The following is a 115,343-nucleotide window of genomic DNA, read 5'->3' as shown; positions in this document are numbered from 1 at the left end:
GGCGTGTAGTGATGCCCATACATTTTCTCAATCAAGTCTGCGATTTCCGACATGGTAATACCTTTTCGGAAGAGGTGAATGACGGTCTCCTCTAACGTGTCATTCGTCCGTCTATAAGCAGGAACAGTCTGTTGCTTGAACTCGCCGTTGCGGTCGCGCGGAATCTGGAGATGAAGTTCCCCGTACTCGGTCTTGACCGTACGGTCATAGGAGCCGTTACGAGAATTACCCGTGTTAAAACCAATGCGATCGTACTTTTCGTAATCGAGGAAAGCCGTTAACTCCGTTTTGAGAAGCGTATTGACAGCTTTTTCCAAATGGACACGGAATAATTCATTCAAATCGCCTTTTTACTGATAAAACGATAAAATGATAGTGGTTCGTTTGTTGCATACTCATTTAATAGATGTTGAATTAAAATATAGTTCTTCGAATAATTACTTTTTGATTTAACATCTGCTTCACCACTTACTAGAATACTAGCAAATTCTTCATTCCCCTCGTCCCACATTACTCGAGACATAATCAGAATTTTATCTGGTTTAACCTCACCTGTTAAGTCATCTTGTTCCCATAACGCAGGTTCAATTTGGCTTTTCAAGAATAAAGCTTCCTTTTCACAACTATTTTCTAATTTAGCATAGATAGCTCTCAAAAATAAAAATAGCGTAGTTATCCTTTGCTGTCCATCAATGATTTCTTGCTCGTTATGATCATTTTCATAAGCCACAATGCTTCCCAAAAAGTAAGTACTCTCGTTATTGTTTGCTGTGTACTCCGCTAAATCATCAAACAGTACTTGGATTTGCTCGTCAGTCCAAGCATAGGGACGTTGATATTCTGGAATAACAAATTTTTTGATCTTCCTAGTTTCAAGAAACTGCTTCACGCTTTGTTTGTTCACTTCAATTGTGGTTGACATATTTTAAACTTCCGAGACAACACTGTTTATAAAAATAAATCTATTTCCTTTATTCTAACATAGCTGATATGACAGAGTTCAGACAATTTAGTATGTAACAAATTTTTCAGTGCTTTCTTAAAAGCAAACAATACAACTTCTCCTTTATTTTTGAGAGAAATTGTATTGCCTAATCCTTATTTATAAATTTTATTTCGTCCGTAATAACTTGTATAAATCTCTAGCAACTAATGTATATACTAGATCAAAGTACTTATCATCATACCCAAACATTTTCTCAAAAGCTGCATTGTTCTTCTCGTACTGCTCCATCACCTTATCTTTAAATACATCAGGGAACAGCGATTTTTCAAACATCTGAGCATCGTTATTCTTAGCCATACTGACAACCTTCAAATCTGGGTTATCGGCAAATGACCGATACAAAATCTCTACTAACACCCGGTCTCCTTCGTCAAAATCATTTGGAAATCGTTCATTGATTTTATGAATGATTTCTTCTAGTGAATCTCGTTCATCTGGCGGTTTGATTCCTGCATCAATTGACTTTGGATTTACTAGCTCGCCTTCTTTATTCACTAGATGGATTTCACCGGAAAAGTCCTGACGTAACTTATAATATTCCAACTTTACTTTGTCAGAAATATCAATATTCTCTCGTGTTTCTTTAGGTAGAAACTTCAGCAAGTATCCAGTAAAAATTCGCTCCTCCAATAATTCCATATCGAATAACCGATCAAGTTGTGAAATATAATCATACCACTTACCAAAGTTACGTAGAGTCACCCGAAACTGGTACTGATTATCCTTATTCATTTCCTCATAGCGATCCATAATCGACTTAAACATGCTAGAAATTCGTCCAAGCAAGCGCTCATTCTGTTGCTTTTGGGCTTGTTTCACAAATTTCATGACACGTTCAATGTCACCTTGATTGTAAACATTAAATTTTCGTAGCTTGCTTTGAGTATCATAAATCAAGTTAACATTGATTTCTTCTCTCAAATTTGTTTGTTCATAAAAGGGTTGGAAAGCAGCTTCAATATCTTCAACATCATTTACAAAATCAAGAATAAAAGTATCCTTCTTCCCAGGCATTGTTCGATTGAGTCGTGATAAAGTCTGAACAGCTTTAACACCCTTTAACTTCTTATCGACAAACATGGTATGCAGCAATGGTTCATCAAAACCCGTTTGATATTTTTCAGCAACAATCAAGATATTAAAATTATCTGTATGGAAAGCTTCCTTTAATTGATTCTCCCGAACATTCTCACCAGATTTTGTGACATTCATCTTCGTTTCTGTATATTCAGTCTCTCCATCTACTACCGAACCAGAAAAAGCAACCAACACATCCAAGTCATTATAACCTTTGTTCGCTATATATTTTTTAAATTCTTTCATATAGCGAACAGCGTGTAAGCGTGATGCGGTAACGACCATTGCTTTTGCCTGCCCACCAATAGCTGTACGAGTAACCGCTCGGAATTGCTCAACCATCACAGCCGTCTTTTGAGCAACTGCCCAAGGATGCAATGATTGGAAACGAACAATCGCTCGGGTTGCTTCACTCTTTGGTAATTCTGGGTTATCTTCAATTTCACGGGCAATTTTGTAGGAAGTACTATAGGTCATATAGTTCTTCAGCACATCTAAGATAAAGCCTTCCTCAATCGCCTGGCGCATCGAGTAAACATGAAAGGGTTCGAAATGCCCATCTGGTTGTTTCGTACCAAACATTTCCAATGTCTTTTCTTTCGGTGTAGCGGTAAAAGCAAAGAAACTTAAATTTTGATGTTTACCTTGTGCTGCCAATTGTTGAACTAGTTCATCTTCAGCATCTGGTAATTCATCGTCAACTTCGCCTTCCAGTTCATAATACTCTTCCAAGGATTTAGATTTGTCCGAAAGAGCGGCTTTTAGCTTCTGGGCACTGTTCCCAGTTTGTGAAGAATGTGCCTCATCCACAATCACAGCAAAATTACGCCCTTCGACATGATCTACTTCCTGATAGATCACTGGGAACTTTTGCAAAGTGGTAATAATGATCTTACGCCCATCATTAATGGCTTCTTTTAAATCTTGAGAGGATTTACGATCGTCAATCGTTTCTACCAAACCTGTCTGATGATCAAAGTTCATGATAGTATTTTGCAACTGGCGATCCAACACTGTTCGATCAGTCACAATAATAATTGATGAAAAAATTGGGTAGTTCAGTTGATCATGAATAGAGGATAAATGGTATGCCAGCCATGCAATACTATTAGATTTTCCAGAACCAGCACTATGCTGGATCAAATAATTTTCTCCACTACCATGGCTTTTTACATCTGCAACCAATTTTCGAACCACATCTAACTGATGATAACGAGGAAAAATCAACGTTTTCTTTGTGACTTCTCTGTCGCCTTGCTTTTCTTTTTTAATCTCTAGATTCATAAAACGTTGGATAATATCCATCAAATTGTCTCTAGTAAGCACCTTTTCCCACAAGTAGGCAGTTGGGTAGCCATCTTTATTGGACGGATTGCCTGCTCCACCAACTCTTCCCGGCCCATTGGAACCTTGATTGAATGGCAAGAAGTACGTTTTTTTACCGTCCAACTTTGTCGTCATATAAACATCTGTATGGTCCACCGCAAAATAGACTAAGAAGCGGCGATTAAAACGAAATACCAATTCTTTGGGATCACGATCTTTTTGAAACTGGAGTTTGGCATTTTCTACTGTTTGACCAGTGTACTGATTTTTCAATTCTAAAGCGACGAGCGGAATACCATTTAACGACAAAACCATATCAATGGTTTTATGGTTATTAGGACTGTAAGCAAACTGGCGAGTACAGGTAAAACTATTTGCTTCATACTTTTCCATCGTTTCATCATTAAGCTCTGAAGCGGGTTTGAAGTAAGCTACTTTGAAGCGCACACCGCGGTCTTTGATCCCATTGCGCAATACATGTAACATGCCGTGGGTTTCTACCTCTTGATTAAAGCGTTGAAGGAACTTAACTTCTCCATCATTGTTATAGTTGCGTTGGTGACGTGCCCACTGTTTTGGTTGGGTTTTCTGAATAAAATGCAGTAATTTTTGAGTATCCAAACCAATCGTAGGATCAAAGTTTGATTCGCTGAATGTTTCCTTCTGCCATTTGCCATACGTAGTGAGTGAAGTCTCAATATCCTGCTCAAAACGAATTTCTTTGTTCTCTACCAAATGAATCACCTCCTAGGCTTCTTTTTTACCGGTTACGTATTCGTAGATTAGTGATTGCTTTAGTTGTTCAAATTGAATTAATAGTTGTTCTTTCTCTATGACAATATTATCAATCCATTTTATTTTTTCTTCAAGAAAGTCTACAATTTGTCTTTGTTCATCCATCGTAGATGGAAAAGCAATTTTTACATTTTTAAACAAATCTTTGTTAAGATCCCATTGACCAATTCTTAATCCAGCAGATATCCTTCTGTATTCATCTAAGTAAGCATTATTACGCAATGCATAATGAAGAAATTTAGTATATATCTGCTTGTCCAATACTTCATAAACGTAGTATGCAGGTGAGATGATTCCTCTTATTTCTGAAATTGCCATTGAGCCTTGCCAAGCCTTCATCTTGTTAATAACCAATTGATTATGATTCACGAGCTTATAACCAGAAGTATCTAGTGATGTAACATTATGATTATCATCTCTACTATTCTTTGGAATTACACCATAATCCCTATAAAGCGATAATATTTCTTCATTGGGGTAGTTTTTTTCTGAGACCTCTTTCAGGAAAAATCTCGTTTTCTTAATTTCCCATGATTTTGGAACTTTTTTTATCCATTCAATCCCACTATCCTTCATTTCAACGTTCTTATCCAATCCTTTGGTCACTGTCTCAGTAATCAAGGCTTGTTTGTATTTTTTTAACTCATCGATGGATTGCTGGGTTTCGGAAATGATGGTATCAATAATTTTGACTTTATCCCGAATTACATTAGCAATTTTTTTCTGTTCAGCTAGTTCAGGTAATGGAATTGGGATTCTTTTCATACTATCCCATTTTGTCGACCATAAATCTGCAACTATTCCGTTACCCCATCGATAGAATTCTTCAGCAAAACCAGCATTTTTAAGTAAGTAATTTGTAAAGTTAGTATCCACCGTTCTAGATTTTATTACCAAATTTATTAGCGAAACGGAACCGTCCTCATATGCAATTCCGGAAGATTGTTTCCTATCAGATCTTGAATTTATCACAAAATCTCCTTTTTTAACGAGTTTGCGGTCATTATGGTTTGAAGATTTAGCAGCATTATCAAGTTGTGGAACGATGCCGTTTTTAGTTACAGATAAAGGTTTAAAATCCAAATCAGAAACTTTTTCATTCCGTTGCTTGAAATGTTGCCCAATCTTAACCAACTCCCAACTTTCCGGAATTCCCCCAATCCATTCCACTCCAGAGTCTTTCATTTTCCTAGTCAACGTTGCTCACATCCTTTCCAGAGAGTGCTTTAAAGTTAGCTACGATTGATTCTTCTAGTTGTTTGATGCGCTCCGCAATAACCTCTGAGGGCTCTGGTGCAGTGTATTTGTAAAACAGACGAGTAAATGGGATTTCAAAACCTACTTTATCCTTCTTGCGATCCATCCAAGCATCTGGATTAAATGGCAGTACTTCTCGTTCAAAATATTCTTGAATATTTTCTTTCAAAGGAATATCTTCTGTATCTCGTAGGCTAGCATCCGGTGTTGGTTTGCCTTTTTTCAGAATAATTTCGCCGTTTTCATCACGCAAAGGTCTCTCTACAGTCACTTTGGTAAAACCAAAATCTGCATTATCAAAGATTTTCGATTCAACTATTTTATCAACTAACTTATATTCACGGCTTTGGAACTCACCATAGGCTTTGACGATCATCTCACGACATTCTTCAGTAATATCCACTCGTTTATTCCCAATATTTTTGCGACGTTTTTCAAACATTTTCGAAGCATCGATCAGTTGAATTTTTCCTTGACGTTCAGCCGACTTGTTTTTCGTCAAAATCCAGATATAGGTAGAAATTCCCGTATTGTAAAACAAATCTGTCGGTAACTGAACGATTGCTTCTACCCAGTCATTTTCGATGACATATTGTCGAATCGCACTCTCCCCGCCACCAGCATTTCCTGAAAATAGTGCGGAACCATTATGGATGATCGCCATCCGCCCGGTTTCTTTCAGTTTAGCTACACCATTTAATTGAAACAGCAACTGGCCATCACTAATTTTAGGCAGACCAGGTCCAAAGCGCCCTGCTTCGCCTAGTTTATGTTCTGCTTCTACTGCTGCTTTTGCACTTTTCCAGTCAATACCAAAAGGCGGATTAGAAATACAATAATCGAAGGTATAATCAGTAAATTGATCATTGGATAACGTATTTCCTTTTGTCATATTTTCTGGATCGCCGCCACGAATCATCGTATCAGCTTTCGCAATGGCAAAGGTTTCCGGATTTAATTCCTGACCAAATGTCCGAACTTCAACACTTTCATTAAAATCATGAATCCGTTCGATCATCGCAGATAGCATTTGTGAAGTTCCCATGGTTTGGTCATAAACCGTTTTGACAACATTCTCCCCGACAAGTGTCTCACTATCTTCAGCAAGCAGTAAGTCTGTCATTAAATAAATGATATCTCGACTGGTAAAGTGAGCTCCTGCCTCTTCATTGTAACTTTCAGAAAATTTCCGTACTAGCTCTTCAAAAATATACCCCATATCTGTGCTAGTAACCATATCTGGTCCAAGATAAGAAGATGCCTTATTAAATTCAGTGATCACAGCGAAAAGCATGTTATTCTCTGCCATATTCGTAATTTCTTGCTCAAACTTGAAATTTGATAAGATATCCTGCATATTGTCGGAAAAACCGTTTAAATAAGCACGGAAATTTTCCTCGATATTGTTCGCATCTGCAATCAAGGTATCAAAGGTGAACATACTCGTATTATAGAAAGCAAAGCCTGATGCTTTTTCCAAAAAACGACTTCGCATCGTGTCGTTCATCTCTTTGTATTTTTCAGCAGCTTCTAAAACAGCATGACGGGTTGGTAATAAGGTATCGTGAAGACGTTTGATGACTGTCATAGGTAAGATGACTTTCCCATACTCATGGGGTTTGTATAATCCTCTTAATATATCCGCCACATTCCATATCATATTGGCTTTCTTTTGGATAAACTGGGTTGTTTGTTCATTGCGTTTTGTTTCGTTCACTAAAATTCATCCTCAATTCGTTTGTATAGTTTAAAGATAGCTCTTTATTCGTATAAATCTTTTTTAAGATAGTAGTACTCCTTCATAGAATAATTTCATTATTTAATTTTTTATTACGAGATGGCAAATTAAATTTACCGTCCATTAGGGTAATTATCGATAGTATAATAGTATTGTGCTTGTTTAAAATATACAAGTCAACTTCCTGTTTCAAGCTTGCTGAGTAGCCTTTTACTATCTTATTATTAAGATTTATTCTATCAACATCAATCATTTTAGAAAAGTCCTCTATTTCTAGATGGTTTTCATATGCTAAAATGTCCTTTTCAATTATATCATTCATATTTTAAACTTTTTAGCGAATGATAATTATATTTTTCAATCCCTAGACAACATGAAAAATAATCTAATTACCCGATAGTGAATGCTAGGGCCATTAGTAATTCATGAACCGATCTTTTACTTCAACGACATTTATATATAAGTAGCAGCTGATTTAAAAACACCCTCACTTATGATACGGACCTCCCTAACGACTCCTCTAACGATTTCAAATCGCTAGAGAAGCGTTAGCGCCCCTCTCACATTGCTTGATATAACCTAGACTAGATCGTTAACTTAAAAGGTGTCTTTAACACAAAAATAGCCGTATCCTTTGTTTTGGATACGGCTATTTGATATTGCTCATTCAATTGTTGTACCACGGCAGGCGTGAATTTCATCGTAATTTCCAATATCTCCTTATGGTTAGGATCAAAGGTTATTTTCTCAATAAAGGTACGATACAAGGCTTTGATTTGCTTCTTCTCACTCTGGGCAAGAAAACGATCCAAACTAGTCAATATCCGTTGGACATCTTTGACTTGAATCGGCTCTCCTTGTTGTTGAAAGATCCCTAAGATTTCATTTTCTCGAATGTGCAACTGTCGTCGTTTTTCAGTCAATTCGTCTAAGCGGTCTTTTAACATCGGAAACAATTCAGGACTATCTTCCAAAGCAACTTCCCATTTTTCAATTTTAGTCTTCAATTCTTCCTTTCGTTCCAGTAACACCACGAGTTCTTGTTCCAATGGTTGGCTTTGTCGCGCTATTTCTTCATTTAACGCTGCCACCAATCGGGGAAGAACTTCTGGTAGCTGAATAATTTCCTTTAACCGGTCGGCGACAAATGTTTCCGCTTGTTCGGCACGAATCGAATTGGCATGACACACACTTGCTCCCTTATTTCGAAAAACTGAACAAGAATAATATCGAATCCGTTTCTTTGTGCCATCCTTTAGGGTATTTGTGACATTACTCGCTGCCATCGGTGCCCCACATTCTGGACAACGTAACAACCCCGTCAATACATTTTCACCTGTATGGTTCCATTTGGGTTGTTTTCCTTCTAAAGCAAGGCGTTCTTGTACTTTTTGATAATCTTCTTCCGAAATAATCGGCTCATGGGTTCCTTTCACTAAAATCGGTTTCGGATTTTTTCCTTTCCGTCGTTTGGTTTCCCAATTGATATAGCGTGCATATTCTAAATATCCTGCATAAATTTTATTGCGTAAGATATCTTTGACTGCCGTGGTAGAAAAAGCATTCTTTTTGACTGTTTGATATCCTTGACGATTCAAAAAATTGGCAATCGCTCGATACCCTGCTCCACCTAAATATTTTGCATAGATCAGACGAACAATTTTCGCCTCTTCTGGTTCAATGACCAATTGTTTTTGACCATTCGTGTCAATACCACTGACATAGCCTAAACGTCGTCCACCTGCATAACGCTTTTTATCTTTCACTAAGCTTTGCATTGACATCTGAACATTCTCCGCAATTTGGTTGCGTTCAAATTCACCGAAACTCCCAAGGAGTTGTAACATTAGTTTTCCTGTCGAAGTAGTCACGTCAAATTGTTCCGAGATCGAATGTAACCCCACATCATATCGCAACAGTTCCTCGACGGTTTGTAAGACATCTAACATATTGCGTCCGAGACGGGTCAATTTCCAAATCACTAGTAGATCAAAACGATGGTTCCGAGCATCGTTCATCATTCGTTGATAGGCGAACCGATTTTTTGTGGATTTCCCACTAATCCCTTCATCGGCATAAACTTCTACCACTTCATAGCCCATCCGTTCGGCAAACTGTCGTCCATTTTGTTCTTGTGCTTGAATACTATGTCCTTCTAAAGCTTGTTCTTGTGTACTCACTCGAATATATAATGCGACTCGTTTGGTTGGTATCGTTTCCATAGATCATTCGTTCCCTTCTAAAATATTTTGTGTCAGTTGTCGAAAGTAAATCCCACAGACTGTTTTTTCCTTTGTTACCTCGATCCGACAAACATGGTCACATAACAATTGTCGACTAGAGAGGTCTTTTAGGTGAAGCCATTCTTTCACTTTTGCTTCACACTGTTGGAGTGAAAGAAACGAAGAAGTAGACCTCGGCTTTTGAAGAGCTTGCAGCTGTTGCTTGAGTTCTTCCAGTGAACAATTGCCCTCTTCAAATGCCTTGAGCCATTGTGCTTCTTGTTTCTTTTGTTGGATTACTTTGTGTTTTTCATCTTTTCGCTTTTCGGCTAATTGTTGCGTCAATTGGGCAATCAAGGCTTGATAGACGCCTTCGTATTGAAAAAAAGCCTGTATCTTTTCCAATACTTCTGACTCAACCCTTTCTGCCCGAAGAAAGATTCCTTGGCAGCTTCGGTCGGTACAATGATAATAATGAAGCGTCTTCGTCTTCTTTGTATTCCATTGATACTTCGAACTCAGATGACGACCACAGAAGGGACACTTAATTTTTTGACGTAATAAGTACGGATACGTATCTTTTTTAGCTGTACGTCTGGATTGTCGAATCTCTTGAGCTTGTAAAAAAGTTGTTTTTGAGAGAATCGGTTCAAAGGTTCCTAGATACTTCCCCAAAGAGCCTCCTTTGATTTCGCCATAGTACAATGGATTTTTTAGGATACTATAAATGTGATAGGGCTGAAAAGGACGTTCGCGCAAGAAGAGCTTTTGTTGCGTCAATCGTTGACAAAGCTTTTTGTAGCCATATTTTTTAGTCAAATAAAGTTGAAAGATATGGCGGACAACTTTTGCTTCGTGTGCTTCTTGTTGGATTTTCCCATTCACTAAACGATACCCATATGGAACCGCAGAAGATAGATATTGCCGTTGTTGCTTTTTGTAGGCAAGTCCGGCACGAACATTTTCAATAATGACGTTTCGTTGTTGTTCTGCAAAAGTGAACAATAATTGCACAAATAGTTTATTCGTTGAAGTGTGCGAGAAAGAAGCAGGAAGAGGTTCAGAAATCGAACAAACTTGAACTTGATGTTGTTGGCACAACTCAATAAATTCTAAGGCTATTTTGGCTTGACGTGCCAATCGATCATAACGCCAGACATAGATCACCCCCTCTTCTTCTGACGCACAAACCCAAGCTCTAAGCTGTCGAAAAGCTGGACGATCCGCTTTTTCCCCTGATTCTCCTTTGTCTGAAAATCGTTGAGGAATTTGTTCATATTTCTCTAAAACGTACTCTTTCACTGCATCATATTGGGCGTCATTACTGATTTTCGCTTCTTCATAAACAGACGTTCGATCATAACAAGCCACACGCATGCTTGATTCCCCTCTCTATGAATGAACTAAATACCATTCTTTCACATCTCTTCCATTGAACGAACGTTGCACAAAGCGATTTTCTAAATATCCTTCGTTCTTCAACGCTTGAAGAGTACCTCCAATAGATCCAGCAGATACCCCTCTTATTTCGAAAGCCAAGTAAATTGGTTGTGTAAAAAAGGCTTGATTTGAAAAATGTTCTTGAATATACAGAAGAACCTCTGCTTTTAGTGTCATTTTATTTTTAGTCATTAGAATTCCCCTTTCTTAAATGTTTGATTGAATGAAGTAAATGAAGCATAGATCAAGCTTCATTTACTTCCGTTTGGGTTTGCTCGTCATCATACAGATAAGTAATCAGTTGTTTTGCTAAATCAATAAGAAATATTTCCATAACATGGTGCCTCACTTTCATACTTTGGTTTATTCTAAATTACAATCGAAAATACGATTTGAGTGAAGAAGGTAATAGAATCTCGTATGTTGGAAGAACTTGACGATTCATGTGAATACGTTTCGTTCTTCTCCCTTTTTCTGCACACATATTACCCGAATCAAGCAATTGTCTAAAAAGATAGGTTAGATCCTTTACTTGAAATTCTCGCCTTAACAAGTCCTCAAACGGGATAGGAAAAATATTTACCTTAATATCCCCATTTTTTTGAATTGATACTTTTCCCCAAATCGTACTGGGCGTATGTTTGTTGTCACTGTTTGTTAAAAATTTATGGCTATTCATCACCAACAATGTTTTCACTCGGTCAAATACCGTTTGCTCACTTCCTAAACTAGTATCTACAATTAACTGTTCGTACGAATTAATAAGCACCGTCTGTATATGCTCTAATCGTAAAGGATAGCCCAGTATATCTTGAATTAGGAGAGCTCCACTATAAATCAAAGCTAGATTATTACCAATGCGTTGCTTCAAAGAATGTTCAGGTAAAACAGCCCATATTTTTTTTTGAGCTTCGACAAAAGTTGCTTCAATTTTTGCAATCCCTTGTTCAAAGAGTTTCAAAAGAAATAACTTTATACCCCAACCAAAAGTATTAGAAGAAAGACTTTTAACTTTCTCTGCGTGATTCGCATCCTTTGTAAACTTGATATCAGAAAACTCGATATATCGAACTTTCAAACCAGTTAATTTCTCATTGAAATAATTTTCCAAACGCTCTTCAGAAGAGGTAAGGGTCAAAACAGAAAAAGTCTCTTGTGGCATAAGCTGACAATTAGAATCTAATCTTAGCCTTTCTTCTCCTGAAGCTAATTGATAGATCAACGAGCTAAAGTTATTTTGAGTTGCTGCTCCTAACTCATCTAGTATTAGTGGAACACCTCCCTGATTGTTTGATGCTAGCTTTATAATGGCTTTATTGGTAGCATTCATATTTCTAAGAACCGTAGTTGGATTTCCAAATAAAGAGGCAATAAAGTGTAACGTAGTGGTTTTACCCGTTGTGCTCTTGCCCTGTAGGTTAATTAGTAAACTCAAAAAAGTATTAGCCTTCGTAACGTTTAAATAGCCTAACACAATAGAAGCAATACCAATCGACCAAGCAAGTTCTAAGTTCGTTCCTAAAACATACTTATGAACCAATGCGTCAAATTCCGCTTCTGTACCATTAGTTGTTAATTGGTAGCATGAGTTTTTAGTTAATACAGAAGGAATTTCACGTCCAAAAGAATCTTGTAACTGAAAAATCATTGCTTCATTTTCTTTTTTCCAGCCAAGAGATTCATGTTCAAAAAAGATTGGAGCATTCTCCCGTTGAATCTGTAAAAAGTCAACGACTTCAGCTTCTCTTCTAGCTTTAATGATTAAGCCATGTTTTGCTAATTGTTTAAAATTATTAGTTTGTAAACATCCACCTTCTATTTCTATTTCATCCCAACAATGATCGACATAATAGGCAAGAACAAGTGTAATGACTTTTTGTTCGATATTTTTGCGTATTTGCTTAATAAACATCGGACAAGCAACTTTTTCTTCTTGACCTTCTTTCACCAAAAATACTCCTTCTTGATTCAGTTTAAACTGGTCAAAATAATATTCTTGATTGGATTCTAATGATTCTACAGAAGGATTTACAGGTTTTGGCAACGGATATTTTTTTACAAAGTCTTGAATATCTTTATTTTTATCCGAAGCATGCAGACAATGAAATCGAATCTTATTATCAGCCGTAACAGACAAACAAGAACCATTAGAATTATTCGTGTGTTTTCTTAATGGACATTCGTCAAATATAAGTAAGGTAACTCCTTTATGATCGCCCTCTTTTATGGTATAAGTTAATTCAGGATAGTGAGCTAACCATTGTTTATAGTCTGCTTGAATAAAAGGTAACACTTCTCTAAAAGATGGATGGCTTTTTACTCTAGAGGTTGACATCATGGAATTTTCTTCAACTATCTGTTCAAGAATTTTAAAACAATTACTTCTATCTATGTTATCGGGAATAGAAAGGAAACTAGATAAACGATGCGGACGCTCTTTTGTGGACTTTCCTTTGACCGCTGGTGTACCAACTAATTTGCATAATCTTGAAGGATTATAAACAGAAGTATCAATATCAACTTCATCTTCTACTCCAAATCTTCGGTGAAGTAATTGAAGAAAATTCTGAATAGTAAGAATCGTCTCGTGATTATTTGGTTGTTCATTTATGGGAAGAAAAATATGGTAGCCATTCCCACTATCAACTTTTACAAATGATTCTATTCCCTGTTCTTTCAAATAACGTTCTACTTGTTCCATAACATTTTCTGCCTTTTTCTTTTCGCTATCTGTTGCACTTCCCTCTTTCCTTTTAGGGTCAATATCAATAAATACAAACCGAATTTTTTCAATATCATTGTCTCTCACAGAATGCTTTTTTTGTGTAATCACCTCTTGTTTAATAGGATTATAAGTTATGTTTACTGTACCTTCAGACAATTTCTGTTTTTCTAAATAGTTAATAATTGCTTGAGAATCTGCAGTAGAAAAAATATGAGAAACGGTTCTCTTGTTTAATGTAGAAAAAGTTCTCAAATTAACATAAGAAATCCCCAGTGTATTTAACAGTTGTAAATGCTTCTGAATTGAAGTGTGATTCATTTTCATTAATTACCACTCACTTTCTAAAAAATTTTTATTTGTATGACTACATTACCTCCAACCTCTCATAATTTCATGATCTTCAGTTCTACAAAAATATATCCCACTCAAAATATTGACAAAAGAAAAAAGTTGTGATTTCCAAAATCACAACTTTTTTTCTTTTACGATAAATCAATCCTTATTAAATTATTTAGGAAAATATTGTTCAATTATTTCTTTATATATTTTCTCATAGTATGTTTCTGTCCATCCTAATGTTCCTATAAAATCAAGTCCTCTACGTTTTAAAGGTTCACTTAAACTATTAATATAGTTAATAATGTTGTCTATCCTTTTCTCTTTATCTTCGCCTTCAATCTGGGGAGCATATAGTCCAATTTCCTCCCAATAATATGAATCTCTTTCAATTCCCATGATGGTAGCTTTGGCTAATTTCAAATCAAATAACGATTTTAGAATTCTTAGTGTCTTAATAAAGTCTTCTCTCTTCAACTCTTTAATCCATTGTGAATTTTCTGGATTATCTAAAATTTCAAGTTCATCTTCATTATAAGTATATTTCAAATTTGACTTGCTTAACTCATAGATAAATGAAGTTTCTTGACTCATAATTCTTTTAAGTACTTGACTATAAGTTTCGTTTGACTTTGCCCATTTCGCTAATTCTACCACTGTATTCACTAATAAATCGAAATAATGATGTTCTCGTTCAATAGTCTCAGCATTTTGAAAATGAAAATCACCTTTATAAACTCCATTCTTTTCCACTGTTTTATTAATATTTTCTTAATTGTCAAATTAAGTTAGACAAATCATCAATACTTACGTAACTCAAAAATACTTCCAAAGGTGTTCGATAATTCAGTGATTTTCTAGGAATATTATTTCGTTTCGATGCGACAGATTGAATAAAAGATTCATCTACTGAATTGAAATCCATAGATTTCAATAAACCATCTCTACGTAACAATCCGTTAGAATTCTCGTTTAGGCCTCTTTGAGACGGCGTTCCTGGATCAGCGAAATAAATGGCAATATCATTGGCATTACTGATCTGTTTCCAATTTGAAAATTCCTTTCCACAATCAAAAGTGATGGATTTGAATAGATTTTTCGGTACAGATTCAAACCAATGATTTAATTTGTTTTCAATATCAATCGCTTGTCTACCACACGGTTTCAATGTGATGATAACTTTTGATAATCGCTCAACTAAGGTAATTACAGCACTTTTATGTTTCAAACCTACGATAGTGTCACCTTCAAGGTGACCAAACTCATTTGAGAATTGGCTATAATCTTTTTCACGTTCATGAATAGAGCGACGGAAAGCTTGTTTTCCACGTCTTTCTTGATGTCCATTTGGTTTACGCTTGCCTTTCATCGGTAAGTCAGAAGGATTAAATAGCCCCTTTTTGAACATACGATAAATGGTACGAGCAGAACAACGAATAGGAAACGCTGCACGACCAACAATCACATCGGGTGTCCATCCTTGAACAACCTTTCTTTGAATATATTCTGATTGTTCCTCAGGTAAAACAAGCGGGCGTCTACCACAGTTTGATTTGTTTTTCTTATACTGTTGATAGTACTCTAAGGCTGATTTTCCTTGCTTGAAGAACAGGTATACTTTATGGATCGTTTGTCTTGAACGATTCAAGCAATGCGCAGTTTTCGCAACAGATTGATTTATTTTGAAATAAGACTCTATCATTACAAGTTCATCCGTTGTAAGATGGGTATAGGTCATTTGTACTCACTCCTTATAATTCTTTGGACGGAACTATTTTGAGTGTAGCACAAATGACTTTTTTAGTTGTCTAGCTTAATTTTACAATCGGCGTTTTTTAAAAACCAGAATGAGTTTGCAAATTTAGTCGTACTTTTTCGATTAACTAAGTTAATAACTCTTCCATGTAATAATAAGACAAAAATACATAAATTTTTAGCTTCCTTATTATTAGATACTAATTGATCAATCATAGGGAGCCATTTTTTGATTTTCACTAATTGATCGCTCATAAATCTTTCACTGGACTTTTGTTCAATCTTAAATTGCAAAACTTCTAACTCATAATTCCCATCTTCTGATTTATTTTTGGGAACAACTATCAAACTTTTATAAAGTTTATCCACATCAAAATTTATCTTTTTTGCATAATTTGTATCCATTAATACATCTCCTTATTCATAATAAATTTCATATGACGCTCCTCTCAAAATTTACCGGTAGACTAGAAAAAAGAATAAAAGATACGTCAATTCACACTTTATTCTTAAAAAAAAACTGGTCTCTCTACCGGTAATATCGATTGAGTCCGCCTTTATCGACTTTATCCTTTTTTTATATTAAATGTTTTCACCGGTAGACAGGGAGAGAAAGAATAAACTAAAAGCCCTTAATTCTTAATGTTCTCACCTCCTTACCGTTCCTACCGCTAAAATTTAATATAACTAAATTCTATAACATTAGAAGAAATTTTAAATACCTTTGATAAAAAATATTGATGTTTTTTCTCTCATTGTTTACAAACTAGATAGCTTATGTATTCTTATTAAAAATAATAGATATTTCGAACATCATCACTCTCATCTACTTAATTTCGCATTTTTACTTTATAAAAAAACTGATTCTAAGAAAATTAAATAATTTTTCTCAAAATCAGTTTTTCTTTGATAAATAATATTTTCAATTATTTAATCATTTGAAAATTGTTAGTCATTCCAATACGTTGAGAAATTCTTCCATCTGTATAAACACGGAATTGTTTTCCTCCATTCATTACCGTATTTCCAATATCATCAGTAGAAATATCAACTGGATAAAATTCTCCATTTTCATCTTGCATTAAATCTTTTCTATATTGGGTGGATTCAATAATATTAGTATTTGCTTCATTTTTATCTGGAGACTCATAAATCCATAACGCTTTATTATTTAGTACAGTTTCTTTAGCAGCTTCCCAACTTGAAATTGCTGAGCTACTTGTAGATTGCGTCGTTGTAGTTGTTGCTTGTTGAGTAGCTTCTTCTACTACTGGAGTTTGAGGAGTTTGTCCATTCACAATATCAATGAAACCTTGTTTTAGCTGTTGATTTTGAGTTTCGTTAAAGTACATATAATTATTTTCATTACCCTGATTTTGTTGCGTTAAATAAACTTTAGGTTGTCCATTTTGAAAACCAAAGAAATATACATGCTGCCCTAAATATTCCCCAGTTTCTACATCAGAATAAACCGCTACTAAATTGAAATCTGCATGACCAGTTCCATCTTCTGACCATTGTACGGTAACTGGTGCTTCATTGATTGCCATTTTCCAATTGCCATTAATCACGGCTTGTGGTAAAGGAGTGCCATACAGACTTACATTATTCTGAGGATTGTAGCTTTTATATTCTTGCCCTAATGTCTTTCCCCATTGTGTGACAAAAGTTGCTAGTTGGGTAAATTTATTTGTATCCCATAATTCTTGTTTTATTTGAGAATCACTCGTATCTGAACTCGTTGCCTTACTAGACTCTGTTGTGTTAGTTTCTAGAGTAGTTGTTTCTATTTCTTTTGTAGAAGATTCCTTTCTTGTTGTTTCAGTTTCATGAGTTGTTGAATCCACTTGTTTCTTTTGTTCATTTTGAGAGACAGTAGAACATCCTCCAAGTAAAAGAATCATGCCTAATAGGAATAATCGTTTTGCTTTCATCCTGTTTCTTCTCCTAATAATAAATTTGAATTCATTCAAGAAAAAGAACCACCCGTATAAGTGGTTGCTTTTTCTAAATAATTATTTCTTTAACAGCTCTTGCTTCAATTGTTGAAACTCTTCTTCTGTAATCATATTCGTTTCCAACAAATGAGAAAGTCTTTCTAATTGAGAAAGAACTGTATCAGAAGACACGATATCAGAAGATACTTCTTCAAATTCACCTTCTAAAATATCTAAATCTTGTTGGAGACTTTCTTCTGTATACGCTACATTTTTCCCTAACTCTGTTTGAAGCTTTGTTGCCATTGGTTTCATAGACAAGTAATTGATGCCTCCTGAAACAATGCCTCCCACAACTGGTACTGCTTTAGAAATACCTTTCGCAAAGGTATTTTTAGTTAACTTTGTACCAAAAATACCTAGTACTCGTTTGATTACTGGATAATACAACGTTTGTGTCAATGCTTTTTGAGGAATCTTTTTCAATGCTTGTGTAGATAACTTTCCAGACATCGCTCGTACAGCAGAACCTGCAGAAGTTACTCCAAGCATAATTCCCAAATACAATATCAACGTATTCTTTGCTTCTTCACTGAGCTCTCCATTCTCTCCCATTAAATCCTTAAATCCATAAATGTACGAAATTTCCTGTGCTAATCGTAATGAATAACCAAAGAACTGAAGGAGATCCGCTGGAATAGTTGCTGCCATAGCGATACCTCCTGGCAGTCCAGTTGCTAACGATACCGCACTTGATTTCAAGGTAATCGATTGAATACATTTTTGTGCTTCACGATCTAGCATTTCTTTGGATAAAAATGCTTGTGGACCCTTTTCTATGAGTCCTTCAATATCAGAAACTTTTCCTTGAAATGTTTGAATCAAAAATGCTCGACGATCAACTTTGACCATTGGTAATTTGAATGCTTCTTCTATGATTCTCAAACCTACTGTTTCTTCATTAGCCATGTACATGTTGCTCCTTTTGTTGTTGTCTGATAATACTTTGAATCCATCTCGTTGAAAAACCATACCTATCCGTTAATTTCCTAGAATCAATGGAATGGTTTTCTTGTACCATTGTTTCAATTTTTTGAGCGACTAATTCTCGGTCATACATTTTCATTGGAAACGATAACTGTTGCCCACGAAAAGCAATATAAAACTGATAAAGTAAATCCGTGTCTAGTCCTTTTTCCTCAAAAAATTCATAGATACTTTTATACGAACTCGTCAAACATTCCCCATCTACTTTCACTTGCTCACCTCCATTTCCTCTGACATTTTAAAAATATCATATTGATTCCTTCATTGATAATGCATATAACATGTATCATCACATGTATTTTTAAAGTCAAAAAGCATGTAAAACTACTTATAAGTAACATGAGAAAATAAAACGTTATTTTTCTTGAAATAATAATTGACTATCTGCCAATTGCCATTCATTACGAACATGAATACTTAGTGGGTGGGATAACTTGCCTTCTGCATTTATCAATACTTTGGTCATCTTCTTTTGTTTCGCACTCAATTGATCGTAAATAGTCTTTGCCTGTTCATAAGCCACTTGACTCGTCGCTGTAATCGAACCACAAGCAAAAATAATGGTATTGATTTTCTTTTCTGTAAAAACAGTCGTTAATATTTCCAAAGATTGTTCATCATTTCCTCGAGGAAATACCCGAGGACTTTTCGCTTTTGTATACGAAAAAAGATTCACGGCAATAAAACCAGTAAATCCCAATTGTCGGATATTCTTTTCGATGAGCAACATACTCAAATCATTCGTAAATGGTTCTGTATCTGTTGGACGAATGGTAATGACTACCGCTAATTTTTCTTCCGCTTCTTTTCCTTTGATCGCCCATTGTCGTTTGAAAACATAGCGATGGGTATGATGAGGGTCTCGCCAAACCTCTGTTTGTGTGGTCACTAATTCTTTTTCAATCATCTCTTTTTCTCCTATGCTAATTTTTGTTCAAGCAATTCAATCACCATTGCCGCTATAAGTGTCAATACTAGTTGAAAATATTTCATATTCTTTCTCCTTTTTTCTTCAGAATTTGATGAATCGCTGTAAGGATATCTTCTAAACATTTCGCAATCATTCTCAAATAATCGATCTTATTCATTGGTTCCTCCAATCTGACTCCAAACCAAACGTCCTTCTACCAGTAACCCGCGAACAAATTCTCGCTGGCTGGTAATATCTGTAATGAAATAAACCACGTAGTCTTTCCCATCTTCTGGTGCGCAATAAATATAAAGATGTGTCATTACTAAACGTGGTAGAGTAACATCTTTAGGAAGCATACCCATTTCAATTTCCTCTTTTTCCATCGTAACGGATTCATAGCCCCACTCTTCAGAAGTAGTGACTAGCTGTGCACACTTTTCCAGTACTTCGATAGCCGTTTCTAACAAGTCATTTCGCTCCTTTCTTTTAGATACTAGTATTCTTCTGGTAATAACATCGTTTGATACTCACCCGAATCAATGACCCATATTTTTTGAGACACTGATTTCAAACAAAGCTTAGGTGAAATCAGATACTCTTTTCTTTCTTCCGGTTCTTCTTGACGATGAACCAACTTTTGATTTCCTTTTTCCGTAGAAAATTCAAAAATTTGAAGATAGTCTAAAGGAAGTTGCTTTTGAACGTTTTGATCGATTAGATTCCAACATAAAGCTTGTAATTCCACCGGCAAACTGTCCATTACTCCCTTTGTGACATAACGTTGTCCTTTATTTTGAAACATTTCTTTTTCCTCCTTTGCCATAAAAAATAGCCCAATCTTTTTTATAGAAGATTGGGCTTCATGGATATAATATATATTTGATATTCAATTTGATTCATTTTATACTATTAAAAACAGACAGTACTAAAAATAGTGAGAGTGTAAAATATTTTGTGTAAATAGAAAAAAGGAAGTCCCTTCTGTAGAATAGAGTTACCACAACACATTCACAGAAAAGAGGACTTCCATATGAACGATTTTACTACAGAAATTCTAAAGACTCTAGCGAACAAAGGCGATTTGAATGAATTATTCCGTGTCCATTTGGAAAAAGCTGTCAATACGCTTCTCAAAACGGAGTTAACGGCTTTCCTCGATTACGAAAAGTACGATCGTATTGGTTTTAACACGGGTAATTCTCGTAACGGCTCCTATGACCGTACGGTCAAGACCGAGTACGGGGAACTTCATCTCCAGATTCCGCGCGACCGCAACGGCGAGTTCAAGCAACAGACTGTTCCTGCTTATAGACGGACGAATGATACCTTAGAGGAGACCGTCATTCACCTCTTCCGAAAAGGTATTACCATGTCGGAAATCGCAGACTTGATTGAGAAAATGTATGGGCATCACTACACGCTCCAAACCATGTCCAATATAACTAAAGTGCTGACTGAAGAAGTAAATGCATTTAAAGTTAGAACTCTAAATGATAAGTATGTCGCTATTTTCATGGATGCTACTTATATTCCTTTAAAACGGCAAACCGTCTCCAAAGAAGCAATCTATATTGCCATTGGTATACGAGAAGACGGCACTAAAGAAGTACTAAGTTATGCGATTGCTCCGACTGAATCGACCTACGTTTGGAATGAGTTGTTACAGGACATTTACTCCAGAGGGGTTCATGATGTCTTACTGTTTATTACCGATGGCTTAAAAGGCATGAAAGATACGATTCACCAGATTTATCCTAAAGCTAAATACCAACATTGCTGTGTTCACGTTTCCCGTAATATTGCTCATAAAGTACGTGTCAAAGACCGAAAAGAAATCTGTGATGATTTTAAGGCTGTTTATCAAGCTAGCTCAAAGGAAGAGGCAAATACCTTTTTAGGGAGTATGATTGAGAAGTGGCAGAAAACTTATCCTAAAGTGACGCAGTCACTGATAAAAAATCAAGATTTATTGACTTTTTATGAGTTTCCGCCTGGTATCCGCCGAAGCATTTACTCAACTAATTTAATCGAATCTTTCAATAAACAAATCAAGAAATACAGCCGCAGAAAAGATCAGTTTCAAAATGAAGAATCACTAGAGCGTTTCCTAGTATCCATCTTTGATACATACAATCAAAAATTCTTAAATAGAAGCCATAAAGGCTTCCAACAAGTGACGGATACATTAGCTTCAATGTTTACTGAGTAACCCATTATTTTGCAGAAGGACGAGTTATTTACACAAAATTATTGACGCTCCCAAAATAGTTTATTGGAGGAATTCTTATATGTCTTGGATTAATGATATTTTTTCCATAAAAGCTATAAAAGATATTAACTATAGAAAAAAGCAAGATAAACAACGTGCTACAAATGATTTACAACTAACAATGTTAAGAAACAATATTGAAAGACATGAACTTGAAATAGATGAATATAGAAAAAAACAATTAGAACACGAAATAACTTATCGTTCTAAGGAATGGACTTTTCAAGATTATAATAATTTTTCTAGTTCTTATTTAAATGAAGCAAGAAGACTACTTGAAGATGGCGAAATAAGAAAACTAATACTTTTGATAAATGAATTATTTACTAGAAAAAGCATAATAAATGGCACTTGGTATGCAGCAACAGCTATTACTGGTAACCAGAGTTATCTACACCCTGATATATTTAATATAAAAAAAGTATGCTATCATCTCCCCATCTTTCCCAATGAATTTTCACACAGTTTATCTAATGAAACTAGACCTGAATAATTCATAGATTAAAAATGCACTCTAAAAATTAGCGGGAGATCTTATCGCATGAAGGACTACTTGCTTGATAAAGATGTCCTTCAGACACCTATAGATGAGAAAAGCAAGAAAATCGGTAAAAACTAGCATATTTTCACCGGCAAAAAATTACATTTGAAAATCGGGATTGACAACTTATCAGAAAAAAAAAAAAGAAATCACCGATAGTTTTTCAAAAAAGTTATTGTTTTCTCAATTTATTCCTGAACGCGTCAAATATGAAGTAAAAAAATACGAAGCTTACTATTCTTCTTATCTTGTCTTCGGGGAGAGCGGCACTGCAAAAAAAAAATATCGCTTACCAAATTTATCTAAATCAGACTAAGAATACCAACTACCTGATCTCGATCAATTGCAAACTCATTACAGACAAACTATGGAAATTTTTGATCAATGCCACGAATGGTCCCTTCATGGATGTTCACAATACGATTTTCTTTGAAAACGTGGAACAATTAAATACAACGGCAATCGAACGCCTCGTCACGTTGATCAAAACCACCAATGTACTCAATCACAAGCAACTGATTTTTACCTATGACAGCAATAAAGCAACAGACCAGACGATTTTTAATCGACTAGTAAGCCAATTAAACTGTGCGAAGATCTACGCACCTGCCATTCGAGAACGCAGAAATGAATTAAGCATCATCACGACACTACTTTTGAATAAAATGAATATCGAATGCACGAAAGAAATCATGGACTTTGAACCAAATGCCCTCGAATTATTGCTAGCTTTTGACTGGCCAGGAAACTTCGATCAGTTGCAATACTGTATCAAAGAACTTGTCGTCAATGCAAGCACCCATTATATTTCTGAACATCAAGTCACAGAATTGCTGAACAAAGAACATTTGATCCAAAATTTCACTCATCTCAAGGATCATTTTACTGTCAAAAATCCCTTACATCACCCCACGTTGTTCGACTACACCAAAGAAATCATTTTAAGCGTATTAGAACAAAATGAAGGGAACCAAACAAAGACAGCCAATCAACTTGGAATCAGTCGAACAACATTGTGGCGCTATTTAAAAGAAGAAAGTTAAAAAAATCTGAGCGTGGGACAAAAGGCCCCCCTTTTGTTCCACGCTCCTACCAAAGCTTGTATATTACTGAGTGGTCATTTAGTTTGTGAAGATTTAACAAGAAAATGCTTTTCACTATATTTCAAATAAAAGAAGTAAATGATATCGATAGTCAACAACTGTAATAATAATGAATGGGTAGCCCCACTTCCATAATGGCCATTATCAATGTTATCAGTTCTAGAAGTTTGTACCACATATGTCACAGCTTTTTCTAGATTTGATTTGCCAATTTGAGTCATTCCGATCGTTACCATTTGATTATTGTTAGCTTCTTTTACTAAAGCTAATACCTCTTTATTTTTCCCTGAATGTGAGATTCCCCAAAAAACATTTTTTTCGCCACCTTCTCTACTTAGCTGTTGCCAAACCAAAGATTTATCTTTTTCAAATAAAACTGTCTTCCCTAATTTGAGCCACTTTTGCCTTATATCTTCTGCAGCTATCCCAGAAGTTCCTACGCCAAAGACATAGATTTTATCGGCACTATACAATTTTTCAACGATTTCAGAAATCGTTGTTTCGTCAAGCAATTCATCCATTGAATCAATGATTAATTTATCATTCATTATTAATTTCTTCTTGGTCACTTCAAACGATTCATTAAAAGACATACTACTATATTCATTTCTAACTTGTTTTTCAATCGATCTTGAAATGGCTAATTTAAAATCAGAATATTTTTTGTAACCTATTTTTTTGGAAAAACGAGTAACTGTTGCAGCACTAGTAGCAGATAGGTCAGCCAATTTTTGAACAGTCATCTGAGGGATATCGGTAAAATTAGCTAAGATATATTTTGCTAGTTTCTTTTCAGTGATTGATAATTCACCTTGAACATTCTCAATATTTTTTATAACGCTCATTTTTTTCTCCTTTATTTTTTCCTATAATAATAATAATACACCGCCTTTGTGTTAAAATCTTGGACGATCGGTAAAATTTTACTATTTTTTATTTCTAATTTTTTTAGCAACATTTTTCTGATTGTTTGATTTTTTTCTAAAACCGAACCAGCAAAAGCAAGTTCCATTTGCTGCACGTGCATTTTATTAAGTAGCCGTTCAAACAAACAGGTCAATGAATCCACCGTCGCCGTTAAAATTTTAGCCTTTTCTTTACTTTCTTTCGTATAATACTCCATAAATAAAGCCGCTTGAGCTACCTCTTTTTTATTTTTTTCATAGAAATTGCTAATTGCTTTTAATGGATCATTCTCACCAATAAATGCTAAAAACGCTTGAGAAAACTCCGTTAGTGATTGCCCTTCATCCAAATCATTTACTAATTGTTTGTAACAAGCTAAACCGAGAGAATAAGCGCTGCCTTCATCCCCCAAAAGGTGTCCCCAACCGCCTACTCTATAGAAAACTGAATTTTTCAACCCATAGCCAACAGAACCTGTTCCGGAAATCAGTAAAGCCCCATCTCGTCCCTGCAATTTATTTATTAACGCTAATTTTGCATCACTAATCACAACCACAGGGCAAGAACATAATGCTTTCAGGCTCTTTTCGATGGTTTCTTGTGCGCCACTGGTTTCTATTCCTGCAATTCCTATAAGAATCATTTTGACATTTTCTTGGTATTCACTCAATAAATGTAGTAATCCTTTTTTTAAAGTGTGCACCGCTTGTTCTTTTTGTACCATTATATTTGCTGCATCCAAATCAAAATCCTTCATCAAACTTCCGTCTACACGATACAAGCTAAATTTAGTTTTTGTGCCACCTGCATCAACCCCAATTAAATACTCCATAAAAATGCCTCCTACAAAAAGAGGACTCAGATGGAAAGTCCTCTTTTATCGTTTATTTTTAATTATTTTTCGTTTAATTGCTTTTGCATTTTTATCAACCGCTCAATCAGTGCTTGTTCACTCATGGCCGTCATCAATTGATCTTGTGCATGGATCAATAATAAACTGATTGCCCCTTTACCAGCTAAGTTGTCTTGTATCAGTTGTGTTTGAATGTTGTGTGCTGTATTCATCTCTGCTTTTGCTTCCACTAATAAGTCATCAATCTGTTGATACTCCTCATTTTCTGCACAATCCAAAGCTTCATACAACAGTCCACGTGCATTGCCACTATGAACAATTAATTCAAAAATTGTTGCTTCTAATTCTTCCATTTTTTTCACATCCATTATAAGCTATTTTTTATTAATAGAGACGATAAATAAATAAGTGACAAATCACAAACATCGCTAAGAATGTCAGAAAAGTAAAATAAATATACCGTTTACAATTGAATTTTTCCTTTTTATCCAAATATAAAACAATACTTGGAAATAATAAGCTGATTGTTAAAAGATTGCCCCAAAAAATTATTTTTTCAGAATGATATTTTGTACTGAAGTAAATAAAAATAACGTTTACAATCAGTAAAAGTAAAACATAGACGACCGCGTTTAGATACCGCGCATTGTTTCTCATGCTTCTTCCAACTCAAGTTCTAATTGCTTTTTATCATAAATTTTAAAGAAAGGATAATAAACAAAGGTAGCAATTAAACTATTGATAATAACAAGCACGATGGCATGCCAATCACCGCCAGTTGCTAAAAATGCGCCAATTGGAGCAGGTAAAGTCCAAGGTGGTTGCACGTACATCAAATGAACAAATTCCAATTTAAAAGCAAACCAAGTAACGATCGTCATAATAACTGGGGCTAAAATAAATGGAATAAAAAATAACGGATTAAGCATAATTGGGAAGCCAAATATAATCGGTTCATTAATATTGAAAATACTTGGAATTAAACATGCGCGACTGATTGATTTCGTATATTTTGCTCGACCAAAAATAATGGCACAAATAATTAAACCTAAAGTAGCACCCGAACCGCCAATCCATACGAACCATTGGAAAAAAGTTTCTGGCGCAATATGAGTTGGTGTTTGATGATTGGCCACCTTTTCTGCATTTTCCGTAAAATATTGAAGCCAGATGGGACGTGCGACAGATCCCACAATTGAATCACCATGAATCCCAAATAACCATAAGAATGTGACTAATAAGACTGGAACTAACACGCCTAAGAAAGTATCGCCGGCTTTCACTAAAGGAGAGAACAAGACTTGAATCACTTGCTCTAAGTTAATTTTGAAAACTACATTAATTGTCCCAATCACCGCAATAACAATCGCTGCGGGAACAACTGCTTCAAAAGAATGCGCGACGGAACTGGGAACTTGTTCTGGCATTTTAAACATTACATTTTTTGTTTTACAAAAACGTAAAACTTCTACTGCAAAAATAGCTAAAATCATACACGGAAAAATACCTACAGACCCTAGAGACTCCATCGGTAACATTAAACCTTGATCAAATTGAATAGGCATGATGCTCAATAAAAAAGCAGCGACGGATAACTGGCCACCTGTCAATGGATCTAAATCATAACTTTTCGCTAAATTATAGCCAATGCCAAAACAAATATAAAGCGACATAATCCAAAAAGTCATTCGATAGGGAATTAAAATCTCATTGATATGAGCTGTTGCCCATTGGTGAATCCCCCAAGTCTCTGGCACCGGCGGAAATGCAATAATTAAAAAGAAACTACCGACAATAATAAATGGAATGGCTGACACTACCCCGTCACGTAATGCTCTTAAATGGCGTTGCTCTGAAATTTTTGACATCGGCAATGCTACTTTTTCCTCTAAGATTTCAAAAAAATGGTTCATAATTCGCTTACAACCCTTCTTTTAATTAGTTTGTTGAATTAACTCTAATAAATGTTTCCCACCTAATGGACTATAATCTCTAGGTGGAATCAATTCGATTGGTATCTTCATTTCATCAGCCATTTCTTTAAATAATTTAAATCGATGTTTCACCTGTGGTGCAACTAAAATCATATCCCAGTGACTGGATTTCATTGCATGCTCTGCTTCACCACTACCAACTGCTGAACTTTCTAATTCGACATTATTTTTTTTTGCTTCCTTTTCTAAAGCTTTTTCGACAATCGCACTTGACATTCCACCAGAACAAATAAATAAAATATTTTTCATCGATGATCCCTCCAAATCAAATTCGTTTACGTTCATTTTGCTTTTTTATAAACTCTTGATACCAATAGAAACTGTCCTTCTTATACCGATGATAAGTACCATTTCCTTCATTATCCCCATCAACATAGATAACACCATACCGCTTGTCCATTTCACAACTACCCGCAGAAACAATATCGATGATGCCCCATGCAATATATGCGCGTACATCCACTCCATCTTCTTTTTTTGCCTTAATTATTTCTTTAAAATGAGAATCAAAGTAATCAATTCGATAAGAATCATGAACTTGCTTATTGACTAACACATCTTTCGCTCCAAACCCATTTTCAGAGATAATGACAGGACAATTGTAGCGATCATAAACTTTGTTCAAGGTCGTTCGCAAGCCAACTGCATCAATCTGCCATCCCCATTCACTCGCTTTAAGGTAAGGATTTTTAGTGGTCACCACCAAATTACCTGCCGTTTTTTCCGCCTCTTCTGTCGTGACAACACTTGAAGAATAATATGAAAAAGAAATGAAATCACAAGGAAACTCACGTAAGATTTGTTTATCGTTTTCTGTTATTTTTAAGTCAACATTATTTTTTTCAAAAAATGACTCCATATAGTACGGATACTGCCCTTTCATTAATACATCACTACAAAACCATTGATTTATTTGTTCCTCTTTGACTAATTTGAAATTGTCTTCCGGTTTTGAAGTCAATGGATAATAACAAAAGCATGAAATCATTGCACCAAATTGACCTCGAACCTTTAATTTCTTCGCTAATTGGATCGTTTTTGCATTCGCAATAAACTGATGATGTAACGACTCAAACACTTTTTGGTTACTGTATGCACGATCCTCAGGTTTAACTAAACCGGTTCCATTATAAGGACTAAAATAACCTGCATTGATCTCATTAAAAGGTAACCAATAATCAACGTACTCTCCCCAATGCTTAAAGACAAACTCAGCCAAATTTAAATAATACTGAATCATCAATCGATTGGTCCAACCACCATATTGCTCCACTAAATATAACGGTACTGCATAATGGTTCATGGTCAAAAAGATCTTGATCTTATTTTTTTTACAAAACTCAAAAATTTGATCGTAATATCGCACCCCATCTTTATCTGGTTCTTCTTCAATCCCCTTTGGAAATAAGCGTGTCCAGCTTAATGAAAAACGATAAATTTGAATGCCTAACTCTTTCAATAAATTTAAATCTTCTTCGAGATGTTCATACCCTTTTGCACCTACTCTAAAGGGGTAATAGATCTGATCATTATTTTTTTTTGCCTCGTCGATTGTTTGCTGAGACAGTAACCTTGTTTGTACAGTTGCATTATTACTTCTTGGTAGATATGGTCGACAATCTTGCGTATCCATGCCTTTTTTTTCAGCAAAACCTCCTTCATATTGACTAGCCGCAGTAGCCCCTCCCCAAAAAATCATTTTCGCAACCCCTTTCTTAAAAGATAAATTTATTATATATCACCAGAAAATGAATTTCAACAAAAACATGTTTTTCGTGAAAAAATAATTCACACAGACTGACATAGCCTTTCGTATCCCTTTTTTATTAACCTCTATATGATCAACCAATAGAAAAGCTTACATCATAAAAAAGAGGCTAAGTCAAAAGTATGAAACGCCAAAAAAGAAAAAGGCATACACGAAAATGTTTTTTCAAATGGTTATGTCTATCGACTGATTTTCTTGAACGGGTTGTCTTTCTCGTTTTTAATTGATTTTATCTAAGCTGTTAACGAAAAGAATTTTTAACAAAAATCACTATGCCCAAGATAGTCATGGATTCATGATACTGTTCAATTTTTTAGAGTACGATAAACATGAACTATCAAACACATATATTTATATTTCTTCACAACTAAAGCCTTAAAGATGGAGTTTAACGTCTTCTTTAATCCTATAGACTCTTTTTTTGCTCATCTCCATCCTTAAAAAATAACTTGGCATATACCATTCTTTCAAAATAAAAAGAGACTGGGACAACACGTGCTCCAGTCTCTTCTCGTCTCTCTAAAAACGGATAAACGGTGAGATAAACGTAGCATCTTCAGAAAATAATCCGAAATTTACCAAAAAGTTGAGAAGCAATTTTCGAAAAATCCCTTCTTATTTCTTGATAGGAAACACTTTTGTCTTAACCTCTTTTTGTTTTCGGTCGATCATCGCTCAAAAAAAAAAATCCGAGAAAAGCGATCATCCACTTGCAATCAGTTTGATTTTCTTAAGGAATCTTTTAAGGAGATTGCTTCCCCATTGCGTTTCCGTGCGCTTAATTCCCCAATTGCTATGAATAACAGATCACTAGATGAATTTAAAGCTGTTTCTGCCGAATCTTGGATCACACCGATAATAAATTCGATACCTACGACTTGCATCGCAATCTCATTTGAAATACCAAACAAGCTGCAATAGCTGACATCATCACCCAACCTGAAATACCGAAAGTATATAAAAAGACTGGGATAAAAACAGATAAGACAAAACCTGGATAAGATTGCACGATTTTCGCCAATGGACTAAATGCCCAAACAACCACTTCAAAGAAATCAACATTTAATTGTACTGTAATAAACCAGCCAACGATTAAGATAAATGTAATTGGCAATAAGCTATTAAACCAACCCACCACGAAATCAGGGATCGGTGTGTCTCATCGAAAAACGATCTTTTAGCCGCAAAATTCATCACACAGGCAACAAAAAGACCGGAAATAATCGCAAGAAACATGCCTGTAGCTCCAAACCGAGAGAGGATAAACGTTGCATTTCCTTCAGCAGATATTGTTGGAAATAGTAACATCATGAATAACACTAAGCCGGTAGCACCTGAAATCAGTTTTTGTCCACTGTTTCCTTTTTTTTCCATTAGATAATAAGGAATCAAAAAAGAAACGATCAAACCAAACATCCCAAAAGAAAAATTACTAATCATTGAAAAATCAGGTAAACCTGCAAAAAGATTTTTTAACAGAGAAACCACTGTGACTAATGAACCAACAAAAACTAACGGCAAAGCTGCCATGATTGAATCTTGGATTGCTGATATCCAAGGATTCATGACAATTTTATTTACTTTTGGCGCAAATTTATTTGTCATGAAGTCCATAATTTTGTTCATCATTCGTTAGCCCTCCATACTTAATATCAGATCTAGTGCCTTATCTCCATTCAAAGTGCCATAGGTTGCTTGTGGAATGACTGCTACTTTCACGTTCTTTCCTTCAATTTGTGCTTTGAGATCTGCTAACATATAAGATAAATGCGGACCAATCAATAGATAATTAATCTCATTGATCCGTTCATCCAATTGAGATTCACTAGCCGCTTTCACGGTCACTTCTTCTCCTCTTCTTTTCGCTGCTTTTCGAATAGCAGCCGCCATAAATCCACTAGAAGCCCCTGAACCACAAATCAATAAAATATTTTTTTTCCATCTTTTCCATCTCCCCTTTTTTCTTACATGTTTAGTTTAGCTATTATAGGTTACACCCCTCCCTCTTCCGTTGCTCCATAAGTCCTGCTGAAAATGAACCATAATAGTTGGATTCATACTATCTGTTGATTAAGATCAGTCCTATAAATATCAGCATATTTCGCCTGAAACACCGTTCTAATTATTGATATCTGAAATTGCACTCCCAGTACCAATTGCCCCGTTACCTAGCGTACGAGATTTTATATTATCATCACGAAATTTGTCAGCGATCGGATATTCTTGCGATTCATCCTTACAAAGGTTAGACATCTCTCTTTTCCCCCTAAAATCAACTCATCTGTCGCTATTTCATTTATAGGCAACTCTTGGAATCCATATTGTTCTTCTATCTCTTCAACTAACATTACCTTAGAACCATGTCCTTTGACTAAATTTGTCAATGAAAGTCCTTGAACCAGCGGAGCATGATTGATCAAGACATTCTCAAGGACATAAGCCTCCCTCTCAATTAGCCCCTCTTTTTGCGTATGTAGCTTAACATTCATAGATCCATTCTGTTTATTTCTCGGATGGTTTTTATTTTCAATGTTCTAGCTGTTTCATTTTCTTCAAGTAAATCGTATTTCCTCAGCATATCCAGTACCGCTTGACGATGGTCAAAAACACGATTTTTTCCCTTCTCAATATAAAAAGCCTGGTTGTGTTTAAGTTCAACCAGACAATAGATATAGTAAAGATGTTTTTCATTTTTTTGCAACTCAGCTAGAGTAGATGTATAAAAAATTGTTCAAGTTCACTCATTTGTTACTCCTCTGTTTTACTATTTTTTCCCTGTCTCTAAAAAATATCATTATTTGTGGTATGGAGCCCCCGCATTGATCCGGAAGGCACGGTAGATTTGCTCGACAAGGATCAGACGCATCAATTGATGTGGATACGTCATTTTTCCAAAAGAGATCTGAGCATTGCTTCTTTTCATGACGGCTTCGCTGAGTCCTAAAGAGCCGCCGATAACAAAAACAAGGTGGCTTTTTCCTTGGATACCTAATTGGTCGATTTGTTTAGCAAAAGATTCACTTGTAGGATTTTTCCCTTCAATTGCTAAGGCATAGACGTATTCTTGTTCTTTGATTTTCGCTAAGATCCGTTCCCCTTCTTTTTCTTTTACTTGTCTCATTTGCGCTTCGCTTAAATTCTCCGGGGCTTTTTCGTCAGGAACTTCGATCAATTCGATTTTTGCATAGGCATTCAGCCGTTTGACATACTCATTGATACCTTGGATCAGGTATTTTTCTTTTAATTTTCCTACTGAGATAATTTTGATATTCATGTTTTCTCTCCTTTGGTCTTCACGCTCACTTTGTTTATTATAATCAATTTTTTCGTCTATATGTTTATTTTGGCTATTTTTGTTAAAAAGATTTCCCCAACAGTTATGCACAACATCCACAGGTTTATCCACAGAAAACAGTGTTATTTTACCTTATTTCATCACATTAATTAGGCAAACATACGGTTTATAAGAATTTATCCACTTTATACACAGGCTGTGGATATGTTTTATCCCTTATTTTTCCAATCCTATCCGCGTAGTTTTACACAGTATCTGTGGAAAAAGAAAATCAAATATTTTCATCTGAAAACAATGATTTTTTCTAAAGTTTTTCATAAAAAGTTCACAGTCTCAAAGTAGACTAAAGTCAACAAATAAGACTATACTAACAGTAGATAAATAAATGTAATTGGAGGAAGAACACATGGATAGAAAAAATGTGACACCAAAGATGAAAAAAAGTAAAAATAATAGCCTCTGGCGTAAGTTAGGTCTGGGGCTTGTTGGAGGGATCGTTGGAGGACTACTGACAGCTGGCATTTTTTATGCAGCGATGGGCACTGGCAACAATAGTTCTACTGCTACAAGCGGCAATCAGAATTCTGCCGGTGAAACAGTTGTGGAAAACGTCAAAGTCAATGTAGATTCTGATATCACCAAAGCAGTAGATAAAGTCCAAGATGCTGTTGTTTCTGTTATCAACTTGCAAAGTCAAAACCAATCAAGCGGTTTTGGCGGACTATTCGGGCAGCAGGAAGAAAGTAGCAGCTCAGATGATAGTAATTTGGAAGCTTATAGTGAAGGAAGCGGCGTGATCTACAAAAAAGACGGGAATACTGCTTATGTAGTCACAAACAACCACGTAGTAGATGGCCAGCAAGGTCTTGAAGTCTTGATGAAAGACGGTACGAAGGTAAAAGCTGAATTAGTTGGAACAGATGCTTATTCAGATTTAGCGGTGTTGAAGATCAATTCAGACAAAGTCGAAACAGTTGCCTCTTTTGGTGACTCAAGTGCTCTGAAGGTTGGTGAGCCTGCGATTGCGATTGGTTCCCCACTAGGATCTGAATATGCGAATTCTGTCACTTCAGGAATCATTTCTTCCTTGAACCGACAAGTAACAAGTACAAATGAATCGAACGAAACAGTCAATATCAATGCGATCCAAACAGATGCAGCAATCAACCCCGGAAATTCTGGTGGTCCTTTAGTGAATATCGAAGGACAAGTTATCGGTATCAACTCAAGTAAGATCGCAAGTACTTCTGAATCTACTTCTAACGTAAATGTAGAAGGAATGGGATTTGCTATTCCAAGTAACGATGTAGTGAATATCATCAATCAACTGGAAAAAGACGGAAAAGTGACACGTCCAGCTCTAGGTATCACAATGGTCGACTTATCTGCTGTTTCTAATGAGCAACAAGAACAAATCTTGAAGATTCCTTCATCTGTAACTAACGGTGTCATCGTGACAAATGTCCAAACAGCTACACCGGCTGAAAAAGCTGGATTGAAACAATACGACGTCATTACTAAGATCGATGACAAAGAAGTTTCTTCTGGTGTAGAACTTCAATCTGCTTTGTATAAGAAAAAGGTGGGAGAATCTGTCAAAATCACTTACTATGAAGGCTCGAAAGAAAAAACAACTACTGTTGAATTGACGATCGATCAATCGGCATTAAAACAAAATCAAAATAGTGAAAATTAATAAAAAAAGAGGTTGTGACAAAGACTTGTCACAACCTCTTTTTATAAACTATATTTTTCTTGCCAACTCCTCAGCTACTCATAAATCATGAGAAGCTATTTTTGTTTGGCTGTTCTTATGACTTGATGCAGAACAGCTTTTTCACAATCTCTTTATTTTGGAAATGCTTCTCCGACTACGGCATCCTCAGGCAATACTAAGATTCCTTTTTTCTCTGGAGCATTTGGCAAATGCAATTCACGAGCAGAGCAGATCATTCCATAGCTATCTACCCCTCGCAAAGTTCCTGGCCAGATCATCATTCCATCTGGCATCATAGCTCCTGGTTTTGCAACGACAACTTTTTGTCCAGCTTCGATATTGGGTGCACCGCAAACGATTTGCAATACTGTACCATTGTCTACTTCTGTCTCAGTAATCGATAAATGGTCAGAGTCAGGATGCGGAACGTATGTTTTTACGTACCCGACAACGATCTTCGGTTCATGATCAGCTTCAAGCTGTTCTTCGAATCCTGCTTCTTTGATCAATCGATTCAATTTCGCTAATTCCTCATCTGTTAAGCTTACTTGGCCGTTCCCTTCGATTGTTAGATGATCGGAGATATGAAAAAAGTTCCAAGCAACAACTTGACCTTGTTCATCTTTGATCCGAGCAACATTCCATTTGCGTTCAACGGTGTTTTCTGTTCCTTTATCGTCGGCTATAATAACCATCAAGGTGTCTCCGACGTGTACTTTGTTATAAGCAAAAATCATGTTCTTTCCTCCATTATCCTTTGCTGAGATTTATCTTATATGATTTGTCAAATTAAGCTAGAATAAAATGCTTCTTGTACATAGCTCAAAAATATTTCGATTGGTGTTCTGTAATTCAATGATTTTCTTGGAATATGATTACGTTGATTGCTGACACTGGAAATAAATGTCTGATTCACTTCTCTAAAATCCATTGATTTCGGCAGTCCATTACGACGCAGAATCCCGTTAGAATTCTCGTTTAATGGGCGTTGAGAAGGTGTTCCAGGGTCCGCAAAATATATATCAATATCATGTTGGTTACTAATGGCTTTCCAGTTAGAAAATTCTTTTCCACAGTCAAACGTAATAGATTTAAAGAAGTTTTTAGGGAAGCGAGAAAACCATTGATTAAGGGCAGTTTCAATATCTAATGCCTTACGGCCGTTGGGTTTAATCGTGATAATGACTTTAGATAATCTTTCAACTAAAGTAATGACGGCACTTTTATGATGAATGCCAACGATCGTATCACCTTCAAGGTGACCAAACTCAGAATTGAAATCAGGATAATTATCAGGTCGATCATGGATTGAGCGCTGATACTGTTGTTTTCCCCGTTTTTCCTGATGGCCATTGGGTTTTCTTTTACCTTTCATCGGTAGTGTGTCAATATCAAATATTCCTTTAGAAAATAAACGATAAAGTGTTCTCATACCGCATGAAACAGGTCTTTCTTTTCGCCCGATAATGACGTCAGGCGTCCAACCAAGAGTGACTTTCTCTTTAATGTAATCTACTTCATGAGCAGGTAATTGAATGACTTTTCTACCACATTTTTTCTTATTTTCTTTATACTGGTGCCAATAATCAAGAGCAGTCTTACCTTGCTTGAACTTATTGACTACATTATAAATAGTTTGTATAGCACGTCCCATTCGGTTAGCGATTTCAACCGGCTTATTATGTTGAAGATAATATGATTCTATCATTGTCAGTTCGTCTATGGTAAGATGTTTGTAGGTCATTTATGGTTACACTCCTTTGTTTTCTTTCGTCGGAAATACAATTTGAGTGTACCATAAATGCCTTTTTATTTTTCTAACTTAATTTTACAATTCGCGTTAACAAAAAATTGCATTCACTGCATGAGATTTTTTTCATGCTTTATTTCCGAAGAAGCCTCTTCTGGAACACCATTTATTCGTAACAAGGGACTGTGACAAGACTTTTGTCACAGTCCCTTTACTGTTTTAGTTAATTGATTAAAAAGGTCGTACAAGTTCCACTTGCTTAATTACTTGGCTGTTCTTCTTCGTCAGAAACGATCAAGACATCACAAGGTGAATGACGTATCACGTAGCTGGCTACACTTCCTGTCATAAAGCGTTCGACTGCATTTAGACCTGACTGCCCAACCATGATTAGATCGATCTCATATTTTTTTGGCAATTTGACTGCCATGGATTCACGAACAGAACCATATGCAATAATTCCTTCTATATTTGTGTAATCAACAGATTTCCCATATTCTTTACATTCTTCGATCATTTCCTTGGCTGTTTCAGTTTGCTGATCGACTAGATTTTGATCAATAGGTGCATAGCCCATAAAGTTATAAAATTGCTGATCGATTACGTTTGCTACATATACTTTCCCATTATTACGGCGAGCCACTTCTACTGCTTTTTTGAAAGCAGCAAGGGCTTGTTCACTACCGTCGATACCTACTAAAATATTCTTATATTCTTGATTCATCTTGACCCCTCCTAACAGATGTCAGCCTTTCGTTACACTTTCTAGGAACGATTCGATTTCCTGTTTTGTTTTACGATCTTTATTCACTAGACGACCTAATTCTTTTCCGTCTTGGATCACGACAAAACTTGGGATACCAAAAATGTTCCATTCAGCGGCTACATCTATGTACTTGTCACGATCTACTTCAATAAATTGCCAATCAGAAAAGTCATTTTCAATTTCAGGCATTTGCGGTTTGATAAAACGGCAGTCTCCGCACCAGCCGGCAGTAAAGAAAAATACACTCTTTCCAGTTTCTACGTAGCCTGCTAATTCTTCTAAACTATTTGGGATAATCATTCTTTGTCCTCTACTTTCTGTTTATGTATTTTTCAATTAAATTATACACCTTTCTTTCGAACTAACAAACATTGATCCTCTTTTTATAAAAAAATCTGGCAAAAGCAATCTTTTGCCAGATTTTATAGTTTCACTATCGCGTTATTTTCCGTATACGATCGTATTCACTGTTGATTTATCCAAACCTTTCAGTGTTTGAATCAGCATTTCTCGTGCAGCTTCAAAATCGCGAATACTGAACATCGTTTGATGCGTATGGATATAACGTCCCACTACGCCAATCACTGTACTTGGGATTCCTTCGTTTTGTGTATGAGCAGCACCTGCATCTGTACCGCCTTTTGAAACAAAGTATTGATAAGGGATATTGTTTGTTTCAGCGATATCCAGCAAGTACTCGCGCAAACGAGGAAGCATGATCAAACCTGGATCTTGGATACGCATCAATGTACCTTCTCCTAAATGTCCGAATGTGCCATTTTTCGTCACTGTATCATCTGCTGCAGAGCAGTCTACTGCAAAGAACAGATCTGGCTTGAATTTATTGACAGAAGCTTTAGAACCACGCAAACCTACTTCTTCCTGGACATTCGCGCCTGCAATCAATGTATGACCTAATGTTTCATTTTGCAACGCTTCTAAAGCTTCTAATACCATTGTACAGCCATAGCGGTTGTCCCATGATTTGCTGATGATATTCTTTCCGTTGGCTGTTTTGATCGTTTCAGCGTAAGAAACGATTGTGTCACCTGGAAGGACACCGTAACTCATTGCCTCTTCTCTTGATTCAAACCCAGCATCGAACAAAATATCGGTTACTTCTACTGATTTTTGTCCGCTTGTTCCTCGCAATAAATGTGGGGGAACGGAAGAAGAAATACATGGATAATTCTTACCAGTAGAGGTTTTAAGTGTAAAACGCTGAGCAGAAGCAACGTAAGGATTCCAGCCGCCTAGAGGTACGACTTTAAAAAGCCCGTTTTCTTGGATTTGTGTCAGCATGAATCCGACTTCATCCATATGTGCTGCGACCATTACACGGGGTGCATCCGCTTCTTCATGATGGCGCAGACCAAAAATGCCACCCAAACCATCTAACTGTAACTCATCTACCAGCGGTTCCATATGACTTTCCATATAAGCGCGAACATCTTGTTCAAAACCGCTTGTTCCTTGTAATTCTGTTAACTCTTTGATTCGTTGAAATGTTTTTTCTTCCATATGCTATTCGTCTAAATTTCAGACTAAACTCCTCTCAGACTTATATTGATCTGCGGATAAAATATGATTTTTTCTGCAGACCGATCGTATTTATTATAGCTTATTTTTTCTGGTAGCGGTTATTTATTTCAAAGAAAATATGAAAGTGTGGTAAAATAAGCACAAGGAGTAACAAGTGAGAAGAAGGAGGTATGTCCACATGTATGAAGAAAGCGAACTAAGCTATTTTAAAGGCGGGTTAGCAGTTGGAATCGGTCTAGGATTATTGAGCGGGGTAGCTTCAACGATTTGGTATCATCGCAAAAAAGTATTGTCAGCAGACCAAGTACTTGAAAATATCAAGTCATCTTTTCTAAAAGAAGGTGCAATCGAAGGTTCTTGGATCTCTTTTGAAAAGGAACCTATTAGGAAATTCGCCGTTCGGTCGAGTGCTTATCGGGGAGGTCTTTCTCGGATAGAAGATGGCGAAACTGTTTATTATGAATTTTTAGCAGATGCTCATACAGGAACCGTATTAGAAATTTCAAGAAAAAAAGGTGCAACAGATTAATACGTCAAAAAAGTGAGAGAACGAATACGCACCCACTATTCAAAAGAGAGGTATCATGTCCTTCTTTTGTAGTGGGTGGTTTTTTAGATAGAGCTTTCCAAACATATATACCAGTATTTTCTTTTTAAATAAATGATATTTAGCGGGAAAAACTAGCATTTCCTTTGATTATGAGGTATTTTTAATTTAGCTTTTGTTTTCTATAGTTAAGGAGAGTGAAAAATGGGACAACAAGAAAAAATTGCTGTTCTGATTCCTTGTTACAATGAGGAAGCAACAATTTCAACAGTCATTGCAGACTTTAAACGAGAATTACCAGAAGCAGATATTTATGTCTATGATAATAATTCGACCGATCGAACATACGAATTGGCCGTTCAAGGTGGAGCAATCGTAAAAAAAGAACCTCGTCAAGGAAAAGGAAATGTGATCCGCCAAATGTTCTTTGATATCGATGCCGACTATTATTTAATGGTAGATGGCGATGATACTTATCCTGCAGAAGCTGTACATGGTTTGCTCGAGAAATTACGTTCTGGTGAAGCAGATATGGTCATTGGTGATCGCCTATCAAATGGAACCTACTTTGATGAGAATAAGAGACCTTTCCACGATTTTGGAAATAACCTTGTTAGAAATACAATTACTAGAATGTATAAAACAAAAATTCTTGATGTCATGACCGGCTATCGAGGATTCAATCGTATCTTTGTCAAAAGTTTTCCTATTATGAGTTCTGGTTTTCAAATCGAAACGGAATTGACGATCCATGCTTTAGATAAAAAATTCAAGTTCGTTGAGATCCCAATCGATTATCGTGATCGTCCTGAAGGCAGCGAATCAAAATTGAATACATTCTCTGACGGATTCAAAGTGATCATGATGATTATTAAAATGTTTAAAGATTATAAGCCTTTGCTTTTCTTTGGGATTTGGACCATCTTCTTTTTTTTATTTGGATTGGTCACGGGGATTCCTGTGATTCGCGAATATATGCTGACAAGCTTTATTACACGCATCCCTTCTGCGATTTTAAGTACTGGATTGATGACTTTAGCACTTCTTTCATTAGTAACAGGGTTGATTTTGGATACAGTCGTCACGAACGCTAAGAAAGAATATGAATTGAATCTATATCATGTTTATCATGAATACCACAGTAGAAAGTAAAAAAAGGATCAAGACTGCAAAAATAATTTGCAATTCTTGATCCTCTTTTTAATTAATTATTTCGCCAAACGATAGATGGCATCTGCATAGATTGCTGTTGCTCTGAACAAGTCATCAAGACTCATAAATTCGTTTGCTTGGTGCATTGTATCAGTATATCCTGGGAACATCGCTCCATAAGCAACGCCACGTTTCAACAAACGTCCATAAGTTCCGCCACCGATGATTTGTTCGTAGCCTTTTTCTCCAGTGTGGTCTTCATAGACTTGCAATAATGTAGCCACCAATGGATCATCCATTGGTACGTAATGTGGTTCCATTACGCGAGCACCTCGAGTAACTGTTGCGCCTTCTTGCCCCACTGTTTGTTCGATGTCACCTTGCAATCCGTCTACTGTTACACCTTTTGGAAAACGGAAATTCATATTGATGAAGTTCGCTTCCTCTGTACCATTTTCTTCAAAAGCAAATAGTCCAGCATTCATTGTCAATTTACCCATTTTTTCATCTTCATAAGCGACTCCTAGTTTTTCTCCATAAAAATCTTCATGGACATAAGCAGCTGCTACATGGATAAATTGTTTAGCAGATCCTAGGAATTCATAGTTATCTAAGAACAATGCCAAGAAAGAACCTGCATTGATACCAGATTGTGGGCTTGCACCATGTGCGCCTTTACCAATTAATTCGATTTTTACATACGTATTGTCTGCTTCAATCGTTCCGCTTACTGGATTTGCTTCGATGAATTGGTAAAATGCTTCTTCCATCGCGATAGCTGCATCTACACTTGGTACTTGAAGTGCTGCAGTTGCTGTTCCTGGCACCATATTTTCGCGAAGTCCGGAAACAAAAGATTTCAAGACATAATCTCCTGCATTGTCGCCTTTGAATCGTAAAGCTAAAGAAACATTTCCTTTTTCACCATTGATGATCGGGAATTCAGCATCTGGTGAGAAACCAAAATCTGGTTCTTCTTCATGTTCGAAATAATAAGCCATATCGCCCCAGCCGCTTTCTTCATCGCTGCCGACTACGAAGCGAACTTTTTTCGATAGTTTCAAGTCAAGTTCTTTAATGATCTTCATCGCATAGTAAGCTGCCATACTTGGACCTTTGTCATCGCTTGATCCGCGTGCAAAGATCTTTCCATCCTTGATCACTGGTTCATAAGGATCTGTGTCCCAGCCATCTCCTGCAGGAACGACATCCATGTGTCCAAATATCCCTAGTGTTTCGTCTCCTTCACCAAGATCAATATGCCCTGCATAGTTATCGACATTTTTTACTTTAAAGCCATCACGTTCGCCATAAGCTAACATATGTTTCAATGCGTCGCGAGGTCCAGGTCCAAATGGTGCATCTGGTGTTACTTTTGAGTCATCGCGCTCGCTGTTGACACGTAAAAGATTTTTCAAGTCTTCAAGCAAGTCTTCTTTACGTGCTTCTACTTCTTTTTGCCAATCAATTGTCATAAAGTTAATCCTCCACTTATTTAAGTCTTCGTGTTCATGATACCACAAATTACAGAAAAAAATAGTTCAAAAAATCTGACAATTCCTTTTCTTATCTGTTTTTCTCTAAAAAAAAATATACGCTATAATGAGTAAAAGGAGGTTTTTCGATGCTGATAAACGAACAACTAGTGAAAAGAGTCATCACACCTCGTCCAAAAATTTCACATAAAGGAACATTTGGACGTATCGTTTTGATTGGCGGCAATGAACAATATGGCGGAGCAATCATTATGAGTGCTTTAGCTGCCGTACACACTGGAGCGGGTCTCACGACTGTAGTAACTGATGAAAAAAATCGGAGTGCTCTTCACAGTCATCTGCCAGAAGCAATGATTGTAGATTGGACGGATACTGAGCAGTTTCTTTCCGTAATAAAGCAAGCAGATGTACTCTTGATTGGTCCCGGATTGGGTACTTCTTCTAAGAGTTTGGAACGTTTCAAACAAGTACTAGAAAACCAATCAAAAGAACAATGGCTGGTGATTGATGGCTCTGCTTTAAGTTTACTTGCTGCTAATCATCTTTTGCTATCCTATCCCGAACAAACTGTACTTACACCTCATCAAATGGAGTGGCAACGGTTGAGTTCTCTACCGATACAAGAACAACGGGATAAAGAAAACAAAAAGAAGCAACAGGAAATCGGTGCTGTGCTCGTTTTGAAAAGTCATGAGACAAAAATTTATGGTCACCAGCACTTCTACACCAATCCTTTAGGTTCTGCTGCTATGGCAACAGGCGGCATGGGTGACACTTTAGCTGGGATGATCACAGGATTTTTAGCCCAGTTTCCTCAAAATGACCAAACGATTGCAGCAGCTGTTTATCTTCATAGTTTCATTGGAGACCAGCTGGCAAAAGAACAATATATTGTTTTGCCGACACAAATCAGCGAAGCACTTCCGAAGTGGATGAATTATTTTTGTAAAAAATCAATGGAAAACGAGGCATGAGTCATGGAGAAATTTACAGGTTATGTGCGAGAACCTTTTTATTATGAAACAGATCAAATGGGGATTATTCATCACAGCAATTATATCCGCTGGTTTGAAGAGGCTCGGGTAGCCTTATTGGTACATCTAGGGTTTCCCTATAAAAAAATCGAAGAATCTGGGATCATCATCCCCGTTCTGGAAGTAAATTGCAGCTATAAAGAAATGATCCATTACGGAGAAAAAGTGAGCATCCATCCAACTATCCAAAAGTATACGGGAACACGGTTGGATTTTAGCTACGAAATTGTGGGAACTGAAGACAAAAAATTAAAAACTACTGGCAGTAGTAAACACTGTTTTTTACTTTCTGATTCGCAGCGATTAGTGAAGCTGAGCAAAGTCAATCCGGAGTTAGATCAGTTATTCCAAGCGTACGCTTCTTTGGATGATGTAAATTCTTAATAAAGACCGTCTAAGCATTTTTCTTGTATTGTGTCGAGTAGTTCGTATAATGAAAAGAAAAAAGCAGGTGATCCCCATGTATGTCGTTAAAGTAATGCACGGTTACATCGATAAAACTGGCTGTCGCACTCGGGAAAAAAACTTAGACAATCTGCTCATTTTCAAAGACAAAAAAGAATCCGAAGCTTTTGCTAAAAGAATCGGCGGTCGTGTCAAATCGATTCAAGAGGTACGACCAGATTGATTCAATATTTTTCTTTTCGAGGCTCTAATAGGCATGCCTATCAGGGCTTTTTTTGCAGACTGTGTTTTTATGCCCACACGATTTGTAAGCGATTTATGTTATAATAGATTATATCTGCATAGAAAGGAAGGTTAAATGGTTATCAATAATTTGCAACAGCAAGCTTATGAATCTATACGTAAACAAATCATTTATTCCGAGTTAGCACCTGGAAGTAAAATCTCCGATAAAGTGTTAGAAGAACAACTAGCTATCGGGCGTACACCGATTCGAGAAGCACTGATCCAACTGCGCAATCAAGAGCTTGTAAAAACCATTCCACAGTCCGGCACTTATGTTTCAAAAATCGATATCCGATCTGCTTCATTAGCCCATTATACGCGGGAAAAGTTGGAAAAACCGATCCTGCAAGAATGCAGTGCGAAAATGACCAAGCAAGATCAAGCTAAACTAGAAAAAATACTAGAACAAACCGATCAGGCAGTAATCGCTCAAAATAAAAAAGCTTTTTTTGATTTGGATACTGATTTTCACCGAACTTGTTATGAAATTGCTGGAAAACGAGAAATTTGGGATTGGCTAGAAAGTTATAGTACGCACTTGAACCGTTTCAGATGGTTACGTTTGACGATTTCAGAATTAGACTGGGGTCGAGTATTAGATGAACATCAGACAATGCTTCAATCAATGATTGATCATAACTTTGATGAAGTCGGATTTCTTTGCACGATGCATTTACATATGATTATCGAGGAGCAAGAATACGTGATTCATAATTACCCCGATTATTTTGAAGATATTCAGGACAGACCCATCAAATAAGAGGTTTTGGAATCAGCGTTTTGACCTGAGCATTAGAGAAAGAAACGGCAAAATAGTTCCTCATATTTTGCCGTTTCTTTTGAGCTAATACCGAAGGTCAGCTGATTGCACACCGTTTATTGAGAGGTTGTGAAAAAGCTGCCCTGCATCAAGTAATAAGAACAGCCAAGTAAAAATAGCTTCTTATGTTTTTAACTTGGCTGGACTTATTACCGCAGATGCAAGCTTTTGAACACCGTTTTCCAAGAGGTCGTGAGCCTGCCGTTCATCTCCGAGTCACAAGGAACAATTTCAAAAAACAGCTTCTCATGTTTGTTGAATATTTTGACTTGTGACCGAGGAGTTGACAGGAGAACACCGTTTATTCGGAAAAAAAGGACTGTGACACGACTTTTGTGTACCGACCCCCAAAAGTTAGACCAAAAAATCTAACTTTTGGAGGTCGGTATTTTTTATGGCTAAGTATACTTTTGAACTTAAATTAAAGATCGTTCATGATTATTTGGATGGCAAAGGCGGAAGTGATTATCTGGCAAAGAAGTATTCCATTAAGGCTCCATCACAAGTGAAGCGCTGGATCAATGCCTATCAAGAATTTGGTGAAGAGGGTCTAGTAAGAAAGCGACAAAAGAAAAAATATTCTGTTCAATTTAAGCTGGATGCGATAGAGTTATATCTAACAAGTGAGCTGTCCTATCGTGAAGTTGCCAACACACTTAACATGAACAACCCTAATTTGATCGCTAGTTGGATGCATCAATTCCGTGAGGGTGGGATCGATGGACTCTCAAAAACGAAAGGATGTCCACCTATCTTGTCTAAGAAAAATGAACCCAAAAATAAGAAAAAATCTACAACTAAAGCAACGTCTGAAGAACGTGAACGCATCGAGGAGTTGGAGAAACGAGTCCGTTCCCTTCAAATTGAAAATGCCTTTTTAAAAGAATTGAGGAAGCTGCGAAAACAGGAAGCCCAACAACGACGAATGAAGCAATCGCACGAATCATCGCAAGCCTCCGAGGACCGTTTAAATTAGTTGAGCTTCTAGAAACTTTAAAGTTCCCTAAGGCAACCTTTATGTACTGGCAAAAACGATTGGACCGTAAAAATCCAGATCAAGAGATTGAAGCGGAAATGCTTAAAATTCGGGAGAAGCACAAGGATTATGGCTGTTTACGGATGACCAATGAACTAAGAAACCGCGGTTTCTCTATCAATAAAAAGAAAGTTCAGCGCCTGATCAAGAAGCTAGGAATAAAAGTAACGGCATACACACGTAAATCACGGCGCTACAATTCTTATCGAGGACAAGTCGGAGCAGTAGCCAAAAATCGGATCCATCGTCGTTTCTACACCAGTATCTGCCATCAGAAAATCACGACGGATACAACTGAATTTAAATACCATGAAGTGGATGCCAAAGGCATTATCCGTCAAAAGAAATTGTATCTAGATCCTTTTATGGATATGTTCAATAGTGAGATTTTATCCTATCGTATCTCTGAAAAGCCCAATGCATTAGCGGTAATGGAAGGTTTGGAGGAAGCTATCCAGACCACTAACGATTGTCCCTATCGTCGTACGTTTCACTCAGATCAAGGTTGGGCGTATCAAATGAAAGCTTATAGAAACAAATTGAAGGAGTACAAAATCTTTCAAAGCATGTCTCGGAAAGGGAACTGCTTAGATAATTCACTTATGGAGAATTTTTTTGGCTTATTAAAACAAGAGATTTTTCACGGGAAAGTTTATAACTGTTTCGAGGAATTAAAATCAGCCATCGATAGCTATATCTATTACTACAATAATGAACGGATAAAACAGAAATTAAACTGGCAAAGTCCCGTCCAATTTCGTAAAACAACCGTAACGGTTGTGTAAAAATATCATTTTAGAGCATGAAAAAAGGAGTGGATTTCTCCACTCCAAAAAAGTCTAACTTTTGGGGGTCACTACATTGTCACAGTCTCTTTATTTGTAATCTAAATCATACTCCGTACATCTTTTTTCTATTTCTTTTATTTCTTCTAAGATCCCTTGGCTACGAATTTCATTATATGGCCAAAGTAAGACTGCCTCTAATACATAAGGCGAAAAATCGCTTTGATTCATCTCTTTTGAAAAACTCATCGCTGCTATCTCGCTCAATGCACGAATGTTTGATTGATGTGTATAAAAAGGCAACCGGCACAGCACAATTTTTTCGTTTTGCGTATAAATTCCCTTAACAGAAGCTTCGATGTGGTGAGATAGTTCATGTCCAATAATCAAAGCTTGCGCTGTTTCTTTAGAGATCGAAGCTAGTCCTGAACATTTTAATTTTTCTAACGGCTCCGTCATCAATCGGATCCCTTCATCTTCTGCATAAGTTGCAAAAGTGATTCGTTCGTTTATTTGCTCTGATTCACAGGAAACGATTGGAACAGCCATTTGTTCACAGATTTCTCCTACATCGGCAAAAGGGTACTTTTTTTTGATGCTACATGCCGTTTCGATACCACAATCGATTGATTGTTGTATAAGAATTTTCTGCTTGGACAAAGGAATATTTTTCCAAAATAAATCTCGCCGAAATTGGTAGAATCCCCAAATTTCTTTGGGGATCTGTTGTAATTCGTTTAGTAACTCTTCTAACTTATGTTTGTTTGATATTTCCGGCAACGACGATCACTTCTTCCTCCGGTTCCATAGTAGATACTTCCAGATCCATCAAAAGCTGTAGTTGTTCCAGATCCGTCGCTGTAAAATCAGAGACTCTTGCTCCTAAGCAGAGATAAAATTCTGGTCGGGCAATCAATTCAGTTTGATAAACTGCCATATCTTCCCAAAGTTGTTCGACAGCTGTCATATAATTGGCTGCAGTTGTTTTCATACATGAAGCATGTCCACGTTGGACCTTGATAAATCCTTTTTGATCGATGATCCGAAGACTTCCAGCATTTTTTGAACGATTCTGTTCGCCGCATACATAAAAGAAAGGTGTATTTTCCAATAAGCAAACTTCATTTTTATTTAATCGCATATCCTCTGTAGCAAGCTCTAGTGCTTCTTCTGTTGTGATCTCCTTGGTTAGATCGGTTGCTTTCACTTCCGTAGAACCAGTAGCGATAGCCGTTACTTTTGAAGTCTGTGGATCGATTTCTACGTGGACTTCGATCGATTCTGGTGTAGCGCCTGATTCAATCGCTTTATTCATAGCTTCATTTTTCAACGATCGTATATCTTCTTTACTTGGCGAAGGGATGATACGTTCTACAACATCTCGGACCATTGCAAGTGCTACACAAATAGAAGAAATCACTTCGGCGTTTTCAGGAATCGAATATTTCACACCCATTTTATTACTAAAGTAAGTAATCAATGAGGCAGCGCCGCCCCCTACACCTACAAGAGAAATCTGATCTTTCTCCAAGTGATACTTGTCTGCCAATTCTAAAATCACCGGTTCAATCTTAGCATAGGATTTTTCCATGATCTGCTCTGCGATGTCATCAACCGTCGTATGACAATAGTCTGCTAATGCCTGTATGGCTTTTCGTGCAGATGGGACATTTCCATAAGAAAAATGTTCTTCTTGCACTAATCCAAGGACATTGGCTGCACATGTATTTGTAATAGTCACTTCTTCTCCGTCTTCCATCACTACCTTGACGTAATCAGCAGGGTCTCCTTCTTTAGGAGAGAAAAATTCAACCTTAGGACCTTTGATTTTTTCTGTCTCCGTAAATACTGCATAATCTAGACCGGCAATATGTGCAGAACGTGAACCGACATCGATGATTCCTGACTGATTAGCCCGTACCATCGAACCGCCTGCCACACCTAGAACCCGAACATCTAATGAAGAGATATATGTTGGGTGGCCACCTACAATTGAATAATCGATTGCTGGACGTCCATTTTTAATGACCCCGATATTGGTTGTTGTTCCGCCTACTTCAAAATAAACACCATTAGACGCTCTCAAGTACATCAAAGAACCCATGACTGATGCAGCAGGACCGGAAAGCATGGTTAAAACAGGTCGTTTTTTCATTTCATTGATTTCCATTACTCCGCCGTCTCCGCGCATAATCATCAAAGAAACATTGACCCCTGCTTCTCGTACGGAGTCTTCTGTCGAGGTTGCCGTATCTAGCATTTTTGGTAAAATAGATGCGTTGATTGCTGCTGTCCGAGTTCTTCTTGTCAATCCATATAATTTTGTGATGTCAGAAGCCATCGTTGTAGGGATCGCTTTCACAGATGCTGCTTCATAAACAACTCGTTCTGGTTCCCCATTATCTACTCCAAATGCCATAGAAGAAACCAAGACCTCCGCTCTTTCTCTTTCTAAAGAAGAAATCGTTTCTGAAACACGATCTACATTTAAGTGTTTGACAGGTAAGAATGCATTGACAATCTCTATTTTTTTCTTATTCCCTAAATCGATATCGTTCAATCTAGTTTGTCGTTTTGCTAAAAAACCTTCTAATCCACCTTTTGCCATCCCGATTACGCCGACTTTTGCTACGTCTCCTTCAATCAGTGCATTAGTCGCTTGTGTGGTAGAATGTGCAACAAACACAACATCTTCTGGACTGATATTATTTTCCCGCAAACAATTTTGAAAAGACTGAACGACACCTGCGGCTACTCCACGGACATCATCGTGGGTTGTTTTCACTGAAGATTTTCCGATGATTTCGTGCGTCGCATTATCGATTGCGACTGCTTTCGTATGTGTACCGCCAACATCAATTCCCATTCGCACAAAACGTTTCATTTTCTTTTCCTCCATTCATCTAATCGTTTTTATCGACGTTTTGTTTACTAGGCGTTCCCGTACAATAAGAACGTGATCAGGCATAAGATCGCACCGATGATCCAACCAGTTGGGATGGATTTCTTCATATATTCTCGAGAAGTTACTTTTGTATAACCTAATCCCCAAGCAACCCAAGATTGTGTAATATCTAAATGCTGAGGAGCAATCGTTGTGATTGCAAATAACGGGAACAAAAAGGCTGGCGACATCGTTGGATTAACAGCTAACACGACAGCTAAAATAGCTGAGCCTGAACCGACTAGATTCATTGGACCGCGGAAAAATCCTAGTGGTGTCAATATAGCAAATACGATTGCCAAGACTAATGGTGATTGCGGTATCCAATCTCCAAAAATAGCTGAAAAATAAGGAGAAGCATACGCAGCTGAATTATTGAACATCGCTAAGGTCATCAAGAAACCAACCATTGGTACAACATCTACTGCGCCATCTGTAAATAATTTCGCAAACTGACGACAGATTTCTTTATAACCTCCGCGCAATTTTCCAGTAAACAGCAATGCCCAGATACCTGCTAGAATAAAACCTAAGATGATTGGAAGATCTAAAAGAACGACCCCTAAAACTGGTAATAATACGGCTAACCATGAGATCATTGGTGCGTCGCCACCTTCAGCTGGTACGTTTGCTGCCATTGCATAGCGTTTCTTTTTGTTCATTGATATATTAGCGACCGTTAGTACCACAACTAAGCTTACAATCATCCCAATCATACCAATTTGGAAATAGTCATTATAAGTATAGCTTTCAGCCGCTGGATTGAAACCAGCATAAATCGTTTGATATTGTTTAAAATTGACGATATTAGCAAAGATTCCAGCCATAATCGAGCCCATAAATGAGAACAGTGCAACCGGTACTGAAATACCTAATGACATCAAGATCGGCAACACAATAACTGCAATAGAAATCACTGGTCCGATTCCTGTCATCGACATGAATATAACAGCGGTTACAATACATAGTAAGCTCATCGTGATTCTTGGCTTGTCCCCTCCAAGTTCAACTACCTTTCGAATCAGGGTAGCTGCGATTCCGTTATCTACTAGAACACGCCCGAAAAAGGCACCAAAGAAGACATTTACCAAGATCGATTTGGCGTACTCAGCTGGCCCCGTCGTATAGATATGCGTCAATACATCAATTACTCCTTGCCCTTCCATCGCCGGGTTTGGTGAAAACGTGTTTCCGACTAGCGCTAATCCCATCCATACAGTAGCCATGATGGCAAAGCCGACCATCAAGTTGTAGCCTTTTACACAGTATCAGATCATGAAAGAGAATGAGATAACTAACAAAATACCAATAATAATATCACTCATGTTATTCCTCCGTCCATTTTGTTTTTCTGATAAGCAAACTAATATATCAGTCAAACTCATTCTAACTTATGTAGTTAGCGCTTTCATTAAAGGATGACCATAAATGTTCAGTTTTCAATTAAAAAACCTTAATTATGCTATTTTAGACTTATACGTTATTGTCCTGTTTCATTTGATGGAGGATTGTAAACAAAAAAGAGGAAACAAAGAGCATACTTATGTGTATTGAGGGTTGCTCTTTTTCTTTATGAGTTAAAACCATAGCGATGTACTGCTCACCGCATTTCTGTGGACAGCGCATTTTTGCCCTCAGCTACATTCTAATACCGGCAAGCGCTACTTTAGGACTAACCATTTTGGGCGTTTCCTAAATTCAAGCAGATTCTGTAACCAACATTCAACCGCAAACTGCAGCTCTGTTGCTTCGTTCATGAAACTTTCTTCGATACACGATACACAACCTTCATCAAGAGAATACGAACAACCTGTAAGACGCGTACTAAGCGCCTATAGTTCATCAATCCATTTTTAGTCTCTCGAGTAATTTGGGACATTAAGTAATCACTCCTTCTGTAAATTATAAGTGTGAACGTTTTTTCTCTCTGTTTTACCATGACCATTTACACCTTAAATACCGAAACGGTAAATTTTATAACTAATTCGTTTCAACTTGAAGTTTTTAAGTAAAGAAATCCCGAAAATTATCTTTTAGATTTATTTGTGGAGTGTATTTTTCCATGTGATTAGTGATATAATTAATTTATGTACATATATTTCTAATATAGGAAGGATGTTTTTCTTGGAGGAAGTTATTGAGCCCTTAGCAAGTCACAAGCTGACTTATGTTGAATCATATATATCACTTATCAATGAATCTGAATTGTATAAAGAGATAGTTAATAATTTAGGAGAAGATGCCAATAAGGAAGAGTTCAATAACTTATCTACACCCTCTCTGAAATTTAATTATGTATTAAGTAACCGTCACATGTCGCTAAATTCTTTAAATAGCTTAATATTATATGATTTGTCAAATTAAGCTAGAATAAAATGCTTCTTGTACATAGCTCAAAAATATTTCGATTGGTGTTCTGTAATTCAATGATTTTCTTGGAATATGATTACGTTGATTGCTGACACTGGAAATAAATGTCTGATTCACTTCTCTAAAATCCATTGATTTCGGCAGTCCATTACGACGCAGAATCCCGTTAGAATTCTCGTTTAATGGGCGTTGAGAAGGTGTTCCAGGGTCCGCAAAATATATATCAATATCATGTTGGTTACTAATGGCTTTCCAGTTAGAAAATTCTTTTCCACAGTCAAACGTAATAGATTTAAAGAAGTTTTTAGGGAAGCGAGAAAACCATTGATTAAGGGCAGTTTCAATATCTAATGCCTTACGGCCGTTGGGTTTAATCGTGATAATGACTTTAGATAATCTTTCAACTAAAGTAATGACGGCACTTTTATGATGAATGCCAACGATCGTATCACCTTCAAGGTGACCAAACTCAGAATTGAAATCAGGATAATTATCAGGTCGATCATGGATTGAGCGCTGATACTGTTGTTTTCCCCGTTTTTCCTGATGGCCATTGGGTTTTCTTTTACCTTTCATCGGTAGTGTGTCAATATCAAATATTCCTTTAGAAAATAAACGATAAAGTGTTCTCATACCGCATGAAACAGGTCTTTCTTTTCGCCCGATAATGACGTCAGGCGTCCAACCAAGAGTGACTTTCTCTTTAATGTAATCTACTTCATGAGCAGGTAATTGAATGACTTTTCTACCACATTTTTTCTTATTTTCTTTATACTGGTGCCAATAATCAAGAGCAGTCTTACCTTGCTTGAACTTATTGACTACATTATAAATAGTTTGTATAGCACGTCCCATTCGGTTAGCGATTTCAACCGGCTTATTATGTTGAAGATAATATGATTCTATCATTGTCAGTTCGTCTATGGTAAGATGTTTGTAGGTCATTTATGGTTACACTCCTTTGTTTTCTTTCGTCGGAAATACAATTTGAGTGTACCATAAATGCCTTTTTATTTTTCTAACTTAATTTTACAATTCGCGATTTATTAAATATCGAATTTTAGTACTAGATATCATATAATGGTACTAACTTTATCCTATGCCATAAAAGGAGAGTCTTTATGGCACAAATTAAACAATACAAAAAGCAAGACGGCACAATCAATTACATGTTTGATTTTTATGTAGGTATTAATCATAAAACTGGTAAAAAGCAGAAAACAACAAGAAGGGGGTTTGAAACAAAAGAGGAAGCTAGTTTAGCATTAGCAGAACTGAGTCTACTAGTTGCAACCGAACAATATTTACCTAGAAAATACAAAACATTTAATGATGTTTATACACTATGGCTAAAGAAATATAGAGGGATTGTTAAAGAAAGCACGTATGCAGGAACACTTAGTATCTTTAAAAATAATATTTTACCGTATTTTCAAGAAATAGAAGTGCAAAATATTACAACAGTTTATTGTCAGGAAATAGTTAATAAGTGGTATAAAATCCACCCTAAAAGATTCAAACGTTATATCTATTATTTCAACGCTGTTATGAATCATGCCAATTATTTAGAATTAATTTTCTTAATTGTCAAATTAAGTTAGACAAATCATCAATACTTACGTAACTCAAAAATACTTCCAAAGGTGTTCGATAATTCAGTGATTTTCTAGGAATATTATTTCGTTTCGATGCGACAGATTGAATAAAAGATTCATCTACTGAATTGAAATCCATAGATTTCAATAAACCATCTCTACGTAACAATCCGTTAGAATTCTCGTTTAGGCCTCTTTGAGACGGCGTTCCTGGATCAGCGAAATAAATGGCAATATCATTGGCATTACTGATCTGTTTCCAATTTGAAAATTCCTTTCCACAATCAAAAGTGATGGATTTGAATAGATTTTTCGGTACAGATTCAAACCAATGATTTAATTTGTTTTCAATATCAATCGCTTGTCTACCACACGGTTTCAATGTGATGATAACTTTTGATAATCGCTCAACTAAGGTAATTACAGCACTTTTATGTTTCAAACCTACGATAGTGTCACCTTCAAGGTGACCAAACTCATTTGAGAATTGGCTATAATCTTTTTCACGTTCATGAATAGAGCGACGGAAAGCTTGTTTTCCACGTCTTTCTTGATGTCCATTTGGTTTACGCTTGCCTTTCATCGGTAAGTCAGAAGGATTAAATAGCCCCTTTTTGAACATACGATAAATGGTACGAGCAGAACAACGAATAGGAAACGCTGCACGACCAACAATCACATCGGGTGTCCATCCTTGAACAACCTTTCTTTGAATATATTCTGATTGTTCCTCAGGTAAAACAAGCGGGCGTCTACCACAGTTTGATTTGTTTTTCTTATACTGTTGATAGTACTCTAAGGCTGATTTTCCTTGCTTGAAGAACAGGTATACTTTATGGATCGTTTGTCTTGAACGATTCAAGCAATGCGCAGTTTTCGCAACAGATTGATTTATTTTGAAATAAGACTCTATCATTACAAGTTCATCCGTTGTAAGATGGGTATAGGTCATTTGTACTCACTCCTTATAATTCTTTGGACGGAACTATTTTGAGTGTAGCACAAATGACTTTTTTAGTTGTCTAGCTTAATTTTACAATCGGCGTTTTTAAAAATCCAATGGAATTTGTTCAATTACCCCATAATAATATTGACTTGAATCAATATAAAGAGTTTGACAATTTTTACTCAAAAGATGAGCTATTAGAATTCCTAAACTTTACCAAGAATAATTTTGAACATCAAAGGTTCATATTTTTTCATCTGTTAGCTTTTACAGGCATTAGACGTGGGGAAGCTTTATCACTAACTTGGAATGATATTAATTTTGAAGAAAAATACTTGCTTGTATCAAAAACATTAACAAAGGGTGAAAATGGCAGGTTCCTAATTCATCCACCGAAAACTAAAGCAAGTTTCAGGAAAATATTTCTGGATAATCAAACATTGAATTATTTACAGACATGGAAAGAATTACAAAAAGAAAAACTAAACTTAACTTTCGATAACCCCAAACAATTACTATTTCCTAACCATAAAAATAGTTTTTTAGAACCAAATATACCAAAAGAATGGCTACAAACTATTGCCAGACATTATAAAAAGAAGACTGGAAAAGACCTGAAAATTATTACGATTCATGGTTTTAGACATACCCACGCAAGTTTACTATATTTATCAGGAATAAATCTAAAGGAAGCACAAGAACGTTTAGGTCATTCTAATGTTAAAACTACACTGAACGTATATACACATTTAAGTGATAAACAAAGAGAACAAACAGTTGATAAGCTAACAGAGTTTATGAACCTAGATTAATTTTAAAAATAACAAAAAAACCCACTGGTTAGAGTGGGTTCACGGGTATTGAATACCCCTTTATTTGTTGTTTTCTAGGGCTTGGCGACTTTGGTCAGCTAATGCAGTAAATGCTGTTGCATCGTTTACAGCCAAGTCAGCTAACATTTTGCGGTTGATGTCGATTTCAGCTAATTTCAAGCCGTGCATCAATTTTGAGTAGCTTAAGCCATTCATACGAGCCGCTGCGTTGATACGAGCAATCCACAATTTACGGAAGTCGCGTTTCTTTTGACGACGATCGCGATATGCGTAGTTGTATGAATTCATTACTTGTTCTTTTGCTGTTTTAAATAAAGTGTGTTTTGAACCGTAGTAACCTTTTGCTAATTTTAGCACTCTTTTACGACGTTTACGAGTTACTGTTCCACCTTTAACACGTGCCATGTATAATTCCTCCTAATAAAAAAAATCTTCAGATTCTGTTATTTGTACTTCTTATTTCATTTTTGCTAGTTGTTGGCGAATACGTTTGAAGTCGCCACTAGAAACCATGCTTGCTTTACGCAATTGACGGCGTTGTTTTTTTGTTTTGCCGTGGAAACGGTGACTTGTAAACGCGCGGAAGCGTTTCAATCCGCCTTTACCAGTACGTTTGAAACGTTTTGCTGATCCGCGGTGTGTTTTTTGTTTTGGCATGACTATATTTCCTCCTCAAAATCTTTCGTTATCCGACTATCGGCTGTCCAACAGCCAGTTAGTCATTCAAATTACTTACTGTCGTTTTTCGGTGCCAGCGTCAAGAACATGCTGCGTCCGTCCATTTTCGCTTTTTGTTCCACTGTTGCAATATCCGCAGTTTCTTCAGCTAAGCGATTCAAGACTTTTTGACCAATTTCTTTATGGGTAATGGCACGGCCTTTGAAACGGATAGAAGCTTTCACTTTATCGCCCTTTTCCAAGAACTTACGTGCATTACGAAGTTTTGTATTGAAGTCATTCAAGTCGATCGTAGGACTTAAGCGAACTTCTTTTACATTGATCACTTTTTGTTTTTTACGCGCTTCGCGGTCTTTCTTTTGTTGTTCGAAACGGTATTTACCGTAGTCCATGATTCGCGCAACTGGTGGTTTCGCACCAGGGGCAACTAACACAAGATCCAAGTTTGCTTGTTCTGCAATATTCAATGCTTCTGCTTTTGTCTTAACTCCTAATTGCTCACCATCTGAACCGATCAATCGTAACTCTCGTGCACGAATGCCGTCGTTAACCATCATATCCTTTGCTATGGTCATTCACCTCCAAATATTATGAGAGAAAGAAAAGCTTACCGAATAAACGGCAATAAAAAAACGAGTTCTCTTACAGAACCCGCGCGTACTTCACCTAATAGAACCAGTGAAAACTATCTAGCCCAGCGACATTATCAACTAAGGCGAGAAGCGGGTGCTTCTGCTTTTATTTCTCAACCATTATAGTATAGCAAAAACCAATCCTTCTGTCAATGTTTTTCATACAGTTTTTCTTCCTTTTCTGAAAATGATTGGTCTAGCAGACTTTCTAGCAGTGATTCCCGCTTCTTTGCTATACTAAAGAAAAACGAGGTGAACCCACATGAAAAAAATCGAACCTATTCCACCTTCTCTTCCTCCTCTGGCAAAAGGAGATTTTTATTTAGAAGATGAAGAAATCCTCTCTGGTCTTCTTCTGATCAATGGAGGTGATCAAAGCTATCTTGATGCCAAAAATATGGTATTAAGAGAGAGTCATGTCCAAAAACTGACCATGCAAAAAACAGTTTTACGTCATTTTGAATGTAGTAATGTCATTTTTGAAAAGTGTGATTTTTCCAATCTGGAGTGGATTGGTGGCAGTTTCCACCAAGTCGTGTTTCATCAATGTAAATTAACAGGTACGAATTTTGCCGAAAGTTATCTTAGAGACTGCACTTTCACTGACTGCATTGCTTCGATGGCTTCCTTTAGCAGCACAAACTTGAAAGCCGTATCCTTCGATCATTGCCAGTTAGAAGACAGCGAATTTTATAAGGTCACTTGGAAAAATCTTTTTTTGTCTGATAATCAGTTAACTGGTTCGAATTGGTTCCGAACTTCTCTGAAGGGATTAGACTTTACGACTAATTTCTTCACTGCCATTGCTTTATCTCAAGATTATTTGGCAGGAATGATCGTCAATCAGGAGCAAGCACTTGTGATTGCTCAAGCCCTTGGTTTGCAGATCAAAGACTAGATCAACGAATCCGCCACCATAGTGCAATGAGCATCAAAACAGATAAAACCAGACTGATGATCAAGGCGATTCCCCATCCGAAAACGGAATGGGTAAATGGTAGCTTAAGATTCATCCCAAAAAATCCTGTCACAATAGTCGGTACAGTCAAGATCAGCGACCAGACAGTCAAAAACTTCATCGTGTCATTTAAATTGTTATTCAGTAAATTATTATAAGTGCCAGAAAGCTGATCTAAAATCTGCGAAGCTAAGTTCGTCATTTCAACTGCTTGTCGTGCTTCGATCAGTGCATCGTCCAACTCTTCCTTTTCCTTTTCTGACAACTTGCGATAAATGGCCAATGCCTTGATTTGTTCCAAAAGTACTACATTTTGTTTTGTTCCTATAACTAAGTAAACCAAACCGATCTCTAAATCTGAAAGTTGCAGTAGATTCTTGTTTGTTGTTTTTTCCCTTAACTTTAGGTTGAGCCGTTGACGTTCGCTATTTACTTCCTCGATTAAAGGAAAAAAGGAATCAGAAATTAAAAATAATGTATGGAACAATAAACTGTATACACTCATGTCTGGCATTCGCTCCAAAAGTGATCGAATCAGTCGAATCACATACTCGGTATTCGGCGTGGTAAATGTAAACAAACCATCTTCTTTTAAAATAAAAGCGATAGGACTAGTTTCGTAATGGTTATCGACTTTTTGTTGGTGTGGGACATTTGATACAAGTAGTAACACTTCATCAAAAGAGTTATACTCTACGCGTGCCCGCTCATTTTTATCTAGAGAATAAGTCAGCATCTCATCGCTGATGCCATATTCTTCTTTTAAATTTTTAACAGCTAGCACATCATCTTGCTGTATATTGATCCAAAAATTACGTTTTTGATTAAAATAGTATTTTTCCCGCATACTCCATCCTCCTGATATTTGTTTCTAGTATAAAGAAAAAAGCTACTCAAATAAAGGAGCATCCTTTTTTGAGTAGCTTTAAATCAAATGGCTAATTCAGTTTGGCGGATTTCTGCCAATTTTTCTTCGATCATTTTCAAGACTTCTTCTTTTGCTTGAGGATCTTCCACAAAATTGTAGCGATCTCCATCGATTTGGATTTTTGGACTTTCTTTGTATTCTTCATACCATTGATCATACCGTCTGTTCAATTCTTTGTAATAATCGTACAGACTTGGGTCAAAGGACAATTGTTCATAGGAACGACCACGTTTCTCGATCCGTTCTAGCATCGTATCAAAAGATACACGAATATGAACTAATAAATCCGGGTGTTTTTTATGGGCAGCATAGGGCAGTTCTTCCATCATGTTTTCCAGCAGTTCATCATACACACGAACTTCCGTTTCCGTCGCTCTTCCTAGATCTGCATTTAGATGGAAAAGCAGCGAATCCTCATAAATCGAACGGTCCAATACATTATTGTCATCTTTCATTGCTTGTTTGATGCTTGCAAAACGTTTATTCAAAAAATAAATTTGCAGCAAAAAAGCATACTGTTCAGGGTTTGCATAAAATAAGGGCAAGACTTCATTATCATCAATTGATTCATAAAATGCCTGACTACCAAAGTGTTCAGCCATCATTTCTGTCAAACTTGATTTTCCGGCACCAATTGTACCTGCTAAAACGATCACGCTCATTTACCTCCAGCTCACTTCATCACTAAATATTGTGTTTAACACCAACCTTTTTAAATATACCCCCAATATCTAGTAGTGTCAATTGTATTTTTTTCTAGTCAAAAAAGAAAAAAGGTCAAAAAATTCTTAAGAAAAAAGGGTTTTTCCTTTAGAAAACGTATTCTTAGTTTTACTTCTGGGATGATTTTAGTAAAATAAAGAAGAAATGTTTTTTTGAGACCCTTAGCGGACAAAAAATTTCGTGAAGCAGCGCAACTCGTTTTGGGCGCTTTATTTTTTGCTTAAAAATCACTTTTACGTGAGAAGGAGTTAGATTATGGCAAACTATGGCCAAGGAGAATCAAGCGGAAAGATTATCTTGATGGGCGAGCACGCGGTTGTTTATGGAGAACCGGCGATTGCCTTTCCTTTTTATGCAACAAAAGTCACCGCATTCCTTGAAGAGCTGGATGCAATGGACGATCAATTGGTTTCTTCCTACTATTCAGGAAATTTAGCCGAAGCTCCTCATACATTAAAAAATATCAAAAAATTATTCATCCATTTAAAAAAAGAGCATGATATCCATAAAAACTTGCAACTAACCATCGAAAGCACGATTCCTGCTGAACGTGGAATGGGATCAAGTGCTGCGGTCGCCACAGCAGTTACTCGTGCTTTTTATGATTACTTAGCACTCCCTTTGTCTCGTGAAATACTATTAGAGAAAGTACAACTTTCGGAAAAAATCGCACATGGCAATCCTAGTGGGATCGATGCAGCCGCTACTAGCAGCTTGCAGCCAATTTATTTTACAAAAGGACATCCTTTTGATTATTTTTCTTTGAATATCGATGCTTTTTTGATTGTCGCTGATACAGGAATCAAAGGACAAACAAGAGAAGCCGTCAAAGATGTCGCTCACCTGTTTGAAAGACAACCACATGAAACTGGACAAATGATCCAAAAATTAGGATACTTGACAAAGCAAGCGAAGCAAGCAATCATTGAAAATTCACCAGAAATGTTAGCTCAAACAATGGATGAATCACAATCACTTCTGGAAAAACTGACGATCAGCAACGATTTCCTTGATTTACTGATCCAAACAGCTAAAGATACCGGTGCATTAGGTGCTAAATTAACTGGCGGCGGACGCGGTGGCTGCATGATTGCATTAGCACAAACAAAAACAAAAGCCCAAGAAATCAGTCAAGCACTTGAAGATGCGGGTGCGGCTGAAACTTGGATACAAGGATTAGGAGTACATACCTATGTTTAAAGGCAAAGCACGCGCATATACCAACATTGCCCTAATCAAATATTGGGGTAAGAAAAATGAAGCACTCATCCTTCCGATGAACAACAGTCTTTCGTTGACATTGGATGCATTTTATACCGAAACAGAAGTCATCTTTTCTGATAGCTATATAGCAGATGAATTTTATCTAGATGACACCTTGCAAGACGAAAAAGCAACAAAAAAAGTTAGTCAGTTTCTTGACCTTTTTCGTAAAGAAGCCGGCATCTCACTAAAAGCTTCAGTAATCAGTCAGAATTTCGTTCCTACCGCAGCCGGATTAGCATCCTCTGCTAGCGGGCTAGCTGCTTTAGCAGGCGCTTGTAATACTGCCCTTAAGCTTGGATTAGACGATCTTTCTCTTTCAAGATTTGCTCGACGCGGGTCTGGTTCAGCTTGCCGAAGTATTTTTGGTGGTTTCGTCGAATGGGAAAAAGGTCATGATGACTTAAGCTCTTATGCCAAGCCAGTCCCTTCTGATTCTTTCGAAGACGATCTAGCAATGGTTTTCATTTTGATCAACGACCAGAAAAAAGAAGTGTCTAGCAGAAATGGGATGCGGCGGACAGTCGAAACATCCAGTTTTTATCAAGGCTGGTTAGATTCCGTTGAAGGGGATCTATATCAATTGAAACAAGCAATCAAAACAAAAGATTTCCAACTTCTCGGAGAAACGATAGAAAGAAACGGACTAAAAATGCACGGAACGACTTTAGCTGCCCAACCACCTTTCACTTACTGGTCTCCTGACAGCTTAAAAGCGATGGATGCGGTGCGGCAATTGAGAAAGCAAGACATTCCATGCTACTTTACGATGGATGCTGGCCCTAATGTCAAAGTTTTAGTGGAAAACAGCCATTTATCTGAGGTACAAGAAACATTTACCAAATTATTTAGCAAAGAACAAGTAATTACTGCCCATGCTGGTCCAGGAATTGCGATTATTGAATAAAGGGAGATTTTTATGATTGAAGTATCTGCACCAGGCAAACTCTATATTGCCGGAGAATATGCAGTTGTTGAAACAGGCCATCCAGCAGTTATCGCTGCAGTCGATCAATTCGTGACAGTCACTGTAGAATCCGCACGAAAAGTCGGAAGTATCCAATCTGCACAATATAGTGGGATGCCTGTACGTTGGACAAGACGCAACGGAGAATTAGTTTTAGATATTCGGGAAAATCCTTTTCATTATATCCTTGCTGCTATTCGCTTGACTGAAAAGTATGCACAAGAAAAAAACATTCTTTTATCCTTTTATGATCTGAAAGTAACAAGTGAGTTAGACAGTTCAAATGGCCGGAAATATGGATTGGGTTCTAGCGGTGCCGTGACCGTTGCAACGGTCAAATCCTTGAATGTTTTTTACGCGTTAAATTTATCTCAGTTGGAGATTTTCAAGATTGCAGCACTAGCCAATTTAGCAGTTCAAGATAATGGTTCCTGCGGCGACATCGCTGCTAGCTGTTATGGTGGCTGGATTGCTTTCTCAACCTTCGACCATCCTTGGCTCCAAGAACAAGAAACTCAGCATTCTATCAGTGAGTTACTTGCCCTGGATTGGCCAGGTCTATCCATTGAGCCATTGATTGCTCCTGAAGATTTACGTTTATTGATTGGTTGGACGGGTAGCCCTGCCTCTACTTCTGATTTGGTCGATCAAGTTCACCGTTCGAGAGAAGACAAAATGGTGGCTTATCAGCTTTTCTTAAAAAACAGTACAGAATGTGTCAACGAAATGATCAAAGGGTTTAAAGAAAATAATGTAACGTTGATCCAACAGATGATTCGAAAAAACCGACAATTACTGCATGATTTATCTGCAATCACTGGGGTCGTCATCGAAACGCCTGCTTTGAACAAATTGTGTAATTTAGCTGAACAGTATGAAGGAGCCGCAAAATCTTCTGGTGCAGGTGGTGGCGATTGCGGAATCGTAATTGTTGACCAGAAATCTGGCATTCTTCCTTTAATGAGTGCATGGGAAAAAGCAGAAATCACTCCACTGCCGTTACATGTCTATAGCGATCAAAGAAAGGAAAACCGATGAATCGAAAAGACGAACATGTTTCACTAGCTAAAGCCTTTCATGATAAACAAAAAAACGAATTTGACTTCGTACGGATCATCCATAACCCTTTGCCGCAAATAGCAGTTTCTGATGTCGATCTAAGCACACAGGCAGCTGGTTTTACACTAAGTAGCCCGTTTTATATCAATGCGATGACTGGCGGAAGCGAAAAAACAAAAAAAATCAACCAAGATCTTGCAATCGTCGCAAGAGAAGCAGATTTGATGATTGCCACTGGTTCAGTCAGCGCTGCCTTGAAAGACCCTTCTTTAGCCGATACTTATACGATTATGCGACAAGAATATTCTCACGGGAAAATCATTGCCAACATCGGTGCAGGGACTTCTGTCGAAAGAGTCCAAGAAGCTATCCGATTGTTTCACGCAGATGCCTTACAGATTCATTTGAATGCACCTCAAGAGTTGGTTATGCCTGAGGGAGACCGTGATTTTACCAATTGGAAAGTACTTATTCAAGAGACTCAAACAGCCATTGACGTCCCCCTCATCGTAAAAGAAGTCGGTTTTGGCATGACAAGAGAAACGCTCAATGATCTAGCTTCTTTAGGAGTTCATACAGTTGATATCAGCGGTCGAAGCGGAACAAGCTTCACCCAGATCGAAAACGCCCGTCGCTCCAAGCGGGAACTGAGTTATTTAGCTGACTGGGGGCAATCGACAGTCTCTTCATTGCTTGAAGCAAATGAAGCAGACACTTCTATGGAAATCCTAGCCTCCGGAGGTATCCGCAATGCCTATGACATATTTAAAGCCCTTTGTCTCGGCGCAAATGCAGTGGGTACTTCAGGAACCGTACTGACGCATCTGATGAATCATGGCGTAGAAGAAACTATTATACTGATGAAGCAATGGCAAGAAGAGCTTCGTCTGCTTTATACTATGGTCGGCGCAACGAATACCGCGGCCCTACACCAACAATCTCTGATCTTTTCCGGACCAGTGAAGGATTGGTGCGAAGCAAGAGGGATCGACTTAGTGAAGTATGGAAGACGCACAGAAAAGAGCGTGGGAAAAAAGTAAAGAACACTTTTGTCTCACGCTCTAAACACGTACAAACGGCGGAAGTAAAAGCAACTCCTTCGGAAATAAGCTGAAATTCACAAAAATTTGAAAAGCAATTTTCGTGAATTCCTTCTTATTTCTTGGAGTTAAACGCTTCTGTCCCAGCCTCTTTTTTCGAATAAATGATGTTTAATCAGCTGTCCTTCGGTATTCGTTCAATCCGCTGATTTCACAACCTCTCCACTAAACAGTGTACTAAAGCTCTTTTAAGGTTGTTTTCCGATATAGGCAAGTATGCCTCCGTCCACATACAAGACATGGCCGTTAACGAAATCAGATGCGCTAGAAGCCAAGAAGACAGATGGTCCAGCCAAATCGATTGGCTCGCCCCAGCGTGCTGCTGGCGTACGTCCAACGATAAATTGATCGAATGGATGACGTTCACCGTTTTCTTGTGTTTCGCGTAATGGAGCAGTTTGCGGTGTAGCAATATAACCTGGTCCAATTCCATAACATTGGATATTGTATTGACCGTATTCAGAAGCGATGTTTTTCGTCAGCATTTTTAATCCGCCTTTTGCCGCAGCATAAGCACTGACCGTTTCGCGTCCTAATTCACTCATCATGGAGCAGATATTGATGATTTTACCGCCGCCTTTTTCGATCATATCCGGAATAACTGCTTTTGAAACGATGAATGGGGCATTTAAATCCACGTCGATTGCTTGGCGGAAGTCTGCCGCATCCATTTCGATCATCGGTGTCCGTTTGATGATCCCTGCATTGTTGACTAGAATATCAACTGAACCTACATCTTCTTTGATCTGTTGAACCATCGCTTGAACCGCTTCTTCATCGGTCACATCGCAGACATAACCTTTTGCATCGATGCCTGCTTTTTTATAATGCGCTATACCTTCATCAACTGATTCTTGATTCAAGTTATTAAATACGATTTTTGCTCCTGCTGTAGCTAAAGAGCGTGCAATCTCAAATCCAATACCATAGACAGCACCGGTGACTAATGCTACTTTTCCATCTAAACGAAACATATCCATACTAAATTCCATCATTTTCTCTCCCTTATGCTTATTTTAATTGATCCATTTGCACCATATCCATGTCTGTATAGGTGATATTGGTGATATTTTCTCCGCACATTGCCCAGATGAATGAGTAATTGCTTGTACCTACACCTGAATGGATCGACCAGCTTGGCGAAATAATGGCTTGTTCATTGTCTACAGCTAAATGTTTTGTTTCATCTGGTTTGCCCATCATGTGGAACACACGTGTATCTTCATTGGCATAATCAAAGTAGACATAAGCTTCCATACGACGTTCATGTGTATGACAAGGCATCGTATTCCAAGCACTTCCTGGTTCTAAAATCGTATAACCCATTTGTAATTGACAGCTTTCGCATACATTTGGATGGATGTATTGATAGATTTTACGTTCATTCAGTGTCAGGCCTTCACCAGTTTCCATTGGTTTTACTTGGTCGATACTGATTTTTACATTTGGATATTTATGATGAGCTGGAACAGAACTAATATAGAATTTAGCTGGGTTTTCAGCATCTTGAGAAGAAAATACAACATGTCGTGTTTCTTTTCCGATATAGTATCCGTCTTGTTTTTTCATTTCTTCTTTTTGCCCATCGATCTCGATGAATCCTGGTCCACCGATATTGATCACACCTAGTTCACGACGCTCTAAGAAGTAATCAACACCTAGTTCTTTGTCTAATGTGATTTCTAATTCTTTTTCAGTAGGTGTCACTCCACCAAAGATCATTCGATCGTTGTGCGTATAAGTCAAACTGATTTTCCCTGGTTCAAATACCTTTTCTACTAAAAATTCTTTTCTCAATTGTTCCGTTGAATAATGACGGATATCTTCTGGACTGTGTGTATAACGTGTTTCCATTTCTTGCATTTTCTTCTACTCCTTCTATCGAATGATTTTTCCAGAGCCGCATGCTAAAAATTGTGCGACTTCTTCTTGACTAAATTGGTTGCAGTCCCCATGGATCGTATGCTTCAAGGCAGAAGCTGCCGTAGCAAAATCAATGATTTCTTGCGGAGACATATTGGATAAAATCCCATGGAGTACGCCACCTGCAAAAGCATCTCCGCCACCTACTCGATCCACGATTGGGGTGATTCTATGGACTTGGGATTCCACATATTCATGGTTCATCCACAATGTCCCCTTCAATTCATTTTCACTTGCTGAATGAACGGTACGCTTGGTCGAATAAAACACCTGAATATTCGGGAACTTTTCCTGCATTTTTTGATAATAATAAATTAGAGGTTGTTCTTCTGCTTCTGGCGCTTTCTCGATACCTAACAAATAAAGAGCATCCATTTTTCCAGCTGAGCAGATATCTACTAAAGGTAAAAGCTGATGGATTACTTCGCTGGCTTCTTGCTGTGTCCATAATTTTCCACGATAGTTGATATCGAAGCTGATCAGGCAGCCAGCTTTTTTTGCAGCTTCTATCACCTGTTTCGTCATTTTTTGCCATTTTTTAGACAAAGCTGGGGTGATTCCTGAAACATGAAATATATCTATTCCTTGGAATAACTCCTCTAGCGACCATTCCAAATGATCCATTTCAGCAAAACTTGATCCGGCACGATCATAGATCACTGAGGCGGCGCGTTCGCCACTACCAGTTTCCATATAATAAGTACCTAGTCTTGATCCACCAGATAATACCTGTTTCGTATCTACTCCATAACATTGCAAGTGCTTTTTGACTGCTTTTCCCAATGCGTTATCAGGTACTTTTGTAGCAAAAATCGCTTCATGTCCGTAATTAGCTAAAGAAATTGCTACGTTTGCTTCCCCTCCGCCATAATGGGCAGCGAATCGTTCACTTGAATCGATACGGGTTCCCTGCTCTGTGGACAATCGCAACATGATTTCTCCGAGTGTCACTACTTTTCCCATAAGCAGCTACCTCTTGATTTCTTTCATTTTTGCTGCATACTGTTGCGCGACTTCCGTTACTTTGTCGAAATCTCCTGTAGCTGCGGGTGCTAAAAGGTTCCCACCTACTCCGACTGTTACGACACCAGCATCGAACCACTCTTTCATATTGTCCAGACTCACACCGCCAGTTGGCATGATATTGACTTGAGGCATCGGCGCCTTGAAGGCAGAAATGATACTTGGTCCATAAGCGCTTCCAGGAAATAGTTTGACGATATCTACCCCGCTTTTCAGCGCTGTTTTGATCTCGGTAATAGTCATACATCCTGGTAAGTAAGGAATTTGATACAGATTGCACATCTCTGCCGTTTCTTGATCAAAGGAAGGGCTAACAATATACTCTGCGCCAGCTAAGATAGCCAAGCGAGCTGTGACAGCGTCTAATACTGTGCCTGCGCCAATCACTATTTCTGGTTGGTCTTTGTAGAATGACAAAAGTTCTTTGATTACTTGATCTGCTTGAGGGACTGTAAAAGTCAACTCAATACCAGTTAGACCACCTTTGATGATTGCGTGGCAAGCATTCAAAGCTTCTTCTTTGCTTTTTCCGCGTACCACCGCAATCACTCCGGCGTTTTTCAATCGAGATAAAATATCAATTTTTTTCATCTTCTCCATCTATTTCCTATTTAGAAATTTTATTTTATAACTTGGAAATCTATACCCATATTATACGGCAGAAAAGAAAAATTGCAAACGCTTTTTTCATTATTTTTGAATTCTTTGCTCGATTTCGCTTTTTGTTTGCTTGAGGGCACTGATTATTTGTTCTTTTGTCTCATCTGTTAAACGATATTTCGGCATACTTACACTAAATGCACCAATGATTTGTTCGTTTTTCACGATTGAGGCTCCTATACAAAAAATATCACGTTCGATTTCTTCATCGTCAAATGCGATGTGGGTTTCTTTTACCGTTTGGATTTCCTTTTTCAACCGTAATGCATTGGTGATCGTATATTCTGTGTAAGGGATCAACGGATGCTTTTCAAGATAATCAGTGTACTGCTCTTCACTGAATTCTGCTAATACGGCTTTGCCCATCGCAGAATTGTATAATGGTCGGGTGATTCCGATTTTTGAAGACATGCGGATCGTTTGATGTTTTGGATCTAGTTTGTTCACGTACAAGATCTCATTGTTGTCCAATACTCCTAAGTGGATAGTCTCATCGATCTTTTGCTGCAGCTGTTCTAAAAACGGTAAAGTCAACTCTACCAAATCGATTTGTTCAATGTTTTTATTCGCGTAGCGAATAAGCTTTGCACCTAAACGATAGTTTTTCTCTGAATTTTTATTTACGTAGCCGATCATCAGCAAAGTATCTAGTATTTTCAAGACTGTAGAAGAGGTCATTCCCACACCCTTTGCGATCGTCTGCAAAGAGACATCTTGGTTTTCCGCTAAATAGTCTAGTATTCTAGAGGCTTTGATCAATACAGTTCCATAAGGCTTTTTATTTTCCATATAATATTCTCCTATTTCTTTATAAGAAAAATTATAGCGGAAATACCATCAATTTAAAAGAGATATCCAGATATAAACTACCATTTCTCTTTACAGGCAATTTAATGTTGAAGATCCGCTTCGTTTTTACATCAAACTTTGATATAAAGCAAACCCGTGGTGCTAGTTAATTTTTTCCTAGAGGAAAATGTCTAAACATGTTGGTAAATCAACAAAAAAACGCATATAGTAGTCTCAAAACTCCCAAGAAATGAGGACTACATATGCGTTCATCAAAATATACTGAACATTATACAGATACTTTTATAACATTCAAGGAAATTATGAGAACTGTTTCTAACATATACCACAATTGTGTACCAGATAAGATTAAAAACCGAAGAAATACTGATCAACTGAAGCAACGCGATACAGTGATTATTGCTTGTGTTATATGGGGCATAATTAATGGCTATACTAGCCAAAGAGCCACGTATAGAGCGGTTTGTTCCGTCTTATTTCCTAATGGTGACTTTCCTAGTAGGAGTCGATTCACTCGCTTAAGTTCAAACTTAGCTTACACTATCAAGATTATTCGATACTTTTTCATCAAGAAGCTCACCAAAGGTGAACTAGTCGGAATTATAGATAGTTTTCCTAGTCCATTATGTAAACCAGTTAGAAATAGACAAGCAAAACTATTGAATCAAATAGCCAAAGTTGGCTATAACTCAACAAAAAAATCTTATTTTTATGGTCTTAAAATTCATATGATCGTTACTAAGACTGGCTTTCCGATTACTTACTCAATCACGAATCCAGGTGTCCATGACGTGAAAGTGTTAGAGACTTTATCGGAAGAAGCGAATCTTCCCAATATCCTAGGGGACAAAGGATATATTAGCCATAAAATCCATGAAAAGCTTGCCCTTAAGGGCATTACTATATCCGTTCCGCCACGTAAAAACATGGATAAATCAGAAAAACTAGACCACAGCTTACTTGGAAAACAAAGAAAAACAGTTGAGACTGTTTGTTCTTCCTTAGAAAAATTAGGTTGTCAAAATTTCAACTCACGTTCTGTTAAAGGGCTAGAGAGTAGATTTGAAAGCATATTACTGGCTTACAGTGTTCTATTAAGTCGAGCACAACGACGTTTTGAAGGAACTTTGAGATATTCTTTAGGATATTAAAATTAACTAGCACCACGGGTAAAGCAATGATTTCTTCTACTGTCGTTTCTCTTGGATTTCCTGGTGTGCATACATCTCGCAAAGCATCTTCTGCAATTGCTGGGATATCTGCTTCTTTTACACCTAATTCAGAAATGGTTTCTGGGATTCCAACCGCTTTGCTCAACCGATCGATCTCACCACAAGCCGCTTCTCTTACATCTTCTAAAGACATTTCAGCTGCTCCTTTAATCCCTAGAACAAGAGCGATCTCACGGTACTTTTCTCCAGTATATTCTTTGTTATATTTCATGACAGTTGGCAAAAGTGCTGCACACGCTACGCCATGAGGAATGTTGTACCATGCACTTAACGGGTGAGCCATCCCGTGTACCAGTCCTAAACCGACATTTGAGAAGCCCATTCCCGCAATATACTGTCCTAATGCCATTTTTTCTCGCCCATTTTGATCGCCATCTACAGAAGCTTCCAAAGAATGACCGATGATTTCGATTGCTTTTAAATGCAGCATATCAGTCATTTCCCAAGTGCCTTTTGTGATAAACCCTTCAATAGCATGCGTCATAGCATCCATACCTGTTGATGCAGCCAATTTTTTCGACATTCCCATCACCATATCGCTGTCGATGAACGCGACGATTGGGATATCATGAGGATCAACACAAACAAATTTTCGGTGATTTACTTCATCTGTGATGACGTAGTTGATCGTTACTTCTGCTGCTGTTCCAGAAGTCGTTGGTATAGCTAATATAGGTAAACATGGATTTTTCGTATCAGCAACACCTTTTAAACTAATGACGTCTGAAAACTCTGGATTCGGCAAAATAATCCCAATGGCTTTTGCCGTATCGATTGGCGAACCTCCACCGATTGCGATCAAACAGTCTGCCTCTGCCTCTTTAACAAAAGCCACTCCATCTTTTACATTTTGGATCGTTGGATTAGGTACGATCCCGTCGTATAAAGCATAATCGATTGCTGCTTTATCTAGAAGTTCTGTTACTTTTGTTGCTATACCGTGCTCGATCAATCCTTTGTCAGTAATGACAGCTGCTTTGCTGAATCCTCGCTGCTGAAATTCAGGGACGATCGACTCAATCGCTCCTTTTCCAAAATACGATGTTTCATTTAAAATCATTCGATTACTCATTTTTTATTCCTCCTAATTTGTATTATTTTTCACAATAAAAAACGAAAGAACCCCAAGCAACCGGTTGCCCAGTTGCTTGTTACTACAGTTCAAAGACTGGCATCAATTCCCAACTGACTGGAGAGGCATCTGGATTTGTCTCCATGATATCTTCCATGTACTTCCACCATTTTTGATTGATAGATGTATTTGCCATTTTTTCCCATAACTTTTCATCTTCGATCACTAAGTAACCAAATAACAAACTTATACTCGGATCAAGATAGATCGAATAGTCGATGACCCCGTGTTCACGAAGTGCTGTACGCATTTCTGGCCAAAGTTCATCATGTCTTTTTTTGTATTCTTCTTGTTTTTCTGGGTAAACTTTCATGCAAAAAGCTTTTTTCACCATGTCAGACACCTGCTTTCGTATGAACTTCCTCCAAATAACCTGCTTTCGGAGTAACACCAAACGCATCTGCTAAGCGCCACAGATTCTCGTCTGTGATTGTTTGCAAGATTGGTCCTTGCGCTTTGACGTACGTATAGACTGCTGCTGCTTTTTCTGCTGTCTCGATCAAACCAAAGACTTCATCCATGTCTTTTCCTGACCCGTAGATTCCATGTTGTGGCCATAAAACCAATCGAGTTTCTTTCATTTTTTCAGCTGTTGCTTCCCCAATCTCATTTGTTCCCGGAACCATCCACGGAATGATGGAAATTCCTTCTGGAAAAACAACTAAGCATTCCGTACACATTTGCCATAGCGTACGACTAAAGGAACGTTCGTCTAATTCATGCGTAAAACTCATCGCTAATAGATGACTAGCATGGCAATGCATAACGATCCGATTATCTGGGTCTACTTCTAAACGGGCGATATGACTCATGAAATGACTTGGCAACTCGCTTGTAGGAAGGCATTCGTTTTCCAGCCCCCACAAAAGTTCCAGTGTTTTGCCATCTTCAGCAACTCGAACGATTCCAAGATTATCGGCAGGTTCGCTCGCTACATTTTTAAAATATCTTCCTGAACCAGTTACAATAAAATAGCATCCTGCCAAACGGCTGGCATCAAAAATCATCGAGATGCGGCGGATCACTTTTTCAGGATCCAAGAACGGTGTGATCTCTTCTTCTTTTAGTAAATAAGAAATATTCCCGCCATTTCTTTCATCCCATCCCAAGCGATAAAGATTCGACGTCGTTTCGATCATTTCTTTCACATAAGGCGCTTGTAAAATATCTATTTTTTTCAATATAGCCACACTCCTATTTTCTTAATTCCAACACGTCTTTTTGATATTCCTGGACTTCTTCCAGCCAATCCAAACCAACTGGAACTTGATTTTTGTAACAGAAATAATTCCATACATCGGCATAGGGGAAATCTTTCAATTCTTCCGTATAAGCCATTCTTGAAGTAAAGTCAAAAGCCAGCTCCATTTCTTTCAATCGCTCAACTGGTTCCAGCATAGCTTTCAGCAGTGCTTTTTGTGTATTTCTCGTACCGATGACCCAAGCAGCGATACGGTTGATCGTTGCGTCAAAGAAATCCAGACCGATATTTGTTTTTTCCAACAATTCGTTACGGACTAATTCTTTAGCGATTTCCTGCAATTCATCATCCATCAAAACCACATGGTCTGAATCCCAGCGCACTGGACGGGAAACATGCAACATGATTCCTTTGCTGAATAAAGCTAATGAAGATAATTTATTGGAAATCACTTCTGTTGGATGAAAATGTCCAGCATCTAGACAAACAAGTTTGTCACGAGTCAACCCGTAACCCATATAAAATTCATGGGAGCCGACTGTATAAGCTTCAGCGCCTAAACCAAATAGTTTGCTTTCTACTGCATCTTGTACATACCGTTCATCTAACTCTTCTGTAAAAATTTCATCGAGTGATTCCATTAAACGTTCCCGTGGGGTAAAACGATCAATCGGATTATCTTTCATCCCATCAGGTACCCAAAAGTTATTGATACTTGTTTGCCCAGTTTCTTTCCCAAAGTACTCCGCGATTTTGCGGCTTCTTTTCCCGTGTTCGATCCAGTATTCACGAACTTCTTTATCTGGATGAGCCAATGTAAAGCCGTCTTTCATCATTGGATGCGAAAAGAAAGTCGGATTGAGGTCAAGACCGATTTCTTCTTTTTTTGCCCACTCTACCCATTTTTCAAAATGTTTCGGCTCAATTTCATTTAGATCGACAGATTCTTCTGTATCCAAATAGATAGCATGAAGATTCAATTTGTGTTTGCCCGGTATCAACGAATAAGCCTTTTCCAGATCTTGTCTAAGCTCTTCAGGTGTTCGTGCGGCTCCTGGAAAATTCCCTGTCGCCATGATTCCACCGGTCAATTCGCCATCCGGTGTCAAGAAACCTTTGACATCGTCTCCTTGCCAGCAATGCATAGAAATTTTGATGTCCTGTATCTTTTCTAGTACAGCATCTGTATCTACACCGATAGTTGCATATTTTTCTTTTGCTTGTTCGTAATTTTTTTCAATCGTGTTCATACGATTACTCCTTTGATTTTATTCACGTACCATTCCATCGTGTTTTGCTTATTTTCATCTGGGTAAAAAGTTTCACATGGAAACGACTGTTTGATTACATTTCTTGCTTGTTCTATATTCGAAAACTGACCTGTACTGAGCATTTGCATGGCAACATTCCCGATTGCTGTGGCTTCACTAGGACCTGCTTCTACAATGATTCCGGCATAATCTGCTGTCAATTGATTCAGTAGACGATTATTCGATCCGCCCCCTACGATGTGCAGCTTTTCCAATTTCGTTCCAGTTAAGTGTTCTACTTTGATCAGCTCTTGTGCGTAACAAAGAGCAAGATTATCATACACACAACGAACGATAGCTCCCGGCGAGACAGGGACTGGCTGCTCTGTTTCAAAACAGTATTGCTGAATCTCTTCTATCATATTTTGGGGATTCAAAAATCGAGGGTCATTGATTTCCATCACTTGCTGCAGCGGTTTTTCTTTTGCAGCAAGCTCTGCCAATTCCGCATAACTGTACTCGTACTCTTGCATTCGGGCAACTTCCTGGATCAACCACATCCCCATGATGTTTTTCAAAAAACGCACCGTGTTATGGGCACCCCATTCATTCGTATAATTTTCAGAAAAAGCATTGCGAGAAACATTGGCGATCTTTGTTTCAATCCCTAAAAGCGACCATGTCCCACTGCTGATATAACCCCAACGTTCTCCTTGACCTGGCGTTCCTAATACAGCTGACGCCGTATCATGACTTGCTACTGTGATAAAGGTCACATCTGGCAAATCATATTTTGAAAATTGTTCTTTTTGCAGATCTCCTAGTATCGTTCCCGGCTCTGTCAATGGTGGAAATAATTCCTTCGAGACACCGATTTTTTCAAGAAGTTCTATTTCCCATTCTTTTGTCCCTGCATTCAGCAGCTGCATAGTAGATGCATTAGTTTTCTCCGTCACCATGTTACCAGTAAAGACATACCCTAAATAATCAGGTATCAGTAACAATTTATGTGCTTTTGCCAAATTTTCTTTTTCTTCAGCAAACAATTGGAACAAGGTATTGAAAGGCTGGATCTGAATCCCTGTCTGCTCATACAACTTATCTAGAGAATAGATTTCAGAAAACTGTTCTACTGCTCCATTGGTACGCTTGTCCCGATAAGCAATCGGATCGTTTATCCGATCCCCTTGTTCATCAATCAGACAGTAATCGACTGCCCATGTATCGATCCCCGCAAAAAGACGATCAATCCCTGTCTGCTTTAATTTTTCAAATCCAATCAAAATCTCTTTGATAAGATAATCGATCTTCCAGCGATCGTGACCGTCTTTGTTCCGAAAGCCGTTTTTGAACCGGTGTACTTCTTCCAAGATCAAAGCACCTTTTGCATCCCTCGTACTTTTCATTAGTCGTCCGCTTGATGCACCGATATCGATGGCAACAAATGTTGGATTCATTTCTCCACCTCTTTTACTTTATTGTTGATTAGCACTTTATTAATAAAGCGTTATCATTTATTAACAATGCTATCATAATACAGAATCTTATATTTTGCTTCACACTATTTTGGTATATAATTGCATTATCTTGACAAGTTGGGAGTGTTTATATGGATTACTGGGAAAAAGCCAACCACTCATGGTCTGAAGACTCAAAAAGAGTGATCTTGACGCCTACACAAAGAAGCAGGAATTTATTTTTTATATCCAAGAAATCGGTTACTTCAAAGCACCAATCCCTTACTATACTGAACGAGCACATTTACCTTCTTACTTGATAAAGTTTACTTTGTCTGGCGAAGGTTCGCTTACATATAATGATAATCAGCAACAGCTAAAAGCTGGAGACTTATTTTTTATTGACTGCCAAGAATATCAGCGTTATCAAACGATCAGCGAAGAACCATGGGAAATGGATTGGATCCATTTGAATGGTCAGAACGTCCAATCATTTTATCAGGAGTTCACAAAAGACGGCCATAACACCTTCCATTCAACAGGGGATCCATCAGAAAACAAGATCCACCATTTGATCACAGAATTGATCCACATGCAACAAGGTACGAATGCCCGTACCGATTTCCAGTCCTCTGTAGCTATCCACGAGTTGCTGAATGAACTGATTTTGCAAAAGTATCAGCTAGATTTCGAAGAAGAGGATATTCCCGCCTACGTTTACAAACTGAAGCAATACTTAGACGAACATTTCAAAGAAACGATTACACTTGATCAATTAGAACAACAATTCTTATTGAATAAATATCAGCTGAGCAAAGATTTTTCCAAATTTATCGGTTCTCCACCAATCGATTATTTGATCAGCAAAAAACTCTCTTACGCTAAAGACCTTCTTCGGTATACAGAATTTACGGTTCGAATGATTTCCGAAGAAATAGGGATTGAGAATTTTGCTTACTTTAGCCGCCTGTTCAAAGCAAAAACAGGACTATCGCCGAGAGACTTTCGTAAATTCAGCTGATTCATATAATATGTACGTCATTTTTTCAAAATATTTTGAAATATATAGATAAAAATAAAATAACCGCAGTTTCTGCTTCTATATAAACAACAGCAGCTACTGCGGTTATTTTTTAGTGATCATTCTCATTGTTCATCTTCAAAATGTTCATAATGAACCAACTGTTTCTGTGTATCACGTTTCAAAAATTCTTTAGGCGTTATGCCGAACTCTCTCTTGAATGCTTTCAGAAAATGCGGATAAGACGAAAAACCACTTTTACTATATACAGCACTAGAGCTGCGGTACTCTCGCAATAAGTGCTTGGCATAGATCAGCTTTTTCTTCATTACATACTGATGAAACGTAAATCCAGTGTACTTTTTGAATTCTCGTGTGATATGGTATTTGCTGACAAAAAATTGCTTTTCCATTTCCTCTAAAGAAAGCGGATGAGATAAATTTTTTGAGATATATTGTAACATGTGTTCCACACGCTCATTAGGAACTACAGCATTCTGTTCTTGCGCACTCTCTTCTTTTTGTACAACTTGATTGAGAAAAATCAAGTATTCTACCAGAGCTTGTTCATATTTTATGTCTTCACCGTAAATTTTTTTATCAGGAGGATGGTCGATAAATGATAATTTTTGCTTCAATACTTCCTGTTCTATTTGCAATACACGACTCCTCTTCTCTCCTATTGGTTGAAAACAAGCCGATAGATTAGACCATGGCGTGGAACGACTTTCTAGAAAAGAAGGGGTGACAAAGATATAGACACGCTCGAATACATCTGAAGATTGGCGGACGATACAATGCAAATCATTGGAATGGATGAGCAGCACACTTCCTGCTTTGATCGTAAATTGTCGTCCGTTCAAATAAAAAGTCGCTTCTCCCTTTAATGTAGCATGGATCTCATAGAAATCATGATGATGATAGATCGTTTTATTTTGGCTGACGACATCTTTGACATGATAGATTTCATACTGATCAGAAACCATCGTATTGACTTGTTCACCGCTGATTTTCTTTTGGAGCATGTGCCGCACCTCCTTTTGTTCACTTATGCACAATTTTATTATACCACGTTTTTTGTAATCAAAAAGAGCTGCTTTTATATACTCTTATAAAAAAGAAGAGACGTGGCATCTTCTAGCCCCGCCCCCTCCATTCTAAATATTAGTTAACCAACGTCTTCTTTACATTATTCAAGAAGACTTCTTCCATAACGGATCCCATCATCTTTTGTTTCTTCAAGAACCACATACAGGTACGGACGATTCTTCATGATGATTTCTTTGATTTTTGTGTACTCGATCACACCGTCTCCCAAATTTACCGGCACGATTTTTTCCTGTTCGACACGAAAATCTTTCAAATGAACCGCACATATCTTTTCACCAAAACGTTCAAAAGCTTCTTCTACCAATTGGACTTGTTCTTGATAATCACTACTTGTGATCAAATTGGTCGGATCTAAAATGATTCCTAGATAGTCCGAATCTACTGCTTGGATCAGCTGCTCTACCCTTGCTAAAGAATACACCGGATGATTCAAACCTGGTTGTATCCCCACCATCATTTGGTATTTTTCTCCAGCTTTTACCAAGCGACGGATAACGGACACTGCTTCAGCAAATGCTTCATCTGTGAAATTTTCTTCTGTATATTGGATTTCCGGCAAAACACATCCAGTTTCCGAAGCAACCATCGACGCACCAAAGGAAGAAGCATAGCGAAGATACTGCTCGAACTTTGTCAGCAACTCTTCTCGTATCGTTAAATCTGGATGAATCATATTGATATAGCAACTTAAAATTCCTACGGTCACTTCTTGCTTTTCTAAAACTCGTTTGACATAATTTCCCATCCCAGAATTGATCTCATTTGCGCCAGAAGGTATTTCAGGAAACGAAAGACCTAAGGCGAGCTGCAGTGTATGAATCCCTTGTTCTTTTGTTTTTTCTGCAAGATCTTCTATCGTTTGGACTTCGGAAAGATCATGTCCTCTAATTGTAATGTTCAACATAACTATTCTCCTAACTCAGCATATTGGGTAGCCACATGACGATTTGCGGGAAGTAAGTAATCAAAAACAAGACGACTAAGATAACCCCATAAAAAGGAAGAAGCGGTTTCAGCATTGCCTCTGCTTTTACGCCTCCTACACTTGCACCGACATATAGTCCTGTACCTACTGGCGGCGTGATGGAGCCTACACACAGATTCATGATTGAAAACAACCCGTAATGTACAGGATCAACCCCTACACTTGTGACGATTGGTAAAAATATTGGTGTAAAAATCAAGATAGCAGGCGCCACATCCATAAACATACCCACCAGTAATAACACAAGATTGACTAATAACAGAATAATAAATTTATTATCCGTTACGCCCATAATCAACGAACTAATTGCCTGAGGAATACCGGTAAACGCCATGGCGAAAGACATCATGGAAGAAGTAACCAATAAGAACATGATCGTCCTTGACATTGCTACTGATTGAAACAACATATTAGGTATATCTTTTAGTTTTACCGTTTTATAGTAAAACATAGCAATCAACAGGGAGTAAATGACAGCTATCGCTGAAGCTTCTACTGCTGTAAATATCCCCGTCAAGATACCACCGATAATGATGACAATCAATAGAAGGCTAGGAATCGCCTCTTTTATTATTTTTCCAGCATGAGCCATCTGTCCTTTTTCGACAACAGGGTATTTATTCTTTTTAGCAACGATGAATGCTACTAGCATGATTCCTAGCGCCCACAAAGCGCCTTAAACAAAGCAGAGATCGAAGCACCACCAGCAACAAGTGAATACATGATAAAAGCAGTACTTGGAGGAATGACCATACCTGTCGGAGCTGACGCGATATTGACCGCTGTCGCAAACTTCCGGTCATATCCTTCTTCCACTTGCTGAGGGATCAACACTCCACCAATCGCGGTAGAAGCGGCAATGGCCGAGCTAGAGATGGAACCAAATAAAGCATTCCCTAACACATTCGTATGAGCCAAAGCCCCCGGCACGCGCCCGACGAACAACATCGCAAAATCCACTAGTTTCTTAGCTATCCCTCCATTATTCATGATAATGCCCGAGAGAACGAAAAACGGAATAGCGATCAGCGAAAAACTATTGATACTTCCCACCATTTTTTGAGCTGAACTAAAAGCAGAAACATCAAACGGTATAACTAACAATAAAGTCATCATCGATGAGAATGCAATACTTATAGCAATCGGCATCCCTAATACAAGCAACACAGCAAATACAAAAAATAACACTAATCCGGCTTCTATTGCCATTTTATTCCTCCATTTTTATATTTTTTCTTGAATTGCTGGCTTGTTGCTTAATGTATCGATTAGATTAATCAGGCTATAGATAATGATGAGTACCCCCGATACAGGTACTGACAGATAAACATATCCCATAGGAATACTTAAAGAAGGCGAGATCTGCCCCATTGTCAATGTGACAGCATTCCATCCGCCATACACCATGATCATCGCAGCAAATACCAGAAATAAACTTTGAACAACAACTTCTAAAATTTTACTTTTTTTGCCAGTTAATTTTTCACTTAAAACCGTTACGGCTAAATGTGCTTTTTGTCCCACAACATACGCGGAAGACAACATGGCAAACCAGACAAGACCGAATCGAACAAGCTCTTCCGTGACCGTATTTGGATTTCCTAAAACCGTTCTGGAAAATACTTGCCATAAAACAACAGCGACCATCCCAACAAGCAAAACAGCTCCCAGGATCTCTAATACCTTGTTTAAAATCATTTTCATCACAGCTACGCTCCTTGCTCTTGGATCTTTTGATAAAGGTCTTTGTAGGTAGGATCGTTTTTGAATATATCATGAAGTGGGGCAACTGCCTCTCGAAACGGTGTATTATCTACATCATTGAATTGGACTCCATGTTCTTCTTGTGCTAAAGCTTTTTCTTCTTCAATTGCTTTTGCAAAAGCTTCAATTTCAAAAACCGTTGATTCTTTCGCTGCTTCTTCAATGGCTTTTTCCTGCTCATCAGTTAGCTGTTCTTTGATGGCATCATTCATGATGATGATATCTGGCACACGTGTATGCTCATCATAGGAATAGTATTTAGCCACACCACCATGTCCAGCTGTATACAAGACAAATTCATTGTTTTCTGATCCGTTGATCAAATTGGATTGAAGAGACGTGTACACTTCATCACTTCCCATAGGTACGAGCGAACCGCCTAAAAGCTCTACCCTTTTGATAGCGGTTTCGCTTTGCATCACACGGATCTTCTTTCCCTTCAAATCTTCCGGCGTATGGATCGGACCGTCTACCATATAAAAGCTGCGCTGACCAGAATCATAATAGGTCAATCTGGTAAATCCTAAATTTTTGGTCGATTGGTAGATTGGCTCCATTATTTCTTCATTATCCATCACCTTAAAGAAATGTTCTTCATCATTGAATAGATAAGGAACTGAAAAAATCGAATAATCTTTAGAGAAACTTTCCAACGCTGAGGCACTTACTTTTGTGAAATCTACTGCTCCTGACTGTGTCAATTCGATCAGTTCACGTTCTCCACCCAGTTGTCCATCTGGGAGATACTGGATCTGTACGGAACCATCTGTTTTTTCTTTTACTAAACGCCCAAATTCATTCATTGCATCAATTACTGGCTGGCTGTTGCTTGCATAAGCAAAGCGCAAGGTAACTATCTCATTTACGTCTGCATCTGCGACAGTTGCCACACTAGAATTATTTCCGCAGCCGCTTAGACCTAGCAGACCTAGGCTAAGCGAACTTGCTGCAAACAGCAGTGATGTTTTTTTCATATGGGTTTCCTTTCTTTTAACAATAAGAGACGAGCAATTCTGTCAAACAAAGCACCGTTAACGACTGTCCATAAGGCATTGCTGTGATTCCGATATTCCGATAAAAATCTAAACTGTCCCCCATTCCTGTCCCGATTGAAACGTTTTGAACTTCTCCTTTTTCATCGATTTGTTCAAGCAATCCTTGGATAGTTGGATAGCACGATAAGCGACTTCTTTATATTCTTGTGGTAAATAACGTTTATGGACCGCTTTCAAAATACCGTAAGCAAATCCTGCAGTTACAGAAGATTCTACGTAAGAAGAAGGATCATCCAACAACGTATGCCATAAACCGCTTTCAGACTGATAAGTTTTTAATGCACGCACTTGTGCTTCAAGTGTTTCGATCAATAATTTGCGCAATGCATCTTCTTTCGATAATTCTAAGATTTCAATGATCTCTGGAATAGCAATCGTCAACCAGCAGTTTCCACGAGTCCAAAATGCTTCGGCATAGTTATGATTTCCTTCAAACGTCCAGCCGTGATACCACAATCCTGATCGTTTATCCATCAAGTATTTGATATGGATCATAAACTGGTAACGAGCTTCTTCTAAATATTCTGGGCGATTCAACAGTTTCCCGATTTTTGCCAAAGGAAGCACTGTCATCATCAATGTATCGTCCCACAACTGATTCTTATTTTCCGGTCCATATGTGGCATGCTGTAACCCGTCTTCATTTGTCCGAGGCATGTCATTCATGACCCATTCTGCCCATTGTTCTAAATAAGGCAAATAGCGTGAATCTTTCGTGTCTTCATACAAGTAAGCCATAGTCAATAGCGGTGCCATTGTATTGACGTTTTTGGGCGGAGCGCCTTCTTCCATACGATCCTCAAACCATTCATTGACCACTTGATAAGCGCGAGGATTTTTTGTCATCTGGTAATTTTTATAAATACCATATAGACCGACACCTTGTGGCCAATTCCACACTGTCCAGCTCTTGTCATCTACTTTCAGTCCTTCAAAGTCCAACAAAAATTCACCATTATCGTCTTTGATCGTTGTCAGGTTTTCAACGAGCAGGTCAATTTTTTCTTTCACTAATTCTTTAGGTACAAAAATCTCTTCTTTAATAATCATCTTTACGCCACCTTTTTAAACGCTTTCATTTTATATCCTTAATATAGCAGTAATACCGTCCACTATAAATATCGCTTTTTGAACAAAAACTGTCTAAAATTGACCTAAATGTTAAATAACAAAAGTAACTTTCAGTTACTTGGAAATTAAAAAAAGAACTTGGAGAAACAACGTTTTCCAAGTTCTTTTTCATCTATTTTCTTATCTTTTTTCTACGCTTTCTTTTGCTTATCCGTTGTAAGCATCAATGATGATCTGTTTCAATTCAGAGATCAATGGTTCTTTCGGATTAGCTGTCGTACATTGGTCTTCGTAAGCTAATTCAGCCATACGGTCTACGGTTGTATCTAGTGTTTCTTGTGTGACTCCTTGAGCTTTTAGACTCATGTTGATGCCGACAGATTTTCCTAATTCATAAACAGCCGTTGCTAAAGCTTCGACTAATTCCTCTGTTGTTTCGCCTTTCAGACCTAAGAATTTTGCAATATCTGCGTAATCTGTATCTGCACGGAAATAGTCATATTTAGGGAACATCGCATGTTTTTGTGGATCTTTTGCATTATAGCGGATAATATGCGGTAAAAGAATCGCATTTGTCCGTCCATGAGGGATCCCGTATTCCCCGCCGATTTTATGTGCGACTGAGTGACAAATACCTAGGAATGCGTTAGCAAACGCCATACCAGCCATTGTAGAAGCGTTGTGCATTTTTTCACGTGATTCCATATCAGGTGTTTTTACTGATTTTTCTAAATAGTCAAAGACTAACTTGATTGCTTGTAGGCTCAATCCACGTGTATAATCTGAAGCCATGACTGAAACATAGGATTCGATTGCATGTGTTAACACATCCATCCCGGTATCTGCTGTGACAGATGCTGGAACTGACATGACGAATTGAGGATCGACGATTGCGACATCTGGCGTCAATGCATAATCTGCTAACGGATATTTCACATGTGTTTCACTGTCAGTGATGACCGCAAATGGCGTTACTTCAGAACCAGTTCCTGATGTTGTCGGGATACATACGAATTGTGTTTTTTCTGGTTTGTCGATCTTATATGTCCGTTTACGGATATCCAAGAATTTTTGTTTTGCACCAAAGAAAGATGTGTCTGGGTGTTCATAGAACATCCACATTCCCTTAGCTGCGTCCATTGCAGAACCGCCTCCAAGAGCGATTACTGTATCTGGCTTGAAGTCTGCCATCAGTTTCGTTCCTGCGTATACGGTATTTGTCGATGGGTTCGGTTCAACATCTGAGAAGACTTCGATCTTCACATCATTTTTACGTCGTGCCAATACTTCACGAACTGTATCGCAGTAACCGAATTGGACCATACCAGGGTCACAAATGATCATGACACGTTCAACGTTTTCCATTTTCTCTAAGTACAATAGAGAGTTCTTTTCAAAGAAGATTTTTGGCGGTAATTTGAACCATTGCATGTTATTTCTCCGTTTCGCTACAGTTTTGACATTGATTAAGTTTACAGCAGAGACGTTACGAGAAACAGAGTTCTTACCATAAGAACCGCATCCTAAAGTCAATGACGGAATCATTTCGTTATAGATATCACCGATGCCGCCTTCTGCAGATGGTGTATTCACTAAAATACGACAAGCTTTCATTCGAAGACCGAATTTGACATGCAACTCTTCGTTTTCTGAATGGATAACTGCTGTATGTCCTAATCCTCCAAGATTCAACATACCTTCACACAAATCAAACGCATGGTCCGTGTTGTTAGCTTTGATCATGGCAAGAACTGGAGAAAGTTTTTCTCTTGATAGCGGATAACCTGGGCCTACGCCTTCCAATTCAACAATCAGCATTTTCGTTCCTTTTGGTACACTGATTCCTGCCAATTTTGCGATTTCCATCGCAGAATGTCCAACGATTGATGGATTGACCGCATATTTTCCTTCGTTCATCACTGCATCTTCTAATTTTTGCAATTCATCTGGTTTTACGATATAAACTTGGTGTGCTTGGAATTCTGCTTTTACTGCTGCATAGATTTCTTTATCCACGATCACAGCTTGTTCAGAAGCACAAATCATTCCATTATCAAATGTTTTCGAAACGATCAAATCGTTCACTGCACGTTTAATTTTTGCTGTTTTTTCAATATAAGCTGGTACGTTACCTGGACCTACACCTAAAGCTGGTTTTCCTGTAGAGTAAGCAGACTTGACCATTCCAGATCCACCTGTCGCTAAGACGATCGCGATACCTGGATGGTTCATTAGCATAGAAGTCGCTTCGATCGAAGGATGTTCGATCCATTGGATACAATTTTCAGGAGCTCCGGCAGCGATAGCAGCATCACGTACTACTCGTGCTGCTTCTGCAGAAGATTTTTGGGCACTTGGATGGAAAGCAAAAACGATTGGATTTCTTGTTTTCAACGCGATCATTGATTTGAAAATCGTTGTGGAAGTCGGATTCGTTGTTGGAGTTACTCCGCAAACCACACCGACTGGTTCAGCAATTTCAATCAACCCTTTTTGGACATCTTCATTGATCACACCAACTGTTTTATCATGTTTGATATTATGCCAAATATATTCGGACGCATACATATTTTTGATTGCTTTATCTTCGTAAACACCGCGGCCTGTTTCCTCTACAGCCATCTTTGCTAATGGCATATGTTGATCCAAAGCTGCCATTGCCATTTCATGCACGATATGGTCTACTTTTTCTTGATCAAAGCTTTCCATTTCTTTCAATGCTGCATTTGCTTTTTCTGCCAAATCATCAATCATTGCTTGTACGTCAATTGTCTTCGTTTTTTCTTTTTCCATTACTTTAGCCATCATTATCCTCCTAATGGGTCATGGTTATTTGTTAAATCATTCACATGTATATCATACAATATTTGTTTTTCTATGTAAACACTTTTTTGTGATTTTTTTCACAGTTATTTTTAAATATAAAATTGCTTTATTTACAGGTGTTTGTATAGAAAAATATATAAAGTTATTTATTATTATTTATATTACACACCCGATTATTCAATATTGAGCAATATATCCTATACTCTTATCTCTTTCTTTTTTGAATAAAAAATGAGGTAGGACATCTTTCTGCCCTACCTCGTCTTTAAATAAGCTTTGATACTTATTTTTCTTTCTTCTCTTCTGTCTCTTCCAGCGTTTCTGTTGTTTCAGTTTTTACTTCAACTGTCTCAGCTGGTTCTTCTGTTGTTTCAACAGTAGTCGTTGCATCATTTGTTACGACAGTCCCTGGTTTGACCGTTTTGATTGCTGCACGATCGTACTCAAGGAAGATCCCTTCGCAGTCTAAAACAACTGTCCGTTTGTCATTGTCGATTTCTGAAACAACTCCATGTAATCCGCCGATCGTTACGACTGAATCACCTGGTTTCATGCTATCTAACAAGTTTTGACGTTCTTGCTGTTGTTTCTTTTGCGAACGTGACATAAAAAACCACATTGCTAATAGCGCGATAAACATCACAAGCATTGGTAATGTTCCCATTTTTTTCACCTCACTAATTCTGTATCTACAAAAAACACTTTAGCAGAAAAATGCTGCTAACACTAGTTTTTTACTTAATTTTTAAAAGATTTTCCTTTAGAAGCTTTTTGCGTTTTCTTTATTGAACCCGTATTCTTCAAAAAAGGCTTCTCTAAATTCAAGCAAATTATCATCCATGATTGCTTGACGTACTTGTTTCATTAGATTCAACAAGAAGTATAAATTGTGGTAAGAAGTCAAACGAATCCCAAATGTTTCATCACATTTGATCAAATGGCGGATATAGGCACGTGTATAGTTTTTACATGTATAACAATCACATTTCTCATCAATTGGACGGAAATCATGAGCATACTTCGCATTTTTCACTACTAGACGACCTTGAGAAGTCATACATGTGCCATTTCGAGCGATTCGAGTAGGCAAGACACAGTCAAACATGTCTACTCCACGGATAACACCATCGATCAATGAATCAGCAGCACCGACACCCATCAAGTAACGTGGTTTGTTTTCGGGGATCAACGGTGTAGTGAATTCTAATACACGATTCATTTCTGATTTAGGTTCCCCGACAGATAACCCGCCGATTGAGTAACCAGGGAAATCCATCCCGACTAGATCTTTCGCGCTTTGACGACGAAGATCTTCAAATCCTGCTCCTTGGATGATTCCAAATAATCCTTGACGGTCTGGGTTAGCATGAGCTTTCAATCCTCGTTCTGCCCATCGAGACGTACGTTCTACTGATTTTTTCACGTAGTCGTAACTTTCATCGAATGGTGGACATTCGTCAAAACTCATCATGATATCAGAGCCCAATTTATTTTGGATGTTGATTGCTTTTTCTGGTGATAAAAACATACGTGAACCGTTCAAGTGATTTTTGAAATGCACGCCTTCTTCTTCGATATTCCGCATATCACTTAATGAAAAAACTTGAAAGCCGCCTGAATCTGTTAAAATCGGTTGATCCCAGTTCATAAATTTATGCAGTCCGCCAGCTTCTTCTACTAAGTCTTCACCAGGGCGTAGCCATAAATGATATGTATTACTTAAAATAACGCCAGCACCCATTTCTTTCAACTCTTCTGGGGACATTGTTTTTACTGTAGCTAATGTTCCTACTGGCATGAACATTGGTGTGGGGAAAGTTCCGTGTGGCGTGATCAATTCCCCTAAACGCGCGCCAGTATGTTTTTCTTTCTTGATTAAACGATAGCGAATGGCAGGTTGCGTCATTCATTTCCCTACTTTCTATATAAAATATCTTGACAACTCCCACCATCATAATCGTTTCAAGTGCTTTTTGCAAGTTCCCTCGGCTTCCTTCTATTTTATTTAATATTCTTTTTTTTATCCTTTTTTTATGAATAACAAAAAAAAAAGAAAAACATTATGACAGAAATATTTTTTTATACATGGTATATTGGTGTTATTAAAGAAAAGGAGGGAAAAATCATGCAATCTTCTGCAGAACTAAAACGCCAAGCAAAAGAGAGTTTAAAAGGACGTTGGGGGCAAGCTGTTTTACTAAATCTAATCCCTACATTGATTGGTATTGCTGCTATTCTTCTTATTATGATTCCTATTATCTTATTTGCCACCACCATATATGATGGATCAGCGAGCGTCTCAGATGCGACAACTTCAGGAGGCGGTAGTTCAGGAGGCGGTGGCGGAATTATTTCCAGCATCATTAGCGCTTTGTTCATGAGCGGTATTTCTTGGACTTATCTTGATATTTTACGTGGACAAAAAGATCAGATCGAACCATTCAAAGATGCATTTCGTGGATTCAAAGGTTTGTTTATCGGCGGAGTGATCGGCTTAGCTGTACTGATTTCAATCTTTACAACATTATGGGGTTTGCTATTAGTTATTCCTGGAATCATTAAAAGCTATTCTTATTCTCAAAGCTATTTTATCTACTACGATATCGTCCAAGAAACAGGACAAACACCTAAAGTACTGGATACGATCACTGCAAGTCGAAAATTGATGGATGGTTACAAAGGACAACTTTTCTGGTTAGATCTTTCATTTATCGGCTGGCATATCTTAGCATTAGCAACTGCTGGTATTGGTTATCTATGGCTCAGCCCATACATTTCCGCAACAAAAGCAGCATTTTATGAACAATTGCCAAAAGATATTTAAAAGAGAGTGTGACTTGTGACCGAGGGGGTGGCAGGAGAACACCGTTTATCGAGAGGCAGTAAAAGAAACATTCAGCCCATTAGCAAAAAGGAGGTGTGACAACATTCATGTCACACCTCCTTTTTGTATAGTTCCAGTAAAAAGAAAATCAACTTAGAAACAGTTAATCATTCCTCTTCTTCTGCTTCCGGTAATCGATGGAACTTGATCAGTTCATTGACCGCGATTGGTACGATAGACAAAATCCCTACCAAGAACCAGTGATTCAAACTGATGTGTACTAGGCCGAATAGTTCTTGCGTAAACGGCAGCAAAGCAACAGCCGTTGTAATAGCTAATGCCAGTAACGCCATTTCTACCAAAGCTTTATTGGTTGCTAAATTGACTTTGAAGATCGATTGGCTGCTGCGTACATTGAACACATGCAAAATCGATGAATAAGCTAAGATCAAGAATGCAACAGTTTGACCGACATGCTGACTTGCATCTACCCATGGGCTAATAGTATCGACATAACTACCTAAATAGTAACCAAACAGCGTTACGATGGTGAAGACTCCTGCGTTTATGGCGATTTTTTGCAACAAGCCTCGAGCAAAGATCCCTTCGTTTTTCGGAATAGGAGGCTGATCCATGATGCCGTGTTCTGCTGGTTCTCTTCCCAAAGCAAATCCTGGAAGACCATCGGCAACTACATTGACAAACAGTAGTTGCACAGCTGTGAATGGCGCTCCCCAGCCTAACAGCATCGCAATCAAAACAATAAAGATCTCCGAAATATTACAGCTTAGCAAAAAGTTGATAGCTTTACGAATATTCTGATAAACCGAACGTCCTTGACTGACAGCGTCTACGATCGTCGCAAAGTTGTCATCCGTCAAAATCATATCTGCGGCACTTTGCGCCACATCTGTCCCTGTGATCCCCATGGCACACCCAACGTTACTTGCTTTCAACGCTGGTGCATCATTCACACCATCCCCAGTCATCGCTACGACTGCACCCGTACGTTGCCAAGATTTGACGATCCGGATCTTGTCTTCTGGCGTTACCCGAGCATAGACAGAGAGAGCTTTGACACGCGCATCTAATTCTTCGTCTGATAATTGATGCAGTTCTGATCCTGAGAGTGCTTCTGACGGATCATTCAAGATACCTAATTCTTTCGCTATGGCACTGGCAGTTACCACATGATCTCCAGTAATCATGACTGTTTTGATGCCAGCCTTTTTCGCTCGCTTGATTGCTCCTTTACTTTCTGGACGTGGTGGATCGATCATTCCGATCAGACCAATCAAACGTAAGTCTTTTTCCAGTGCTTCAGAAGAAATATCTTGCGGTTCTTCGTCATAAGTAGCATAACCAACAGCAATCACTCTCAGTGCCCGTTTACCAAAGCGATCATTGACGATAGCTGCTTGTTCTACATCGCCTGAACTAAAGCGCGGAGCCAGAACATCGAATGCTCCTTTGGTGATTGAGATGTATTTTTCGCCCATTTGGTGAACTGTTGTCATCATTTTTCGTTCAGAATCAAAAGGAAGCTCGTTTACTCGTGGATATTTTTCTTCTAATTCTGCTTTTGTATGATAATTCTCTTCAACAGCCCTAACGATGGCTACTTCTGTTGGATTACCTTTGATAACAAGGTCGTCATCTTCTTGCTCGACCGTCACATCTGTACATAGTGCAGCCATTTTCAATATTTCCATCGCGCTGTTCGTCATTGAGTCTTCGATATTCGTTACTTCATCTTCTTTGCTCCATACCCGGCGGACGCGCATTTCATTTTGTGTCAGCGTTCCTGTTTTGTCTGAGCAGATAACATTAGCGGTTCCTAGCGTTTCAACTGCTGGCAACTGTCGGATGATCGCATGTTTCCTCGCCATCTTCTGCACACCGTATGCAAGTGTCAACGTAACAATAACAGTCAAGGTTTCCGGTACAGCTGCAACAGCTAAGGAAATCGAAGTCATGAACATCTCAAGGAGTGGTTCTCCTTGCAGTTCACCAATCACAAATACTAAAGCCGCAGCCGCTAAAGCGATCATACTGATTCGTTTGCCTAGCTGATTCAATCGGACCTGTAAAGGTGTTTTTTGCATAGTATTTTCGTTCAAAAGATCCGCAATCTTACCCATTTCTGTTGCCATACCAATGGCTGTGACGATAGCTTTCCCACGACCTGCAGCAACCGTACATCCTTTAAATACCATATTAAATTGGTCACCTAATGGCTCATCTTCTTCAGCAATAAATGCTGCATCTTTTTCAACTGCTTCACTTTCTCCAGTCAACGCCGATTCTTCTACACGTAATTGTGATGCTTCGATCAAACGGGCATCGGCAGAAATAGCATCACCGGACTCTAAAACAAGAATATCACCCACTACCAGTTGCTCTGACTCAACAGTGGTCACTTTGCCGTCTCGTATGACAGTTGCCGTTTGTTTATTCATATCTTGCAAGGATTCCAGTGCTTTTTCTGCGTTTCCTTCTTGGACAATCGCCAATACAGAGTTGATCACAACGATAGCGATGATCAGCAGTCCTTCAAATAAATCCCCATGTTCTGTAGCAAATGCGGTATAAAAGGAAATCACCGCTGCTACAAGAAGGATGATCGTTGTAAAATCCGACAAGCTTCGAAAGAATTTTTTGATCATCGATTCTTTCGGCGCCTCATCGAATTTATTCAATCCCTGCTTTTTTCGCCGTTCATCCACTTCTTGTGAAGACAACCCAGTATCTGGATCTGCTTCTGTTACCTTCTTTACTTCTTCTATTGTCTGCTTGTATTCTTCCATCCTATTCCTCCTTTAAAATCTTCGTACAAAAAAAGGTACTTATTTTACTATAACATCCTTTTTTTATTTACTTCAAATAAAGGGCTTATCGATTATTTGTTAAGAAAGCGTAAAATTTAAAGTGCTTATATTTGCAAACGCTACCAAAGGATGCTATTATATAGATGTAAGGAAGGAGGATACCATCAAATAGACAGAAGAATTTCTCGATAGAACAGTGTAAGCAAACAAAGTTGTTAGAAGTACAGGTTTCACCCAGACATGCGTGTAGAGTACAAACCTATAAATAGTGAATGCGTATGGATGTTTGGATCACGAAGTATCCGAAACAAGAAGTAATGCGATACGTAACAATTGAATAACGTAAACGTCTGAAAATTGAATAGGAACAAGAGATGTTTCAAATGTTGAAGATGTAACGAAAACAAAATTTTTGTTTAACATGAAGAAATTCAACACCGTGCTTTGCATGTATGATGGAAAGTTACAATTATTTCTGTTTATTTGAATCCTTCCGAGGTACAAGAAAGCCGAGCTTATCGAGAGCTCGGCTTTTTCTTTGTCATAAAATCTTTGTAAAGCTTTTTTGTTATTCAAAACTAGCGGCTTTTCATAACCTTATTTCACGAACATCGCATCTCCAAAACTAAAGAAACGATAGCGCTCTTCAATCGCATGCTGGTAAGCAGATAAAGTCAATTCTCTTCCTGCAAAGGCACTAACTAACATGACTAAAGTCGATTTTGGCAAATGGAAATTAGTTGAGAAAGCTTCTACCACTTTGAATTCATAGCCAGGCGTAATGAAAATATCAGTCCATCCGCTGTCTGCTTTGATTTCTCCATTAAATTTCGTTCCAATCGTTTCTAATGTTCGAATTGAAGTTGTTCCGACAGCCACGATTTTCCCGCCATTTTTACGTACTTGGTTCAATCGCTCAGCCGCTTCTTCCGTCAAACGGTAGAATTCACTATGCATATGGTGTTCTTCGATCTTATCTACGCTAACAGGACGGAATGTACCTAACCCTACGTGTAGTGTCAGATAGACTAATTCAACACCCTTTGCTTCGATCTCATCAAGCAGTTCTTTCGTAAAATGCAATCCCGCTGTTGGCGCTGCAGCAGAACCATTTTCTTTCGCATAGACAGTTTGATAGCGATCTGGGTCTTCCAGACGTTCTTTGATATATGGAGGCAATGGCATTTCTCCCAATGATTCAAGTATCTCTAGAAAAATCCCTTCATACTCAAAGTCAATGATCCGTCCGCCGTGTTCCAATTCTTCTTTCACTACTGCTTGCAATCTGCCATCACCAAAAGAGATTCTTGTCCCAACTTTGGCACGTTTCGCAGGTTTGATCAATGTCTCCCACGTATCTCCTTCTGTATTCGTTAGAAGAAGGACTTCTAAATGAGCACCAGTATCTGGCTTTTCTCCATATAAACGAGCGGGCAGAACTCGTGTATTATTCATGACTAGCGCATCACCAGGGTGTAATTCTTCAATGATTTCATGGAAATGCTTGTCTTTCATTTCTCCAGTTTTCCGATCCAAAACAAGTAAACGAGAATGATCGCGGTCTTTTAATGGTGTTTGTGCGATCAACTCTTCCGGCAAGTCAAAATCAAAATCTTCTGTTGTTAACATATCGTCACTCACTTTCTATCATGTGCTTCATCATTCTATCATGTTTTTCATTCTGTTGGCAAAAAACGAAATCTTACAAGTATATTGTGTACTAACTAAAAACGGATAGAGGCGATTGCTTCTATCCGTTAATTCCATTCTATATATTTATTATTTCATTAGCCTGACTCTTCTTAAAATATTCCGACCAATACTCCAATTGTTGTAATACCCGTTAAAATAAGAATCACTTTTACGGCACTCAAATGTTTTTGAGAAATAAGATACCAAGCTAGTAAAACCATGATCAAAGGTAAAATTTTTGGAAAAACATCATCTAAAACAGATTGAAGCTTGACGCTTTCATCGCCACTCATGTATTTTATTTTCGTTGTTAAAGCTACATAATTAGCAGATAGGCCTCCTACAACCATGATTCCCAAAATATTAAATTCATTTGTGATGTGTCTTGAATTTTCTCCAACAATCACATCAATTGCATCTACTCCAAGTTTATAGCCTTTCATAAAGCAAAAATAGCTAATAAATAATCCAATCATGAAATAAGCTATCATATAAAAAATCGGCCCCATGGGACTTCCATCTTTAGCCATTCCCATAGCAATCGACAATAAAATCGGAATGACAATACCTTGAATAATCGAATCACCAATCCCAGCAATCGGGCCCATCAAAGTAGCCTTGATGGCAGTCGGCATTTCCTCATCAACACCACTCTTATTAGCGATAGATTCTTCTAGTGAAGTCACAATCCCATTAATCAACTGTCCAGTTTGCGGTTCAGTATTATAGAACATAGAGTGACGGACCAAAAGTCTCTTTTGTGCCTCCAGATCATCTGAATAATACCGCTTGGCAAATGGCAAAAATGAATAAGCTTCCGCATGTGCTTGTAATTTTTCGTAAGACGAGGAGGATAAGGATGTCATAGCAAATCTTATCCATATTTGACGTAATTCTTTTTTGCTTAACTTTATTTTCTCAGTCATCATTTCTTCCTCCTAGAACATATCTTCATCTTCATAAGCTGCGTCATCTTTAGATGTATCGATTTCAGCCCCTAGATTTGTAGCTGCCAGTGGTTGTTTTTGTTGGTTACTTGTTGCGATGTAAACCAAATAGGCAATCAGAGCGGCGATAAAAACTAATGCGAGTGTGCTGAGATTCGCAAATGCAATCAACACAAAACCGGCAAAGAAGAAAATAAGCTGTATTTTTTGTTTGATTACGATACTCATCAACATAGCAACACCAAGCGCTGGCAATACACCGCCTAAGACAGCGATGATATCTGTGATTTGATGAGGAACACTATTCAATAACCAATTGACCATCCCTTTACCGAAATAAATAGCCAGAGTTACAGGAAGAAATCGAATGATGAAAATAACTAATTGCGGATAGATAACGTGATTATAAACAATTCCTTTACCGTCTGCATTTTCTGCTGCTTTCTGTGCACGATTATTGAAGAAAGAGAAAAACGCCTGTTTTGAGTTGTGGAAAATCAATCCGAATGTTTGCCCTATAAGAATAGCTAAAGTGACTGCTACTGCTGGATCCTTTGTAGTTGCCAAAGCGAGTCCCAGTCCACCATATGATGCATAAGTAATCTCACTATTTGTCGCACCGCCAGTAGATAAGTTCGCTATAAAAACTGCCTGTACGGCTAGTCCACATAACACACCTGCTTTCACATCTCCAAAGGCTATCCCTGTCAAAAAACCTGCAACTAATGGCCGGCCCAACAACGTAAAAACCACCTGTCACACCAAGCAGGGGTGCAGAATCAACTGCTCCTAAATAACAAAATATACCAGTTAAAGCAGCGGAAAGTAGTAAATTAATATCCATTTTTATCCCCCATTTAAAAAATATAATCCTTCGCCTACATCAAAATTATTCTAACTGTATTTTTTCTTGACAACTTCCCATGATTTTTTTTCATCATCTGGCAACAATTGGAAAGTTACCCGATACCCACTAGTTTCTAATTTTTCAAATGCATCATATTCGTTTTGAGTTAATGCAACATTACGCGCCACATTGATAGCACCTGTGCCGCCAGAAATAGGTCCTACATTTACTACTTTTCCAAAATCGATCCCTGCTTCTGCTAGTTGCGCAAAATAAGCTGGAGAATCAGTGATAAGAAAGAAATTTTTATTTGATTTTACTGCTTTTGGGATACTTTCCTTTGCTTGTTCAACTGTATAAATACCTAGCTTTAATTCTGCTGCTGCTTTTAAAACCTTTTTTCTTAACTCATCCTTGGCCACTTCGTCACTCACTACAAGTATTCCTTGAACAGCGGATTGCTTCGTCCAACGTGTCATTGTTTGCCCGTGTATAACACGGTCATCTATTCTTGCTAATGTGATTGTCATTTTATTTCCCTCCGTTATTAAAAAAAGTCATCCAAATCATTATTTTCTACTTCCGAATCAAGCAGACGTTCGATTGAACTTTGTGCTGTTTCAACAGCCTTTCGAGCGTACAAAGTGAATGTTTCCTTGTCTACGTTTTTCTCAAACGAAAGCATCGTACCTATATCTAAAAGCATGGGAAGATTTACTCCAGAAATCACTTCAATATTCTCTGGATATTTCAATTTCAAACGATAACTCTCGTTATATGGTGTTCCCCCTTTGATGTCTATGAATAAAAACAGATAATTGTTTTTGATTTTTCCCTCGACTAAAGAATGGAATTGCTTAGAGAAAGTTTCGATTCCTTCTTCTGTCAGAGGTAATGCAAAAATATGCTCCGCCTTACCAGCAATCATTTGATAGGCATTTTTTAATTCGATGCTGAGTTGTCCATGGGAAACTAATAGAATGACTGCATTCATAAACAATCCCTCCTTGTCAAATTTTTACAAACGCTTGTATCACTGCGAATTTGCCTTTTTCTTTTGCCTTTAGCGTGTATTCCTTCACACTTTCTGGCACAATAAATGTTTCGCCATAATGGACTTCCATCGGTTGGAAAGTGTTATCAGTCGAGCAAACAAGAATTTCGCTTCCTTCAACTAGACATAACATATTGACGCTTTCATTTGTTTGTAGCTGAACCTCATCTGTGAACCAATGCCGGATACTATCTATAAATTCAATCTCTGCTAGACCTGTACGCTCACTCGCTACTCCTCTTTGTTGATTTTCAAGCTTTTCACAATTTTCAAGTCTAGTAAAAAGGTGTTCATTAATGTATTCTTCATTTCGATCCATTTGTATATTTTCAATCCCATGTTCTAGATGAATCGGACGAGGCAGTCCATTTAGTCCCACACGCCCCCAGTCTCAAACCTTAAAGGTAAAGATATACGGTGTGGCACTGATTTCAAGTACAACTGTATTTTTCCCTGAACAGTGTATGGTACCTGCTGGGATCGAAAAATGATCGTGCTTTTTAACAGTGATTTCATTGACATATTTTTCAGCTTCGAAATTTTCTCCAGTTTGTTTGGCTTTTTTCAAGTCATTAAACAGGGTGTCTTTGGTTATTCCTGTTTTTGTCCCTAAATAGACCTTTGCTCCTTCTTTACAATCCAAAATGTAATAGGATTCATCTTGTGTAAAAGGGATCCCAAATTTATCAAAAGCGTATTCCGTTAAAGGATGGACTTGCAAACTCAAATTTCCTCCGTCCATCGTGTCCAAATAATCAAAACGGATCGGGAACTTTCTTCCAAATCTTGCTCGCACTTTCTCTCCCAGCAAATTAGTTGTCTCTTCCTCCACCACAACTTGTGAAGGGATTTCAACGATGTCATTCTCGAATTGTAAAAGCAATGAGTTTTCTTCGGGAACACCGTCAAAAGCCCAACCATAATTTTCCTTGTCTTCTGGTAAATGAAAATTCTTTTTCATCCATTGACCGCCCCAAACACTTTCATCAAAATACGGTACTGTACGAAAGGGCTGTTTCGCTATTTGAGCAGTTGCCTGACGGTATTGACTGCCAGTGATTATTTTGGGCTGATTAGTTTTGACCGTATCGATATAGTAATCGATTATTGGATATATACCATGCTGTAAACGATCTGCCATTGGCCATTCAAAAAAGAATCCTCTTTTAAATTTACCGATTCCTTCTTCATCAGGATTATTGGTTTTCCAATTGGTCATTTGTTCATTTCGGTAACGTAGTTGTATCTCCCAACGTGATACCCCTATAGAAATAAGAACATCTGCTTTTGTAAGAAGACTTGCACCAAATCCATAGATGACTTTTAATCCTTTACCTGCTAATCGTTCTCGTGCTGCTTCCAATTGTTCAGATGGATAAAAATCTTGGATATTATAATGAGAATAGACACCAAATACTCGATCTTCTGTGATATGATCTCGAATTTTTTTCTGAACTTCCTCTACTGTCAATCCGTATTCGTCTATAAAGATTTTTTCTTTGATTTCTGGAAACTCACCAAGGAAATCGTTTTCAATTTCTTCTTTTCTTACTCCAGGATAGCATTCCAAAACGATGACTGCGTCTTCTCTATTACCTAGATAGCTTTTTATTTCTTCAATAATTGCTCTGTACCCTACAATCGCTTTTCCTTTATTTCTGACGTCTACAGTTGGCTTCAAATTATATTTCATCTCTAACAACCTTTCTATTGTCATTACATTATGATTATATAGCTAAGATACCATGATAACAATGGGTATTGATATATGAAATTTCATTACAATAGCGTTAAATCAAGTATATATTCTCATTATTTCTTAGTTTGTTATAATTATAAAAATAACCAAACTATGTTATAACAATAGTATGATGATTTATTTTAGGAGGGTAAAAATGAAAAAAACAGCAAATAATATTCCTTTATATGCACAAATTGCTGATGAACTGCGAACAAAAATTTTTATGGAAGAATGGATAACAGGTATGAAAATACCTACAGAAGAAAATCTTTGTGAATCCTACCATGTAAGCCGCATTACCGTACGAACTGCTATCGACAGTTTAGTAAATGAAGGGCTAGTAGAAAGAAAAAGAGCAAAAGGAACGTTTGTGACGGATTGGAAAACAGAAAAAGATGAACATTTTACGCTTGTACGCTCTTTTACAGATGAAATGAGAGAATTAGGTAAAGAAATAAAAACGATTCATGCAAGTATTTCAATTGAGAAAGCCAATCGAAAAATAGCAAAACTCCTTAACGTGAGTCCTGACGAAAAAGTAATGGTCATGAGACGTACTCGTGCAACTACAGCTGACGAAAAGCCATTCGTTTATTTCATTACCTACTTTAAATATCGAGCAGATTTTCCTACAGAGGATTCGGCTTATTATGACTCCTTTTACGAACTATTGAACCGATATCATATTCAAGTAAACCAATCGAAAGAATATATTGAAGCCATATTACCAGACAAAGAAATACAGGAAGTATTGAATATTACAGAACATGAACCGATTTTAAAAAGAGTACGAATCACTAAACAACTCGAAACAGATTTCAGAGAATATAGCGAATGCTATTACATTGGAAACAAATATCGCTATTATATTGATTTTTCTTAAAAAGAAACGATCATGTCTCTAATTAAAATAAAAAAACTACCCTATTTGTATTTTTTCATTGTTTTAGGCATACTAGTAATAGATAGTTCTTCATTGAAAATAGAAAAAGAGGTGGCACCATGATTGAATTTCAAAATGTGTCAAAAATTTATAAAGGTGGAAAAGTCGCTGTAGAGGACGTCAATCTTTCATTTGAAAAGGGTGAGTTCATTTGTTTTATCGGTACGAGCGGAAGCGGAAAAACGACGACGATGCGGATGATCAACCGAATGACTGATCCAACACAAGGGAAAATTTTGATTGATGGAAAATCCATCCAAGAAATTGATCCAGTGGAATTGCGACGTCAGATCGGCTATGTTATCCAAAGTATTGGATTGATGCCTCACATGACGATCCGTGAAAATATGACTCTTGTCCAAAAATTGTTGAAAGTCAGTCAAGAAGAACGGAATAAAACAGCTGAAAAAATGATTGATCTTGTGGAATTGCCCCGTGAGATGTTAGATCGCTACCCACATGAATTATCTGGTGGGCAGCAGCAGCGTATTGGAGTCGTTCGTGCCCTTGCAGCGAATCAAGATATCATCTTGATGGACGAGCCATTCGGTGCGCTTGATCCCATCACTCGTGATTCTTTGCAAGACCTTGTCAAAGATTTACAAGAGCGCTTGGGAAAAACGATCGTATTTGTAACCCATGACATGGATGAAGCGATTAAGCTAGCAAGCCGTATCGCCATCATGAGTGAAGGCCGTGTGATCCAATTTGATACACCAGAAAATATTTTACGTCATCCTGCAAACGATTTCGTAGAAGAGTTGATTGGAGAAGATCGCCTACTACAAGCCAAGCCAAATGCGACAAGAGTCGGAGAAGTTATGCTAAATACAGCAATCACGATTACACCGGAAAAATCATTACAAGAAGCAATCAAACTGATGAGGGAAAAACGTGTAGATACGTTGTTAGTTACCGATAATTCGAATGTATTAAAAGGATTTATCGATGTAGAAACGTTGAATAAAAAGCGAGGAAAAGTATCCAGTGTCGGCGACATTTTGAATAAACATGTTTTTTACGTAAAAGAATCCGCCTATCTTCGTGATACCTTGCAACGCATTTTAAAACGCGGACTGAAATACGTGCCGGTCGTTGATGAACAGAACAAAGTCGTAGGTATCCTGACTCGTGCATCATTAGTGGATATCGTCTACGATGTGATTTGGGGAGAAGATCCCGCAACTACTGATGTTGCAGAGTCAGCTACTCCTGAAGAATCTAAGGAGGTCTGACCTATGCAGCAGTTTTTTCATCAGCACGGTTCAGAAATTCTCTCAAAAGGTTTTGAACATCTTTATATTTCGGGACTTGCTTTGATCATTGGTATCATCATTGCTGTACCGCTTGGTGTCTTACTGACACGTTTTCCAAAAGCTGCCACGATTGTGATTGGCTTAACCAGTGCCTTGCAGACAATCCCTTCTCTTGCTTTATTGGCATTGATGATCCCGCTATTTGGCGTAGGTAAATTACCTGCGATTATCGCACTCTTTATTTATTCATTATTGCCGATTTTACGTAATACGTACATTGGGATGAAAAATATCGATTGGAATTATCGGGATGTGGCAAAAGGCATGGGGATGACTGAGTTCCAATCCATTTTTTCCGTTGAATTGCCCATTGCTATGCCAACGATCATGGCTGGTATTCGTTTAGCTGCCGTTTACGTGATTGCATGGGCTACACTTGCCTCTTATATCGGCGCTGGTGGTTTAGGCGATTTGATTTTTAGTGGACTGAATAATTACCAACCAGATCTCATTTTGGCAGGTACGATCCCTGTAACAATTTTAGCACTATTGGCTGATTGGCTTCTAGGTCTCTTGGAACATCGGCTGACACCGATCGCACTTAGAGAGGAGAATGAAGAATGAAACGTATACTAAAAATGACCATGGTTCTTTTCTCTCTTCTTATACTTGCGAGTTGTTCCTTCCCTGGTCTTGCCAGCAATACAGATGAAGACACCATTTCGATCACAGGTGGAATCACTTCAGAAGCACAGATCTTAGCAAGCCTAGTTGCCGGAATGGTTGAACATTATACAGATAAAAATACCGCAATCATCAACAATCTGGCTACCACAACTATCAACCATCAAGCGATGATGAACGGAGATGCTTCAATTTCAGCGGCTCGCTACACAGGAACAGATTTAACGACTACATTGAACCTTCCTCCTGAAAAAGATCCGAAAAAAGCGTTTGCTACCGTGAAAGATGAATTTGAGAAAAGATACGATCAAACGTGGTTCCCGTCCTATGGTTTTGAAAATACGTATGTCTTTCTTGTTCGAAAAGACACCGCACAAAAATACCATCTATCTAAAGTCAGCGATCTGAAAAATGTAGCGGATGAATTAGTAGCTGGTGTAGATACTTCTTGGATCAATCGTAAAGGAGACGGTTATGACGGCTTCCAAGAAACTTATGGCTTCTCTTTTAATTCGATATTACCTATGCAGATTGGACTTGTTTATGACGCAGTCGAAGCAGGAAAAATGGATATTGTTCTTGGCTACTCTACGGATGGACGGATCGCCAGTTATGATCTAGTCATGTTGGAAGATGATCGTCAATTCTTCCCACCATATGATGCTGCTCCAGTTGTAGACAACAAGATATTAGCTGATACGCCTCATTTAAAAGAAGCCTTAAATAAGTTAGGTCATACCATCAGTACGGAAAAAATGCAGGAATTGAACTACGAAGCAGATAATAATCTAGTGGAACCATCAGTAGTAGCACAACGTTTCTTACAAGAAAACCACTATTTTGAAGGGAAGTGAAGCAATTGGATAAAATGAATGTCTTTCAACAATTTTTCTATTATTTCCAGGAAAATGGCTCCTATATCTTTGCACAATTTATCCGTCACCTCCTGATTTCTATCTATGGTGTCCTCTTTGCAGCAGTTGTCGGGATTCCGGTTGGGATCATGATTTCTAGGAGACGTAAATTAGCAAACTGGGTGATTCGTTTGGCGAATATCATCCAGACGATCCCTTCTCTAGCCATGATCTCCATTTTAATCATTGGATTAGGCCTGGGAGTCAATGTCGTGATTGTTACTGTATTTTTGTATTCCCTCTTACCGATCATCAAGAATACGTATACCGGGATGATCCAAGTAGACAAAAACATCCTTGATGTCGGCAAAGGCATGGGGATGACTGCTAGACAACGACTATTCATGGTAGAGTTACCACTCTCTGTTTCTGTTATCATGGCAGGCATAAGAAACGCGTTAGTTGTTGCCATCGGGATAACCGCGATCGGTGCATTCGTCGGTGCTGGTGGTCTTGGAGATATCATTATCCGAGGAACCAATGCAACAGATGGCACATCGATTATTTTAGCAGGTGCATTGCCAACTGCATTAATGGCGATTATCACGGACTGGCTTTTAGGTATTTTGGAAAGACGGCTAGATCCTGCTTCAAAAAAATCGCAGACAGAATGAATCAAGGCAAAAAAATCGCAGACAGAATGAATCAAGGCAAAAAAATCGCAGACAGAATGAATCAAGGCAAAAAAAGGTCGTGGCGCTTGAGCGCTACGACCTTTTTTATTTAAATGATATTCAATAAACTACTTTGTGTCCCAGATTCTTGATGGACTTATTTCTTCAAATGGTAGCTATAGGTGCTGACAACGATATTTTCACGCCAAGACAATCGCAATCTTAACCGCAAACTTGTTTGGTTATGGAGAATATTCTGCCAGCGTCTGTTTGGTACAAATTGAGGAATCAACACAGTAGTTGTATAGTTTTGTTTCGCTGCATTTTTACTTACGATATCTACATAACGGATAATTGGATTTTCAATCGAGCGATAAGAAGAGTGGACGATTGAAAAACGGACATCTGGGAAATGCTTTTTAAATTCTGCTTCGATTTCTTTTTCTTTTTCGACATCTTCGTCTAGCGAAACATGCATCGCAACGACATAATCACCGATCGAACGTGCGTAATTCAACGCACCGATATTTACCCGTGTCACATTTCCGACTAATACAAGAACGGTATTCCCGTCATAATCATGTAGTTTTGCATCATTTTCTAAACGAAGCTGTTCTGCTACTTTTTTATAATGATCATGGATCTTATAAAAAATGAACATAACGATTGGCATAATGATGAAGAAAGGCCAAATGTCCCCTAACCGATAGACAAACAAAATCGCAATGATTGCATATGAGATGAACGCACCTGTAATATTGGCAATCGACTTGCTTAACCATCTTTTTCCTTCTTTTTTCCATTTGACGACCATCCCTGTTTGAGATAAAGCAAATGGAATGAACACGCCGATAGAGTATAACGGAATCAAGCGTTCTGTTGAGCCATGGAAAATAAACAGCAATACGATCGAACCTAGCGCTAGTGTGATAATCCCATTGGAATAGCCTAGTCGATCCCCACGATCTTGATACATGTGAGGCATGAATTTATCTTTTGCCAGATTGTATGCAAGAACTGGAAAAGCAGAAAAACCGGTGTTAGCAGCAACTGCTAAAATCAGCGCTGTAGCAAATTGAAGGACGTAATACAAAATACCATGTCCAAAGACAGCTTTACCAATTTGAGACAAAACAGTGACTTCTTTTTCAGGAACGATCCCATACCAATAGTTGATAAATGTGATCCCCACGAAGAAGAAACCTAAGATCAATGCCATCATCGTCAATGTAGCAGCGGCATTTTTTGCTCTTGGCTTCTTAAAGAATGGTACAGCATTACTAATCGCCTCCACCCCAGTTAAAGAGGAAGAACCAGAAGAAAATGCTCGTAAAATCAAAGCGATAGAAACACCCGGCACAGCCGCTCCTGGAAGTGCAGTAGCTTGCAATGGCACAGCACCTGTCACGATATTATATAAACCAACAACGATCAGTAACGAGATCACAAGGATAAATGTGTACACCGGAAATAACAGGAACGATGCAGATTCCCTCAGACCACGAAGATTCAGCATCATCAGTAGCAAAACGATTGTCACAGAAATAGCGACTTGATGACCGTAGAGTGCTGGCACCGCTGATGTGATCGCTTCAGCACCTGCTGAGACAGATACTGCTACTGTCAACATGTAGTCGATCAATAAAGAGCCACCGGAAATCAAGCCAGCATTCTTTCCAAGATTCTCACTGCTGACGACATATGCTCCCCCGCCATGAGGATAAGCATGGATGATTTGACGATATGATAGCGTTAATGAAATCAATAAAATAATAACGAAAGCGGCAATGGGTAGCGAATACCAGATGGCTGCAGCAGACAAAGCGACTAAAACGACAACGATTTGTTCCGTACCATATGCAATAGATGATAACGCATCAGACGACAATAATGCCAAAGCAGCAAATCGGGTTAATTTGTGCTCATCATTTTCAGCAGATTTTAAAGGCTTACCTACTAACAACCTTTTTAAGTAATCCAATTTCTAAACTCCTTTACACACAATTTTACTTCAAGTTTTATAGTCGAAAATTTATAGTAAACAAGATGTTATAGTACGCTCACTGACCTTAAAAGTCAATAAACTTTAAGAAAATAATTGGAAAAAAACAGAAAAATATCAAGCGCTTTTTCAAACGCTTTAATACAGCAAAAATCTAACATTTTTTTATGGGCTTTTTCTTTGAATTCTATAATAAAAGGATAGAACTTGACTTAGAAAATCAAGTTCTATCCTTTTTGATATCTTAACTTTTGAAAGAGAGATGTAAGGTTGTTTTCTACCCATCATTCTTACTACTCGAAGCATAGCGCAGTTGTCACAACCTCTTGATAAACGGTGTTTAAAAGCTTGCATCTGCGGTAATAAGCCCAACCAAATTAAAAACATAAGAAGCTGTTTTTATTTGGTCGTTCTTATTACTTGATGCAGAGCAGATTTTTTACAACCTCTTGGTACACGGTGTTCAATCAGCTGACCCTCGGCATTAGCTCAAAAAACGGCAAAATATGAGGAACTATTTTTCCATTTTTTTCTCTAATACTCAGGTCAAAACGCTGATTTCACAACCTCTTTTTTTAATGAAAAATATGGCTCTCATGCGCCGCTTCTTTGAATTTCGTCATTTTTTCTTCGATGAATGGATAGATTGCCGTTCCTACGATTCCAAAGACAACAAACAAACCGATCATGATCCAGATTGCTTTCGTAGCATTTGGCCAATAAATTCCTCCTGCAGATTCCCGTAACAAGTTTACCGCATGAGTAAATGGCAAGAACGGATTGATCATTTGGAAGAATTTCCCTGAGACTTGGATCGGATAGTTCCCGCCTCCGCCAGAGATCGACAGTACTAAGATGATAATAGCGATCCCTTTACCGACATTATCGAATAATGCAGCCAAGACATAGACGATCATCATGAACGCTAAGGCGATCAAGACAGCAAATGACACGCTGTAGACCGGATTTTGGACATCTACTCCTAGTAAGAAAATATTCCCTAATGTAACGATCAAGCTTTGCGCAATCGCCATTGTCAAAAATGTCAGCATACGAGCAACGAATTGTTCTCGTTTCGTAAAATTGTTTCGGTCTTTCTTTCCTAAATAGTATTCTGTCGTAGCAACACTTGAAAGAAGAACAGCGCCGACCCACAGACATAGTGCAGTATAAAACGGGGTGCTAGCTGAACCGTTATTTGCGATTGGATAAAGCGCATTGGTTTGTAGCTCAACAGGTTGTGTAAAGAAGTCACTTTCTTTTGTTGCATCTAGTTTCAATAATTTGATGACTTCGCCTAGATCGACTTCTTGTTCGCCTTTTCGGATCGCGTCTGCTGCTTTTTGGATGCCAGCTTTGATATTTGGCCAGTCATTGTTGATCAAGTCCGCAGCAGCGTTCACAGCTGTTTCGACCTCTGGCATTTTTTCATTTACTGTTGTCAATGTACCGGTGATTTCATTTTTTAGTGCTGGCCAATCATTTTGGATAAAATCAGCGGCCAATCCTAATTTTTGCTGAAGGATCGGTAATTCATTGTTGTATAGGTCTGCCCCTTCATTGATGCCATTGACGATGGTATCCATATTTCCATTCAGCATTGTATTGGCATCATGGATTTCTTGTCCAATTGCAGGCATTTCTTTTTGATATTTTTCTAAAATTGCCACTGCATTCGTTACAGTTGCTTTCGTTGAGCTTAGCAGAGATTCAAAATCGATCTGGTCCGCTTTGCTTAGCGCCCCTTGTGCAGTCCCAATCGTATCGATGACTTGGTCTAATAGAGAAGTGACAGTGGAACTGATTTGACCTGTATTGATACCAGCAATGATGCCATTGATATTATTAACAACGGCATCAATTTGATCTAGCAATTCATCAATAGCCTTCGTGTCTTCATTTTGAACAGCTGTGTTCAAAGCAGATAGGCGGTTTTGCAGATTGCTTAGCAAGGGTTTTAATTGATTTAGCTGATCAATAATTGGCTGCAATTTCGTATTTCCAGCACTTGTTTGCAATTTAGTCAGGAACTCGACCAGTTTATCGATTGCATTTTGTTGTTGAGATATTCCGTCAATAAAGCCGTTCAATACATTGCTGATGTTTTTCTTTTCATCATCAGTCAGCTTACCATCTTCAATAGCTGTTCTTACAGTATCTATTAACGAACCTGTCGTTGTTGCCACTTGTCCAATTGACTTCAATGTGACATCTACGCTGTTTGTGATGCTTGGTATCGCATCTTTCAGTTGAGAGGCACCTGATTTTGTTTGGTTTGCTAGATCACTTGCCTGGTTTTCTAAATTTTTCACATCTGGCAAGATATCTTGTACTTGTTGGATGATCGTCAAGCCTTGTTTTGCTTCGTCAATTCCTTGATTCATTGTCTCTTGGATCGAAGCAAAATCACCGTCGATCTCTGCTAGTTGTTTACCGGCATTTTGGATCTCTGGGATTTTTTCTTGCAAATCAAGGATGATTTTTGCTTGGTCTTTCAATTCAGGCATTTTGTCATTCAATGCAACGACTTTTTCACCCATCTCATCTACTTTAGGGATGTAATCCACGAATTCATTTGCTTTATTCAGTTTTTCCTTGATTTCAGGTAGTTGACTTTGTAATTCGAGGACTTGTTTTGTGTAGCCGTCGATCGTGTCCAAATTTTCATCTGTTGATAAAATCATATCTTTGACTTTATTGATACTTACTAGGTTCGTATCGATGTCGTAACCTATTTCATTGAATACTTTCAATAAAGTCGAACTGGCTGTTTTGATAAATTCATTTGTGATTTGCGATTGGATCGAACTTGCTCCTTTATCGGTGATTTTCGGTGCAATCGCATTGATTTTTTTATTTACCGTATATTCGATTTTTGGTTTCTTGATATCACCACTAGTAAAACTCAGCAGATCTTCTGAGAAATCCTTTGGCAAGTAAATACCTGCGTAATACTTTCCGGAACGGACTCCGTCTTCTAATTGTTCTTTTGAATCAACGAATTGCCATCCTAATTGTTTATTTTTATGAAGCGATTCGATGACTTGCTCCCCAATGGCCACTTCTTTACCTTGAAACTCTGCTGGCTTGTCTGCACTGTAAACAGCAATTGGCAGCTCTCCAGTATTTCCATATGGATCCCATAATGCTTTGATGTTAAACCACGCATATAGCGAAGGGATGATCATGATCGCGATGATCAGAAGTGTTGCAATCGGGTTTTTGAAAATCCGTTTCCAGTCAAGCAAATATAATCGAAGCGTATTTTTGATTGACTGCATAGTTCTCCCCCTTCTTCTTTTTTCAGCTGAATTACTTTACCATGTATTTCATACTTTTTTCAATCGGCTTTTTTCAAAAAAGTCGAATTTTTGGACATATCACGGCAATTGTCTCATTGTAATCTCTTACATATTGAGAAATAATTAAGGATTACAGCCTTTACTTTATCATGAAATAAAAGGGAAAGATAATTTTATGCCAAAGTTTTTATCTATTATACGTATACGCAAAAAAGCTAAAACATTTTTTGTCTTTTCCCCTACAAAAATGTTTCAGCTTTTTTCGTTTTTTATTCCTGTATTTCTTATTTTTCGAATGACAGGATGATTTTCCCAGCAGAAGGATGTCCTTCAACTAGCTGATGTGCTTGGATGACATGCTTAAGTGAAGCAGACAGATTCATTGAAATAAAAACATGAAAGGCTCCTTTTTGGTAGGCTTTGATTATGCCAGCAAAGGCTTCTGCATCTAGATATTCCTTTCTTGGAACAAACGATTCATAAAAGCCTTCCTTTTTTTGCCGCAAATCTAGATCTGGGAGGTCATTTAATGCAACATACCTGCCGCCTGGTTTCATGATCTGGATGCCGGTTTCTCCTTTGATACTTCCTTTCGTCGCATCGATTACAAGGTCTGCCTGATCAGCAAATTGCAGACCTGGATTTGTTTTATCATAAGCAGCAAATGCTGAAGCTCCTAATTTTTTTACCTTTTCCTCATTTTTACTGGATGCACTGGTTAAGATTCGGATTCCCTTTTCATGGAGAAGCTGGATCAGACTTGACCCGACCGCACCTGATGCTCCTAGTATCATTACAGTATCTGTCGGCTGGATTTCCGTCAAATGGTTGATTAGATTATAAGCCGTAATTCCTGGCGTGACCATTCCGGCTGCTTCTTCCCAACTCATTTTATCTGGAATTTTTGCTACTTTTGCTGATGGCAACACGACTTCTTCTCCGTAAGTCCCGCCGACTGCATGGACAGCTACTCGATCACCTACATGAACAGTTGTGACATCTGAACCAATCTCTGTCACAATACCAGCGCCATCATTACCTGGTACATAAGGGAATTTCAATGTTCGTATCTCTTTCATTTCTCCTAAACGCAAGGCAACATCATAAGGATTCACACTGAATGCTTTTATTTCTACACGAACATGTCCAGAACCGACTTCTCTGGGATGAGCATCGATTTCTTCAAAAACATCTTGTGCTTCTCCGTAACCGTTAATTGCAAATCTTCGCATGGTCACCATCTCCCTTTTTCTTTAAGTTTACGTTTATGCCTTTATTTTGACAAAAAAAATGTCTTTTCGTTTTGGCGCATGATTCAAAACAAAATAGTTGTCTTTTTTCGCGTAACGTGTTAAATTATTTATCTAAAAGCGTAAAGATTACGATTTACGCTAATAAAAAATAATTGGAGGAATTTGTTGATGGCTAAAAAATCAAAGATTGCCAAAGCAAAAAAACAGCAAGAAACGATTGAACGCTATGCTGCTTTACGCCAGGAATTAAAAGCGCAAAAAGATTACGAAGGCTTGCGCAAACTTCCTTTAGATGCTCGTCCAGAACGATTGAAAAATCGTGATTTGATCGATGGACGCCCTCGCGGATACATGCGTAAATTCGGGATGTCCCGTATAAAATTCCGTGAATTAGCACATAAAGGTTTGATTCCAGGAGTAAAAAAAGCCAGCTGGTAATCCAAGTCTGGCTGTAATGTAAAGGAGGAGGGCGCATGGACCACTCCTTGGATCATCAAAAAAGATACGTTCGCTTCTTCTAGCAGAAATGCTGGTACTAGAAGCAGACGTATCTTTTTTTACGGCTCTATACTTTTTGATGTTGGTGGATGACACCAGCATCTTTTTTATTTTCCAAAACATATAGAAAAGACACCTTGAAATCCTTTAGAATTAATTTGGCGAACCAACCCAAAAGGAGGAATCAAGATGTCTTACACTCACCTTATCAAAGAAACATTAGATATTCTAGACTTATCAGTTACTTTTAACGAAAATTGTCTCACAAAAGAAAAATACAAAGGGCAAATCTGTCATATTTATCGTGGAAACTTGATTTATACAGCCCAAGAATGCATCCACTGTAAACACCAGATTGCTTCAGATATTGTGCGTTGGGGTACAACAACCGTCCGGTTGTTAATGAACGATGTTTCTGAATACCGTACCTACCTCGAATTGAAAAAGCAACGCTTCAAATGCAAAGCTTGTCAGCGGACCTTTGTCGCAGATACTTCTGTTGCGAAAAAACACTGTTTCATCAGTGAGAAAGTCCGCTGGTCTGTCGTGACTCGTCTGAAAAAAAATACCTCAATGACAGAGATCGCCGCTCAGAAAAATCTATCGGTCTCTTCTGTTTACCGTATTATGAAGCGATTTTATCGTCCGTTGAATCCTTTTCGGACACCGTTACCTAAGGTACTTTGTTTTGATGAATTCAAATCAGTTCGGGGTGTTTCAGGTGCTATGAGTTTCATCATGATGGATGGACAAACACAGCGCTTATTGGACATTGTCGAGAACCGACAACTGCCTTTTTTAAAACGTTATTTTAGTCATTTTTCACGAGAAATTCGTGAAGCGGTCGAATGGATCGTGATTGATATGTACGCTCCTTATGTATCGCTCGTTAAAGAGCTGTCTCCAAAAGCACAGCTGATTATTGACCGGTTTCACATCGTCCAACATATTGGTCGTACCTTTCGCAATCATCGAATCAAAGAAACGAACCAACTATTAAAAAGCAAAGAACAAAAACACTATCAATTAGGTAAGCAATTAAAAAGATACTGGAAACTTCTTCAAAAAGATGAACGCAAGCTTGATTATACTCGACGCCTTTGGCGACCTGGCTTCAAAGCTCATTTAACAGAGACCGATATTGTGGATCGCTTACTGAAAGGGAGCCCTGCTTTGCGTGTAGGCTATCAGTTATATCAAGACTTTCTTTACGCTGTAAAGGAACGAGACTACGTATCGTTTGAAGAACTACTTACCAATAATATCATGCTTCCCGAAGGCTATCAGACGACCTTGAGAACGTTCCAGAAATTTCTGCCACAAATCAAAAATGCTTTACAACAAAGTTATTCAAATGGCCCACTTGAATGTCTGAACAACCATATCAAAGTGTTAAAACGAAATGCATATGGCTTTCGTAGCTTTTATAATTTCAAATTGCGCATCATGATTCGTCATGGCAACGCATTGATTTTCAACTAAAAAAGATCAAGAGGAACTGATCCACTTGATCTCCAATTATTCTAAGATTTCTCTTTACCAACATCATTTGACAAAGAGCCTTTTTTACGCACAGCTGGTCCTTTTTTATATGTAAAGGCTGCATGGTTACTTCGCTATATTTATTTAGTAACAGGAGTCAGTGCTTCGATACCCACACTAATTTTCAATGCTCGGTCAACTTCTGCCATAATGGGTCGATCCAAATGGCAGACCTTTTCTTTCAATCTTGATTTATCGATCGTTCTGATCTGCTCCAACAGGATAACGGAGTCTCTTTCTATTCCTGTTCCAGTAGCTTTGATCCCAATGTGAGTCGGAAGCTTAGGTTTAGCCATTTTTGCCGTTATGGCCGCAACAATGATCGTCGGGCTAAAATGGTTACCTAGATTATTTTGAATAACCAAAACTGGGCGTGTTCCGCCTTGCTCCGATCCCACGACTGGAGAAAGATCAGCAAAATAAATATCTCCTCTTTTTACCATAGGATCCTCCTTATTCTTGATATTCTCTTGGTATCCGCTGTCCTAATCCGCAAGCCACTTCATAGTGGATCGTACCTAATTGATCTGCTATATCCTGCATAGTGATTTCTTTGTCTGCATTTTTGCCGATAAGCGTCACTTTTGTTCCGACAGGAAATTCTTGAGGCAATCGGATCATCAGTTGATCCATACATACACGCCCAATCGTTTCACAGTAGTTCCCTTCTACCAATAGAGAAAAACCCTGCATCTTTCGTGGCCAGCCATCTGCATAACCGATCGGTATCGTTCCGATCCACTCTGCTTCAGGAGTGATATATGTTTCTCCATAGCCGATTCCTTCACCTGCTGGGAGTTTTTTGACTTGAATTAATTCAGAAACCAGCTCAAGTGCTGGCTGCAATGGATAAACTTCCGGTAGTGCGTGCCCAGAGGGATTAAGTCCGTACATTGCTACTCCATAACGAATCATATTGCCGATTGTTTCATCATGCCATAAAGCCGTTGCACTATTGCTGACATGTACATATCGAGGAAGTTCGGGAAGTTTTTTCAGCACTTCTATAAAGCGTTCTTTTTGCAGATTCCAATATGTATCATCTGCCTGATCTGCTGTAGAAAAATGGGTAAATAAACCTTCCCATTCTAATACACGACTTTCTTTGATGAATGCAGCTGCCTCTTTTACTTCTTCAGGTGTACAAAATCCGATACGACCCATCCCAGTGTCTGCTTTTAGATGAATCGAAAGAGGCGTCTCTAGCTTACTTTTCTCTAAAACAGCAGCTGCTGCCTGCAACCATTCCCGTGTACCTGCAGTTACTGATAAATCATGAGCAACAGCTACAGTCAGTGCGTCGTAAGGAACCATATTCAAGATAAGGATGGGCTGAGTAAATCCAGCTTCTCTCAACTCGACTCCTTCATCTAAATTTGAAACACAAAAGCCCGAAGCTCCACCTGCAACTGCTGCCTCAGCTGTTTCAATAGCTCCATGACCGTATCCGTTTGCTTTTACTACTGCAAACAATTCTTTTCCTTGCGGAAGTCTTGCAACTTCATTTGCTACATTTTCAGTTATAGCTTTTTTATGTATCACTGCTTTCGTTGGGCGGTGCCAAGCGACAACCATCGTTTTTCCTTCTTTCTAGTCTTCCAGAATAATTTGTGCAAAAGCTGTTTCATTTGTATGAGTAATACTGACCCATACATTGCCTTCATGAGGTGAACGCGTCACAACAGGCTGACCGTTTTCATTTTTTAAAATCTCGACATCTTGAAAGGTAACTTTTCCGATCCCAGTTCCCCAAGCTTTAGAGAAAGCCTCTTTGCAAGCGTAACGCCCGCCTAAAAATTCTACTTGGCGATGAAAAGGCAAGGACTGGAATAGTTTCATTTCATCAGAGGTCAAGATTCGTGCAATGAATTTTGGTTTTTCTTCGATCAGCCGAGTGATCCTAGGAAGTTCGACTGCATCGATCCCAATTCCTTTTATCATATGCTTTTCTCTTTTCAATAAATTTAGAACACTCTCATTCTACCAAATTATAACCATTTTGCCACAAATAAGTCCACAAATAACAAAAATGAAAGTTTCTCTTAAAAAAGAGAAACTTTCATTTTATGTTTAATCGTTATTTGAACGGATTACAAATCCGCGTTTTTTATCATTGTGACGTTTACCGCCATCTTTTTGGCTGTTATTATTTTTGCTATAACCGCCTTTTGATTTGTTGCCACGATAATTACCGCCGTCACGACGATTACGGTTGTTTCCGCCACCACGTTTGCCATTTTTATTGTATCCTTTTTTCTGCATTGGCAATGGGCGTTCTGGTGTGATCTTCACTGGCACTGCATCAGCTGGATCTTTTGCTGTCGTTTTTAGCAAAAGTGCAACTAAATCTTGTGCAGAATATTCTTCTAATAATTTATCTGCTGTTTGCAGGTATTTATCTAGACCATTCTCTGCAAGTTTTGTTTCGATTTGTTCAACTGCAGCACCTAATTGACCTTTGAATGCTTCTTTTTCGGTTGGAGGACGTAAAGTCGTCATCCGTTTTTTCGTCAAGTTTTCAATCACATGCAAGTAGTCCATTTCATTTGGTGTAACGAAAGTCACAGACATACCGCCTTTTCCGGCACGGCCTGTACGTCCGATACGGTGAACGTAGCTTTCTGGATCTTGAGGGATATCATAGTTGTACACATGAGTGACACCTGAAATATCTAATCCACGTGCAGCAACGTCTGTCGCTACAAGGATATCTAAATGACCGCTCTTAAATGAACGCAATACGCTCATTCGTTTTTGTTGAGACAAATCGCCATGGATTCCTTCTGCACGGTAACCGCGTGCTTCTAATCCGCGTGCCAATTCGTCTACACGGCGTTTTGTACGTCCGAAGACGATTGTTAATTCAGGTGTTTGAACATCAAACAAGCGAGTCATGATATCGAATTTTTCGTATTCTTTTGCGCGGACATAGTATTGATCGATCAAGTCAGCTGTCATTTCTTTCGCTTTGATCTTCACATGATGTGGATTTTTCATGAATTTAACGCCAATATTCTTGATAGCTGGCGGCATCGTTGCTGAGAAAAGTAATGTTTGTCTTTGATCAGGAACTTGTGAAATGATTTTTTCGATATCTTCCAAGAAGCCCATATTCAACATTTCATCTGCTTCATCCAAAACTAATGTTTGAACGGTTCCAAGTTTCAATGTGTGGCGGTTAATGTGGTCAAGCATACGTCCTGGTGTACCCACAACGATATGTGGACGATCTTTCAAGCCACGGATCTGACGGCCAATATCTGCTCCGCCGTAAACGGCTTGTACACGTACTTTTTTGTCGCGCCCTAAACGATATAATTCTTCTTGTGTTTGGATAGCTAATTCACGTGTTGGTGCGATAACTAAACCTTGTAATTCGTGACGATCTGGATCGATTTTTTCTAACATTGGTAATCCAAATGCAGCTGTTTTCCCTGTACCTGTCTGTGCTTGTCCAATAACGTCTTTTCCAGCTAATGCTAGTGGAATCGTTTCTGCTTGGATAGGCGTTGCTTCTTCAAAACCAGCGCGTTCGACTGATTTCAACAATTCTGGTGATAATTCTAGTTCTTTAAATTTCAAATGAATCCTCCTATATGGTTGTTAACTGAGGATGTAGCTTTTTTGCTACCCCGTCGATTTGTTCGGTCAAAGTGTATTGTTTCTTTTTGACAGTGGCCACGCACGTTTTTATCCATTCTTAGCCCCTGTGACACCACCGAAAAATCACTTTGCGAAGTTTAGGCATTAGAAAAGCCAAACGGGTCGCGTTCAGCTTTATCATTATTATGACATCTGGCTTCAACAAGTTGTTTCTATGGCAAAACCAGTCCAATTTCTCTTCATCTTTCGGCAATAGGTTATTCTAACATAGTTTTTCGTTTTCTGCAAGTTTGCAGATTTTTATTTCATTTGCTGAAGCTGTTCTACCACTTCAAATAAGCCCATGCTGTTGCTGCCTTTTAGCATAATACTATCTGTTGCTTCAAGATTTTGTTTGATAGCATCAATCAATTTATTCTTTTCTTTTTCAAAATAGAACACAGGTAGTTGGGGGTATTTTTGATTCAAGTCTTCTTTTAATGCATGCATTTGTTCCCCGTACAAGAAAATCATGGCAAATTTCTCAGGATTGATATGTTCACTCATTTGCGCATGCATGCTTAAAGAATCTTTCCCTAATTCCAGCATATCTGCTAACACAGCGATTCTGCGCCCTTTTGTTGGCAGATTTTTAAAAGTATCTAATACCAGTCCCATGGCTGTTGGATTTGCATTGTAGACATCGCTCAAAATAGCTGCACCATTTCCTGCCGTTAGCCATTCGGTTCTGTTTTGAGTGATAGAAACATGAGCGAGCCCTTGGCGTATCTCAGGTATAGACAGTCCAAAGAAGCGCCCGATCGTATACGCAATCAAAGCATTCGTTACATTATAACTTCCAGGCAGCGGGATCGTAAATGTTTCTCCTTCTACTACAAAATTGGTTTGTGCTTTTCCTTTTGCTGTCACTTCCGCATGAACATCGCCATTTCCAATACCGAATGTTGTGACTGTTTGTACTAATGTTGCCGTTAAAGGTGTCAGCAACGGTTCATCTGCGGGCACAACGAGTAATCCGTCTGGTACAAGTCCGTCAGTGATTTCCATTTTGGCTTTAGCGATTCCTTCTCTCGACCCAAGATTTTCTATGTGTGCTTCACCGATCATTGTGATTGCTGCAGCTTTTGGTTGAGCCATCAGTGAAAGTTCAGTGATTTCATTGGCGTGATCCATGCCCATTTCCAAGACGATCTTTTCTGTATCTTGCGGCATGTGCAAAATCGTGTAAGGAAGACCAATATTATTGTTGTAATTTCCTTGCGTCTTATATGTTTTGTATTTTTCAGACAAGACAGACGCGGTTAGATCTTTCGTGGTGGTTTTACCATTGCTTCCTGTAATTGCAACGACTTCTGCGCCTACTTTTTCCAAGTAATAGGTTGCCAATTGCTGCATGGCTTTCAAAGGATCTGCTACAGGAATAACTGGAAAATCTTTTGGAGCTTGTTCAACAGGCAAGCTCCAAAATGAAGCAGATGCTCCGTTTGTGATCGCTTGCTGGATAAATTCATGTCCATCTCGCGTACCAGCAAGAGGAACGAATAAACTTCCTTCGGTTATCTTCCGGCTGTCAAATTCGACATTGGTAATCTTTGTCAGTGCAGAGCATTCGCTGCCCACGGCTTGTGCAATTTCTTGTATTGTTAGATTCATTGAGATCTCTCCTAAAAAAGGTTGTGAAAAAAGCGTTTGGCCTAAACGGCGGGTTCGCATGACTCTCACTTCCAAGTAAATTTCTCTATTCGTATTTAGAAGCTAGAATGAACGCGGTTACGCAATCACTCCAGCTTCTTCTTTATTTCTCTTTATTCATTTTTTTCAAAAAAAGATTGACGCTGATGGTATCGATTCATTCCTAATTGAATCAGTTCTTCAATCAAATCACCGTATTTCAAGCCCATATTTTCCCATAAGAGTGGGTACATACTGAACTCCGTAAATCCTGGCATAGAGTTTAATTCATTCAGGAATAATTCATTTTTATTTGTCAAAAAGAAATCGCACCGGCTCAATCCGCTTCCACCTAACATCGTGTAAGCTAACTTCGCGTACTCTTGCGCTTTTTGATAAACTTCTTCCGGCACTTCGGCTGGAATCTGCATTTCGATTTTATTATTGATATATTTGGCTTCATAATCATAGAATGCTACGTCTTTTACGACTTCGCCAGGCAAAGTCGTCCGAACATCTTCATTTCCTAATACAGCAACTTCGATTTCGCGCGCTTCAATTCCTTGTTCAACGATTGCTCGAGAATCATACTGATAGGCTGTTGCTAAAGCATTTTGCAGCTCTTCTCGGTTTTCTGCCTTTGTAATGCCGACACTAGAACCCATATTCGCAGGTTTGATAAACATCGGATAAAGCAAAGAACCTTCACATTGATCAAATACTTTTTTAGGATTTTCTTTCCATTGATTCTTAAGTACTGGTACATAAGGAACTTGCGGCACACCAGCAGCTTGTAAAATATACTTGGTCATGATTTTATCCATGGCACATGCACTGGTCAATACGCCTGCGCCGACATAAGGCATATTCAATGTCTCTAAGAAGCCTTGGATCGTTCCATCTTCCCCGTTTGGCCCATGTAAAACTGGAAAAACGATGGCTCCTTCTTCTTTGATTTCGCCCGGATTGATCACTTTTCCTGTAAAGCCTTCCTCTGTCTGTCCACTTGGGTCCCATGAAAGATGCAAGACATCTTTGCTTGCAGGTTTTTCTGTTAGTAATGGACCTTTGACCCATTGTCCTTCTTTTGTAATAAATATGAGTTGAACTTGGTAATAATTATAATAAATGGCATTTAAAACTGAAAATGCGGAAAGAATGGACACTTCATGCTCTGCGCTGCGTCCGCCATATAGTAAAGTAATCTTCAAAAGATTGTCCTCCTGTATTCTAAATCGTTCAGTGATTTACTCTCATATTTTAGCACAAAACAAAAATAAACGAATAACTTATTTATAAAAAAACGAGTTGGTTTCTAAAAGAACAAACGTCATTTATTTTTTGTCAGCTAGATTATTTGTCCCGTTTTTTATAAAAAGTTATGATAAAGAAAAGGAGGGATGATGATGGCGCAAACAAATCCACGTAGCCGCTTGGCAGAAATCATTCGAGTGTTCATCAATTACAATGTAGTGCCAAACTTTGTACAGCAAAAAAAGCCCGAACAGGTAAAAAAAGCCTTTGAAGAACTAGGCCCCACCTTCATTAAGATAGGACAGATGCTTTCTGTTCGAGAAGATTTGCTTTCTTCTGCCTTCACTCAAACATTCAAAACATTACAAGATAGTGTACCTAGCGACACATTTTCAACGGTCAAAAAGACGATCGAAACAGAACTTTCTCTTTCATTATCAGATATATTCGATGATTTTTCAAAATCGCCTTTTGCCTCTGCTTCTATGGGGCAGGCTCATCGTGCCAAGCTGAAGAACGGTGACTCGGTCGTCGTTAAGATCCAACACCCTAACATCGCCGAAGAAATCCGACTTGATCTTCAACTATTTGAACGAGCGATCCCTTTGATCAAATACATTCCTGAAACTAGCGTAGTTGATCTAAAAGGGGTACTCCAAGAAGTAAAACGTTCCTTGATCAATGAAATGGACTTCTTAAAAGAAAGTCAAAATGGCGAAC

Annotated in this window: 102 protein-coding genes, 9 pseudogenes and 1 other annotated feature (2 of these 112 running past the window's edge); of the genes and pseudogenes, 29 read left to right on the top strand and 82 right to left on the bottom strand. The window is 38.0% G+C overall.

The genetic code is table 11. The features are described 5' to 3' along the window. The 19 genes from MKX69_RS01420 to MKX69_RS01330 all read right to left on the bottom strand — a co-directional run. Nucleotides 1–341: the 5' portion of an IS256 family transposase gene (locus MKX69_RS01420; RefSeq protein ID WP_341008484.1), read on the bottom strand. The gene continues 799 nt to the left of window position 1, outside the view; the window shows 341 of its 1,140 coding nt (coding positions 1–341); its start codon is at nucleotides 339–341; the stop codon falls past the left edge of the window. Then, the gene (locus MKX69_RS01415; RefSeq protein ID WP_128251688.1) at nucleotides 338–922 is read right to left on the bottom strand and encodes a DUF262 domain-containing protein; all 585 of its coding nucleotides are present in this window, start codon (nucleotides 920–922) and stop codon (nucleotides 338–340) included. The genes MKX69_RS01420 and MKX69_RS01415 overlap by 4 nt, the downstream gene beginning before the upstream one ends. A 189-nt stretch (nucleotides 923–1,111) precedes the next feature. Further along, entirely contained in the window at nucleotides 1,112–4,144 is a 3,033-nt protein-coding gene (locus MKX69_RS01410; RefSeq protein ID WP_341008478.1) for a type I restriction endonuclease subunit R, read from the bottom strand. 12 nt (nucleotides 4,145–4,156) lie between these two features. Beyond that, a complete protein-coding gene (locus MKX69_RS01405) occupies nucleotides 4,157–5,401 on the bottom strand; it encodes a restriction endonuclease subunit S (protein WP_104890492.1) in 1,245 nt (414 codons plus the stop codon). Next, nucleotides 5,394–7,178: a type I restriction-modification system subunit M gene (locus tag MKX69_RS01400; RefSeq protein ID WP_104890491.1), complete on the bottom strand. Its 1,785-nt coding sequence runs from the start codon at nucleotides 7,176–7,178 to the stop codon at nucleotides 5,394–5,396. Before MKX69_RS01400 ends, MKX69_RS01405 begins: the two co-directional genes overlap by 8 nt. Nucleotides 7,179–7,260: 82 nt before the next feature. Continuing rightward, nucleotides 7,261–7,521, bottom strand: coding sequence for a hypothetical protein (locus MKX69_RS01395; protein ID WP_073490720.1), 261 nt, complete (start codon nucleotides 7,519–7,521; stop codon nucleotides 7,261–7,263). 262 nt (nucleotides 7,522–7,783) lie between these two features. Beyond that, entirely contained in the window at nucleotides 7,784–9,421 is a 1,638-nt protein-coding gene (locus MKX69_RS01390) for a recombinase family protein (protein ID WP_341008473.1), read from the bottom strand. A 3-nt stretch (nucleotides 9,422–9,424) separates the two neighbouring features. Next, nucleotides 9,425–10,798 (bottom strand): recombinase family protein, encoded by a 1,374-nt coding sequence (locus MKX69_RS01385; protein WP_341008471.1) that lies wholly within the window; start codon nucleotides 10,796–10,798, stop codon nucleotides 9,425–9,427. Between the two features lie 15 nt (nucleotides 10,799–10,813). Then, nucleotides 10,814–11,053, bottom strand: a complete 240-nt coding sequence (locus MKX69_RS01380) for a hypothetical protein (RefSeq protein WP_341008469.1) — start codon at nucleotides 11,051–11,053, stop codon at nucleotides 10,814–10,816. 181 nt (nucleotides 11,054–11,234) lie between these two features. Further along, nucleotides 11,235–13,910, bottom strand: coding sequence for a DUF927 domain-containing protein (locus MKX69_RS01375; RefSeq protein WP_341008467.1), 2,676 nt, complete (start codon nucleotides 13,908–13,910; stop codon nucleotides 11,235–11,237). A 183-nt stretch (nucleotides 13,911–14,093) separates the two neighbouring features. Then, a complete protein-coding gene (locus tag MKX69_RS01370) occupies nucleotides 14,094–14,675 on the bottom strand; it encodes a hypothetical protein (RefSeq protein ID WP_341008465.1) in 582 nt (193 codons plus the stop codon). 25 nt (nucleotides 14,676–14,700) lie between these two features. Next, entirely contained in the window at nucleotides 14,701–15,660 is a 960-nt protein-coding gene (locus tag MKX69_RS01365) for an IS30 family transposase (protein WP_000222573.1), read from the bottom strand. A gap of 62 nt (nucleotides 15,661–15,722) precedes the next feature. Then, a complete protein-coding gene (locus MKX69_RS01360; protein ID WP_341008463.1) occupies nucleotides 15,723–16,082 on the bottom strand; it encodes a hypothetical protein in 360 nt (119 codons plus the stop codon). Nucleotides 16,083–16,603: 521 nt separating this feature from the next. Continuing rightward, nucleotides 16,604–17,611 (bottom strand): DUF4767 domain-containing protein, encoded by a 1,008-nt coding sequence (locus MKX69_RS01355; protein ID WP_341008461.1) that lies wholly within the window; start codon nucleotides 17,609–17,611, stop codon nucleotides 16,604–16,606. Between the two features lie 81 nt (nucleotides 17,612–17,692). Then, nucleotides 17,693–18,583 carry an EcsC family protein gene (locus tag MKX69_RS01350; protein WP_141409994.1) on the bottom strand — a complete coding sequence of 297 codons (891 nt, stop codon included), beginning with the start codon at nucleotides 18,581–18,583 and terminating at the stop codon, nucleotides 17,693–17,695. Beyond that, nucleotides 18,576–18,872 (bottom strand): hypothetical protein, encoded by a 297-nt coding sequence (locus MKX69_RS01345; RefSeq protein WP_002324318.1) that lies wholly within the window; start codon nucleotides 18,870–18,872, stop codon nucleotides 18,576–18,578. Before MKX69_RS01345 ends, MKX69_RS01350 begins: the two co-directional genes overlap by 8 nt. 144 nt (nucleotides 18,873–19,016) lie before the next feature. Continuing rightward, a complete protein-coding gene (locus MKX69_RS01340; protein ID WP_038811441.1) occupies nucleotides 19,017–19,568 on the bottom strand; it encodes a DUF1643 domain-containing protein in 552 nt (183 codons plus the stop codon). 173 nt (nucleotides 19,569–19,741) lie between these two features. After that, nucleotides 19,742–20,041, bottom strand: a complete 300-nt coding sequence (locus tag MKX69_RS01335) for a 4'-phosphopantetheinyl transferase (RefSeq protein WP_141409993.1) — start codon at nucleotides 20,039–20,041, stop codon at nucleotides 19,742–19,744. Nucleotides 20,042–20,067: 26 nt separating this feature from the next. Next, nucleotides 20,068–20,376 carry a DUF960 domain-containing protein gene (locus MKX69_RS01330; protein WP_104876373.1) on the bottom strand — a complete coding sequence of 103 codons (309 nt, stop codon included), beginning with the start codon at nucleotides 20,374–20,376 and terminating at the stop codon, nucleotides 20,068–20,070. A gap of 228 nt (nucleotides 20,377–20,604) precedes the next feature. On the opposite strand from MKX69_RS01330, the gene MKX69_RS01325 reads away from it, so the two are divergent. The 3 genes from MKX69_RS01325 to MKX69_RS01315 all read left to right on the top strand — a co-directional run bounded on the left by MKX69_RS01325 (nucleotide 20,605) and on the right by MKX69_RS01315 (nucleotide 23,427). Continuing rightward, on the top strand, nucleotides 20,605–21,783 hold the full coding sequence (locus MKX69_RS01325) for an IS256-like element ISEfm2 family transposase (RefSeq protein ID WP_341008454.1): 1,179 nt from the start codon (nucleotides 20,605–20,607) through the stop codon (nucleotides 21,781–21,783). Nucleotides 21,784–21,862: 79 nt separating this feature from the next. Continuing rightward, the gene (locus MKX69_RS01320) at nucleotides 21,863–22,336 is read left to right on the top strand and encodes a hypothetical protein (RefSeq protein ID WP_258528989.1); all 474 of its coding nucleotides are present in this window, start codon (nucleotides 21,863–21,865) and stop codon (nucleotides 22,334–22,336) included. Between the two features lie 452 nt (nucleotides 22,337–22,788). Continuing rightward, nucleotides 22,789–23,427 (top strand): helix-turn-helix domain-containing protein, encoded by a 639-nt coding sequence (locus MKX69_RS01315; RefSeq protein ID WP_141409998.1) that lies wholly within the window; start codon nucleotides 22,789–22,791, stop codon nucleotides 23,425–23,427. Nucleotides 23,428–23,501: 74 nt separating this feature from the next. Here the strand turns inward: MKX69_RS01315 and MKX69_RS01310 are convergent, their stop codons facing one another. The 11 genes and pseudogenes from MKX69_RS01310 to rlmH form a co-directional block, all read right to left on the bottom strand. Next, nucleotides 23,502–24,332: a MurR/RpiR family transcriptional regulator gene (locus MKX69_RS01310; RefSeq protein ID WP_141409992.1), complete on the bottom strand. Its 831-nt coding sequence runs from the start codon at nucleotides 24,330–24,332 to the stop codon at nucleotides 23,502–23,504. An 11-nt stretch (nucleotides 24,333–24,343) separates the two neighbouring features. Then, complete coding sequence (locus tag MKX69_RS01305) at nucleotides 24,344–25,225, bottom strand: N-acetylglucosamine kinase (protein WP_258528994.1); 882 nt, start codon at nucleotides 25,223–25,225, stop codon at nucleotides 24,344–24,346. 62 nt (nucleotides 25,226–25,287) lie between these two features. After that, nucleotides 25,288–25,599, bottom strand: a complete 312-nt coding sequence (locus tag MKX69_RS01300) for a PTS lactose/cellobiose transporter subunit IIA (protein WP_141409991.1) — start codon at nucleotides 25,597–25,599, stop codon at nucleotides 25,288–25,290. A gap of 300 nt (nucleotides 25,600–25,899) precedes the next feature. After that, nucleotides 25,900–27,159 carry a PTS sugar transporter subunit IIC gene (locus MKX69_RS01295; RefSeq protein ID WP_104869937.1) on the bottom strand — a complete coding sequence of 420 codons (1,260 nt, stop codon included), beginning with the start codon at nucleotides 27,157–27,159 and terminating at the stop codon, nucleotides 25,900–25,902. 21 nt (nucleotides 27,160–27,180) lie between these two features. Continuing rightward, nucleotides 27,181–27,489: a PTS sugar transporter subunit IIB gene (locus tag MKX69_RS01290; RefSeq protein ID WP_104869936.1), complete on the bottom strand. Its 309-nt coding sequence runs from the start codon at nucleotides 27,487–27,489 to the stop codon at nucleotides 27,181–27,183. Nucleotides 27,490–27,505: 16 nt separating this feature from the next. Next, nucleotides 27,506–28,939: a glycoside hydrolase family 1 protein gene (locus tag MKX69_RS01285; RefSeq protein ID WP_141409989.1), complete on the bottom strand. Its 1,434-nt coding sequence runs from the start codon at nucleotides 28,937–28,939 to the stop codon at nucleotides 27,506–27,508. A gap of 785 nt (nucleotides 28,940–29,724) precedes the next feature. Beyond that, nucleotides 29,725–29,925: pseudogene (locus MKX69_RS01280) on the bottom strand (hypothetical protein); the annotation flags it as partial. Then, nucleotides 29,925–30,634: pseudogene (locus tag MKX69_RS01275) on the bottom strand (PTS transporter subunit EIIC); the annotation flags it as partial. The pseudogenes MKX69_RS01275 and MKX69_RS01280, both read right to left, overlap by 1 nt. A gap of 6 nt (nucleotides 30,635–30,640) precedes the next feature. Continuing rightward, nucleotides 30,641–30,937, bottom strand: a complete 297-nt coding sequence (locus MKX69_RS01270) for a PTS sugar transporter subunit IIB (RefSeq protein WP_104869934.1) — start codon at nucleotides 30,935–30,937, stop codon at nucleotides 30,641–30,643. 222 nt (nucleotides 30,938–31,159) lie between these two features. Then, nucleotides 31,160–31,753, bottom strand: a pseudogene (locus MKX69_RS01265) (LEM-3-like GIY-YIG domain-containing protein); the annotation flags it as partial. Between the two features lie 49 nt (nucleotides 31,754–31,802). Beyond that, complete coding sequence (gene rlmH, locus MKX69_RS01260) at nucleotides 31,803–32,282, bottom strand: 23S rRNA (pseudouridine(1915)-N(3))-methyltransferase RlmH (RefSeq protein WP_002287841.1); 480 nt, start codon at nucleotides 32,280–32,282, stop codon at nucleotides 31,803–31,805. Between the two features lie 427 nt (nucleotides 32,283–32,709). On the opposite strand from rlmH, the gene MKX69_RS01255 reads away from it, so the two are divergent. Continuing rightward, a complete protein-coding gene (locus tag MKX69_RS01255; protein ID WP_115235101.1) occupies nucleotides 32,710–33,999 on the top strand; it encodes a S1C family serine protease in 1,290 nt (429 codons plus the stop codon). Between the two features lie 152 nt (nucleotides 34,000–34,151). On the opposite strand, the gene ytpR is transcribed toward MKX69_RS01255, so the two are convergent. From ytpR to pepA, 5 genes are all read right to left on the bottom strand, one after another. Then, nucleotides 34,152–34,757: a YtpR family tRNA-binding protein gene (gene ytpR, locus MKX69_RS01250; protein ID WP_341008440.1), complete on the bottom strand. Its 606-nt coding sequence runs from the start codon at nucleotides 34,755–34,757 to the stop codon at nucleotides 34,152–34,154. Between the two features lie 47 nt (nucleotides 34,758–34,804). Continuing rightward, a complete protein-coding gene (locus MKX69_RS01245; protein ID WP_002293280.1) occupies nucleotides 34,805–35,764 on the bottom strand; it encodes an IS30-like element IS6770 family transposase in 960 nt (319 codons plus the stop codon). A gap of 265 nt (nucleotides 35,765–36,029) precedes the next feature. Further along, on the bottom strand, nucleotides 36,030–36,494 hold the full coding sequence (locus tag MKX69_RS01240; protein ID WP_002287838.1) for a universal stress protein: 465 nt from the start codon (nucleotides 36,492–36,494) through the stop codon (nucleotides 36,030–36,032). Nucleotides 36,495–36,515: 21 nt separating this feature from the next. After that, on the bottom strand, nucleotides 36,516–36,836 hold the full coding sequence (locus MKX69_RS01235) for a thioredoxin family protein (RefSeq protein WP_002287837.1): 321 nt from the start codon (nucleotides 36,834–36,836) through the stop codon (nucleotides 36,516–36,518). 141 nt (nucleotides 36,837–36,977) lie between these two features. Next, nucleotides 36,978–38,057, bottom strand: coding sequence for a glutamyl aminopeptidase (gene pepA / locus MKX69_RS01230; protein WP_341008438.1), 1,080 nt, complete (start codon nucleotides 38,055–38,057; stop codon nucleotides 36,978–36,980). A gap of 199 nt (nucleotides 38,058–38,256) precedes the next feature. Between pepA and MKX69_RS01225 the strand changes: the two genes are divergently transcribed. Next, entirely contained in the window at nucleotides 38,257–38,607 is a 351-nt protein-coding gene (locus MKX69_RS01225) for a PepSY domain-containing protein (protein WP_002289862.1), read from the top strand. 222 nt (nucleotides 38,608–38,829) lie between these two features. Continuing rightward, on the top strand, nucleotides 38,830–39,777 hold the full coding sequence (locus MKX69_RS01220; protein WP_341008436.1) for a glycosyltransferase family 2 protein: 948 nt from the start codon (nucleotides 38,830–38,832) through the stop codon (nucleotides 39,775–39,777). A 56-nt stretch (nucleotides 39,778–39,833) separates the two neighbouring features. On the opposite strand, the gene pepV is transcribed toward MKX69_RS01220, so the two are convergent. Further along, nucleotides 39,834–41,252, bottom strand: coding sequence for a dipeptidase PepV (gene pepV / locus MKX69_RS01215; RefSeq protein WP_341008434.1), 1,419 nt, complete (start codon nucleotides 41,250–41,252; stop codon nucleotides 39,834–39,836). A 149-nt stretch (nucleotides 41,253–41,401) separates the two neighbouring features. Between pepV and MKX69_RS01210 the strand changes: the two genes are divergently transcribed. The 5 genes and pseudogenes from MKX69_RS01210 (at nucleotide 41,402) to MKX69_RS01190 (ending at nucleotide 45,638) form a co-directional block, all read left to right on the top strand. Further along, nucleotides 41,402–42,247 (top strand): NAD(P)H-hydrate dehydratase, encoded by an 846-nt coding sequence (locus MKX69_RS01210; protein WP_341008432.1) that lies wholly within the window; start codon nucleotides 41,402–41,404, stop codon nucleotides 42,245–42,247. A gap of 3 nt (nucleotides 42,248–42,250) precedes the next feature. Next, nucleotides 42,251–42,691: an acyl-CoA thioesterase gene (locus MKX69_RS01205; protein WP_002289317.1), complete on the top strand. Its 441-nt coding sequence runs from the start codon at nucleotides 42,251–42,253 to the stop codon at nucleotides 42,689–42,691. 49 nt (nucleotides 42,692–42,740) lie between these two features. Then, nucleotides 42,741–42,935, top strand: coding sequence for a hypothetical protein (locus tag MKX69_RS01200; RefSeq protein WP_002377012.1), 195 nt, complete (start codon nucleotides 42,741–42,743; stop codon nucleotides 42,933–42,935). Nucleotides 42,936–43,070: 135 nt separating this feature from the next. Continuing rightward, entirely contained in the window at nucleotides 43,071–43,757 is a 687-nt protein-coding gene (locus MKX69_RS01195) for a GntR family transcriptional regulator (protein WP_114635025.1), read from the top strand. A 454-nt stretch (nucleotides 43,758–44,211) separates the two neighbouring features. Continuing rightward, nucleotides 44,212–45,638 (top strand): annotated as a pseudogene (locus tag MKX69_RS01190) (IS3 family transposase). Between the two features lie 90 nt (nucleotides 45,639–45,728). Here MKX69_RS01190 and MKX69_RS01185 read toward each other — a convergent pair. The 4 genes from MKX69_RS01185 to MKX69_RS01170 form a co-directional block, all read right to left on the bottom strand. Then, nucleotides 45,729–46,418, bottom strand: coding sequence for a hypothetical protein (locus MKX69_RS01185; RefSeq protein ID WP_341008430.1), 690 nt, complete (start codon nucleotides 46,416–46,418; stop codon nucleotides 45,729–45,731). Then, on the bottom strand, nucleotides 46,393–48,522 hold the full coding sequence (locus tag MKX69_RS01180) for a hydantoinase/oxoprolinase family protein (protein WP_114635131.1): 2,130 nt from the start codon (nucleotides 48,520–48,522) through the stop codon (nucleotides 46,393–46,395). Before MKX69_RS01180 ends, MKX69_RS01185 begins: the two co-directional genes overlap by 26 nt. A 47-nt stretch (nucleotides 48,523–48,569) precedes the next feature. Continuing rightward, entirely contained in the window at nucleotides 48,570–49,826 is a 1,257-nt protein-coding gene (locus MKX69_RS01175; protein ID WP_258551788.1) for a citrate transporter, read from the bottom strand. Nucleotides 49,827–50,937: 1,111 nt separating this feature from the next. Continuing rightward, entirely contained in the window at nucleotides 50,938–51,897 is a 960-nt protein-coding gene (locus tag MKX69_RS01170; protein ID WP_002293280.1) for an IS30-like element IS6770 family transposase, read from the bottom strand. Nucleotides 51,898–52,073: 176 nt separating this feature from the next. On the opposite strand from MKX69_RS01170, the gene MKX69_RS01165 reads away from it, so the two are divergent. Further along, nucleotides 52,074–52,553: an N-terminal phage integrase SAM-like domain-containing protein gene (locus MKX69_RS01165; RefSeq protein WP_341008427.1), complete on the top strand. Its 480-nt coding sequence runs from the start codon at nucleotides 52,074–52,076 to the stop codon at nucleotides 52,551–52,553. Here MKX69_RS01165 and MKX69_RS01160 read toward each other — a convergent pair. Next, nucleotides 52,540–53,499, bottom strand: coding sequence for an IS30 family transposase (locus MKX69_RS01160; RefSeq protein WP_000222573.1), 960 nt, complete (start codon nucleotides 53,497–53,499; stop codon nucleotides 52,540–52,542). The two genes, MKX69_RS01165 and MKX69_RS01160, sit on opposite strands and share 14 nt — an antisense overlap. A 107-nt stretch (nucleotides 53,500–53,606) precedes the next feature. On the opposite strand from MKX69_RS01160, the gene MKX69_RS01155 reads away from it, so the two are divergent. Continuing rightward, entirely contained in the window at nucleotides 53,607–54,305 is a 699-nt protein-coding gene (locus MKX69_RS01155) for a site-specific integrase (RefSeq protein ID WP_341008425.1), read from the top strand. A 60-nt stretch (nucleotides 54,306–54,365) separates the two neighbouring features. On the opposite strand, the gene rplT is transcribed toward MKX69_RS01155, so the two are convergent. From rplT to infC, 3 genes are all read right to left on the bottom strand, one after another. Beyond that, nucleotides 54,366–54,731, bottom strand: a complete 366-nt coding sequence (gene rplT, locus MKX69_RS01150) for a 50S ribosomal protein L20 (RefSeq protein ID WP_114635087.1) — start codon at nucleotides 54,729–54,731, stop codon at nucleotides 54,366–54,368. 51 nt (nucleotides 54,732–54,782) lie between these two features. Further along, nucleotides 54,783–54,983 carry a 50S ribosomal protein L35 gene (rpmI, locus tag MKX69_RS01145; RefSeq protein ID WP_002289309.1) on the bottom strand — a complete coding sequence of 67 codons (201 nt, stop codon included), beginning with the start codon at nucleotides 54,981–54,983 and terminating at the stop codon, nucleotides 54,783–54,785. Nucleotides 54,984–55,054: 71 nt separating this feature from the next. Further along, nucleotides 55,055–55,579 carry a translation initiation factor IF-3 gene (gene infC, locus MKX69_RS01140; protein WP_002293357.1) on the bottom strand — a complete coding sequence of 175 codons (525 nt, stop codon included), beginning with the start codon at nucleotides 55,577–55,579 and terminating at the stop codon, nucleotides 55,055–55,057. A 43-nt stretch (nucleotides 55,580–55,622) separates the two neighbouring features. Then, nucleotides 55,623–55,748 (bottom strand) — a sequence feature (ribosomal protein L20 leader region). A gap of 150 nt (nucleotides 55,749–55,898) precedes the next feature. Between infC and MKX69_RS01135 the strand changes: the two genes are divergently transcribed. Beyond that, on the top strand, nucleotides 55,899–56,534 hold the full coding sequence (locus MKX69_RS01135; RefSeq protein WP_114635085.1) for a pentapeptide repeat-containing protein: 636 nt from the start codon (nucleotides 55,899–55,901) through the stop codon (nucleotides 56,532–56,534). A gap of 1 nt (nucleotide 56,535) precedes the next feature. On the opposite strand, the gene MKX69_RS01130 is transcribed toward MKX69_RS01135, so the two are convergent. Together MKX69_RS01130 and MKX69_RS01125 are read right to left on the bottom strand one after the other, a co-directional pair. Next, entirely contained in the window at nucleotides 56,536–57,441 is a 906-nt protein-coding gene (locus MKX69_RS01130) for a magnesium transporter CorA family protein (RefSeq protein ID WP_114635083.1), read from the bottom strand. A gap of 83 nt (nucleotides 57,442–57,524) precedes the next feature. Further along, entirely contained in the window at nucleotides 57,525–58,184 is a 660-nt protein-coding gene (locus MKX69_RS01125; protein ID WP_181811527.1) for a deoxynucleoside kinase, read from the bottom strand. A 316-nt stretch (nucleotides 58,185–58,500) separates the two neighbouring features. Between MKX69_RS01125 and mvk the strand changes: the two genes are divergently transcribed. From mvk to fni, 4 genes are read left to right on the top strand one after another with little or no spacing between them, the layout of a single operon-like run. Next, nucleotides 58,501–59,445, top strand: a complete 945-nt coding sequence (mvk, locus tag MKX69_RS01120; protein WP_002341068.1) for a mevalonate kinase — start codon at nucleotides 58,501–58,503, stop codon at nucleotides 59,443–59,445. Beyond that, the gene (gene mvaD / locus MKX69_RS01115; protein ID WP_341008414.1) at nucleotides 59,438–60,415 is read left to right on the top strand and encodes a diphosphomevalonate decarboxylase; all 978 of its coding nucleotides are present in this window, start codon (nucleotides 59,438–59,440) and stop codon (nucleotides 60,413–60,415) included. The genes mvk and mvaD overlap by 8 nt, the downstream gene beginning before the upstream one ends. Before the next feature lie 12 nt (nucleotides 60,416–60,427). Further along, complete coding sequence (locus MKX69_RS01110; RefSeq protein WP_114635080.1) at nucleotides 60,428–61,513, top strand: phosphomevalonate kinase; 1,086 nt, start codon at nucleotides 60,428–60,430, stop codon at nucleotides 61,511–61,513. Next, complete coding sequence (gene fni / locus MKX69_RS01105; RefSeq protein ID WP_114635077.1) at nucleotides 61,510–62,574, top strand: type 2 isopentenyl-diphosphate Delta-isomerase; 1,065 nt, start codon at nucleotides 61,510–61,512, stop codon at nucleotides 62,572–62,574. The genes MKX69_RS01110 and fni overlap by 4 nt, the downstream gene beginning before the upstream one ends. 248 nt (nucleotides 62,575–62,822) lie before the next feature. On the opposite strand, the gene MKX69_RS01100 is transcribed toward fni, so the two are convergent. The 5 genes from MKX69_RS01100 to MKX69_RS01080 form a co-directional block, all read right to left on the bottom strand. Continuing rightward, the gene (locus MKX69_RS01100; protein ID WP_341008411.1) at nucleotides 62,823–63,626 is read right to left on the bottom strand and encodes a gluconate 5-dehydrogenase; all 804 of its coding nucleotides are present in this window, start codon (nucleotides 63,624–63,626) and stop codon (nucleotides 62,823–62,825) included. 19 nt (nucleotides 63,627–63,645) lie between these two features. Then, on the bottom strand, nucleotides 63,646–64,497 hold the full coding sequence (kduI, locus tag MKX69_RS01095; protein WP_341008409.1) for a 5-dehydro-4-deoxy-D-glucuronate isomerase: 852 nt from the start codon (nucleotides 64,495–64,497) through the stop codon (nucleotides 63,646–63,648). Nucleotides 64,498–64,512: 15 nt separating this feature from the next. Further along, nucleotides 64,513–65,520 carry a sugar kinase gene (locus tag MKX69_RS01090; RefSeq protein WP_002288240.1) on the bottom strand — a complete coding sequence of 336 codons (1,008 nt, stop codon included), beginning with the start codon at nucleotides 65,518–65,520 and terminating at the stop codon, nucleotides 64,513–64,515. 6 nt (nucleotides 65,521–65,526) lie between these two features. Continuing rightward, a complete protein-coding gene (locus MKX69_RS01085; RefSeq protein WP_002288242.1) occupies nucleotides 65,527–66,171 on the bottom strand; it encodes a bifunctional 4-hydroxy-2-oxoglutarate aldolase/2-dehydro-3-deoxy-phosphogluconate aldolase in 645 nt (214 codons plus the stop codon). Between the two features lie 99 nt (nucleotides 66,172–66,270). Further along, on the bottom strand, nucleotides 66,271–67,029 hold the full coding sequence (locus MKX69_RS01080) for an IclR family transcriptional regulator (RefSeq protein WP_114634799.1): 759 nt from the start codon (nucleotides 67,027–67,029) through the stop codon (nucleotides 66,271–66,273). Nucleotides 67,030–67,292: 263 nt separating this feature from the next. Here MKX69_RS01080 and MKX69_RS01075 point away from each other — a divergent pair, with 263 nt between their 5' ends. Continuing rightward, the gene (locus tag MKX69_RS01075; RefSeq protein ID WP_002343056.1) at nucleotides 67,293–68,201 is read left to right on the top strand and encodes an IS982-like element ISEfm1 family transposase; all 909 of its coding nucleotides are present in this window, start codon (nucleotides 67,293–67,295) and stop codon (nucleotides 68,199–68,201) included. A gap of 19 nt (nucleotides 68,202–68,220) precedes the next feature. Here MKX69_RS01075 and fucO read toward each other — a convergent pair. The 5 genes and pseudogenes from fucO to rhaB form a co-directional block, all read right to left on the bottom strand. Next, nucleotides 68,221–69,354 (bottom strand): annotated as a pseudogene (gene fucO / locus MKX69_RS01070) (lactaldehyde reductase); the annotation flags it as partial. Between the two features lie 82 nt (nucleotides 69,355–69,436). After that, entirely contained in the window at nucleotides 69,437–69,748 is a 312-nt protein-coding gene (gene rhaM, locus MKX69_RS01065) for an L-rhamnose mutarotase (RefSeq protein WP_002298313.1), read from the bottom strand. 1 nt (nucleotide 69,749) lies between these two features. Further along, entirely contained in the window at nucleotides 69,750–70,595 is an 846-nt protein-coding gene (rhaD, locus tag MKX69_RS01060; protein WP_341008402.1) for a rhamnulose-1-phosphate aldolase, read from the bottom strand. Nucleotides 70,596–70,608: 13 nt separating this feature from the next. Next, nucleotides 70,609–71,865 carry an L-rhamnose isomerase gene (gene rhaA / locus MKX69_RS01055; RefSeq protein WP_114634804.1) on the bottom strand — a complete coding sequence of 419 codons (1,257 nt, stop codon included), beginning with the start codon at nucleotides 71,863–71,865 and terminating at the stop codon, nucleotides 70,609–70,611. Continuing rightward, on the bottom strand, nucleotides 71,862–73,322 hold the full coding sequence (gene rhaB / locus MKX69_RS01050) for a rhamnulokinase (RefSeq protein WP_114634806.1): 1,461 nt from the start codon (nucleotides 73,320–73,322) through the stop codon (nucleotides 71,862–71,864). The genes rhaA and rhaB overlap by 4 nt, the downstream gene beginning before the upstream one ends. 152 nt (nucleotides 73,323–73,474) lie before the next feature. On the opposite strand from rhaB, the pseudogene MKX69_RS01045 reads away from it, so the two are divergent. Next, nucleotides 73,475–74,343 (top strand): annotated as a pseudogene (locus MKX69_RS01045) (AraC family transcriptional regulator). A 125-nt stretch (nucleotides 74,344–74,468) separates the two neighbouring features. Here MKX69_RS01045 and MKX69_RS01040 read toward each other — a convergent pair. From MKX69_RS01040 to tgt, 9 genes and pseudogenes are all read right to left on the bottom strand, one after another. Further along, nucleotides 74,469–75,368: an AraC family transcriptional regulator gene (locus MKX69_RS01040; RefSeq protein ID WP_114634808.1), complete on the bottom strand. Its 900-nt coding sequence runs from the start codon at nucleotides 75,366–75,368 to the stop codon at nucleotides 74,469–74,471. A gap of 164 nt (nucleotides 75,369–75,532) precedes the next feature. Continuing rightward, nucleotides 75,533–76,357: a sugar phosphate isomerase/epimerase family protein gene (locus tag MKX69_RS01035; protein WP_114634809.1), complete on the bottom strand. Its 825-nt coding sequence runs from the start codon at nucleotides 76,355–76,357 to the stop codon at nucleotides 75,533–75,535. A gap of 10 nt (nucleotides 76,358–76,367) precedes the next feature. Continuing rightward, nucleotides 76,368–77,647, bottom strand: a pseudogene (locus MKX69_RS01030) (TRAP transporter large permease). Between the two features lie 15 nt (nucleotides 77,648–77,662). Further along, a complete protein-coding gene (locus MKX69_RS01025) occupies nucleotides 77,663–78,142 on the bottom strand; it encodes a TRAP transporter small permease (protein ID WP_002288258.1) in 480 nt (159 codons plus the stop codon). Nucleotides 78,143–78,147: 5 nt separating this feature from the next. Beyond that, entirely contained in the window at nucleotides 78,148–79,176 is a 1,029-nt protein-coding gene (locus MKX69_RS01020; protein WP_341008395.1) for a TRAP transporter substrate-binding protein, read from the bottom strand. Between the two features lie 16 nt (nucleotides 79,177–79,192). Continuing rightward, a pseudogene (bglB, locus tag MKX69_RS01015) lies at nucleotides 79,193–80,307 on the bottom strand (beta-galactosidase BglB). Between the two features lie 228 nt (nucleotides 80,308–80,535). After that, nucleotides 80,536–83,133, bottom strand: coding sequence for a bifunctional acetaldehyde-CoA/alcohol dehydrogenase (adhE, locus tag MKX69_RS01010; protein WP_341008393.1), 2,598 nt, complete (start codon nucleotides 83,131–83,133; stop codon nucleotides 80,536–80,538). Nucleotides 83,134–83,437: 304 nt separating this feature from the next. After that, complete coding sequence (gene yajC / locus MKX69_RS01005) at nucleotides 83,438–83,818, bottom strand: preprotein translocase subunit YajC (protein WP_002300794.1); 381 nt, start codon at nucleotides 83,816–83,818, stop codon at nucleotides 83,438–83,440. Nucleotides 83,819–83,914: 96 nt separating this feature from the next. Further along, the gene (tgt, locus tag MKX69_RS01000) at nucleotides 83,915–85,060 is read right to left on the bottom strand and encodes a tRNA guanosine(34) transglycosylase Tgt (RefSeq protein WP_002294183.1); all 1,146 of its coding nucleotides are present in this window, start codon (nucleotides 85,058–85,060) and stop codon (nucleotides 83,915–83,917) included. A 219-nt stretch (nucleotides 85,061–85,279) separates the two neighbouring features. Between tgt and MKX69_RS00995 the strand changes: the two genes are divergently transcribed. Then, complete coding sequence (locus tag MKX69_RS00995) at nucleotides 85,280–85,978, top strand: DUF975 family protein (RefSeq protein ID WP_002294185.1); 699 nt, start codon at nucleotides 85,280–85,282, stop codon at nucleotides 85,976–85,978. Nucleotides 85,979–86,145: 167 nt separating this feature from the next. Here MKX69_RS00995 and MKX69_RS00990 read toward each other — a convergent pair whose 3' ends face one another. The 8 genes and pseudogenes from MKX69_RS00990 to MKX69_RS00955 all read right to left on the bottom strand — a co-directional run bounded on the left by MKX69_RS00990 (nucleotide 86,146) and on the right by MKX69_RS00955 (nucleotide 95,039). Next, on the bottom strand, nucleotides 86,146–88,785 hold the full coding sequence (locus tag MKX69_RS00990) for a cation-translocating P-type ATPase (protein ID WP_275038557.1): 2,640 nt from the start codon (nucleotides 88,783–88,785) through the stop codon (nucleotides 86,146–86,148). 618 nt (nucleotides 88,786–89,403) lie between these two features. Beyond that, nucleotides 89,404–90,435, bottom strand: a complete 1,032-nt coding sequence (gene queA / locus MKX69_RS00985) for a tRNA preQ1(34) S-adenosylmethionine ribosyltransferase-isomerase QueA (protein ID WP_114634816.1) — start codon at nucleotides 90,433–90,435, stop codon at nucleotides 89,404–89,406. Between the two features lie 173 nt (nucleotides 90,436–90,608). Continuing rightward, nucleotides 90,609–91,427, bottom strand: a complete 819-nt coding sequence (locus tag MKX69_RS00980; protein WP_114634818.1) for a PTS system mannose/fructose/sorbose family transporter subunit IID — start codon at nucleotides 91,425–91,427, stop codon at nucleotides 90,609–90,611. A 9-nt stretch (nucleotides 91,428–91,436) separates the two neighbouring features. Further along, nucleotides 91,437–92,289: pseudogene (locus tag MKX69_RS00975) on the bottom strand (PTS mannose/fructose/sorbose/N-acetylgalactosamine transporter subunit IIC). Nucleotides 92,290–92,339: 50 nt separating this feature from the next. Continuing rightward, entirely contained in the window at nucleotides 92,340–92,822 is a 483-nt protein-coding gene (locus MKX69_RS00970; RefSeq protein WP_114634820.1) for a PTS system mannose/fructose/N-acetylgalactosamine-transporter subunit IIB, read from the bottom strand. Nucleotides 92,823–92,839: 17 nt separating this feature from the next. Continuing rightward, a complete protein-coding gene (locus MKX69_RS00965; protein ID WP_114634822.1) occupies nucleotides 92,840–93,286 on the bottom strand; it encodes a PTS sugar transporter subunit IIA in 447 nt (148 codons plus the stop codon). A gap of 16 nt (nucleotides 93,287–93,302) precedes the next feature. Beyond that, nucleotides 93,303–93,725, bottom strand: coding sequence for a hypothetical protein (locus tag MKX69_RS00960; protein ID WP_229029554.1), 423 nt, complete (start codon nucleotides 93,723–93,725; stop codon nucleotides 93,303–93,305). A gap of 12 nt (nucleotides 93,726–93,737) precedes the next feature. Further along, on the bottom strand, nucleotides 93,738–95,039 hold the full coding sequence (locus tag MKX69_RS00955; RefSeq protein ID WP_229029556.1) for a class I mannose-6-phosphate isomerase: 1,302 nt from the start codon (nucleotides 95,037–95,039) through the stop codon (nucleotides 93,738–93,740). 202 nt (nucleotides 95,040–95,241) lie between these two features. On the opposite strand from MKX69_RS00955, the gene MKX69_RS00950 reads away from it, so the two are divergent. From MKX69_RS00950 to MKX69_RS00930, 5 genes are all read left to right on the top strand, one after another. After that, nucleotides 95,242–95,970 carry a GntR family transcriptional regulator gene (locus tag MKX69_RS00950; RefSeq protein WP_010728005.1) on the top strand — a complete coding sequence of 243 codons (729 nt, stop codon included), beginning with the start codon at nucleotides 95,242–95,244 and terminating at the stop codon, nucleotides 95,968–95,970. A gap of 119 nt (nucleotides 95,971–96,089) precedes the next feature. Then, nucleotides 96,090–97,265, top strand: coding sequence for a betaine/proline/choline family ABC transporter ATP-binding protein (locus tag MKX69_RS00945; RefSeq protein WP_341008378.1), 1,176 nt, complete (start codon nucleotides 96,090–96,092; stop codon nucleotides 97,263–97,265). A gap of 3 nt (nucleotides 97,266–97,268) precedes the next feature. Then, nucleotides 97,269–97,910, top strand: a complete 642-nt coding sequence (locus MKX69_RS00940) for an ABC transporter permease (protein ID WP_114634825.1) — start codon at nucleotides 97,269–97,271, stop codon at nucleotides 97,908–97,910. After that, nucleotides 97,907–98,824 carry an osmoprotectant ABC transporter substrate-binding protein gene (locus MKX69_RS00935; RefSeq protein WP_002298332.1) on the top strand — a complete coding sequence of 306 codons (918 nt, stop codon included), beginning with the start codon at nucleotides 97,907–97,909 and terminating at the stop codon, nucleotides 98,822–98,824. The genes MKX69_RS00940 and MKX69_RS00935 overlap by 4 nt, the downstream gene beginning before the upstream one ends. After that, nucleotides 98,821–99,498, top strand: a complete 678-nt coding sequence (locus MKX69_RS00930) for an ABC transporter permease (RefSeq protein WP_341008373.1) — start codon at nucleotides 98,821–98,823, stop codon at nucleotides 99,496–99,498. Before MKX69_RS00935 ends, MKX69_RS00930 begins: the two co-directional genes overlap by 4 nt. A 157-nt stretch (nucleotides 99,499–99,655) precedes the next feature. On the opposite strand, the gene MKX69_RS00925 is transcribed toward MKX69_RS00930, so the two are convergent. The 3 genes from MKX69_RS00925 to MKX69_RS00915 form a co-directional block, all read right to left on the bottom strand. Next, a complete protein-coding gene (locus MKX69_RS00925; RefSeq protein WP_002294202.1) occupies nucleotides 99,656–101,479 on the bottom strand; it encodes an APC family permease in 1,824 nt (607 codons plus the stop codon). 596 nt (nucleotides 101,480–102,075) lie between these two features. Continuing rightward, the gene (locus MKX69_RS00920) at nucleotides 102,076–104,781 is read right to left on the bottom strand and encodes a YhgE/Pip domain-containing protein (protein WP_341008370.1); all 2,706 of its coding nucleotides are present in this window, start codon (nucleotides 104,779–104,781) and stop codon (nucleotides 102,076–102,078) included. Nucleotides 104,782–105,086: 305 nt separating this feature from the next. Further along, nucleotides 105,087–106,034, bottom strand: coding sequence for an NADP-dependent oxidoreductase (locus MKX69_RS00915; protein ID WP_202765112.1), 948 nt, complete (start codon nucleotides 106,032–106,034; stop codon nucleotides 105,087–105,089). Between the two features lie 189 nt (nucleotides 106,035–106,223). Between MKX69_RS00915 and rpsN the strand changes: the two genes are divergently transcribed. Then, a complete protein-coding gene (gene rpsN, locus MKX69_RS00910; RefSeq protein WP_002293413.1) occupies nucleotides 106,224–106,493 on the top strand; it encodes a 30S ribosomal protein S14 in 270 nt (89 codons plus the stop codon). Between the two features lie 249 nt (nucleotides 106,494–106,742). Further along, entirely contained in the window at nucleotides 106,743–108,035 is a 1,293-nt protein-coding gene (locus MKX69_RS00905; RefSeq protein WP_341008367.1) for an ISL3 family transposase, read from the top strand. A gap of 140 nt (nucleotides 108,036–108,175) precedes the next feature. On the opposite strand, the gene MKX69_RS00900 is transcribed toward MKX69_RS00905, so the two are convergent. From MKX69_RS00900 to MKX69_RS00875, 6 genes are all read right to left on the bottom strand, one after another. Next, nucleotides 108,176–108,538 carry a type II toxin-antitoxin system PemK/MazF family toxin gene (locus MKX69_RS00900; RefSeq protein WP_002289874.1) on the bottom strand — a complete coding sequence of 121 codons (363 nt, stop codon included), beginning with the start codon at nucleotides 108,536–108,538 and terminating at the stop codon, nucleotides 108,176–108,178. A 10-nt stretch (nucleotides 108,539–108,548) separates the two neighbouring features. After that, nucleotides 108,549–109,670, bottom strand: coding sequence for an alanine racemase (gene alr / locus MKX69_RS00895; RefSeq protein WP_002296555.1), 1,122 nt, complete (start codon nucleotides 109,668–109,670; stop codon nucleotides 108,549–108,551). A 15-nt stretch (nucleotides 109,671–109,685) separates the two neighbouring features. Next, nucleotides 109,686–110,036, bottom strand: a complete 351-nt coding sequence (gene acpS / locus MKX69_RS00890; RefSeq protein WP_002296554.1) for a holo-ACP synthase — start codon at nucleotides 110,034–110,036, stop codon at nucleotides 109,686–109,688. Between the two features lie 129 nt (nucleotides 110,037–110,165). After that, entirely contained in the window at nucleotides 110,166–111,677 is a 1,512-nt protein-coding gene (gene cshA, locus MKX69_RS00885; RefSeq protein ID WP_002296553.1) for a degradosome RNA helicase CshA, read from the bottom strand. Between the two features lie 321 nt (nucleotides 111,678–111,998). Beyond that, nucleotides 111,999–113,351 (bottom strand): UDP-N-acetylmuramoyl-tripeptide--D-alanyl-D-alanine ligase, encoded by a 1,353-nt coding sequence (locus MKX69_RS00880; protein ID WP_114635016.1) that lies wholly within the window; start codon nucleotides 113,349–113,351, stop codon nucleotides 111,999–112,001. Between the two features lie 152 nt (nucleotides 113,352–113,503). Continuing rightward, nucleotides 113,504–114,580: a D-alanine--D-alanine ligase gene (locus MKX69_RS00875; protein ID WP_114635009.1), complete on the bottom strand. Its 1,077-nt coding sequence runs from the start codon at nucleotides 114,578–114,580 to the stop codon at nucleotides 113,504–113,506. A gap of 195 nt (nucleotides 114,581–114,775) precedes the next feature. On the opposite strand from MKX69_RS00875, the gene MKX69_RS00870 reads away from it, so the two are divergent. Continuing rightward, on the top strand, nucleotides 114,776–115,343 hold the start of the coding sequence (locus MKX69_RS00870; RefSeq protein WP_341008358.1) for an ABC1 kinase family protein. 1,178 nt of this gene lie beyond the right edge of the window; only the first 568 of its 1,746 coding nucleotides appear in the window; the start codon lies at nucleotides 114,776–114,778; the stop codon falls past the right edge of the window.

It is taken from the genome of Enterococcus sp. FSL R5-0957 (genome assembly GCF_038008005.1).
Lineage (GTDB): Bacteria > Bacillota > Bacilli > Lactobacillales > Enterococcaceae > Enterococcus_B > Enterococcus_B faecium.
The sequence above is the reverse complement of the archived record's forward strand: the minus strand, read 5'-3'. Positions and strand labels throughout refer to the sequence as shown.

Bases quoted from the DNA above. Each gene is read 5' to 3' on its own strand.
- MKX69_RS01415 (WP_128251688.1), bottom strand. From the start codon at position 922: ATGTCAACCACAATTGAAGTGAACAAACAAAGCGTGAAGCAGTTTCTT.
- MKX69_RS01395 (WP_073490720.1), bottom strand. From the start codon at position 7,521: ATGAATGATATAATTGAAAAGGACATTTTAGCATATGAAAACCATCTA.
- MKX69_RS01390 (WP_341008473.1), bottom strand. From the start codon at position 9,421: ATGGAAACGATACCAACCAAACGAGTCGCATTATATATTCGAGTGAGT.
- MKX69_RS01385 (WP_341008471.1), bottom strand. From the start codon at position 10,798: ATGCGTGTGGCTTGTTATGATCGAACGTCTGTTTATGAAGAAGCGAAA.
- MKX69_RS01380 (WP_341008469.1), bottom strand. From the start codon at position 11,053: ATGACTAAAAATAAAATGACACTAAAAGCAGAGGTTCTTCTGTATATT.
- MKX69_RS01375 (WP_341008467.1), bottom strand. From the start codon at position 13,910: ATGAAAATGAATCACACTTCAATTCAGAAGCATTTACAACTGTTAAAT.
- MKX69_RS01365 (WP_000222573.1), bottom strand. From the start codon at position 15,660: ATGACCTATACCCATCTTACAACGGATGAACTTGTAATGATAGAGTCT.
- MKX69_RS01360 (WP_341008463.1), bottom strand. From the start codon at position 16,082: ATGGATACAAATTATGCAAAAAAGATAAATTTTGATGTGGATAAACTT.
- MKX69_RS01355 (WP_341008461.1), bottom strand. From the start codon at position 17,611: ATGAAAGCAAAACGATTATTCCTATTAGGCATGATTCTTTTACTTGGA.
- MKX69_RS01350 (WP_141409994.1), bottom strand. From the start codon at position 18,583: ATGGCTAATGAAGAAACAGTAGGTTTGAGAATCATAGAAGAAGCATTC.
- MKX69_RS01340 (WP_038811441.1), bottom strand. From the start codon at position 19,568: ATGATTGAAAAAGAATTAGTGACCACACAAACAGAGGTTTGGCGAGAC.
- MKX69_RS01330 (WP_104876373.1), bottom strand. From the start codon at position 20,376: ATGTTTCAAAATAAAGGACAACGTTATGTCACAAAGGGAGTAATGGAC.
- MKX69_RS01325 (WP_341008454.1), top strand. From the start codon at position 20,605: ATGAACGATTTTACTACAGAAATTCTAAAGACTCTAGCGAACAAAGGC.
- MKX69_RS01320 (WP_258528989.1), top strand. From the start codon at position 21,863: ATGTCTTGGATTAATGATATTTTTTCCATAAAAGCTATAAAAGATATT.
- MKX69_RS01315 (WP_141409998.1), top strand. From the start codon at position 22,789: ATGGATGTTCACAATACGATTTTCTTTGAAAACGTGGAACAATTAAAT.
- MKX69_RS01310 (WP_141409992.1), bottom strand. From the start codon at position 24,332: ATGAGCGTTATAAAAAATATTGAGAATGTTCAAGGTGAATTATCAATC.
- MKX69_RS01305 (WP_258528994.1), bottom strand. From the start codon at position 25,225: ATGGAGTATTTAATTGGGGTTGATGCAGGTGGCACAAAAACTAAATTT.
- MKX69_RS01300 (WP_141409991.1), bottom strand. From the start codon at position 25,599: ATGGAAGAATTAGAAGCAACAATTTTTGAATTAATTGTTCATAGTGGC.
- MKX69_RS01295 (WP_104869937.1), bottom strand. From the start codon at position 27,159: ATGAACCATTTTTTTGAAATCTTAGAGGAAAAAGTAGCATTGCCGATG.
- MKX69_RS01290 (WP_104869936.1), bottom strand. From the start codon at position 27,489: ATGAAAAATATTTTATTTATTTGTTCTGGTGGAATGTCAAGTGCGATT.
- MKX69_RS01285 (WP_141409989.1), bottom strand. From the start codon at position 28,939: ATGATTTTTTGGGGAGGGGCTACTGCGGCTAGTCAATATGAAGGAGGT.
- rlmH (WP_002287841.1), bottom strand. From the start codon at position 32,282: ATGAATATCAAAATTATCTCAGTAGGAAAATTAAAAGAAAAATACCTG.
- MKX69_RS01255 (WP_115235101.1), top strand. From the start codon at position 32,710: ATGGATAGAAAAAATGTGACACCAAAGATGAAAAAAAGTAAAAATAAT.
- ytpR (WP_341008440.1), bottom strand. From the start codon at position 34,757: ATGATTTTTGCTTATAACAAAGTACACGTCGGAGACACCTTGATGGTT.
- MKX69_RS01245 (WP_002293280.1), bottom strand. From the start codon at position 35,764: ATGACCTACAAACATCTTACCATAGACGAACTGACAATGATAGAATCA.
- MKX69_RS01240 (WP_002287838.1), bottom strand. From the start codon at position 36,494: ATGAATCAAGAATATAAGAATATTTTAGTAGGTATCGACGGTAGTGAA.
- MKX69_RS01235 (WP_002287837.1), bottom strand. From the start codon at position 36,836: ATGATTATCCCAAATAGTTTAGAAGAATTAGCAGGCTACGTAGAAACT.
- pepA (WP_341008438.1), bottom strand. From the start codon at position 38,057: ATGGAAGAAAAAACATTTCAACGAATCAAAGAGTTAACAGAATTACAA.
- MKX69_RS01225 (WP_002289862.1), top strand. From the start codon at position 38,257: ATGTATGAAGAAAGCGAACTAAGCTATTTTAAAGGCGGGTTAGCAGTT.
- MKX69_RS01220 (WP_341008436.1), top strand. From the start codon at position 38,830: ATGGGACAACAAGAAAAAATTGCTGTTCTGATTCCTTGTTACAATGAG.
- pepV (WP_341008434.1), bottom strand. From the start codon at position 41,252: ATGACAATTGATTGGCAAAAAGAAGTAGAAGCACGTAAAGAAGACTTG.
- MKX69_RS01210 (WP_341008432.1), top strand. From the start codon at position 41,402: ATGCTGATAAACGAACAACTAGTGAAAAGAGTCATCACACCTCGTCCA.
- MKX69_RS01205 (WP_002289317.1), top strand. From the start codon at position 42,251: ATGGAGAAATTTACAGGTTATGTGCGAGAACCTTTTTATTATGAAACA.
- MKX69_RS01200 (WP_002377012.1), top strand. From the start codon at position 42,741: ATGAAAAGAAAAAAGCAGGTGATCCCCATGTATGTCGTTAAAGTAATG.
- MKX69_RS01195 (WP_114635025.1), top strand. From the start codon at position 43,071: ATGGTTATCAATAATTTGCAACAGCAAGCTTATGAATCTATACGTAAA.
- MKX69_RS01180 (WP_114635131.1), bottom strand. From the start codon at position 48,522: ATGAAACGTTTTGTGCGAATGGGAATTGATGTTGGCGGTACACATACG.
- MKX69_RS01175 (WP_258551788.1), bottom strand. From the start codon at position 49,826: ATGGTCGGCTTTGCCATCATGGCTACTGTATGGATGGGATTAGCGCTA.
- MKX69_RS01170 (WP_002293280.1), bottom strand. From the start codon at position 51,897: ATGACCTACAAACATCTTACCATAGACGAACTGACAATGATAGAATCA.
- MKX69_RS01165 (WP_341008427.1), top strand. From the start codon at position 52,074: ATGGCACAAATTAAACAATACAAAAAGCAAGACGGCACAATCAATTAC.
- MKX69_RS01160 (WP_000222573.1), bottom strand. From the start codon at position 53,499: ATGACCTATACCCATCTTACAACGGATGAACTTGTAATGATAGAGTCT.
- MKX69_RS01155 (WP_341008425.1), top strand. From the start codon at position 53,607: ATGGAATTTGTTCAATTACCCCATAATAATATTGACTTGAATCAATAT.
- rplT (WP_114635087.1), bottom strand. From the start codon at position 54,731: ATGGCACGTGTTAAAGGTGGAACAGTAACTCGTAAACGTCGTAAAAGA.
- rpmI (WP_002289309.1), bottom strand. From the start codon at position 54,983: ATGCCAAAACAAAAAACACACCGCGGATCAGCAAAACGTTTCAAACGT.
- infC (WP_002293357.1), bottom strand. From the start codon at position 55,579: ATGACCATAGCAAAGGATATGATGGTTAACGACGGCATTCGTGCACGA.
- MKX69_RS01135 (WP_114635085.1), top strand. From the start codon at position 55,899: ATGAAAAAAATCGAACCTATTCCACCTTCTCTTCCTCCTCTGGCAAAA.
- MKX69_RS01130 (WP_114635083.1), bottom strand. From the start codon at position 57,441: ATGCGGGAAAAATACTATTTTAATCAAAAACGTAATTTTTGGATCAAT.
- MKX69_RS01125 (WP_181811527.1), bottom strand. From the start codon at position 58,184: ATGAGCGTGATCGTTTTAGCAGGTACAATTGGTGCCGGAAAATCAAGT.
- mvk (WP_002341068.1), top strand. From the start codon at position 58,501: ATGGCAAACTATGGCCAAGGAGAATCAAGCGGAAAGATTATCTTGATG.
- mvaD (WP_341008414.1), top strand. From the start codon at position 59,438: ATGTTTAAAGGCAAAGCACGCGCATATACCAACATTGCCCTAATCAAA.
- MKX69_RS01110 (WP_114635080.1), top strand. From the start codon at position 60,428: ATGATTGAAGTATCTGCACCAGGCAAACTCTATATTGCCGGAGAATAT.
- fni (WP_114635077.1), top strand. From the start codon at position 61,510: ATGAATCGAAAAGACGAACATGTTTCACTAGCTAAAGCCTTTCATGAT.
- MKX69_RS01100 (WP_341008411.1), bottom strand. From the start codon at position 63,626: ATGGAATTTAGTATGGATATGTTTCGTTTAGATGGAAAAGTAGCATTA.
- kduI (WP_341008409.1), bottom strand. From the start codon at position 64,497: ATGCAAGAAATGGAAACACGTTATACACACAGTCCAGAAGATATCCGT.
- MKX69_RS01090 (WP_002288240.1), bottom strand. From the start codon at position 65,520: ATGGGAAAAGTAGTGACACTCGGAGAAATCATGTTGCGATTGTCCACA.
- MKX69_RS01085 (WP_002288242.1), bottom strand. From the start codon at position 66,171: ATGAAAAAAATTGATATTTTATCTCGATTGAAAAACGCCGGAGTGATT.
- MKX69_RS01080 (WP_114634799.1), bottom strand. From the start codon at position 67,029: ATGGAAAATAAAAAGCCTTATGGAACTGTATTGATCAAAGCCTCTAGA.
- MKX69_RS01075 (WP_002343056.1), top strand. From the start codon at position 67,293: ATGCGTTCATCAAAATATACTGAACATTATACAGATACTTTTATAACA.
- rhaM (WP_002298313.1), bottom strand. From the start codon at position 69,748: ATGGTGAAAAAAGCTTTTTGCATGAAAGTTTACCCAGAAAAACAAGAA.
- rhaA (WP_114634804.1), bottom strand. From the start codon at position 71,865: ATGAACACGATTGAAAAAAATTACGAACAAGCAAAAGAAAAATATGCA.
- rhaB (WP_114634806.1), bottom strand. From the start codon at position 73,322: ATGAATCCAACATTTGTTGCCATCGATATCGGTGCATCAAGCGGACGA.
- MKX69_RS01040 (WP_114634808.1), bottom strand. From the start codon at position 75,368: ATGCTCCAAAAGAAAATCAGCGGTGAACAAGTCAATACGATGGTTTCT.
- MKX69_RS01035 (WP_114634809.1), bottom strand. From the start codon at position 76,357: ATGTTGAACATTACAATTAGAGGACATGATCTTTCCGAAGTCCAAACG.
- MKX69_RS01025 (WP_002288258.1), bottom strand. From the start codon at position 78,142: ATGAAAATGATTTTAAACAAGGTATTAGAGATCCTGGGAGCTGTTTTG.
- MKX69_RS01020 (WP_341008395.1), bottom strand. From the start codon at position 79,176: ATGAAAAAAACATCACTGCTGTTTGCAGCAAGTTCGCTTAGCCTAGGT.
- adhE (WP_341008393.1), bottom strand. From the start codon at position 83,133: ATGGCTAAAGTAATGGAAAAAGAAAAAACGAAGACAATTGACGTACAA.
- yajC (WP_002300794.1), bottom strand. From the start codon at position 83,818: ATGGGAACATTACCAATGCTTGTGATGTTTATCGCGCTATTAGCAATG.
- tgt (WP_002294183.1), bottom strand. From the start codon at position 85,060: ATGACGCAACCTGCCATTCGCTATCGTTTAATCAAGAAAGAAAAACAT.
- MKX69_RS00995 (WP_002294185.1), top strand. From the start codon at position 85,280: ATGCAATCTTCTGCAGAACTAAAACGCCAAGCAAAAGAGAGTTTAAAA.
- MKX69_RS00990 (WP_275038557.1), bottom strand. From the start codon at position 88,785: ATGGAAGAATACAAGCAGACAATAGAAGAAGTAAAGAAGGTAACAGAA.
- queA (WP_114634816.1), bottom strand. From the start codon at position 90,435: ATGTTAACAACAGAAGATTTTGATTTTGACTTGCCGGAAGAGTTGATC.
- MKX69_RS00980 (WP_114634818.1), bottom strand. From the start codon at position 91,427: ATGATGACTGAGAAAATAAAGTTAAGCAAAAAAGAATTACGTCAAATA.
- MKX69_RS00970 (WP_114634820.1), bottom strand. From the start codon at position 92,822: ATGACAATCACATTAGCAAGAATAGATGACCGTGTTATACACGGGCAA.
- MKX69_RS00965 (WP_114634822.1), bottom strand. From the start codon at position 93,286: ATGAATGCAGTCATTCTATTAGTTTCCCATGGACAACTCAGCATCGAA.
- MKX69_RS00955 (WP_229029556.1), bottom strand. From the start codon at position 95,039: ATGAAATATAATTTGAAGCCAACTGTAGACGTCAGAAATAAAGGAAAA.
- MKX69_RS00950 (WP_010728005.1), top strand. From the start codon at position 95,242: ATGAAAAAAACAGCAAATAATATTCCTTTATATGCACAAATTGCTGAT.
- MKX69_RS00945 (WP_341008378.1), top strand. From the start codon at position 96,090: ATGATTGAATTTCAAAATGTGTCAAAAATTTATAAAGGTGGAAAAGTC.
- MKX69_RS00940 (WP_114634825.1), top strand. From the start codon at position 97,269: ATGCAGCAGTTTTTTCATCAGCACGGTTCAGAAATTCTCTCAAAAGGT.
- MKX69_RS00935 (WP_002298332.1), top strand. From the start codon at position 97,907: ATGAAACGTATACTAAAAATGACCATGGTTCTTTTCTCTCTTCTTATA.
- MKX69_RS00920 (WP_341008370.1), bottom strand. From the start codon at position 104,781: ATGCAGTCAATCAAAAATACGCTTCGATTATATTTGCTTGACTGGAAA.
- MKX69_RS00915 (WP_202765112.1), bottom strand. From the start codon at position 106,034: ATGCGAAGATTTGCAATTAACGGTTACGGAGAAGCACAAGATGTTTTT.
- rpsN (WP_002293413.1), top strand. From the start codon at position 106,224: ATGGCTAAAAAATCAAAGATTGCCAAAGCAAAAAAACAGCAAGAAACG.
- MKX69_RS00905 (WP_341008367.1), top strand. From the start codon at position 106,743: ATGTCTTACACTCACCTTATCAAAGAAACATTAGATATTCTAGACTTA.
- MKX69_RS00900 (WP_002289874.1), bottom strand. From the start codon at position 108,538: ATGGTAAAAAGAGGAGATATTTATTTTGCTGATCTTTCTCCAGTCGTG.
- alr (WP_002296555.1), bottom strand. From the start codon at position 109,670: ATGGTTGTCGCTTGGCACCGCCCAACGAAAGCAGTGATACATAAAAAA.
- acpS (WP_002296554.1), bottom strand. From the start codon at position 110,036: ATGATAAAAGGAATTGGGATCGATGCAGTCGAACTTCCTAGGATCACT.
- MKX69_RS00880 (WP_114635016.1), bottom strand. From the start codon at position 113,351: ATGAATCTAACAATACAAGAAATTGCACAAGCCGTGGGCAGCGAATGC.